Below are 115,343 nucleotides of genomic sequence, written 5' to 3'. Positions count from 1 at the left end.
CGGCGGCGCGGCTCCCCGGCCCGGGGGCGCGGATCCGCGGGCGCACGGCAACGGCTGCGGGCTCGCGGTGCGCGGCGATGGGTCGGCGACCTCGGCGATGGCTTGGCTCGCCGCTGCCGCGCTCCTCGTGAGGTGGCGGCGACGGCGCGCGTGACGCCGCGCGCCTGCGCGGCCGCCCGAGTGGCGCGCGGTCCCGGCGTGCGCGGCGCGAGGCCGGGTCCTGGCTCGCGCCGCGGCGAGCGCTCTCCCGCGGCGCCGACGCCGCTTGGGCGCTATCCCCGCGGCGCCGGGCGCCATGCCCGCGGCGAGGGCCCCTCGGTCAGGGTTCCTTGGACCCCGACGCGAGCCACGGCCCGCACGTCGGCAGCCCCGCGGCCTTCTGGGCGCAGTCCGTCGCGGGCGCCGTCAGCACGGCCGCGATCTTCTTTTGCGCCATCTGCTCGCACACCTTCGGCGGCAGCTGGATCCGCCCGTCGGCCTCCACCTGGAAGCCGTTGTCGCTGTCGGCGTTGAGCGCCACCAGGCAGCGGCTGTCCTCGTCGTCCTCGTCGCCGTCGCAGATGCCGTCGCGACCGGCTGTCTCCAGCGCCACGTTCCGCGGGCCCACGCCGTCGCCCGCGATCGTGCAACCCGCCGTGTCGACCTCCGCTGGTGTCGCCTCCGCGAAGCAGACCGTCACGTCGAAGCACTCCCCGTCCCCGCCGCCGTAGACGTCCCTGGACGAGTAGTCGGGCAGCGTGCTCGAGTCGATCTCGCTCGGCACGCACGCCCCCGCGACGCAGGTCATGCCATCGCCACACGTGCTCTCGACGTCGATCCCCGCGCCCCTCCCCGAGCCGTCGCAGAGAAAATCGAGCGGTACGGTGAGCAACGCGACGCGATCCTTCGGGATCCTCGTGACCACCTCGCGCACGATGCGCACCGGGCCGGTATCGCCTTGGACCTCGCCGTTGGTGCGGGCGGCGACCTTGATCGTGATGGCTTCACCCCCGGCGTCCGAGGAGAAGAACCCGATCGTCGCCGGGAATCTCGCCTCGGCGTCGGACGCGCCGAGCCGCCGGTAAGCGTAGTTGAACTTGCCGTCGACCTGGACCTGAAGGACATCGAAGTCCTTCGGCACGGCGAGATCCGTCGAGATGGCGACGACGATCTCGTCCACCTCCCCGCAGCCTCCGCACGCGAGCGCCGCGAGCACCGCGAGCGCGAGCCGACGGCCGCGGCTCATCGGCCGCCCCCGAAGGGAATCGCGAACGAGGCGCCGCCCCGCGCGGACAGGGCGACCGAGCCGGGCGACAGGTTGCCGTCGACCGGCGGCTCCGACGCGAAGACGCCCAGGCCGACCAGGAGCGCGCCCGTCAGCACCGCCACACCGCCGCCGATCCAGAGCCATTGCTCGACGTTGCTCTTCTTGGGCGCCGGCTCCAGCGCGACCTGCACGCGGCGCGTCTGGTTGTCGTAGATCATGACCTCGGACTGGTGCGACACCATGTCGGACGCCGTGACGCGGAGCGTGTGGCCGCCGCTCGGCACTGGGCCGTCGTAGCTGCCGCGGCCGACCACGCGGCCGTCGATGGAGATGACGGCGTTCGGCGGCGCCGCGACGATGAGCCGCCCTTGATGCACCTCTTTCTCGAGCGTGGCCGCGACCGTGACCACGCCGCCGCCCGGCACCTGCTGCGAGACCTCGAAGGCCTCGAAGCCCTTCTTGGTCACCCGGATCTTCCGGGTGCCGACGTCGAGCAGGACGGGCTCGCGCAGCGGGGTCTGACCGACCTCCTCGCCGTCGACGAAGACGGTGGCGCCCGCCTCGCTGGCCTGGAGATCGAGGCGGCTCACGTACGCCTTCGTCGCCTCGATGAGCGCCGCGGCGTCCTTGCGATCCTGCTCCGAGAGCTGCGGGCCCGCGTCCTGGAGGAGCTTCTCGACCGTTCCGAGCAGGCGCGCGTAGCGCTGCAGGTTCTTCTGGCAGAGGGCGATGTTCCAGAGCAGCCGCGGGTCGCGGGACAGCGCGTACGCGCGCTCGAACTTGATGATGGCGTTGCGGAAATCGCCGTCGTTGAAGAGGATGCGCGCGGCCTCGTACTCGGCCTTGGCCTCCCCCGCGAGGGTCTCGGACAGCGGCCCCTGGGGGGCAGGAGCGGTCGCCGCAGGCGCGCCGGCGGGCGGGGCCGCGGCGCCGGCGGGCGGTGCGGGCTGGGCCGCCGCCGGTGCAGGCTTCGCCGCGGGCGGCGCGGGCTGGGCTGTCGTCGGCGCAGGCTTCGCCGCGTGCGGCGCGGGCTGGGCCGCCGCCGGCGCGAGCCCCGTCAGCGCGGCGCCGCCGAGCGCGAGCGCGGCGCAGACGCGCAAGCTGGCGCGGCTCCGCAGCGAGAGCCGTTCGCTTCCAGGCCAAATCATCTGGGCTTCCCTTTGTCGTTCAGCACATCGAAGACGCTGCGGTTGCCGTCCCCCTGCGACGTGGCGGCCGCGGGCGGCGCGGCCGAGGGCGCCGCCGTCGCGACGGCCGGGGTCGAAGCCGCCGGGGGGACCCTCGGCCGGGGCGCCGGGGCGGTGGACGACGGGGGCGCCTTCGCGGTCGCCGTCGTAACGGTCGGCGTCGCGGAGCTCGACGAGGACGCCGAGGCCGTCGGCAACGCCGCGGTGGTCGGCGGCGGCGCGCTGGTGACCGCGGTCACGGCGGTGACTTCCGGCGGAGACGGCACGGCCGTCGTCGCGACCGCCGGCGGCTCGGCCGAGGTGGTCGCGGCCCGCGGCTCGACCGGCGGATCCGCCGCGTTGCCGCGGAACGTGAAGAAGCGCAGGACCCCGCCGAGCGCCACCGCGACGCCCACCCCGGCGATCGCGAGCACCACGCCGGTCCGCCTGCGGCCGGAAGGCGCGGGCCCCGCGGCCGTCCAGCCCGGAGCCGTGCCCGCCGTGGGGCCGACCGCGGCGCCCGCGGTCGCGCCGGCGGGCGGCGCGCTGGACCGCCCCTGCGCGGTCGCCGCCGGCACGCCGCTCATCCGGTCCTGCGCGGTCCCTGCCGGCACGCCGCTCATCCGGTCCTGCGCGGTCCCTGCCGGCACGCCGCTCATCCGGTCCTGCGCCGTCGGCCACGGGGGAATGCTCCTCCGATCGCGCGCCGCGCTCGCCCGGTCGCGCCAGGCGACCGCGGGCACGAGCCCCAGCGTCCGCTCGACCCGCTCCAGCGACGCCAGCGCGAGCGGGGGGCCGAAATCGACGATGGCGCCCGCGAGCTCGGCGACGGACTTGAAGCGCTTCGCGACGTCCCGCTCGAGGCAACGCAGGATCGCCGCCTCCAGGCCCGGCGGCAGATCGGGCCGGTAGGCGCTCGGCGGCGGCGGCGGCTCGGTGTTGATCATGATGATGAGCTCGGACAGCGACGTCGCGTCGAAGGGCACCCGCGCCGTGAGCAGCTGGTAGAGGATGGCGCCCATCGACCAGATGTCCGCGCGCGTGTCCACCGTGCGCGCCGAGCGCATCTGCTCCGGCGCCATGTAGAGCGGCGAGCCGAGGACCATCGACGTCTTCGTCAGCCCGAGCTCCGGCGCGGTCCCGGCCGCGGACGGCTCGGCGAGCGCCTTGGAGATGCCGAAGTCGAGCACCTTCACCATGCCGCTGCCGTCCGCCCCGCGCGTGAGGAAGAGGTTCGCCGGCTTGAGATCGCGGTGAATGATGCCGGCCGCGTGCGCCTCGGCGATGGCCTCGCAGGCCTCGAGCACGTAGCCCACGGCCTCCTCCAGCTCGAGCGGGCCGCGCTGCCGCAGCGTCTCCTGCAGGTCGCTCCCCTCCAGGTACTCCATCACCATGAACGGCGCGCCGGTCTCGAGCGTCCCGACGTCGAGCACGCGCGCGACGTGCTCGCTCTTCAGGCGCACGGCCGCGCGCGCCTCGCGCACGAAGCGCTCCACCATCTCGGCGTTCGCGCCGGGGTGGAGCATCTTGATGGCGACCCGCTGGTGGAGCTGCTCGTGCAAGGCGGCGACGACGACGCCCATGCCGCCTTGCCCGAGGATGCGCTCAACCCGGTATTTCCCCGACAGAATTTGACCTTCGGCAACCGGTGCGCTCACGGACGCTCCTGCCTTGGGGCTGCCTTCAGGGCGCCACCATCGACACGTTATCCAGGGGGCCACCTTATTCCATCCGGCGCTCGCATCCAAGACCTCGCCTCGGCCGGTCACGCCCGGTCGAGGCGCCTTGGTCGCCGTGCTTGGGACGCCGCGCGCGGGCGACCCTGTGCCCGGCCAGGAGGGGCGAGCCGGGCGGCCGGCTCATCCGTGGCGCTCCCCATCCCCGGCCGGGGCGACTACCCTACGCGCCATGCCCCGCATCGCCAAAGTCGAGCGCAAGACGCGCGAGACGGACATCCGCATCGAGATCGATCTCGACGGCCAGGGCCGCTCGTCGATCAGGACGCCCCTCCCCTTCCTCACGCACATGCTCGATCAGATCGCCCGCCACGGCCTGTTCGACCTCACCATCCACGCCGAGGGCGACGTCGAGATCGACGGCCACCACACCACCGAGGACTGCGGCATCACCCTGGGCGCGGCCGTGCAGCAGGCGCTCGGCGACAAGGCGGGCATCGCGCGCTACGGCGAGGCGACGCTCCCCATGGACGAGGCGCTCGCGCAGTGCGCGCTGGACCTCTCCGGCAGGCCGTACTTCGTCTGGCGCGTGCCGCTGCCCAAGGCGAAGCTCGGCACGTGGGACGTCGAGCTCGCGCCCGTGTTCTTCGAGGGCTTCGCGCGCGGCGTGGGCGCGAACCTCCACGTCCGCCTCCTCGAGGGGGACAACCTGCACCACATCGTCGAGATCTGCTTCAAATCCTTCGCCAAGGCGCTGATGAAGGCGACCCGCATCGAGCCGCGCGTCGCCGGCATCCCGTCCACCAAGGGGAGCCTCTGACCCATGCAATCGATCGCTCTCGTGGATTTCGGGATGGGCAACCTGCGCTCGGTGGAGCGCGCGCTGCTCCAGGCCGCCGGGGACGCCGGCGCGCCGTGCGCGGTGACGCGCACGGGCGATCCGGAGGTCATCGCGCGGGCCGACAAGGTGGTGGTGCCCGGCCAGGGCGCCTTCCGCGACTGCGCGGCGGCGCTGCAGAACGGCATCGGCGAGGTGCTGCGCGAGCAGATCCGCAAGGGGACGCCGTACCTCGGCATCTGCCTCGGCATGCAGGCGCTCTTCGACTCGAGCGAGGAGGCGGAGGGCGCGCGGGGGCTCGGCGTGTTCCCCGGCACGGTCAAGCGCCTCATCCCGGAGCCGAGCGCCGCCGAGGCGACGGCCGGCGAGCCGTGGGTCGGGATCAAGATCCCCCACATGGGGTGGAACCGCATCGCGATCACGCGCGACGTGGCGGGCCCGCTCGGCGTGTTCGCGGGCGAGAGCCCGTTCGTCTACTTCGTCCACAGCTACCACGCCGTCCCGCGCGACCCGGCGCTCATCGCGGCGACGACGGAGCACGGCCCGCACCGGATCACCGCGGCGATCGAGCGGGACAACGTCACCGCGACGCAGTTCCACCCGGAGAAGAGCCAGGAGACGGGGCTGCGCCTGCTCGTCCGCTTCCTCGACGGGTGAGCCGACCGTGGCCGGCCTAGTGCGGCCGCTGCGCCCGGTGGTGCGCGTGTTTGACGTGCGCCAGCTTGAGGTGCGCGCTCAGGGGCAGCTCGGGCGACCGGCGGGCGAGGCCGCGCCGCGGCGGGCGCGCGCGGCCCGCGCGCGCCGCGCGCTCGCGCCCCAGCGGCCGCGGCGCGAGGGGGAGATCGACGATGAACGCCGCGCCGCGACCCAGCTCGCTCTCCACGCGGATCGCGCCGCCGTGCGCGCGCGCCGCGGCGTGCGCGATGTAGAGGCCGAGCCCCAGGCCGCCGAAGCGCTCCGCCGGGACCGCCCGCTCGAAGCGCGCGAAGATCCGCTCCTGGTCCTCCCGCGCGATCCCCATGCCGTGATCGCGCACGATGAGCCGCGCCCGCGCGCGCGTCGCGCGCACCTCGATCGCGATCGGCTTGCCCTCGCCGAAGGTGAGCGCGTTCTTGATCAGGTGGAACGCCATACGCTCGATCTGGGATCGCTCCCAGCGGCCGACGACGGCGCCCTCGGCCGCGACCGCGATGGCGCCGCGCGCGGCCGGCCGATGCGCGACCGCCGCCGCCACCACCTCGCGGACGAGGGCGACGAGATCGACCGGCGAGCGGGCCGACGCGCGCTGGGCCGGCTCGACGCGCCGGACCTGGAACATGTCGTCGCACAGCCGGGCGAGCCGGCCGAGCTGACGGTCGAAGACGGCCAGCATCGCCGCCGCCCAGGCCGGGGTATTCTCCGGCTCCCGCTCGCTCATCCGCTTCGTCAGCTGGAGCTGCAGGAGGAGCGAGGTGACAGGCGTCCTGATCTCGTGCGCGGCGAGCACGAGGAAGTCCTCAGGGAGCCGGGCGATGTCTTCCCGGATCGGGACGGCGGGGACGCGGTCGTCGAGTTCGTCGCAAAACGCGGTCATGGCGGAGCCTGCTGGCGGGGTGGAGTCGTGACCCGGCAAAGCATGGCTCGTGCCGCTCATGGCTGTCCTCGGATCGGCACCTCCCGCGGCAGGACAGGGCCACGTCTGCCGAGCGGACGCGCGTCAAGGCGTCGCATTGCGCAACCGACTGCGCAAAACCTCGCGGAGGGAGCCGCCTGGACCGTCGTGTCGCGCGCTGCGCCTCGGGCCGCGCCGGAGCGCCGACGGGCCGCGGCGCAGGCGGGTCCGGGCGCGCCCTTGCTTGGCGGGGAAGCGCGCGCGGAGCAGCTTTTCCGCATGCAACACCAGAGCGGAGAGCAACACCAGGGCGGAGGGCCAGGAGCCACGGCTCAGGCCCGCGGATCCATGGGTGAGCTGCACGCGATGCTCAGGGAGTTCGACACGGCCATGCTCGTCACCATGACCCCGGAGGGGCTGATGCGGGGTCGGCCGATGGAGATCCAGGAGCCGGCCGAACAGCTGGACTGCGATCTCTGGTTCGTGACGCACGACGAGACGCCGAAGACCGGCGAGATCGTCCGCGAGCACCAGGTGGCGGTCTGCTGCTACCGGCCGCGGGATCGGGCGTACATCTCGATCTCGGCGCGCGCGACGATCGACAGGAACGAGGAGAAGATCCGGAGCCTCTGGAAGCCCTCGTGGAAGGCGTGGCTGCCGGACGGCCCCGATCACCCGCACGCCGCCATCCTGAAGCTGTACGTGGAGCGCGCCGAGTACTGGGAGCCCGAGGGCGGGCGGCTCCGGATCCTCTACGAGAAGGCCAAGGCGCTCGTCCAGGGGAAGTCGGCGAGCGACAAGCTGAACCCGCCGAAGCACATCTGACCGCCGCGCGGCGCGGCGGCCCGGCGCCCCGTGCCGAGCGGCGGCGAGCGATCGAGATCAGTAGACGTTGTCGGCCTGGTCGGGGATGACCGCGCCGGCCTCATCGAGGCACGGGACCGCGGCGCCGTCCTCGTCCACGCAGGCGGTGGTCGAGCACGGGTAACCCGAGGCGAGGTGTCCCTTGGGCGCGATGAACATCGGGTTGATCAGCCAGGTGCCCGCGTAGTTCCTGTACGCGTTGCACATCAGCTCTTTCTTGTTGCGGTTGAGCGCGAGCCTGAGGCCGGTGGCGTCCTGGAGGAAGCTCAGATCGGTGTCCGAGTCGCCCGCCCCGAAGACCTGGCGCTGCGATGCGTCCGGGTTCTTCTCGAGCGCGGCGGGGCCCGACGCGCCGAAGATCACCTGGTTGATCCAGCACCGCTTTCCCTCGATGTAGGTGATCAGGCTGTTCCCCGAGAACTCGCCGGCGCCGTCGTTGGTGCCGTCGGGGATCGGACCGCACCCCTGCAAGTTGTACGTCAGCGCGCCGTCCTCGGTCGTCACCTGCCGGACGCCGATGATCCGGTCCGCGGCGATGTTCACCCTCGCCGCGAACGGCTCGACCACGAACTGCGGTGAGGCGGACACCACCCAGACGTCGAAGCCGTTCTTTCGCAGCACGTCGATCAGGTCCCGGATCGGCTCGTAGATCCGGAGCCAGGCGGTCAGCCCCGCGCGCGTCCCGATCGTCTGGACGGCCCCCTCCTCCGCCGTCAGGTTCTCCTCGATCGCCGAGGCGGCGAACGCCGCGATCTCGTCGGGCGCGTGGCCCGCGCCGAGCTGGGCGAACCAGGCGTACGCAGGCTCCAGGGTGCGGCGGTTGTGACCGTCGAAGGCGGCGTCGCCGCCGGTGGTCTCCCCGTCGACATAGATGCTGAGGATCTCGTCGGCGCAGGCGGCCATGGTGCTCGTCGGCAGCGGCTCGCCCGGATCGGCGGCCGCGCCGCACGCCTCGCCGAGCGAGGAGACCGCGGCGGCCGTGAGGTAAGGGCTCGTCCACGCCCAGTTCCCGTCCGGCGGCTGGAGGATCTTGTCGTGCCGGAGCATCCAGAACATCGTCGCGTCGCCGACATCGTTCTTGATGACGGTGTTGTCCCAGTCGAACACGGCGACCGGCTTCCGGTCGGGGTCGTAGCCGGGGCTCACGGCGCCGTGCTCGTCGATCATGGCGTCGATCCGCTGCCGGTTGTCGCCGTACCACTCGAGCGTCGGATCGAGGTCGGGGAGCGCGCCGCTGCCTCCGTCGCCCCCGCCCCCGTCGCCCCCGTCGCCCCCGTCGCCCCCGTCGCCCCCGTCGCCCCCGTCGCCCCCGCCGCCGGCCGCTCCGCCGCCGCCGCCCGTCGCGGCAGAGGATGTCGTCGCGGAGCCGGTGGTGTTCTTCACCGGCTCCGTGGACTCGTCGCCTCCGCAGTGGAGCAGCAACACGGAGAGCGGCGCCACGACCCACGCGGTGATGTGCGCCGTCAGCGCTCGTCGAGACATAGAAACGCACCTCCCAGAGGGTGTAGAATTTTCCATACCAGAAGGAACGCACGCGCGCCGCGCGAGCTAGCGCGCCGGAGCCGCCCCGAAGATGCGGCCGATCGCGTCGGTGAGGGAGCCGTCGTCGTTGCTGCCGACGATCAGCGCCGCCGCCTGCTTGAGCGGTTCCGGGCCGTGGCCCATCGCGATCGGAAGACCGCAGGCCTTCAGCATGGGAATGTCGTTCTCGCCGTCGCCGGCTGCGACCATCTCGCGCGCGGACAGCCCTCGGCTGGCGGCGATGAGCGCGAGCGCGCGCCCCTTGTCGATCTCGCGGCGCGTGATCTCGATGTAGTTGTCCTTCGAGCGCGCGACCGTGATGCCGTCGTCGAGCGCCGCGAGCTCCTCGGCCAGCCGAGCGTTCTCGCGGCTCCCTTCGTCGGTGATCATCAGGAGCTTCTCGGTCGCGGGGCGGCTCGCGAAGCCGACGTCGATGATGGGCGCGAAGCCCACGATGTCGGCCTCGGCCCTGACGCGCCGGTCCGCGGCCTGAACGATCCAGTCGAAGCCGGTGTAGAGGTTCAGGCTGATCCGCTCGTCGCGTCCATAGCGCGCCAGGATGTGCTCGACGGTGGCTTCCGGCAGGGGTGAGCGGCCGAGGCTCTCCCCGCCGGAGCCGACGACGAAGGCGCCGTTCAGCGCCGCCCACGGGCCCGAGAGCCCCAGGCTGGCGGCGATCTGCTCCACGGAGCGAGGGGGGCGCGAGCTGATCAGCGTCACCAGGAGCCCCCGCCCGGTGAGCGCCGAGCACAGCGACCGCATCTCCGGCGAGATCGAATGATCGGACCGCAGCAGGGTCCCGTCCAGATCGAAGGCCACGCCGCGGAAGCTCCCTGGGACCATGCGCGCTCTCCTGCCTGCCGCGCGCCGTACCACGGCCGAGCGCGCGCGCGCGAGCTCTCGGGCGGCCGCCGCGCGCGGCGGCGACGGAGGCTCGGCGCGGAGAGGCGCCTGACGTCACCTCGCGGCGCGCGGGCGCACCGGGGCTCGGGCGGGGCTCGGGCGCTGGGAGCTCGCGGAGCCGACGTGGCTCGGCGTCAGGCCTTCTTTCTCGGGTCGAACTCGGTGACCGTGTGGAGCGTCTGGGTCGGCTTCTCGCCTCTCCTCGGCGGCGTGAGCCCTCCTCCGTGCAGCTCGGCGACGATGGCGGTGATGTTGTCCTCGCCGCCGCGATCGTTCGCGAGGGCGACGAGCCGCTCGCACGCGGCCTCGATCGAGGGACCCCGCTCGATCACGGCGAGCATGTCCTCCGCCGAGAGCTTGTTCGAGAGCCCGTCGGAGCAGAGCAGGAGGCGATCGTCGCGCCGCAGATCGAGCCGCGCGACGCTGGCCTTCACGTCGGGATCGAGGCCCATCGCCTGGAGCAGCATGCTCCGCATCGGGTGCTGCTCGGCCTCCTCGGGTTGGATCATGCCGGCGTCGATGAGCGCCTGCACGAAGCTCTGGTCGTGCGTGATCTGGAGGATCTGCCCGTTGCGGATCAGGTAGGCGCGCGAGTCCCCCACCTCGGCGACGTGCGCTTCGGTCCCGTGCACGCAGATCGCGGTGAGCGTCGCGCCCATGCCATGGCGGCCCGGCTGCTGCGCGGCTTGCCACACCTCGCGGTTGGCGCGCTGTACGGCCTGGAGGGTCGCGTCGTCCCAGTTGCCGCGCGCCGAGGCCATCGCCCGTCGGAGCGCCTCCACGACCAGGGCGCTCGCGACCTCGCCGGCCGCCGCGCCGCCCATGCCGTCGGAGACGGCGAGCAGGACCGGATAGGAGGCTTCGAAGGTGACCTCATGGGCAGGCGGCGCGGTCTTGGCGGCGGAGGTGAGGTGGGCGATGAGGAGCGTGTCCTCGTTGTTCTTACGGACCCGCCCGAGGTCGGTGATACCGCAGGCCTTCACGTTGATGTCCCCGGCTCCCAGTGTCGCTTCTGTCATGTGATGTCTCCTGTTTCCTCGTTTCCATCCATGAACCGACCGTTCCCGCCGAGCAGCAGGCATGGGAGCGGCGAGCTGCGCGCGCTGCGCGCGCCGCCGAACGCCGGCCGACGCGCACGCCGACCGCCGGCTCCACCGTTGCACCGTGTCGTCGCGCAAGCGAGGTCGGAGGGGCGCGCTGCGCCGGCGAGGCGGGGAATGTAGGGCGGAGGGGCGCCACCGCAGCGCGCTCGACCTGTCCAGCGGGCGCGCCGCGCGGCGAGGCGGAGCGGGAACGGCATGGCGCATCCGGCTCGCGCCAGGAGAGGGAGCTCACGACGAACCTCGGTGCGCGCAGCCGACGGGTGGAGGACGGCGTGGCGGGCCTCCTGGATTCCCTGATGGCGATAAGGCGGGAACGTAGAAAGTGTTATGCGGATCACGCCCAATACCCGCGTGGGTCGTTGGAGTGCCGTGGGTCGGTCGCTGATCGCCGCCATCGCTACGTCGTCTGGTACGGCGGCGGGCCACGTCAAGCAGGGCCTGGCGCCCTGACCGGCGGGGGCCTCACCCGGGTTCGGTGGCCGGTAGGGCGACCGAGGTCCGTCGGTCGTGGGTCACCGACCCAGGTTGGGGCCACCGACCCGGGTTGAGGTCACCGACCCAGGTTGAGGTCACCGACCGGAGGTCACCGACCCGGGTCGGGGTCACCGACCCGGGTTGGGCGGCAGGTCGGCCGGCGGCAGGTAGGGCGTCGCTATCAGGATGGGCCAATCACCGTCGGGTCGCCCGCCAGCGGCGGTCCACTCAAGGGATCGCTGCGGACGTGAACGGCATCGGGAAGATCTGACCCGACCTCCACGCCTCGGCATGATCCGCGTAATGGCACGTCCGCGGATCCCCGCTGATACCGGTGCTCATCACCCCGAGCGAGCCGTCGAGCGGGGCGAGGTTCCAGACCAGCCGCGTCGCGCTGAGCGAGTCCTGGTCGAGCGCGCCCCGCACCCCGCCTGCGGCCTCGAACTCGCCGGGCGGAAGCGCCAGGATACCGACCTTCGCGAACCAGCCGCCGATGTTCACCGTCTCCACATCGCCGGTCGCCGGGAAGGTGCCGATATCGAAGCGCGCGTCCTCGCCCGCAAGCGGGTGGTTGTAGGTCAGCTCGTGGATCCCGCCCCAGGTCCACGCGCTCACGTCCGGCCCCAGCGCCCCGCGGAGCATCGCGTCCGCCTCGCCCAGCGCCCGGCGCACGGCCTCGTCCCGCGCGACCCCGGGATCCACGCCCTCGCTGATGCCGAAATACGGCGCGCGCGGGTTCTCGAGCACGTCCATCAAGCCGTTGAGCTGGTTCGTGAGGAACACGTTGGGCGCGAAGAGCGCATATTCGTCGGGGCCGATCACGTCCGTCACGGTGTTGCGCAGCAGGATCAAGGTCAGCATCTCGTAGACGGCCGCGCCGCGGCTGCTCGCCGCCGCGTTCCCGTCCCACTGCTGCAGGGCCTCCACCGCCGCGACGGCGCTCGGATCGTCTGCGGGCAGCCCGACGCGCCCGAGCGCAGCCAGGTAGCTGTCGCGCAGCGGCAACCCGATCGTGGTCTGCGTGTCCAGCTGGATCGACGCCATGTCCTGCGGCGTGAGCGGCTGCGTCGCCGTCGTCAGACGGGTCATGATCCGCTGCGCGCGCCACGGCATGTCCCAGTAGTTCGCGAGGTGCACCGGCCGCCCCTGCGGCGCGTAGTCCCGCGGCACCATCCGGTTGTTCGCCGTCACGAGGATATGCGACGGCGGATCGTAGACCGAGGGCAGCTCGGCGTTCGTGGCGTACCCGGTCCACTCGTGCCCGCCCGTCCCCGGCACCGGATAGAGCGCGTTCAGCGGGCTTTGGCGCTGCGGCGCGAGCCCCGAGTTCTGGTAGCCGATGTGGCCGTGCGTGCCCGCGTAGTCGGCGAAGATGAAGTTCCAGCCGATGCTCTGCTTCAGCGCCGCCGCCTTGAACTGCGGGAAGGTCTGCGCCGCCGGCATCTCGAAGTAGCCGTCGACCTTCCACTCGGGCTGGCCCGCGGTCGACTTGAGCGCGAGGGTCCCGAACGCCTCCAGCCCGTCCAGACCATCGTTGAGGATCGGCCCGTGCGGCGTCGAGCGGAACGTCCGCTGCACATCCGGCTGCCCCTTCACACGGATGGTCTCCACGCGCTTGGTGACCGGCTTCCACTGGCCGTTGATGAGCACCTCCTGCTTTCCTCCGCTCGCCGGGCGGAGCGTCTCCACGTACAGATCGACGCTGTCGAAGAGCGAGAACGTCGGCACCCAGGCGATGCTCTCGGTGTGACCGCTGATGAACCCGGGGAACCCGGGCACCATCCAGCCTGCCACGTTGTACTGCCCGTTCACCTTGAGCTGGGCCAGGTAGACGGCGGACGGGGTCGCGTGGGGGAAGTGCGGATCGGTCGCGAGGAGGGGCTTCCCGGTCGAGGTGAGGTGCCCGTCCACCGCCCACGCATTGCTCGCGCGCCCGCTCACAGGCGTCATCTGCCGGAGCTGCTCCGTGAGCCGACGCGCCCCCTCCAGGCACGTCGGCGGGGGCGGGTTCACGATGGTCGCAGACGGCGTGGTCGGGCCAGGCGGCACGAGGAAATTCGAGATCGGGTTCAGGTTGCCCTGCGCGTCGAACATCGACACCTCGTTCGGAGCCTCCTTGATCAGCGTCGTCGCGACCTCCGTCCCCGCGATCGAGGCGACGGCCGCGCGCTCGAGCTTGGTGAACCACGTCAGGGTGTCGAAGGTGACACCCACGTAAATGTAGGCGAGGACGCTGTCCTCGGGCGTCCAGGGATCCGGCTGGTAACCGAGGGTCTGGAACTCGAGCGGCAGGCCGCCGCTCGACGCCTTGGCTTCGGAGATGTACTTGTTCACGCCAGCGGCGCAGCCCTGCAGCGCGCGCTTCGTCCGCGAGGCCGCCGCTGCGTAGCGCGCCGCCGCGAACGCGCGAAGGTTCTGCGCGCGGGCGAGGAGATCCTGGCCGAGGATGGCGTCGTCGTCGCCGGGTCCGTAGATCTCCGCGAGGCGCCCCTCTGCGCTCCGGCGCAGCACGTCCATCTGGAAGAGCCGGTCGCGCGCCATTGCATAGCAAAGGCCGCCGTAACCCGCCTTCTCGTCCCATGCGGTGACGTGGGACATCCCGCGATCGTCCACGCGGATGTACGCCACATCGAGGCCGCTGATCTCGACCGCGGTCTCCTTCGCCGCGGTCTGCTCTGCCAACCCCTGATCATCCTGGGCCACGCTGCACGCGGCAGCAGAGAGCAGGAATGCCACGCCGGTCATTCGCCTGATCATGCCGATCTCCTTCTGCTGGCCCCCTCGCAAGGACCGCTGTTTGCAGGTCACGTGCGCCACGCTCACCCTGGGCCGCATGCCGCCTCGCATGGCGATGCGCGGCGAGCGGCTGTCAGCACAAAATGCTGCCCCGAACGATCAGGCGATCAGACGGGTTGCAGAGCAATCACTGACAAGCAGCGGACAAGACGAACGAGCGCCTCCTACGTTGCTTTCACATGCACGAGATAAGCGGATAGGAACTAACTAATGGGATTCGAAAGTCAAGCTATTCGTCAATCACACCCTTTATACAAACACACTGTACACTGTCGCTGATGGACGCTGTCTCAAACGATCTGGGTCGCCAAAGCGCGCACGGTTTGCGCGATTTGCACGTGTTTGCGCGAGGATTGCGCGCGGGTTGCGAACGGACAGCCCGTAAAATCTGCAACCTAGCACCCAGTCGGCATACGCGCCATGCGGCACGGGCCCTGAGCTCAATTCAGACGCCCTGGCCGTTCACCGCCGCTGCTCCCGCGTTGTCCCGCCTCGTCCCGCAGTGTTCCCGCGGTGTTCCCGGCTCGTGTCGCGATGCGTGGCTCACGGGCCGCCGCCGATCAATCGATCGTCCGCGGCGCTGCTCGAGCAAGAAACCGTCGCCGGACGGTGACGTCACCCCGGGAGGTCGCTTTGCCGCAACGCCGTCTGGCACGCCTGACCGGCGCGGCGCGGCGGTGCCCCCCTCTCCTCCGTATCAGGACCTTCGAGCCCCGGCGAGGGCGTCGCCCGAGGGCCGAGGAGAGCTCGCGTCAGCCGCGTCCGGGAGCTCGCTCTCCGGCTCGGGCGGCGCCCGCGGGGCGCTCGTCGCCGAGGTCGAGCGCCGCGCAGACCTCGGTGAAGCTGTCGAACGGCGTGCACGGCACCCCGTCGCGCGCGCAGAGCACGTCGAGGGCGCTGCCCCGCACCGCGAACACACGGTCGCAGCACCGCGCCGCGGGATAGTCCAGCCGACCGTCGCCGATGTAGACGGTGGCCGCCTCGCCGGTCGCGGCCTTCAGCTGATCGAGGACGCGGATCTTGAAATCGTCGCCGGGGCCGAGCCGCACCGCCTCTGGCACGGTCACGCGCCAGCGGCCGTCGAAGACGGCATCGAAGCAAGAAAACGCGGTGCCCGGCGGCAGGAACTCGCGGATGTAGAACGGCAGCCCGTGGCTGACCACGTGAAACACCCACCCCCGGCGGGCGCACAGCGCGAGCAGCTCCTCGAAGCCCGGACGAAGCCCGGCGTGGGGGCGGAGCAAGGCCAGGAGCTCGTCCGCCGGGCGATCCACATCGGCATAGCCGCGCCGGAGGAGCTCGAGCGGCGTGATCTGGCCGCTGGCCGACAGCGTGAGCAGCTCCTTCCGCCAGTCATAACGGAGGTGGGCGTCCCAGACTTCGTTCGTCAGGTCGGCGCAGGTGATGGTTCCGTCGAAGTCGCTGAGGATGAGCACGGCCGCGGATTGTGCACGCCTTCGCGCCGGCCGCCAGCGCAGACGGTCAGACCGCGACGGGGAACGGGTTTCGCTCGGCGAACCCGGTCTGGTGGAAGTAGGGGTACGCGAGCGGCGTCTTGCTCGCGGCGTCCAGCCTCGCGATCTGCGCCGGCGTCAGGGTCCACCCGACGGCCCCAAGGTTCTGCCGAAGCTGCTCCTCGTTGCGCGCGCCGATGATCACGTTGGCGACGCTCGGCCGCTGGAGCAGCCAGTTGATCGCGACCTGCGGGACGGTCTTGCCCGTCTCCTTCGCCACCTCGTCGAGCGCGTCGACCACCCGATAGAGGTACTCCTCATCGACCTGCGGCCCGCCCTCGGCAGCCAGCTTGTTCCGGAGCCGGCTGACCTCCGGCAACGGCTGTCCGCGCCGGATCTTGCCGGTGAGGCGCCCCCAGCCGAGCGGGCTCCAGACCACCGCGCCGACCTTCTGGTCGAGCGCGAGCGGCATCAGCTCCCACTCGTAGTCACGCCCGACGAGCGAATAGTACGCCTGATGCGCCACGTACCGAGAGAGGCCGTATTTCTCCGACACCGCGAGCGACTTCATCAGGTGCCAGCCGGAGAAGTTCGAGCAGCCCAGGTACCGGATCTTCCCCGCCCGCACGAGGTCGTCGAGCGTACCCAGCGTCTCCTCGACCGGCGTGAGCGCGTCGAAGCCGTGCAGCTGAAAGAGGTCGATGTAATCCGTCTGCAGCCGGCGCAAGCTGCCCTCGACCGACCGGAGCAGGTGGTGCCGCGAGGAGCCGACGTCGTTGGGACCCGGGCCGAAGCGAAAGGTCGCCTTCGTGGAGATGATGACCCGATCGCGCCGGCCCTTGATCGCCTGGCCGAGGATCTCCTCCGCCAGCCCGTTGGAGTAGATATCGGCCGAATCGAACATGTTCATCCCGGCCTCGAGCGAGACGTCGACCAGCCGGGTCGCCTCGGCCACGTCGGTCGCGCCCCAGCTCCGGAAGAACTCGTTGCCTCCGCCGAACGTGCCCGTCCCTAGACTCAGCACGGGCACCTTGAACCCTGACCCGCCCAGCAGCCTGAATTCCATGGATCTTCTCCGCGTAATGAGGACAACCTCCGACGCAGGGAGCGGACGCCGGACTCCAGGCGCTTGCCCCTTTGCCGCGGTCGTGGACGGTTAGGAACTCCAGGGCGATCCGAAAGTCAAGCGCCATCGGGCGGCGCGCGTCGCCCCGGGCGCGCGGGCCGCGCCGCGCGGCGCCGATCACAGGCCGATGTCGCTCCGGAACGCCCGCAGGGCCTCGGTGCGCGCCGAGCAGCGGAGGCGCTCGTCGCGGTGCATCTGCCCGAGCGTCCGCGCGTGCCCGGCCGGGATGAACATCGGCTCCCAGTGGATCCCCCCGTCGCCCCGCCGCTCACAGGCGATCTCCCCGAGGACGCTGCCCGTGTAGATGCGGAGCGTCCGGCCGTCGCAGTAACACACCTTCTGGACGACCCGCGCGGCGCGCGACATGCCCGGGGGGATGATGGAGCATATCCGGTCTTGCAGCCGCTCCCAGAACGGCTTCACGAGCGGCCCCGGAAAGCCGTTCAGGTGCTCGATGAACAGCCCGCCGTGCTCCACGAAGAGCGGCACGAGCGCCAGCCGGAAGGCGGCGAGCGCCTTCTCCCGCACGACGACGTCGAGATCCGAGGAGAGCACCTCGGGCACGTCGAGCCTGAGGACCCGGAGCGGCGTCGGGCCGTCCTTCCATGCGTGGATCATGTCCTCGAGCGTGTCCTCGTTCGAGGAGACGAAATAGACCATGATCGTCGGCCCTCATCCATCCAGCGCGTCGAGCAGGTCCACCACGCTCTTCGTCTTGTCGTTCGGGTCGAGCTCGATCACGTCGATGTGCCAGTCCTCGAGCAGCGCCGGCTGGACGAGCCCGGCGCCGAAGGTCGCCCAGTAGCCGCGGCGGTTCAACGCGCGCTTCGCCCCGGGCGAGCTGCCCTCGAGGCGCATCTGCTCCATGCGATACCAGATGTAACGGATGTCCACGTCGCTGAAGCTGTAGCCGAGGAAGAGAAAGGTGTTGCTGAGCAGATCGGCCCGCAGGCGCTGATCGGGCGCGGCCTCGAGCCGGAGGCGGCCGAAATACTGGGCCTCGGTCAGCACCACGGTCTCGGGCCAGTTGAGGTCGCCATGAAACTTGATGACATGGCACGCCCCCTGGGCCGGGCAACGCGCGAAGTCGTCGAACGTGGAGAGCGCCACGGCCTCCTTGCCCGCGTCGCGGAGCGCCTCCTCGATGTGATGCTCGAAGTTGGTCGTGTAGATGGTCCGGAAATGACGGCGCGCCAGCGCCTTGTGCTGGCACGAGCTCCTGCGGCGCTCGTTGACCTCGCGCGCGTGGAAGCGCGCGCGCATCTCGGCGATGAAGCTGTCGAGCCCGCCGTCGCACTCCCGGGCGAAGAAGCCGGCGAGCTGAGGGGGCAGGCCGTGCAGCTCGAAGAGCGCAGGCTCGAAGCCGAGCGCCTGGCCCATCCACCCCATCAGCTCCCTCCACATCGGCAGCTGGAGCGGGGCGGAGAAGCCTGCGCCGAGAAAAGGGATGAGGCGCCCTTCCCGGTACGCCTGCCGGAGCGGGACCGCCGCTTGCTCGAGCGTCAGAACAGCCATCGTCGGCGAGCGATGGTATCCGCCCACCGACCTCGCGCAACCAGCCCTGGCTCGGCCAGGGCGCTTCGCGATCCCGTCCGGGCCGCTCGCTCACGGCGCATCTCGGCCACGGCGGACAGAGCAGGAGCGCCGCCGGCGCTCGGCGGCACGAACGAGGCGCTCGCTCGGTCGCCGCGCGGCGCGCGGACGGACCGGATGAATGCGGCGCGTCACGAGCGCAAGAGGCCCGCCGCCGCCCGACGACGCCTCCCGAGCTCCGCTCAGGCCCTCCGCCGGCGCGTCACGGACATCAGCGCGGCCCGCATGGTGCCGAACGTCCGCGCCTTCTCGATCCCGGTCCCGAGCTGCGTCATCGTCTGCGCCACCGCGGGCCGGATCCCCGAGATCAGGCACGTCGTGCCCAGCAGCTCGACCGCGCGCACGATGCGCAGGAAGTGATCGGCGATCGCCGAGTCCACGACGTCGACGCCCGTCAGATCGAGGATCGCCACGCGCGCCTGCGTGCTCACGATCTCCCGCAGCAGGCTCTCGGTGATCGACGCCGCTCGGCGGCTGTCGATCACGCCGACGAGCGGCAGCGCCAGCACCCCGTCCCACACCTGGATGATCGGCGTGGACAGGACCTGGATCATCTCCTGCTGCCGCTCGATCACGTTGAGCCGCTCCGTGAGCGCCTGCTCGGCGCGCACGCGGTCGGTCACGTCGCGCTCGACCACGGTCACCCCGCCGCGGCCCGAGACAGGATCCCGCAGGATCGAGAGCTTGGCGCTGAAGAACCGCTCCTCTCCCCCGTGCTCCCGGGCGTAGCTCACCGCGCGCGGCGCCCCATCCAGAGCGAGATCCGCGATCGCGCCGAGGAGCACGGCGGCGATCCGCTGCGGCATCGCGTCGCGCACGTGCCGGCCGATCGCGCGCTCGGGCGCCTCGTGGAAGGCGCTCATCTCCTTCGGCACATGATAGCTCGTGAGCCGGCCCCCCTCGTCGAGCGTGAAGACGACCTCGCTGAGCGAGGCGAGGATCGCCCGCTGCTGCGCCTCGCTCTGCCGGAGCTCCAGCGTCCGCTCCTCGAGCTTCCGCTTCGCCTCCTCGTGGTGCGCGAGGCGCAGCCGCGTCATCTCCGCGTCGAGCGTCCTGTCCGAAGGATAGACGCGGAACTCGACGGAGGCCTCGGCCTCGTCCGGCGCGCTCAGGAGCTCATCCGCCCAGCAGTTGACCCCGAGGGCGAGAGAGAGGATTCCGATGATCTTCCCCTGGAGGAACGGGCAACCCCAGCGCACCGTCGAGCCGCGCTGCATCTCGAGCTCCCAGGGATTCCGCACGACCACCACGGCGCGCCGAGACTCCTTGTCGAACACAGGGAGCTCGAACCGGCCCCACCCGCCCATGCCCACCGCGCTCCCCCAGGCGAGGAACCCCTCCTCGAAGGTCTTGCCCAGCGCGGTGACCATCGTGTCGTAGTCCTCGGCCGTGCCCAGGCTCGAGTGCTGAGCCACCATGAGGCGGAAGAGCGGGACGCCGACCTCGTGGACGAGCGGCTCCAGCATGCGATAGAGCGACGGGTTGAGCCAGAAGAGCACCGACGGCAGACCGTGGGTGAACAGCATCCCCCGGTCGCACTCCCACCGGAAACGCCCCAGGTTGAGCTCGAGGGTATGGGTGGTCCCGACGCTCTTGACAGTGACGGGCTTCTCCTCGGTCTCCCGGCTCAGGTCGTCTTGCATCGATCAATCGCCCTTCCGCTCGCCCCGAAGCCGAGAGCAGCTCAGGAGTCTCCGCCCGCAAAGCCCCGAGGAGACGCCCGGTCGCAGCGAGCGCGGAGCGGCTTTCGCGGACTCGTGTAAGGGGCCTCATCTTGCACGAAAGCGCCAGGAAGGGCTAGAGACGCCGATCTCGGAGGCCACGACACCCCGCGATCTGCGCCAGGCTCGCCCATTGGGGCCCATCGGAGGACACGCGCTCACCTCGCGAGCCCATGCGCTGATCCGGTCGGCGACGCCTCGGCGCCGAGGCCACGCGCTACGTGCGGGAGAGATCGGGCCCGCCGGGGTGGGCCAGGCGGGCGATCACCTCGACGAGCGCGGCGGGATCGACCGGCTTGGGGATGTGCATCTGGTATCCCGCGGAGAGCGTCCGATCGCGCGCGCTCTGGCCGGCATACGCGGTGAGCGCGATCGCGGGCGTCGCGCCGCCGCGCTCGGCCGGCAGCGCCCGGACGCGGCGGATCAGCGCGTGGCCGTCCTCGCCGGGCAGGCCGATGTCGCTCACGATGACGTCCGGCCGCCACGGCTCGACGAGCTCGAAGCCCTCCAGCGCCAACCCGGCGACGCGGACCTCGGCGCCCGCCCCCGAGAGGAGGTGCGCCATCAGCTCCCGCATGTCCGGCGCGTCGTCGATCACGAGGACGCGCAGCCCGGCGAGGACCGGCGGGGGGCCCGCGCCGCGGCCCCGGGGCGCGAGCGCGGCGCGCGGGGCAGCGGGCGCCTCGACCGACGGCAGGAGCGGCAGCTCGACGGTGAACGTCGCGCCCTGGCCCGGACCGCCGCTCTCGGCGCGGACCGCGCCGCCGTGCAGCTCGACGAGGTGCCGCACGATGGAGAGGCCGAGGCCGAGCCCGCCGCGCCGGCGCTGGATCGAGCTGTCGGCCTGGCGAAAACGCTCGAAGACGAGGGGCAAAAACTCCGCGCTGATCCCCTCGCCCGTGTCGCTGACGTGGATCTGGGCCGTGGCGCCGACCTTGTCCAGCGACACGGCGACGTGTCCGCCAGGCGGCGTGAACTTGACGGCGTTGCCGAGCAGGTTCCAGACGACCTGCTGCAGGCGACCGCCGTCTCCCCAGACCTCGCCGACCTCCGGATTCAGCGACAGGGAGACGCTGACGCCCTTGGCGTCGGCGGCCAGCGTCAGCGCGTCGAGCGCGGCGCGGAGGACCGAGGCCAGGCAGACCGGCTGCGCCTTCAGGGTCATCTTGCCGCTCACGATGGCGGAGACGTCGAGCAGATCCTCGACGATCTGCAGCTCGGCCAGGCTGTTGCGCTCGATGGACTCGAAGGCGCGCCGCATCGTGCCCGCGTCCAGCGTGCCCGTGCAGAGCAGCTGCGCCCAGCCGACGATGGAGGTGAGCGGCGTGCGCAGCTCGTGGCTGAGCGTGGCGAGGAACTCGTCCTTCAGGCGGTCGGCGGCCTCGGCCTTCTCGCGCGCGGCCTGCTCGCGGGCGAGGAGCGCCTCTCGCTCCTCCTCCGCCCGCTTGCGCTCGGTGATGTCGGTCGAGATGCCGCAGACGGCCCACGGCTCGTCGGCCGCGTCGCGCAGCGGGCACTTGATGGAGATGTAGGTGTGCAGGCCGTCGTCCTGCATCACGAGCTCCTCGGCCTGGAGCGGCGTCCGGGCGTCGAGCACCCGCCGGTCGTGGGCGCGGAACGCGCTGGCCTGCGCGGGCGGGAACAGCTCGTCATCGGTCCTGCCGAGGACCGACGCCTCGGTCACATGAAAGAGCCTCTCGAAGTGGCGATTGATGAGCACGTATCGCCCCGCCGCGTCCTTCACGTAGATGACGGCCGTCGAGTTGTCGATGACGGCCCGGAGGAGGTGCTGACTCTCGCCCAGGGCCGCGAGGGCCCGCTTGCGCTCGGCGCTCTCCTCGCGGAGCGTGGCGTTCGCCGCAGCGAGCTCGACCGTGCGCTCGGCGACGCGCTGCTCCAGGGCGCCGTGGGCGAGCCGCAGGGCGGACTCGAACTGCTCGCGCATCGCGATCTCCCGCTGCAATTGCGCGTTCTGCGCCGCGATCTTCCGGCGCATCGCGTGCATGGCCAGGTGCGTCCTGACGCGCGCGACGACCTCGTCGAGCTGGAACGGCTTGGTGACGTAATCGACCCCGCCGGCCTCGAACCCCGCGACCTTGTCGGCGGTGTCCGCCAGGGCGGTCATGAAGATCACCGGGATCTCCCGGGTGCTCGCGGACGCCTTCAGGCGCCGGCACGTCTCGAAGCCGTCGATCCCGGGCACCAGCACGACGTCGAGCAGGATCAGATCGGGCCGCAAGAGCTCCGCCCGCTCCAGGGCCTCCTCGCCATCCTGGGCGATCGCGATCTCGAAGCCCTGGTCCTCCAGGTGGGCGAGGATGACAGCCAGGTTGGCGGGCGCGTCGTCGACGATCAGGAGGGTCTCCGGTCGAGCGCCCTCCGGTCCGTTCACGTCCATGGGCTCGGCCCGCCGTTCGGCGAGGGCTTCGTGTCCGCGCGCAGTCGACTGTGTGATGTGCATCCCCGCCTTGCCCGCAATCCGCAGTCACAGGGGCAAGACGAGCGCGTCGCGCGTGCGCTCCTCCGCTCCCCCATGCTCCTCCTGCCTCACGCCCGCTCGCCGCTCCGGACCACGTGGAGATCGAGCCTGCGCCGGAGCTTACCAGCAGCCCTCGGACCTCCGCCACGCCGTTCGGGTCCAGCGCGCCTCGCCTCGCCGCGCGCGGAGGTGCGGTAAGGTCCAACACCCGGCCGCCGGGGTCAGCCGCTCACGCCACGCGGGCCCAGCGGTGCCGACGGCGCGATTGCCGCAGGGAGAGAGAAGATGGAGATGAGCAGGTCGGCGGTGGCGATGTGGACGGCGTCATGCCTCGCGATGGAAGGCTGCACGGCGATCGTGGGCGTGGACGAGCCGTACCACCTCGCGGACGGAGGAGGAGGCGGCGGGGCCTCGGGCGGCGGCGGCAGCGTCCCGAGGAGCTGCGCCGACATGGACGCGATCTGCGGGCCGCGCGGGGACGAGAGCTGCTGCGCGAGCCTGGTGGTGCCCGGAGGCACGTTCGATCGCGGCGACGCCGAGCCGCGCCTGGCGACGGTGAGCGACTTCCGGCTGGATCGATTCGAGGTCACGGTGGGGAGGTTCCGGGCGTTCGTCTCGGAGTACCCGGCGGCGTGGCCGGTCGTGGGCGCGGGAGCGCACCCGAAGATCCCGGACAGCGGGTGGCGCGCCGAATGGGACGACAAGATGCCAGTCGATCGAGACGCGTTGATGGCGTGGACGCACTGCGAAGATCCTTATTACTCGTGGACCGACGAGGTCGGCGACCGCGAGCTCCTGCCGGTGACGTGCGTGAGCTGGTTCGTGGCGTTCGCGTTCTGCGCCTGGGACGGCGGCCGACTGCCCACGGCGGCGGAGCGGCGCTACGCGGCGGCCGGCGGGGACGAGCAGCGGCAGTACCCCTGGTCGACCGCGGACAGCGCCGCGGAGCCCGACGAGAGCTACGCGGTGTACGGCTGCGGCCTCGACGGGTCGTGCGAGATCGCCGACCTCCAGCCGGGCGGGTCGAGGTCGCCGCGCGGGGACGGGCGGTGGGGGCATGCGGACCTGGGCGGAAACGTGTGGGAGTGGGTGCTGGATTCGTTCGCGGAGGAGATCCCGCTCGAGTGCGAGGACTGCACCGTCCTCACCCCCGACGCGAACCACATGATCTGGGGCGGGGGCTGGCGCAGCGAGGAGGAGACGTTGCTCACCTCGGCCTTCGAGGAGCGCAGCCCCGGCGGGGAGTTCGCGGGCACCGGGTTTCGGTGCGCGCGCGCGCCGTGATGGGCCCGCTCCGCCATCGCGAGCGCCGGGCTGCGCGGCGCGCGCGCTGCGCCCTGCGCCGCTCCCTGAATCCTTGACGCGACCGCCGCCGCGCGCGACCCTCCCGCCGTGTCGGCCACGCTCGCGGACGGAACGGTCTTTGCGCACCGCTATCGCGTGGTGCGCCTCCTCGCCGTCGGCGCGATGGGGTCCGTCTACGAGGCGGTGCACCTCGAGACCAACCGCCGCCGGGCGCTGAAGGTGATGCACGCGTACCTCTTCCAGAGCGAGGAGATGCGCAGCCGCTTCAAGCGCGAGGCGCAGATCACCGCGGACATCGAGAGCGAGTACATCGTCGACGTCTTCGACGCGGGCATCGACGACGCGACGGGGATGCCGTTCCTGGTGATGGAGCTGCTCCGCGGCGAGGAGCTCGGCCAGCGCCTCAAGCGCCTCGGTCGGCTGCCGCCCGGCGAGGTCGCGACGTACCTCCAGCAGACGGCGTCGGCCCTCGACCGGACCCACGCCGCGGCCATCATCCACCGGGATCTGAAGCCCGAGAACCTGTTCGTGACCCACCGGGACGACGGGACGCCCCGCATGAAGATCCTCGATTTCGGCGTGGCGAAGCTGCTCGCCGAGGGCGGCACCGCGGCCGGCCTCACGCGGAGCCTCGGGACGCCCATCTACATGGCGCCCGAGCAGTTCCGCGTCGACACGAAGCTCACGAGCGCCGTCGACATCTACGCGCTCGGGTTGATCGCGTACACGCTGCTCGTGGGGACGCCGTACTGGAGCCCGGAGGCGCTCAGCGCCGGCGACGTGATCGCGTTCGCGCTGGTGGTCGTCCACGGGCCGAAGGAGCCGCCGGTGCAGCGCGCGATGGCGCATCGGGTGGTGCTGCCGCCGGGCTTCGACGCGTGGTTCGCCAAGGTCGCGGCCGTCGACCCGGCGGCGCGGTTCCGCACCGCGAGCGAGGCGGCGCAGGCGCTCTCCGAGGTGCTCGGCTTGGCCGCGGCCAGCAGCGGACCCGTGCCCCACCCGAGCGCTCCGTCCTGGTCCCTGGCGAGCGCCCCCACGCCGGCGCTCGGCACGCCGTCGCCCGGGACGACCGCGCCCGGGATGCCGGCGCTCGCCACGCCGGCGCCCGGGATGACGGCGCCGGGGACGACCGCGCCCGGGATGCCGGCGCCCGGGATGACCGCGCCCGTGCTGATGACGCCCGCGATGACGAGCGTCGCCCCGCTCGGTCCGGAGCACCCGGCCCGCGCGCCGGGCGTGCCGCTCGCGGCGACCATGATGGAGACCTCGATGACCTCCGTCCCCGCAGGGCCGATCGCGCCTGCGAAGCCCGGCCGGGCGCCGTTCGTCGCAGCGGCGGCCGTCCTCGGGCTCGGCGTGCTGGTCGTCGCGGGGAGCTGGCTCCTGATGCGCACCGGGGCCGAGCCGGACGTGGCCGCGTCGCCGGAGGCCGCCGCGCAGGACGCCGGCGCGTCGGGCGCCGCCGTCACCCCCGCGCCGAGCGCGGCGTCGACCGCCGGGCCCTCGGCGTCGACGGAGCCCTCGGCCGCGGCGGCCGACCCCTCGGCGTCGGCCGAGCCCTCGGCCGCGGCGGCCGACCCCTCGGCGGCGCAGCCCGACGCCGCGGCGTCCGCGCCGAGCGCCAGCGCGGGCCCGGCCGCGCGCAGGCCGGCGAGCGCTCCCCCGAAGGCGCCGCCGAGGCCGGCCCCGAGCGAGCGAAAGGGCACCTCGACGCGCCCCAAGGTCCCCTTGCTCGGACGGGATTGAGATCCATGTCCACCGCGATGCCGGCTCCCTCATCGCCCACGCCGTCCGACCTCTCGCCCTGTGGATGCGCCAGACCATGACACGTTGCCTGCGCCGGATTGCCCCTGTCGCCCTCGTCCTCTGCTCGCTCGCCGCCGCGGCGCCCGCCGCGGCGCAGGACAGCGCGGCCGCGGAGGCCCTCTTCAACCGAGGCCTCGCCGACATGGAGGCGGGCCGGTACGAGGCGGGCTGCAAGGCGATCGCCGAGAGCCATCGGCTCGAGCCCAAGCTGGGGGCGCTCTTCACGCTCGCGACCTGCGAGTCGCGGTGGGGCCGCATCGCCGCCGCGTCCGCGCACTTCGGCGAGTACCTGGCGCAGTACGAGCAGCTGCCGCCGGAGCAGAAGAGCCGGCAAGGGGACCGGCCGAAGGTGGCCAGGCAGGAGCGCGACAAGCTGGCCCCGCTCGTGCCGGAGCTCTCGCTCGCCCTCCCGCCCGGCGCCCCGACGGGGACGGTGGTGAAGCGCGACGGCGACGTCGTGGACAGCGCCGCGCTCGGCGCGAGCGTCCCGGTGGAGCCGGGGGAGCACGTCGTGTCGACCCAGGCGCCGGGAGGGTCGGTCTGGGAGACGCGGATCCAGCTCGCCCAGGGCGAGAAGAAGCGGGTCGAGCTGCAGGTGAACGGCGCCGCGACGGCCCCCGCGGGCGGCGCGTCGGGCCGGCGGACGGCCGTGTACGTGGCCGGCGGCGTCGGCGTGGCGGGGCTCGTGCTCGGCGGGATCACGGGCGCGCTCACCCTGGGCCGGAAGAGCATCGTCGAGAAGCACTGCGGCAGCGGGATCGGCTCGAGCGACGAGACGGCCTGCGACCAGACCGGGCTCGACGCCGCCGAGAGCGCGAGCGCCACGGGGCTCGTGAGCACGATCGGCTTCGGCGTGGGGCTGGTCGGGCTCGGGGCGGCGGCGGTGCTCTACCTGACCGAGCCGACGCAGGGCGAGGCGACCGCCGGCGCGACGTCAAGGCGGATCCGCGCCGGGGTGCTCGCGGCGGGGCCCGAGGGCGTGGTGCTGGGGGCGAGCGGGGCGTGGTGACGCGGCAGGCTGCGCGGCGCCCGCGCGGACGAGCGCGCGCGCCCTCGCCGCCCCTACCCGCCGGCGCGGAGGCGCGCTAGACCCGCCGCGTGCAGCTCATCCCCGCCATCGATCTCCTCGGAGGCCAGGCCGTGCGCCTCCATCAAGGGCGCTACGATCAGGTCACCGTCTACGACCAGGACCCGGCGGCGCTCGCCGCCCGCCTCCGCCGCTCCTGCGATCGGCTGCACGTGGTCGATCTGGAGGGGGCCCGGGCCGGCCGGCCCGTGCAGGCCGACGCGGTCCGCGCCGTCGTCGCGGCGTTCGGCGTGGACGGCGGCAGCGTGCAGGTGGGCGGCGGCATCCGCTCCGCCGCCGCGGCCGAGAGCTACCTCGCGCTCGGCGCCGATCGCATCGTGCTCGGGACCGCCGCGGTGAACGACCCCGCGCTCGTGCGCGACCTCGCCGTCCGCTTCCCGGGGCGCGTCGTGGTCGCCGTCGACGCGAAGGACGGGCGCGTGGCCGTGCAGGGCTGGGAGCAGGTCTCCTCGGTCACGGCGCTCGACGTCGCCCGCGCGCTCGCCGGCGCCCCCATCGCCGCGCTCCTCTACACCGACGTCTCCCGCGACGGGACGCAGGTCGGCCCCAACCTGGAGGCCACCCGTGAGCTCGCCGGCTCGTGCGGCTTCCCCGTGCTCGCCTCCGGCGGAGTCGGCTCGCTCTCTCACCTGCGCGCGCTCGCGCAGATCCCCGGCGTGAGCGGCGTCATCGTCGGCCGCGCGCTCTACGAGGGGGCCTTCACGCTCGCCGAGGCGATCGAGGCGGCGAGCGCCTGACGGCGCGTGTGCGTTTTCGTGTACGCTCCAGCCGACGATGCCCGAGCGCGACGACCCCCGGCCTTCCACCCGCGAAGTCGCAGCGGAGGAGTTCCTGTTCCACCTGCACCGGGGCAGCGAGCTCCTGCAGGACAACCGGGTCCACGCCGCGAAGGCGGAGCTGGAGCGCGCCCTCTCGCTCCAGCCGAGCGATCCCAAGGGGCAGGACCTCCTCGGGATCGTCTACTTCAGGCTGGGGCTCTATCCGCGCGCGATCGCGATCTACGAGCGGCTAATCCAGGCCCACCCGGAGGCGGTCGAGCCGCGCATCAACCTCGCGCTCTCGTACCTCAAGACCGGGCAGCCCGCGCAGGCGCGGTCCGAGCTCGAGAAGGCGCTCGAGCAGAACCCGAAGCACCAGCGCGCCTGGGGCTACCTCGGGCTCGCGTTCCAGCGCATGGGCGACTACGAGCGCGCGAGCCACGCGTTCGCGGCGGGCGGCCATGACGCGATGGCGCGCCGCCTGCTCGACATGACGGGCGGCTCCACGGGCAGGTACCCGGCCGAGCCGCCCGACACCGAGGACCAGCCGCCGCTCGAGGCCAAGGCGGAGGCGAGGGCCGAGGTGCAGCGCGCCGCGGGCGAGGCGGTGCAGGCGCTCGACCGCGCCGGCGCGGGCTTCCGGCACGACTCGGATCTGCCGCGCATCCCGTCCGGGACCTGGTCGGCGATCGAGCCTGGCCGCGAGACGATGCCGACGATCCCGGCGCCGCCGTCGCTCCGGAGCCTCGGGGCGGACGGCCGCGCGGGCGGCGCGGCCGGGCCGAGCCGATCGCCCGCGCCGAGGGGCGGCGCGGCGCCGACGGTCCCGTCGATGGCGGCGGTCCAGGCGCCGCCCGGCGGGGGCGCGGCGCCGGCGGTGCGGCGCGGCTCGATGACGCCGGAGGAGCCGTCGATGACGGGCCGCTTCACGGTCCCGGTCTCCGCCGCCGGCGACGCGGCGCTCGCGGGCAGGAAGGCGGCCGCGCGGGCGTCGTCGTCGTCGCTGCCGCCCCCCACGGCGGCGCCGGGCACGCCGCCGCCGTCCACGACGCCGCTCGCGGTGCAGCCGCCGGAGGCGCTGCTCTCGGTGGCGCGCGAGCGGCTGCTCGTCTTCCCGCGCGACGTCGCGGTGGCGCGGCACGCGAGCGGCGTCGTCCTCGTGCAGGCCGCGAAGGGCTTCGTGGCGCGGCTCGACGCGCTCCGCACGATGAGCACGCTCCCCGGGACGGCCACGCACGTGCTGAAGCGGCAGGCGCGCGGCCGCGTCTTCGACGAGCCGCTCGGCGGGCCGAGCACGCCGTTCGTCGAGATCGGCGCGCGCTGCGAGCTCGTGCTCGGCGCGCTGGAGGGGCGGCGGCTGCACGCCGTGACGCTCGGGGAGGAGCCGATCTTCCTGCGCGAGGACGTGCTCGTCGGCTTCGAGCTGCCGATCGGCTACGAGAACGGCCGCCTTCCGGCCGGCGACGGCGAGGCGGTCGCGATGGTGCAGCTGCGCGGCCGCGGCCACATGGTGCTCTCGGTGCCCGAGCGCGCCGCGGCGCTGGAGATCGCCCCGTCGCGGCCGACGTCGATGCGCGCGACCGCGGTGCTCGGGTGGATGGGCCGGCTCCTGCCGCGCACGCTGCCCGCGACCGAGGCGCCCGGAGGGCTGCAGGGCTTCGTGACGTTCGGTGGAGAGGGGATGGTTCTCGTCGATGGTCGCTAGCGCGGAAACGTCCCTGCGGGGCATCAAGGCGCAGCGGCGGAGGACGCTCTGGGAGGACGCGAAGAACCTCCCGAACCTGCTCACGTTCGCGCGGATCCTCATGATCCCCGCCGTCCTCCTGCTGCTCTCGAGGGGCGCGCCGCGGGACTGCTTCTGGGCCGCGTGCGTCTACTCGCTCGCGGCGATCACGGACATGCTCGACGGCTACCTGGCGCGCCGGCAGGGCCTCGTGAGCGTGCTCGGCAAGTTCCTCGATCCGCTGGCCGACAAGCTCATCGTCGCCGGCACGCTGGTGTGGCTCGTCCCGATGGGCCGGATCCCGGCGTGGGCGGTGGTGCTGCTCATCTCGCGCGAGATCACGATCACGGCGCTCCGCTCGATCGCGTCGACCGAGGGGCTCGTCATCGCGGCGGGCGACGGTGGGAAGATCAAGACGGCGCTGCAGATGATCGGCATCGTCTGCCTGATCCTCGGCTACCCGTACCACATCCACCTCGGCGTCGACTTCGGCGAGGTCGACGTGGTGCACGTGGGCCGGCTGCTCATCTATCTATCGCTCGTCTTCTCGATCACGAGCGCCGCGCAGTACATGGGCCTGTTCATCGACGCGATCGACGCGAAGAACCGGGCCGCTCCTCCGCCGTAGATGGGCAATAGGCAAGCCCGCCGGGTTCTGCTAGACCAGCGCGCGTGAAAGCCCTGAAGACGTCGCGCAACGCCTTGCGCCCCGCGCTCCTCCTGGCCGCGCTCGCCGCGGCGTTCGTCGCCTCCGCCGCGAGCTGCAGCCAGCAGCAAGAGGGCGAGCCCTGCGAGATCGCGAACGGCAACGAGGACTGCGCGAGTGGCCTCGAGTGCAGGGGCATCGGCCAGCAGCAGCAACAACACCGCTGCTGCAGGCCCGGCGTGGTGACGCAGGTCTGCGATCCGACGCAGAATCCGGTGACGAGCACCGCGACCACCACGACCACCACGACCACCACGAGCGGCACGGGGGGTGCTGGTACGGGCGGCAACGGCGGTGACGGCGCCGCTGCCGGCGATGGCGGCGGCGGCAACGGCGGGGCGGGCACGGGCGGCAGCGGCGGTGCCGGCGGGGCGGGCACGGGCGGCAGCGGCGGCGCCGGCGGCGCCGGCGGCGCCGGCGGGCGTTAGCGCAGCGGACGCGGACGCCGCGTCACGGCGACCGCAGCGAGGCGCACGAGCGTCGGCGCCTCGCCGGACATCCTGGCCCGCGCGGCTTCAGCGCGGCTCCCTCCGCGTCAGCTGATTCCGGCGCGCGCCGCGCCTGAGCGCCGCCGCTCCGGCGAGCGCGATCCCGGCGAGCGCCGTCCACGGCGCGACCGGCGCGCTCGGCGCGGCGGCGCGGCACGCGCACCCCGCTGCGGGCGGCTCCGCGGGCGTCTCCTCGGCCGGATCGGTCGGCTCCGGCGTCGCGCCGCCCGTCGAGCCGGGCTCCGGCTCGACCGGGTCCACGGGATCGACCGGCGGCGGCTCGACCCCGAGATCGGCGCTGTCCACCGACACGGCCGTGGACGGGCAGTTCGCGTGACCGATCACCATGTAGTACGTCTGCGTGGGATCGAACGGCGGATCGGACGTCTCGTCGATGACGATCTCCCCGTACGTGTCCGTGATCCCCTCGACGCTGTAGTCGTAGTTCCTGGCCTCCGGCATCACGTCGCCCATCGCGAAGCCGACGTGCCGACCGCTCCTCACGTAGATGCTCCAGTCGAGATCGGTGCCGCCGCGGGGCTCGAGCTCCACGGTGAAGCGGATGCCCTTCGCGGTCCGGTCCGGCGTGCTCTTGAAATGGAAGAGGCTCTGGAGGCTGAGCTGCCTGCGCCACTCCACGCACGACGCGCCGGTCCCGTAGACCAGCGAGTCGATGCCGAACATGTGCGTCCTGCGCGACTTGCCCCCGCTCAGGTCGAGCACCTCCTCGCAGTCGTCCAGGCCGCGGCTCTTGAGCAGCGCCGCGACGGTGTCCGCGTCCGCCGCCGTGAGCTCGCCGGAGCCCACCAGCTTGTCGGTCGCCCTCGTCAGCGCCTTGGCGAAGTCGCCGAGCGAGGCGTTGCGGGTCAGCAGCGTCAGCGCGCTCCAGACCAGCTTGTCGCCCAGCTCGGCCCCGAATTTCTCGTGCAACGACCACGCGAGGCTCCCGATCAGCTCGCCGTCGTCGTGCACCTCGCCGACCAGATCGTCGGGGCACACCTTGACGTCCTCCGAGAGCTCGCGCTGCGCGCCGAAGGGCTCGAGCGACGCCTCGCCGAGCGTCGAGTCGCCGTTCACGGTGCACGCGAAGTAGTCCGCGAGGCCCTCGTCGATGCTGCCGGCCCACGGGGAGAGCCCGTACTCGCTCACCGCGAACTGGCCCTCGCTGTAGCCGACCGCGTTGGCGGTGACGTAATGGGTGAACTCGTGGAGGAACACGTCGGAGTCGTCCGAGAAGTCGAAGAACGAGCCCTGGCCGATGGCGATGAGGTTCGGCGCGCTGAAGGGCGCCTCCGAGCCCATCGGCGAGAAGAACGCGTTGTCCATCGGCCGGCCCGACTCCAGCATGTTGGCGATCGCGACGAGCTTCCAGCTCGGCGACGCCATGTCGAGCTGATGGGCCGTCGTGAAGTAATCCCGCATCCGGGTGAGGTGGTAGTAGACGCCGACCTGCGCGAACTCGTCGCGCGCGTCGTCCGCGCTCCTCGGCGGGTCGTAGAGGAAGTCCTCGCCCGCGTTCGGGCCGACGCGCTGCTCGAGGGTGAGCGGGACGCCGCTCATGAGGTCGCCACCCACGTAGTTCACCACCCTGAGGTTGCCGCCCCAGCCGCTCAAGGTCTGCGGGTCCCCCGCGTCGAGGTCGACGAGCTCGCGATCCTCGAGCCGCGGCGTGACCGCGGAGCTGATCGGGTAGACGCGCCCGCGCGCGTGGACGGCGAGCGATCGCCGGTGGACGATCTTGCCGGCGTGCGCGTCCACGAGGAAGCGCTCGCCGCCGAGCTCCGACCGGACGTCGACGACCCAGACGAGCTTGCCGCCCGTCTCCGCCTCGGGGAACACCGCGAGCGCCGCGCTCGGCCGCTCTGGCAGGCTCATCCCGTAGGTCGCCTCGATCGCGCTCCGCGCCGCCTCCTCTCGGTATTTCGGCGCCGCCGGGACGGACAGGTCGCGCGCCACGTCGAGCACCACGAGCTCCACGCGGCCCCCCGGGGCCACGTGGACCGCCGCGGCGCCGCCGAGCACGGGGAGCCCTGCGTGGAACTGCGCGAACCGGACGGTGCGGTGATCGCCGTCCTGGAGCTCGCGCTCATAACGCAGCGAGACCCCCTGGAGCCGGAGCTCGGAAACGGCGCGCTTCAGGTACGCCTCCGCCGCGCTGCGCGCGCCGCCGGCGACGCGCAGGGACGGGTCGGTCGACACCGAGCTCGGCGGTACAGTGTGCCACTCGGACGCGGCAGCGGCCCCCGCGAAGGTCAACGTTGCGAGCGCGGTCAATGGAAGCAAGAGCAGCTGTCGTCCCATGATTCTCCTCTCCGGCTGGGTTTCTGCGAGCGGCGCTCGCGCGAGGCGCGGCATGGCCGGACCGACGAGCGCGACCAACGTATCGAGTTACGTTGGCTCATCAAGGAGGAGAGGCGCGATGCTCTCCCGGAAAAATAACGAGTTGTAGCGTCCGTTGGCTTCTTGCCTGACGTCTTTGGTCGACTTGCGTGATATGTCTCCGGCACACCCGGCGCAGGATCCTGTGACTCTCCTCCACACCGACGTCTCGACTGGGGCCCCGGCGACGCTCGCGCCGAGCGACATCGCCTCCGCCGGTGCGACGCTGCCCGGAAGGGTGCGCGTCGGCGGTCGCGTGCTCGACGTCGCGGAGGGCGCGGTCGTCCTCGGCGACGCCTTCGGCGCGCTGCGCGTCGCGCTGGAGGGCGCGCCCGCGCCGCCGGTCGAGATCGGCGATCTCGCGGTGGTCGAGGGGGCGCCGGCCGGCGGCGCGCTCGCCTCGGCGCGGCTCGTCGAGCGGATCGCGCCGCGGAGGCCGCCGCGGGGGCGCTCGGGGGCCGCGGCGCCGCCGTCGAGCGAGACCGAGCGGGCGATCCACCGCGGGCTCGGCCTCGCGCTCGCGCGGCGCGCGGCGGCGCTCGCGGCGGTGCGAGCGCTGTTCGCCGAGCGCGGGTTCCTCGAGGTGGAGACGCCGAGCATGGTCCCCTCCCCCGGGCTCGACCTGCACCTCGACGCGTTCGCGGTGGAGGCGGCGCGGCCGACGTTCCTGATCACGAGCCCGGAGTACCAGATGAAGCGGCTGCTCTCGGGCGGCGTCCCGCGCTGCTTCCAGCTCGCGCGCTGCTTCCGGCGCGGGGAGCTCGGGGACAGGCACAACCCGGAGTTCACGATGCTCGAATGGTACCGCGCCTTCTCCGGTGTGGACGAGGTGATGTCCGACACGGAGGCGATCGTGCAGCGCGTCGCGGGCGCGCTCGGCGCGGACGGCGCGATCTCGGTGTCCGGCAGGGCGGTGCGGCTCACGCCGCCGTTCCCGCGCATCTCGGTCGGCGACGCGTTCGCGCGCTGGGCCGGCGTGCCCGCGGACGACGCGATCGCGCTCGCGTCGAGCGACGAGGAGCGGTTCTTTCGCCTGCTGGTGGACGCGGTGGAGCCGGCGATCGCGGCGCTGCCCCACCCGGTGTTCCTGGTCGATTTCCCCGCGCCGTTCGCGTCGCTCGCGCGGCTCAAGCCGGGCGATCCCCGGGTGTGCGAGCGGTTCGAGCTCTACGTCGCGGGGGTCGAGCTCTGCAACGGCTTCGGCGAGCTGACCGACCCGGTCGAGCAGCGCGCGCGGCTCCTCGCCGATCAGGCGGCGCGGGCGGCCCGGGGCAAGCCGATCTACCCGATCGACGAGCGCTTCCTCGGCGCGCTCGAGGAGGGGATGCCGCCGGCGGCGGGCAACGCGCTCGGGGTCGATCGCCTCGTCGCGCTGTGCCTCGGCGCCGCGTCGATCGGCGACGTCCTCGCGTTCCCCCACGGCTGGCTGTGACCTCCGGGGCGGTCCCCGAGGACGGCGCGCGCCTCTCGCCGGACATCCTGGCGCAGCTCGCCCGCAAGTACCGCACGCTCGCGGAGCTGCGGCGCGCGCGGGCGGCCGGCGAGCCGATCCCGAGCAAGGAGGTGTTCCGCGCGCTCGCGGGGGAGTTCCCCGGCGCGCTGAACGAGCTCGACAACCTCCCGCTCGACGAGATCGATCGGCGCCACGACGCGCTCTCGCGGGCCCTCGCCGGTGGCGCGGAGGAGCGCTGGATGGCGTGGATGCACGGCTACCACGCGCTGATGCGGGCGGCGCTCTACGTGAAGATCCGCGTGGCGCGGCGGCAGGAGCTCTCCGAGGGCGAGGCGGCGGCGCTCGCGGAGCGGGCGGCGAGGCACGCCGGCGCGCCGGTCGACGCCGCGTTCGTGATCGCGGTCAAGGCGCCGCCGGACGGCCGGCTGAACCGCGTCGTCCTCGGCCGCCTCGCGGCGATGTCCGGCGCGTCGATGGCCGAGATCCGGGGGACGATCTTCCCGCGGCGGCCGGCGCTGGGCGGTTGACGCGCCTGGCGCGACGCGCGCATCGCCGGCGCGCGGCGTCGGCGTGCTGGCCGGGCGCACGGCGTCGGCCAGCCGGATCGTCAGGAGTCGGCCGGCGCGGCGAGCCAGATCGACAGGTCGTCCACGGAGAGGTCCAGCACCACATCGCCGACCTTCTCCGGGCCGTCGGCGTGCAGCCGCCCGTAGAGGCGGCCTCGCTCTTCCGCCGTGAGCGGGCGTCCCAGCCGCCGCTCGACCTGGTGTGCGAGCAGCGCCACGCCCTTCTCCAGCCCTTCCTTGAGCCCGGCCGCCTTGCCTTCCCTGTAAATCGAGTTCTGCATGACGATCTCCCGCGGCAGCAACGACTTTACCACATCCGCAAGACCCCGTTCACGCCTGTCCGCCTCGGCGAGCGCCATCATCGCTGCGCCGAGCTCCGCGAAGTCACGCTCGCCGGATCGGGCTCGGATCGCCTCGATTACGCGCGTCAGCTTCCGGCCGTCCGCGTCCGCCGCCAGCGGCGCGAAGATCAGCCAGAACGGGCTCTCCCGCGCCGTCAGCTCCGCCACGGTCCGCTGATAGACCGGCTCGATGCGGAACTGCACCCCGGAGAACGGCTCGCCTGGCGCCGAGGTCCTGTAAGCGCCGTGGGATGGCCAGGGCTCTTCCCGGCCGGAGAGCACCACCACCACGCTGTCGATGGGCGAAAGCCACGGAGTCGGCGCCCCCTTGCTCGCCCGCGCCTCGTCCGCCATCGCCAGCGCCGTCAAGCAGTTGTACTCGAACACGCGGAAAGGCATCTCGTCGGTCATCGCCAGCGTCCACTCGGTGTGGAGCAGCCGCTGCTGGCCGCCGACCCTGACGGAGAGCGCCCGATCGAGCCGCCGCTGGCGACCGGTGACCTGCGTGTCCACCCAGCCGAGCGGCTCGATGGGCTCGGCCGTGCCGAGCAGGGCGCGCGCCACGTCGCGCGGGAACTGCCGCGATACGTGGCGGAGGATCAGATCGACGTCGTCCTGCTCGTCGCGCGGCGTCCTGGTCCCCGATCGCTGCCTTCGGTGTCGCTTGCCCATGCCGACGCGCCGTCCTCCTGCACCTCGACCATCGACGCGAGCGCGCCGCAGTTGCGTCGAACCCGCGCGCGCCTCGTGACGCGCTCCAGCCATGGGCTAAGCTCCGCGCCCGATGGAACGGCTCTTCTTCCTGCTCTCCGGTGTCTACGGCTTCCTCGGGGTGGCGCTCGGCGCCTTCGGCGCCCACGGCCTCAAGGCGACGTTCGACAGGCTGCCGGACGGCCCGTTGCGCGCCTCGTGGTGGCAGACGGGCTCGCTCTACCACCTCGTCCACGCGCTCGCGCTGGCGCTCGCCGCCCACCTCGCCGCGCGCACCGGCGGGACAGCGGCGACGGTCGCCGGCTTCTGCTTCGCGGCCGGCGTGCTCCTCTTCTCCGGCAGCCTCTACGTGATGACCCTGACCGGCGTCCGCGTCCTCGGCGCGGTCACGCCGCTCGGCGGGCTGTTCTTCCTCGCCGGCTGGGGCGCGGTGATCGTGGCCGCGCTCGGGCTCGCGAAGGGCTGAGGCGCCCCCGGGCCGACCGCCCCGCCCGGCCTACGTCGACCTGCGCGCGCGCGCGAAGAGCCGCCCGAGCCGCGCGGACGTCCGCTCGCCGAAGGCGCCGACGCGCGCCCGGACGCGCCCCCAGCGCTCGCTGTGCGCGAGATCGTCGAGGAGCGAGTACGAGACCGGCGTGACGATCAGCGTGAGGAGCAGGCTCAACGACTGGCCGCCGATGACCACCACCGCGATCGTGTGGCGCTCCTCGGCCCCGGGCCCCGTACCCAGCCAGAGCGGGAGCATGCCCGCGACCAGGGCCAGCGTGGTCATCAGGATCGGCCGCAGCCGATCGCGGTTCGCGTGGAGGATCGCCTCCGCCCGCGGCATGCCCTCGGCGCGGAGCTTGTTCATGTGATCGACCTGGAGGATCGAGTTCTTCTTCACGACGCCGAACAGCACGAGGAAGCCGAGCGCCGAGTAGAGGTTCAGCGTGTTCCCGGTCGCCCACAGGCTCAAGAGCGCGAACGGCACCGACAGCGGCAGCGAGAGCAGGATCGTGACCGGGTGCACGAGGCTCTCGAACTGCGACGCCAGGATCATGTACATGAGCACGATCGACAGGAGGAACGCCCAGATGAACTCGCCGAACGTGCGCTCCAGCTCCGCGCCGCGGCCGCGCACGCTGGTCGTGTACGCCGACGGCATGTCCATCTCCCGCGCCGCGCCGCGCAGCGCCTCGAGCCGGTCGGCCAGCGCGTAGCCGGGCGCCACGCCGGCCCGCAAGCTCGAGACCCGCTGGCGATCGAGCCGATCGATGCGCGACGGGCTCTTCGCCTCCTCGATGCGCACCAGGTTGTCGAGGCGCACCAGGTCGCCCCGGAGCAGCGGCGCGCCCGCCGCGGGCGCCGTCGCGGCGCCAGCGCCGCCCGCCTGCGGCCGCGCCGTCCGCGGTACGTAGAGCCGGCGGACGGCCGCCAGCTGATCGCGATCCTCCTCGACGAGCCGGAGCTGCACGTCGTAGTTCTCGTTGGCCTCCTCGTCGCGGAAGCGCGAGACCTCCTGATCGCCTCCCACCATCAGGCGCAGCGCGCTCGCGATGTCCTGCGTCCGGACGCCGAGCGCCGCGGCGCGCTCGCGATCGATGATCACCCGCAGCTCGGGCCGGTCGATCTTCAGCGTCACGTCCGCGTCGACGATGCCGCCGAGCTGCGCGGACCGCTCCCGGAGCTCGTTCGCGTAGCGCTCGAGCGCCTCGATGTCCGGCCCCTGGATCGCGAAGTCGATCTCGAAGTTCCCGCCGCCGATGTTGAACGACGGCACGTTGCGGACCGAGATCCGGAGATCGGTGTACTTGCGCAGCTTGCGCCGCACCTCCTGCATCACCTCGCTCTGCGCGTAGTTGTCCTTGAACGCGCGGAGCGGGTTGCCGGAGAACGTCTCCCGGAACAGCCGCGTCAGGGAGAAGGTGCGCTCGTCGTGCGGGGCGATCCGGACGAACGCCTCGCCCGAGCTGACGCCGCCCACGAAGCCGCCGCCCGCCGTGGCGAGCACGCTGCGCACCCCGCGCACCGAGCGCACGTCGTCGCTGATCCGCCGCATCACGTCGTCCATCGCGCCGATGCTGGCGCTGAGCGGGCCCGTGACGCGGATCTCGAACTCCGCGTCGTCCGCGCCGGAGGGGATGTACTCCTGCTTCACGAGCCCGTAGAGCGGCACCGCGGAGGCCGTCACGAGGACGGCGAAGGTGGCGACGAGCGCGCGGTGCCGCATCGCGAACGCGAGGGCGCCCATGTACTTGGCTTCGAGCCGCCCGTAGAAGCCCGTGCGCGTCGCTGCCTCGCCCCCGCCGCCCGCCTCGCCCGACCCGTGAGCGCGGCTCGCCTCCTTGCGGAGCAGGCGCGCGCTCATCATCGGGGTCAGCGAGAAGCTGACGAGCAGGCTCACGAGGATCGCGACGGTGGCCGTGATCCCGAACTGGAACAGAAACCGCCCCGAGATCGACGACATGAACGACACGGGGACGAAGATGACGACGAGCGACAGCGTCGTCGCGAGCACGGCCAGCCCGATCTCCTGCGTGGCGGCCCTGGCCGCCTCGAAGGAGTCCATCTTCTTCTCCTCGACGAAGCGGAAGATGTTCTCGAGGACGACGATGGCGTCGTCGATGACGATGCCCACCATCAGGACGAGCGCCAGCATCGTCACGCTGTTCAGCGTGAAGTCGAGCGCCCACATCATCCCGAACGTCGCGACGACCGACGTCGGGATGGCGACCCCCGCGATGATCGTGGATCGCCACGACCTCATGAACAGGAGCACGACCGCGCACGCCAGGAAGCTGCCGAGGACGAGGTGCACGTTGATCTCGTGCAGCGCGGTGTAGATGTAGCCCGACTGGTCGCGGATCACCTCGAGCTTCACGTCCGAGGGGAGCTGGTCGGAGAGCTTCGCCACGTTCGCCTTCACGGCCTCGATCACCGCGACCGTGTTCGCGCCCGACTGCCGCACGACGTCGAGGACGACGGTGGGCCTCCCGTCGAGGCGCGCGAGCGACCGCTGCTCGTAGGTGCCGTCCTCGGCGCGCCCGATGTCGCGCACCCGGATGGGCCTCCCGTCGACGTGCCCGACGACGAGGTTGTCGAAGTCGCCCGCGTGCTCGAGGCGACCCATCGTGCGCAGCGTCCGCTCCTCTTCCTTGCCGGTGACGTTGCCGGCGGGGATGTTCGCGTTCTGCTGGACGATGGCCTCGCGGACGGCGGTGATCGGGAGGCCGTAGGCGGCGAGCCGATCGGCGGAGAGCCAGATCTTGATCGCGCGCTCCTGCCCGCCGACGACGCGCACCTCGCCGACGCCCGAGGAGCGCTCGAGCTGCACGCGCACGAGCTTGTCGGCGATCTCGGTGAGCTCCCGGATCGAGCGATCGGCGGAGAGCGCGATCGTCATCACGGGGGTCGAGTCGTTGTCCTGCTTCGCGATGACGGGCGGATCGGTGCCCACCGGCAGGCGGCGCAGCGCCGCCTGCACGCGATCGCGCACGTCCTGCGCCGCCGAGTCGACGTCCCGGTCCAGGTTGAAGGTGGCGATGACGACGGAGCTGCCGCTCGTCGAGATCGAGCGGAGCTCGGCGATCCCCTCGACCGTGTTGACCGCCTCCTCGATCTCCTCGGTGATCTCCGCCTCGACGTCCTCGGGCGCGCCGCCCGGGAGCGTGGTGCGGACCGAGACCGTCGGCAGGTCCACGGCGGGGAAGCGATCCACGCCCAGCCGGAAGTACGCCACGGCGCCGACGACGATGAGGGCGAGCCCCAGCATCGCGGCGAACACGGGCCGCTGGATGCAGATCCTGGCGAGCGCTTGCATCTAGCTCCCCTCCACCACGTGCACCGGCTGCCCCTGCTGGAGCGAGCCGGGGCGGGCGACGACCGACTCGCCCACCGCGATGCCGGAGACGATCTCGACGCGATCCCCCGCGGTCTTCCCGGTGACGACCTGCTTCTCCTTCGCCTTGCCGTCCTCGACCGTGATCACCTTCGCGAGGCCGGCGAACCGGACGATGGCGGTCGCGGGCACCGACGGCGCCGGCTTCGAGGTCACGACGATCTGCGCGGTGACGAGGCTGCCCGGCCGCAGGTGGCCGGGGTTCTTGATGTCGCTCTCCACGAGCAGCGTCCGGCTCTGCGGGTCGATCGCGGGCGCGAGGCGCGCGACCGTCCCCGCGTAGACGGCGCTGTCCCCCGGGACGATGACGCGCACCTGCTGCCCGGCGCGCACGCCGGCCGCCTCGGTCTCCGGGATGGCCACGCGCAGCCGCAGCGGGTCGACGCGGACGATGTCCGCGATCGGCGCCCCCGCGACGAGGAACTGGCCCACGCTCGCCCGCCGCGCCTGGACGACGCCATCGATCGGCGACCGCACCGCCGCGTCCGCGAGCTGCTGCCGCGCCATGCGCAGCTCCGAGCGCCGCTGGCGCACCGCCGCCTTCCGGATCCGCACCTCCTCGCGCGCCGACTGCACGGCCGTCTCCGCGCGGACCGCCGCCGCCTCGGCCGCGTCGAGGTCCATGCCCGACATCAACCCTTCCTTGGCGAGGCTGCGCGCGCGCACCTGGTTGGCCTGCGCCTCCTTGAACGTCGCGAGGGCCTCCCTCACGATCGCGACGCCCTCGATGTCGAGCTCGTCATCGGGCCCGTCCTGAGGCAAGCCGAGCTGAGCGCGGCTCTGCGCCAGCGCGGCCGCGGCCTGCTCGATGCGCAGCTCGTAATCCCTCGTCTCCAGCTGGGCGATGACCTGATCCTTCGTGACCGGGCTCGCCAGATCGACCGCGATCGACGCGAGGCGGCCTGGCATCTTGGCCCCGACCGTCACCTGCTCATCGGCGTCCAGCGTCCCGGAGATGTCGATGGTTTGTTCAACGACCAGCTCTGTCACCGGGGCGAGCGTCACCTCCTTGGCGCTCGGCGCGGTCTTCGCCCCCTTCGCGCCTTCAGGCTGGGGCGCTGCCTTCTTGTCGCACGCAGCGCACTGCAGAAGCACCACCAGGAGCGCGGCCCAGGACGTCCAGAACACCCTGAGCTGACTGCGGGAACAGCTGACCGAGTTGGAGGGTTGGTTGGAGGGTTGGCAGAGCGCTGGATGGGCAATCCACATGTCGGCGGCCTCAGATGACCAGGAACGCCCCCCCGAGCGCGTGCAGCGAACGGATATTGACGCATCAGCGTTGGGGCGCAACGTGCGCTCAGGCACGCCGGGGCCGCGATCACCGCAGCGCGGGCGGCCCGCGCCTCGACGCTCGGAGCCGGGCGCGGGCTCCGGCCGAGCGGCGGCCCGGCGGCCCCCGCGCCGGGCGTCGCTCAGGGGTCGAGCTTCATCAGGTAGCCGTCGGTCTCGCCGCGCGTGGTCACGGGGCCGCCGCCGAAATCCACGGTGCCGCGGAACGCTCCGACGGCGAACACCTCGCCCTTGGGGCCGAGGGCCACGCCCCCCGCCATCTGCATGTCGGGATCGCCGATCTGACGGCTGAAGAGGTGCTCGCCGTCGAGCCCGAGCTTCGCGATGAAGATGTCTCCCCCGCCGAGATACCCATTGCGGTCCTCTTTCGTGCCCTGGCTCTCGAGCACGGTGCCGTCGAAATCGATGCTCCCGAGGAAGGTCCCCGTGACGACCGCGCTGCCGTCCGGAGCCACCGCGATCGACGCGACCTCCTGCAGCTCGGAGTCGCCGAAACCCCGGCTGTACAGGTGATTTCCCGCCGGATCGAACTTGGCGACGAAGAAGTTCGGCTTCGTGCCGAGCGCGACGAGCGGCCCGCCGCCGAAATCGACGCTCCCCTGGAACATCCCGGCCAGGAACACGTTCCCTGCGGCGTCGAAGGCCACTTGAGAGGCCGCGTCGTAAAGGCTGTTGCCGAACGCCTTCTGCCAGAGCAGCCCGCCCTTCGGGCCGACCTTGGCGAAGAAGATATCGCGTCCCCCCTTGGAGACGAGGGGCGGCGCGCTCATCGGGTCGAGGTTGAAGCTCTGATCGAACGTGCCGGCGATCGCGACGTTGCCCTCCCCGTCCACGGCCAGCCCGCCCGCCGCGAGCGACGCCCTGCCATCATCGATGTAGAGCGTGAAGGCGTGATTGCCGTCCGCGTCCAGCTTCGCGACATAGACCGCATTGCCGCTGATGGCGTCGCCGATCGGTCCGCCGCCGAAATCGGCCGTGCCGCCCAGGGTTCCGGAGATGAGGACCGCCCCCTGCCCGTCCACGGCGACGTACTCGAGCTCTTTCACGTACTGATCACCGAACCCCTTGCTCCAGACGTGGTCGCCGGTGCCGCCGTCGAACCTCGCGAGCCCGAGCCCGCCGTTGTTCTGGGGCAGCGGGCCGCCGCCGAAATCGAGGTTCTGGAAATAGCTCCCGCCCACGAAGAGCCCGCCGCCGGGGCCGTGCGCGACGTGCTGGCCGCCGGGGAGGCTCAAGCCGAACGACCTGCTCCAGAGGTGCTTGCCGTCGCCATCGAACTTCGCGAGGTACGCCGAGGAGCCGTCCTGCGCGACGATCGGGCCGCCGCCGAGATCGATCGCGCCGGAGAACCGCCCGATGACGATCGGGTTCCCCTCGGGGTCCACGGCGACGCTCGCGGCCGAGTCGAAGCCGTTCTCGCCGATCTGGATCGCCCATCGAAGCCGCCCCGGCGCCGCCGCGGCGCCCCCCTCCCCGCCGCTGCCGCCGTCTCCGCTGCTGCCGCCGCCTCCGCCGCCGCCCGCGGCCGGCTCACCTCCGCCAGCGCTGCCGCCGCCGTCGCCGACACCGCCGCTCCCATCGCCGTAATTCCTCACCTTGGGCGAGCAGGCCGCGGCGCCGAGGGCGGCGATCGAGAGCAGCACGAGGGCGCGAACATGAGTGCCATGGTCGAGTGAACGCATCCCTCGAGTATATAAACGGCGCGGGCGCGAGGTTCCTTTGAATCCGCGGGCCGCCGCTCAACGCTGTAGCGGAGGAGGCGAGGAGCGCGGCGGAACGCTCACACCGCTGCTCGCGAGAACGCGGCCTGCGCCCGGGGCCGCTCGCCCGCCGCGGGGGCGATGGGCGCGAGCGGGACTCCATCGCGGTAGATCACCACGTGACCGAGCGCGGCCGGGATGCGCGGCCCCGGCGTGACGATGCCCACGAGGTTCAGCGGATCGCACGCGCACAGCTGGACGATCTCGCCGGACGGGGGCTCGCGCCGGACGGCGCGGAGCCCGTCGAGCGCCTCGGGCAGCGCGAAGTGCTCGCCCACGAAGCCGGCGATGAGGTGGCCGCCCCGGATCTGCCCGGCCATCTCGAGCCGCCGGTAGACCCGCAGGAGGTCGCGCCACGCCGGCGGCCGCGGCTCGCGCGCGAGCAGCTCGCGGCAGACCACGCCGTAGCGGCGGAGGTACTGGTGCGCGAGCGCCTCGACGACGTCGAGTCCGTCGGCCCCGTCCCCGCCGGCGCCGGGCGCGTCCGGGCGCGCCCGCAGCAGCGACCACCGGCCCGACGCGACGGGCCCCGCCCGGCGCGACCCGCCCCGCAAGCGGCCGGCGCCCAGCGCGACGGGCGCGGCGGCGCCGCCGCCGAGCAGCGAGCGCAGCGCCGCGAAGCCGTCGCCGGTCACGAGCCCGGCGGCGACGAGCTCCCAGAGCGCCTCCTCGACCTCGGCCCGGGACCGGCCCGCGCCCGCGGCGATGTCGTCGAAGAACGACGCGCCCGCCCGCGCGAGGAACGACAGCACGCCCTGCGCCGGCTCCGAGAGCGACGCCGGCGGCGGCTCGCCCTCGGCCTCCCGCGGCGCGAGCAGCCACGGGAGATCGCGCCGCAGGGCCAGCGTGATCGGCGCCGCGCGCGTGGGCGCCGACGCGTCGCGCGGGACCACGCGGCCCCAGGCCACCTCGCCGGACAGGCAGAGCGCGTCGAGCAGCCCCTCGTCGTAACCGGCCACGCGCGCGGGCAGCACCTCGCTCTCCCACGCCCCGGCGGCGAGCTCGAAGCCCTGCAGCTGCTCGATCACCCGCCCGAGCCCCCCGGGCCCGCGCGCCTGGGTGCCCGGCGCCACGCCCTGCCACGCAAGGAGGAACCGGATGAGCTCCGCCGCGGTCGCCGGCTCGATCGCCTTGCGCAGGCCCGTGACGGTGCGGCGGTGGATGCGCGCGAGGAGGCGGCGGTCGCACCACTCGATCGACAGATCGCATGGATCGCCCGGCGCGCCCCTCAGGAAGCGCCCGCGCAGCGCGCCGCCCGCGAGCTCGATCCGCGCGAGCGCGGACAGCGCCTCGTCGGCGGGCACGTCGAGCCGCCGCGCGAGCTCCTCGGTCGAGACCGGCCCCGCGGCGCTCAGGAAGCCGCGCACGAGCGCCGTGATCGCGGCGCCGCGGTCTTCGCCCCCGCCCTCGGGGCGCAGCGCGGGCGGCACGGCGACGTCGGGCGCGAACGCGGCCCCCGGCCAGATCGCCTCGACGAGCGGCCGCCGCTCCGTCGCGACCCAGCGCGGCGCGGCCGGCGACCCCGCGCCGGCGTCGCGCGCGGCGCGCACCTCCGCCGCCCGCCCCGCGGCGCAGAGCGCCTCGAAGAGCCGCGCGAAGCCGCTCCGGATCCCCTCCTCGGCGGGCAGCGCGACCCGGTCGAGCAGGAGCTCGTGCAGCTCGTCCGCGTCGCGCACCTCCGGCCGCGCCTCGGCGACGACCTCGGCGATGACCGCGGGATCGAGCCCGCCCAGCCGCTCCGACACCTCCGCCGGGAGCCCGCGCCGCACCCGGACCGCGCGGGCCCGCCGCTCCTCCAGCGGGGCGTCGTCGAGGAACGCGTAGGGGTTCGCGTTCAGGATCTCGTGCGAGAAGACGCTCGGCTCCGGCGTGTCGAGCGCGACGACCCGGATCGCCCCGCTGCGCAGGCCGACGAGCAGGCTCCGCAGCCCCTCGACGTCCATGAGCTCGGTCAGGCAGTCGCGCAGCGCCTCGCGGACGAGCGGGTGGTCCGGCGGGTCGACGTGCGCGAAGAGCCCGTGGTTGTCCTGGCACCCCTGCTGCTCGGGGAAGATCGAGAGCAGGAGGTCGTCGGCGCGCATGCGCTGGAGCGCCGGCGGCACCCGCCGGCCCCCGCGGAAGCGGAGCAGCGCGAGCGCGCGGGACGCGGCCCAGCGGAACCGCGTGCGGAACATCGGGCCCTGGAGCGCCGCCTGCACCAGCACCTCCTCGAGGCCCTCGGGGCGGACGAGATCGAGCACGTCCTCGATCGGCAGCCCGTGCTCCGCCGAGAGCGACAGCAGCACGCCGTCGTCGGTCGCCGCCGCCTGGAGCTCGAAGTCGAACGAGCGGCAGAAGCGCTTGCGGAGCGCGAGCCCGAGCGCCCGGTTCACCTTGCCGCCGAGCGGCGTGTGCACGACGATCTGCTGCCCCCCGGCCTCGTCGAAGAAGCGCTCGACCACCACGGTCGCGCCGCCCGGGACCGCGCCGAGCGCCGCGCGCCCGGCCTCGATGTAGTCGCGCACGAGCAGCGCGCCGCGCGCGTCGAGCGCGCACTCCTGCATGAGCCACCGCGCGGCCAGCGACCTCGCCGCGCGCGCGTCCTCGCCGCCGCCCTCGCCGCGCCGCGCCCCCGGACGGCCGGCCTCGGCCCGCTCCTCCTCGAGCCGCGCGGCGACCTCGGCGCGGAGCGCCGCGACCTCGGCCGAGAGCTCCGGCGTGCGCGCGGGCGCCTCGCCGAGCCAGAACGGCACCGTCGGCGCGGCGCCGTGGGCGTCCTCGACCCACATCTGCCCGCCCTCCAGCCGGAGCACGCGCCACGAGGTGTTGCCCAGCAGGAACACGTCGCCCGCGGACGACTCGATCGCGAAGTCCTCGTCGAGGGTGCCGACCTTCGTGCCGTCGGGCTGGAGCACCACGTCGACGGCCGCGAGGTCCGGGATCGCCCCGCCCGACGTGAGCGCCGCGAGCCGCGCGCCGCGCCGCCCGCGCAGCCGGCCCCCGATGGCGTCGCGGTAGACGAGCGACCCGGCCCGCTGCCGCGCGCCCCGGGCCGCCGAGGCGCCCTCGCCGCCCGCGCCCGCGGCGCCGCCCGACACCATGGCCACGATCGCGTCGAACTCGCGGCGCGACAGGCCCTCGTACGGCGCGGCCCGCCGGACGAGCGCGTAGAGCCCCTCCTCGTCCCGCTCCTCGCACGCGCACGCGGCGATGATCTGCTGCGCCAGCACGTCGAGCGGCCCCTCGCGCGACGTCATCCGGTCGAGCTCCCCGCGCCGCGCCGCGCGCACGATCGCCGCGCACTCGACGAGCTGGTCGCGCGTCAGCGGGAAGAGCCGCCCGCGCGGCGTCGCCGCGAGCGCGTGGCCCGAGCGGCCGATGCGCTGGAGGGCGACGTTGATCGACCGCGGCGAGCCCACGAGGCAGGCGAGGTCGACCGCGCCCACGTCGATGCCGAGCTCGAGCGACGCGGTCGCGACCACGACGCGGAGCTCCCCCGCCTTGAGCCGCCGCTCGGCCGAGAGGCGCCGAGCCCGCGAGAGGCTGCCGTGGTGGGCCGCGACGACGTCCTCGCCGATCCGCTCGGCGAGCGCGTGCGCGACCCGCTCGACCAGGCGGCGCGTGTTGACGAAGACCAGGGTCGAGCGCGCCTCCCCCGCGAGCGCCGCGATACGGTCGTAGATCTCGGCCCACTGCTCGTTCGTGCAGACCGCGCCGAGCTCGTCGCGGGGCACCTCGACGGCGAGGTCGAGGTCCCGCCGGTGCCCGACGTCGACGATCTCGGGCAGCTCGCGCGCGCCGGCGACGAGCCGGGCGGCGATCTCGATCGGGCGCACCGTGGCGCTGAGGCCCACGCGCTGCGGCCGGGCGCCGCCGCGGGAGATCACGAGGTCCTCGAGCCGCTCGAGCGTGAGCGCGAGGTGGGCGCCGCGCTTGTCCCCGGCGACGGCGTGGACCTCGTCGACGATGACGGTGCGCACCCCGGCGAGCGCGCGCCGCCCCGACTCGCTCGTCAGCAGGATGAACGCCGACTCCGGCGTGGTGACGAGCACGTGTGGCGGCCGGGCGGCCATGGCGCGCCGCTCCTGCGCCGGGCTGTCCCCGGTGCGCACGACGGCGCGGATGCCCGGCGCGGGCAGGCCCGCTTCCCGCATGGCCGCGGAGATCTCGGCGATGGGCTGCTCGAGGTTGCGGTGGACGTCGTGGGAGAGCGCCTTGAGCGGCGAGATGTAGAGGACGTCGGTGCGGTCCTCGAGGGCGCCCCGCGCCGCGTCGCGGACGAGCCGGTCGAGGCAGAAGAGGAAGGCGGCGAGCGTCTTGCCGGCGCCGGTCGGCGCGCAGATCAGCGTGTCGCGGCCGGCCGCGATGACCGGCCAGGCGCGCTCCTGCGCGGGGGCGGGGGCGCCGAAGCGCCCCTGGAACCACCGGTCGACGACGGGGTGAAACATCCGGCCGAGGGTAGCCGGGGCGGCCGCGGGGCGGAAGCGGGAGGGCGGGAAGCGCCGGGCCGCCGCCGGGGCCCGGGCGATGCCCCGAGGAGACCGGCGAAGTCGTGCTACGCTGGACCCGTCGTCATGGTGCAGGGCGCAGTCGTCATCCGGCAGAGCGCGGTCAGCGAGGCGCCAGCCAGGCGGAGGCTGACCCTCGCCGACTGGACCAGCCTGCCGGAAGACGAGCCTGGCGAGCTCGTGGACGGCGTGCTCGCGGAGGAAGAGGTGCCGGACGCAGTTCACGAGGTCATCGTGGCCTGGGTCATCGGGGTGCTCCGGAGCTGGCTGGTCGCGCGGGGCGGGCTGGTGCTGGGCTCCGAGGCGAAGTTCGCCGTGACCTCCTCGTCCGGCCGCAAGCCCGACGCCTCCGCGTACCTGCCCGGGAGCCGCAAGCCGCCGCGCCGCGGCGCGATCCGCGTCCCGCCCGACATCATGGTCGAGGTGCTCTCTCCGTCGCCGCGCGACGCGCGCCGGGACCGCGTGGAGAAGCTGCACGAATACGCGCTCTTCGGGGTGCGCTGGTACTGGCTCATCGACCCGCAGGCAGCGACGCTCGATCTCCTGGAGCTCGGCGCGGACGGCCGCTACGTGCACGCGCACGCCGCGGCGGACGGCGTGGTCTCCGGCGTGCCGGGCCTCGAGGGGCTCACGCTCGACCTCGACGCCCTCTGGGACGAGGTCGAGCGGCTCGGCCCTGAATCCGGCGAGGCGCCGCTCGGCGAGCAGCGCTCCGAGTAGCGGCGCCGCCGCGCGGTAGCCACGGCCGTGTCGCCGCGCGAGGCAGTACCTGCGGCGGCGGCGCGTCATCGGGTGCTCGGGCGGAGCGCCTCGATCCGCTGCTCGATCTGAGCGCGCTCGGCATCCATGTTCCCGGGGGCGCGCTGCTCGCCCTGGGGAAGGGCGACGTTCCGAGCCCTCCCTCCGCGGCAAGAGCTCGTCGATCGGCAGCCAGGTGAGGCAGCAAATCCAGACGACGCCGACATAGGTCCACGGGATCCGGGCGGCGTCCGCGCGACGAAGAGCGCCGGGGGCCTGCCCGCGACCACGAGCACGAGAAAGATCAGCGACCGCTACTCCTCGATCCCGAGGTGGAGCCAGCTCGTGGAGAGGTTATAGAGGTATAGAGGAGCCCGAAGGGTCTCGACGATCTGCCTCGCTCGCCGGCCGAGTCCGGCGCCGCTCGACGGTGCCGGCAAGACGCCTATGGCTCCTCGCGTGAAGCCGCACGGAGCGACGCTCGACGGATCAGCCTTGATTCCGTCTTGCTCGCGCTCTGAAGATGACGGCGCCGATTGCCGCAAGATAGAGCCCGAAGCGCCAAGGCGGCGTTCCGGGGTTGGACCCGGGGACCGAGCAGCTGCAGCCAGAGTCGTCCGTCGAGGGCGTACCTTCGTCGGTGCCGCTGCTCCCACTGCTCGCGACCTGCCCACCAGTCGCTGGAGAACCGCCTGTCGTGACGGCATCACCGCCGGTCGCGCCCCCGCCGTTTCCGCCTCCGTCCCCTGCACTACCGCCGTCGCCCGAGGCCCCGCCCGCCCCGCCGCCGCCCGCCTCGCCGCCGGCCGCCCCGCCGCCGCCCGCCCCGCCGCCGCCGGCCCCGCCGCCGCCCGTCGCGCCATCGTCGAGGAAAATGCGTTGGGCGAAGTTGTAAAAGCTGCGGTTCCAGACGGTCTTGGTATGGCCTTCATTCGGCTCGATCTGGTAAATATGGTCGATGTTGTTCGCGTCCAGGAAGTCGTGATAATTTTTGCTGTTGCCGATCAGCCCGTCCGTACTCCCGCAAGAGATGAAGATGAGCTTCACGTTCTCCTTGACCGCAGCCACATCCCTGATGGTCTGACTTGGCTGCTGGGTGTTGGGCGCAGCCGAATACGGCCCGATGTAGTGGAAAACATCGGTATTAGGGAACCCGAAGTTGAAGGTCTGCCCCCCGCCCATTGACAGGCCGGAGATGGCCCGCAGATCGGCATCCGTCGCGGCGGAATACGTCCTCTCGACCCAGGGGATCAGGTCGTTGAGCAGGACGTCCCCGAAATTCGCGAAGCGCGCGAAATCGTCCGCACCGTCCATCTTGCCGCTGGGCATCACAACGATCATGGGTTTGGCCAAGTTCTTCGAGTACAGATAGTCCATGATGTTGTCGGCATTGCCTTCGTTGCTCCCCTGGCCGATCCAGGAAACCTCATTGCCGCCGATTCCATGATGCAGGTAAACGACAGGATATTTCCGGTCCGTCGAATACCCCGGCGGCATGTAAACCGTCACTTTCCGCATTCCGTAGTTCCGGGTCGGATAGCTGACGGAGACGTCCAGCTTCCCATGGGGGATGCCGGGGTTCTTGGCATCGAAACCCGCGGGCGGAACGGGAAGGTTAGCGGGGTCGCTGGCATACACCGCGGCGGGGAGGACAGAGATGACCGAGAGCGAAAGGACAGCAGGCCAGTTCTTTAGGTGCATGAGGACCTCCAACGCGCATCAGTGCCAAAATCGAATTCCGTAGCCCGCGCTATCAATGCATTGGCGCATTCTGCATTCTCACCGCGGTGTCCTAAGCGCGCAGCGCGCTGCAGGTAGCGTGCAAAACTACGCCTCAGGCGTTCCGAAGAACAACTGGACTAGGAAATCAAAAAGCGATTCAAATGTCAAGCTCCTCGATGGTCGAGCCTCGTCGTCAACCGGCCGCTGCGGCACATCGAATGCGATCCACCACCACCGGAAAAAGCGACGCCATCTCAACCATTGATTCACGCATCGAAGGCGCCGCCTTCACTCCACAGCCACGACCTGCGAAATGCGAATTGCAGGGCGAACGCGGAAGAGGGCGTTCGCCACCGGCACGCTCGGCGCATCCGGCTGATTCCGCCGGCGCCCTACCAGTCTGCCAGCCGGGGGACGAGCACCTGGATGCTGACGCCGGCGATGATGAGGCAGCCGGCCAGGAACAGCATGGGGGCGAGCTGGCTGCCGGTCGCGTCGTAGATGCGCGGCACCACGTTCTGGGCCACGAAGCCGCCGAGGTTGCCCACCGAGTTGATGGCGGCGATGCCGGCGGCGGCGTGCGGGCCCGCGAGGATCTTCTGGGGCACGCTCCAGAACACCGGCTGGCCGGCGAAGATGGCGGCGGCGGCGACGCATAGCAGGGCGAACTTGAGCGCTGCGCCCGGCATGACCACGCTCAGCACCAGGGTGAGGGCGCCCAGCAGCATGGGGCCGGAGATGTGCCAGGCGCTGACGCCGTTGCGGGCGGCATGGCGCGGCACCCACCAGAGCGCCAAGGCGACGAAGACCCAGGGGATGACGTTGATGAAGCCGTTCTGGATGTTGGAAGCGCCGAAGCCCTTCACGAGGGTGGGCAGCCAGTAGCTGAGGCCGTAAGCGCCGAGCGGCAAACCGACATACAATCCGGCGAGCGCCATCACTCGTATGTCCAGCAAGGCCCGCCAGGGGGAGCCTTCCGCCTGTTGGCGGGGCTCCGCGGCGAGGGTACTGGCGAGCCAGGCCTTCTGGTCGGGGGTGAGGAAGCGGGCCTGCTCGGGGTGGCTCGGCAGGCGCCAGAGGACGTAGGGCGCGAGCAGGACGGCGGGAGCGCCGGTGGCCACGAACACCCACTGCCAGCCAGCCAGCCCCAGGAGGCCGTCGAGGTCGAGCAGCGCGCCGCCGATGACGGAACCCACCGCGTTGGCCACGGCGCTGGCGATCATGAAGGCGCCGATCATGCGGGCGCGGTGCGCCTGCGGGTACCAGAGGGTCAGGACATAGAGCACGCCCGGGAAGAACCCGGCCTCCGCCACGCCCAGCAGGAAGCGCAGGACGAAGAACATGGCCGGGCTCTGGGTGAACCCCAGCGCGATGGTAACGAGGCCCCAGGTGCCCATGATCCGGCTGAACCAGACCCGGGCGCCGACGCGGACGAGGATCAGGTTGGCCGGCGCCTCGAACAGGAAGTAGCCGAGGAAGAACAGCGAGGCGCCGAGGCCGTAGGCGGCTTCGGTGAGGCCCAGGGCGCCCACCATCTCCAGCTTGGCGTAGGAGACGTTCTGCCGGTCGATGTACGCGATCAGGTACATCAGGCAGAAGAGCGGCATCAGGTGACGGGTGATCCGCTTCAGGGTCGCGGGCCCGATGTCCGGGTTCAGGGTCGCGGGGCCGATGTCCGGGGCCGCGCCCCCTGCGTGCCGCATGCCATCCTCCAATCCTCTCGATAGGCTAGGAAATCCAAACTCGATCCTGAAGTCAAGCTCTCATAGCGGCCGTCGCAGCATACAGCCACACTGCGCGCGCTGCATACTGATTAAAACGCATTTGACTGTGGGTTGCCGTTACGCCCCACATTGCGCTGTTCCTCGCGACGTCACGGCCCGGATCAGACGAAGTTGCGGTGCCGTCGATCGCTCTTCGTCATGATCTCGTCGGCGCGCAGGCGCGGCCTTCCCCCCGTCTGCAAACCATGCTCTAGAGGCGGCATGGCGTCGCGCGCGCTGCCCGCGGTGATCCGGGCCGAAGATCTGCTCTCCTCCGTAGCGCTCTCGTTGATCGGGCGGCTGAACGCGGAGCTCACCGAGCGGTACCCCGAGGAGGGAGCGACCCATTTCCGGCTGGATGCAGCGGAGGTCACCCCGGGGCGCGGCGCCTTCCTCGTGGCGTACGCGCGGGAGGTGCCCGTGGGCTGCGGCGCCGTGCGCGCCCTCGACACAACGGCCGCCGAGATCAAGCGCATGTACGTGGTCCCGGAAGCGCGCGGACGCGGCATCGCGGGCGCCATCCTCCGCGCGCTCGAGGAGCAGGCGCTGGCCCTCGGCCGGACGCGCCTCGTGCTCGAGACCGGGGTGAGGCAGCCCGAGGCGCTCGCGCTCTACCGCCGCGCGGGCTTCGTGGAGATCCCGCCGTTCGGCGAGTACCTGGGCTCGCCGCTCAGCGTGTGCATGGGCAAAGATCTCCCCGGGCCGCGCTGACCGCCGCCGGACGAGCCCCGGCGGAGCACAGGAAGCGCAGGCCCGTGCAGAGGCAGAGCCGCAAGGGCTCCGCTCCTTGGCGCGGCGCGGCGGGGCGCGCCGCGCGCGCGCGCCCGCCACTCGCTCGGGCTCTGCCCCGTCGCCTTGCGGAACATCGCGCTGAAGTGCTGCGCCGACGCGCAGCCCACGTCGAGCGCGATCGCCGTCAGGCTGTCGTCGCCCGTGAGCATCCTCCCCTGGGCGACGCGCACCCGCGCGGCGTTCACCTCGGCCTGGAACGTCGTGCCGGCTCGCCGCAGGTGCCGCTGCAACGAGCGCTCGGAGAGGTGGAGCGCCCGCGCCGCCTCCGCCAGGGCGGGCCGGCAGGGCGACGCGCAGAGCAAGCGCCGAAGCGAGCCGAGCACGCCGGCGGCCTCGCCGGCCTGCTCTCGCAGCCCGATCACGCGCCCGACCAGCGCCTCGCGATCGCCAAAGCCGAGCCAGGCGAGCGCCTCGCCGATGCCGTCGAACACGGCGACCGGGAACGAAGGCTTCAGGACCTCGTAAAAGCCGGAGACCACGGCGCCGGCGAACCCCGGCGGCCGCACCAGCGCCTGCCGTAGGACCAGCTCGCGAAACGGCTGCCAGCGCGCCGAGAGGTAAGCCGCCATCGACGCGAACGCCGCCGGGTCGGCGCCCTCGAGGCCCTGGAGGTCGACGAACGACACGTGACGGCCGCCGTGCGGCGTCAGCACCGCGTCGTTCAGCCGATTGAGGCGCTCGATGTCGCCGGCGCTCGGCTGCCCCCACAGCGAGAACCCCTTGAAGGCGCGCTCGGGGTACCAGAAGACGAACGTCGGGTCGACGAAGTACTTGCCGATCGGATCGGCCAGGAGCTCATCGATGCTGGAAGCGCTCTTCAACTCGTCGAGAGAGACCATTGGCGGACATCGGACGTGCGCCGTCGATCGAGCGCTGTACGCCGCGGCGCGCGGAGCGCGCTGCGGCCGTTCAGCGCCGACGCGGAGGGCTCGGGTTGTCGGTTGGTTAGTTCGTTAGCCTGACTAACGCACTCGACATGCCACGCGCCCGGCCGCGCCCCTCGCCTCGGCGCCAGCCGCCTCCATGCCCTCGCGGGGCCCGCCTCTCCGCGCGCTTCCGGAGCGCGCGCGCCCCGGCCCCCCCCGCGCCGTCCGCACCGGTGCGCGTAGGCCACCGCCGCCCCGGGTGCCGGCGTTAGGACCGCGCCAACCTGGGCCATGGGGGCTGGCGCAGGTCGGCGCACCACCGGGGCTCCAGCGCCGAGCCTGCTCAGCCCGCGCCGAACCTGCTCAGTCCGCGCCGAGCCTGCTCAGGCCGAGCCTGCTCAGAAGGCCGGGCACGAGGAGCCGACGCACGCCACGGACGGCGGGCCGCCGGGGACCGCGTTGTCGTAGCAGATGTAACAGTTCGTCGAGGGAAGCCCGGGCATGGTGCTGCCGGGGCAGTTGTAGCGACGCTGCTTGTAGTACCTCGACGCTTCTCCGAAGAACTCATTATAATCGGGGTCGCAGTCGCGGGTCTCGACGCCAATCGGTGTCTTGAACGAGCTGTCGCTGTAATAGGTCCGGGTGAAGCCGGTCGACATCAGCGCCTGCTCGGCGGAGTCCACGGCCTCCTCGCCGGCGACCGCCTCGGCCTCAGGTGCCGATTCGCTCGGCTCGGCCATGCAGGCGGCAACAGAGGTGGCGAGTCCGAGAGCCATCAAGATGTTCTTCAGCATGGTCTGCTTACTCCCTCGTTGTGATGGCGCGAACGCGCACCCCGGCGCCCGCCCGCGGCAGCGGGTCGGCGCGCAGCCGGGGTGAGCGAAGGGCGCGCCCGTCGCGCGATCGTCGTGAGGATGTGTACGCGCGGGGCGGTGGGCGCGCGTTCACGAACGCGCCATTCGGTTGTGCGTTCGCGCCACCCGCCGCCGTCAGCGCCCGCCGCGGCCTCGCCGGGCCGCGCGATCCGCCTCCTCCTCGCCGAGCGCCTCGGACTCGGCGTCGTCCATCCCGGCCTCCTCCGCGCCGAGCGGCGCGATCCGCCGCCCGCGCCGCGCGTCCTCGGGCGACGGCGGCGGCGGCGCGCTGCCGCGGATCTCCTGCGCGATCCGCGACAGCACCGTCGCGACGCCCTCCTCGACGGCGTGCCCGAGCTCCTCCGCGCTCCGCTCGAGGCGCTGCTTGCGCTCGAGCTGCTCCGCCCTGCGCCGCTCCTTCAGCCGCCGGTGCTCCTCCCGCTGCGCCAGCGCGGCGTTGCGCTCGATCGCCCGCCGGAGCTGCCGCGGGGACACGTCGCTGGAGAGCGCGGCGCGCGCATGGAAGGCGAGCCCCAGGCCCCAGCCGAGCAGCGGCCAGAAGAACCACCACGGCCCGGGCGTGAGCGCGTTGACCGCGAAGAGGAACGCGTTCACGACGAGGAACGAGAACAGGTGCGAGCGGAACCCCTTGCGCCGGCGCGCGAGGATCGCCGCGCGCGCCTCCGCCTCGCCCCGGACATGCTCGATGTCGCGCGACGCGGCCTCGATCGCGCCCCGCGAGATGCCGATCTCCTCCGCGGCCGCGACCAGCTCGTCATGGCCGACGTCGCGCGCCTGCGCGTCCCGGAGGGCGCGCTCCAGGATCGCCCGCACCTCGGCCTCGGTGTACCGCCGCCCGCTCTGCTTGTCCGGTTTCGCCATCGCTCTGCCTTCCCCCGCGCGCGGAGAGCATACGCTTGACCGCGTGCGCCCGCCCCGCTTCCATGGGCCCAGCAAGGACCCCATGAGCAGCGACACGGCCTTACAACGCGTGGGGACCACGATCCGCAACAAGTGGACGCTGGAGCGGCTGCTCGGCGCCGGCGGCATGGCCGCCGTGTACGTCGGCGTCCACCGCATCGGGCGCCGCGACGCGCTCAAGATCCTCCACCCGCAGGCCGCGCAGTCGAAGGAGATCTGCGACCGGTTCGAGCGCGAGGCGCAGGCCGCGAACCGCTTCCGCCACCCGGGCGCCGTCGAGATCCGCGACATCGACGTCGCCGAGGACGGCGCGCCGTTCCTCGTCATGGAGCTGCTCGAGGGCGAGTCGCTCGCCGAGCGCGAGCGCCGCCTGGGCGGCCTGCCGCTCGCCGAGGTGCTCGGCTTCGCCGCGCAGGTGCTCGACACGCTCGGCGCGGCGCACGCGCAGGGGATCATCCACCGCGACATCAAGCCGCCCAACCTGTACGTCGTCCGCGACGCCCCCGCGTCCACGCCCGCGCCCGCCGGCGGCCCGCGCATCAAGGTCCTCGATTTCGGCCTCGCGCGGATCCGGCAGGACTCTGGCCTCCTGGGGGAGCTCACGCGGATGGGCCTCGTGCTCGGCACGACGCCGTACATGCCGCCGGAGCAGGCCAAGGGCCGCGACATCGACGCCCGTGCCGATCTGTTCGCGGTCGGCGCCACCATGTTCCGGCTGATCGCCGGCCGCCACGTGCACGAGGCGAGCACCGACTTCGACCTCCTGCTGAAGATGGGCCGGGAGCCGGCGCCGCCGCTCTCGCAGCGCGCGCCGTACGCGCCGCGCGACGTGTGCCTCGTCGTCGACCGCGCGCTCGCCTTCGACCGCGACCAGCGCTACCCCGACGCGCGCCTCATGCTCGAGGACGTCCTCGCCCTGCTGCGCCGCGAGCCGCCCCCGTACGCGTCGCGGTTCGCGCACGCGCTCGATCCCGACGCGGTCACGCTGCACGGGCAGCGCGCGCCCGCCGCCCCGGAAGACGACAACGGGCCGATCACGGTCCCGGTGGGCCCCGCGAGCAGCCCGACCGCCGTCGACAGCATCGCGGTCGAGTGGAGCGACGAGCCGCCCGTGAGCGGCGGATCGATCACCACCGAGTGGGAGCGCCCCGCGGGCGCGAACGAGGAATCGATCGCGGTCGAGTGGAGCGACGAGCCGCCGGACGCGCCGGCATCGCACCGCGCGCGGCGCTGACGGGCTCGGCGGCCCGTCAGCCCGCGTCCGCTGGATCGCGCCTCGCCGGGCCGCGCCCGGTCAGGCCGCGCCCCGGCGCCGCCGCAGCCCGAGCAGCGCCATCGCCAGCAGCGTGGCCAGCGGCCCCGTGGCCCTGGTCGCGCCGCCGCCGGGCACCTGGCAGCCGCAGCCGTCGCCCTCGGCGACCACCGGGGAGCCATCGGTCGGCGCGTCGGCCCCGCCGCCGCCCGCGCCGCCCTCGCCGCTCGGGGCGCCTCCCGCGCCGCCCGCCCCGCCCTCACCTCCGCCGCCGCCCTCGCCGCCCGCCCCGCCCTCGCCGCCGGCGCCGCCCTCGCCGACCGGATCGCCGCACCCGGGCGCGTCCGGGACGAGCGCGCCGAACGGCGTGTTCTCGATGCCGCGGACCTCGATGTCGTCGATCTCCCAGCCGAAATCGCCCGAGTAGGCGTCGGTGCCGATGCGGAAGCGGACCTTCACCGTCTTCCCCGCGAACGCGTCGCCGAGATCGAGCGTCACCTGCTCCGGATCGGGCCAGGCCTCGTTCGCGCCGACGAAGCCCTGGCGGCCGGCGAGCGGGTTCACCGACGGCTCGTCCACCGTGTTGCCGATCGGGCCGCCGTACCCGGGATCCGCGTACGCCGCGACGTCCTGCCACGTCGCGCCGTCGTCGCCGCTGATCTCGATGAGCCCGCCGTCCCAGTGGACCGCCGCCTCGTCCTCCGTCGCCGGCGAGATCTCGAACGAGTACCGGTGCTTGAACGAGATCACGAGCGGCTCGCCCTCGCCGACCGAGAGCGGCGGCGAGACGAGCTGCGTGTCGGAGAGGCTCGGGTGGTCGACGCCGCGCCACGCGTGGTTCGTCAGGTCCGTCTTCTCGCGCGACCAGATGGCGTCCGCCTCGTCGCCGTCCTTCGACCAGGCGGGCGCCTCGCTCTCGACCGAATCGACGGCCGACGCCGCCGGCACGTCGTCGACGTTGACGCGCGCCCCGACGACGCCGGCGACCATCACCTCGCACGCCCGGGGGGCGGTGACGTCCACGCGGAGCTCCAGCGCCTCGATCCCGACCGCGGCCTCGTCCACCTCGACCTCGACCTCGACCGTCCCGGCCCCGAACGCCGGGATATCGGGCAGCAGGATCGCGGTCCCGTCCGGGAACGACACGTGCTCGTTCGTCGAGGAGACGGTCGCCGCGGCGCCGAGGAGCGGCAACGGCCCCGCGTTCCGCACCTCGATCGCCACCTTGCCGCGCTCGCCCGCGTCGAGGAAGCCGTCGTCGTCGCACGAGCGCACGCCGTCGTCGGGCTCCCCCGGCGAGACGGCGGCGAGCGGCGCCATCGCGAAGCTCTCGACCACGCCGGCGAAGTCCTCCGAGTCGCGCGGCGCGGACACCGCGCACGTCCCCGCGCCGCGCCGCGCGAAGCCGTGGGCGAGCGCGAGCATGTCGGCCTCGCTCCGCGCGAACGCGGCCGCGAGCAGCGCGTCCCGCTGCTCGGTGTAGGTCGCGTCCACCGGCGCGAGCTTCATCCCCGCCACGACGATGTCCGACATGAGCCGCCGCGCCTCGTCGTGCGTGTAGATGCGGCCGCCCTCGTCCTCGCGCGCGAGCAGCTCGACGTAGCCCTCGAACAGCATGAGCGCCCAGATCTCGCCCGCGTTGTGGACCTCGGAGTTCCTCGGGTCGCTCCCCTCGAGGATCGGGTGATCCGGGAGCGCGACGCCGTCCGAGATGTGCTTGAACGTGAGCCCGTTCTTCGAGAAGTTGATCGTGTAGGGCGCCCGGCGGCCGCCGTAGTAGGCGCTCTCGCCGCTCTCCTCCGACGCGTAGATGCCGGTCGCGAAGGTGCCGCCGAGGTCGTCGCCGTCGCGCATCGCCATGTGCAGCGCGATGAAGTCGCCCCAGCCCTCGCTCTGCGCGTCGCACTGCGCGGTGAAGCACTGGGTCAGGCGCCGGTGGATGTAGTGCCCCCACTCGTGCGCGGTGACGGTGTTGTCGATCGTGCCGTCGCGCACGACGCCGAGCACGCGCTCCATCGCCGCCCTGACCGTCCCCTCCAGGAGCGCGGCCTTGAGGCTGCTCCCTTCCTCGTAGGAGGTGGAGAGCACCGGGATGGTCACCGCGGCGTCCTCCGGCGCGCCGTTGCCCATGCCCGGCGCGGGGTCGCCGGGCGCGTTGTTGGCGATGATCAGCGCGGCCGCGCCGGCGGCCTGGGCGTTCACCCCCTTCTGCTTGAAGGTGCAGCCGCCCCGATCGACGAGCAGGATCTTGCCCGCGACGTCGGCGACCGGCGCCTCGCACCCGTCGCGGGTTCCATCGACCGCGTCGTCGGGCGTGGCGTCGACGCCGTCGTCGACCAGCGCGATCTCGGCGGAGAGGTTGAAGTTCCCGGCCCCGAACGCGGCCGTGCCGGTGCTCAGGCTCGCGCCGCCCGGGTCGAGCGTCAGCGTGCGCCGGACGTCCTTGCTGTTCCAGAGGTACATCTGCATCCGCGGCGAGGCGCCGTCGGACATCGCGTTCATGTTCGCGTTGTTGCGCTGGGCGTTCGGCACCAGGGCGCCGTCCTGCGCCTCGGCGTGCAGCGGATCGCCGCCGAGGCCGCCGCGGCCCATGTTGTCCAGCTGGGCGTTGCCCGCGGCCTCGTCGAAGCCCGAGTCGTAGTACCAGTCGTGCAGCCAGTTGTTCACGTAGAACAGCTGGGTCACGGCGGCCATGGTCTGCGCCTCGCTCGACACCGGATCGAGCAGCGGGTCGTAGACGTGGTCGAACGTCCGCGCCGCGGTGAGGGTCGCCCGGACGTCGCCGTTCGAGAAGCCGTCGGGGGCCCGGTGGTCCGCGTAGGCGTCCACGTTGTTGCCGAAGGTCTGGACCGCGTCGTTCGGCAGCCAGGGGTCGGCGGCGCCGCCCGGGCCCTTGTTGAACCCCTCCATCGAGACGAGCGGCGCCGGGATGAAGTCCGGCTGCGACCCGTCCGGCACGCCGGTCGGGTGCGGCAGGAAGTCGGCCTGGGGCCCGTCGAGGGGCCGCCGGTCGCCGGTGGTCTCGGCCCAGACGCGGTAGTTGAACGCGTCGTACTCGATCAGGTCGCGGCGGTAGAGGACGCGGCCGTCGTCGGCCGCGATCACGTAGTCGTAGGCGTCCGAGGAGACGGACTCGACCTCTCCCGAGATGAACTCGACGAAGTACGCCGGGATCAACCCCTCCGGCATCGGGAAATAGACCCTCTTCACGCGGGCCGGCTCGACCAGGTGGAGGCCCGCGGCGCGGAGCGCGCTGCCCGGCGCGAGGTCGAACGCCTGGTAGTCGCCGGCGGGGCGCTGGAGATCGACGACCCCGCGCTGCCCCGGGTGGATCCCGTGAAGGTCCTCGAGCGCCCGGCCGAGCGCCTGCCTCGGCGAGAGGCGGAACGCATGGCGGCGCGCGCGCGCCATGGCGGGCACGGCGGCCGGGTGCAGGTTGCCGGAGATGGCGACGAGCGCGAGGTCCTGGCGCATGAGCACCTTCACGTCGGTCTGGAAGACGTCGGCGCCGTCGACGCGCTGTCGCAGGACGACGATGACGGGGCCCTGGCCGAGGTCGTGGACGTGGACCACCTGCGCCGCCTCCAGCGCGGCCCGGGACAGGCCGTAGGCCGCGGCGAAGCGGGCGAGGTGGCGCCGGGCCGCGGCCTCCGGCGTGGCGCCCGGGGCGACGGCCGACGGGGCCTCGGCCGGCGCGGCCCCGCCCGGCGCGGCCCCGCTCGCGGCCCAGAGGAAGGTCGGCGCGCCGCGCTGCTCGTCGATGGACGTGACGACCCCGCCCGCGCGCGCGGCGCGGGCGGCGGCCGAGGCGCGCGCGTCGCCGAGGGCGCGCGCGTCGCCGAGGGCGCGCGCGGCGCTTGGCGCGCGCAGGTAGGCGTTGAGGTCGGGCCGCTTGCCGGGGGCCGCGTGCGCGAGCGAGCCGGCGAGGAGCGCGAGCGAGAGCGTGAGACCGCGAATGGAACGCTTCATCCGATCTACTCCGTGCGTGGCTGGACAGCGGTCGTGTCGCCGGATCGCTTCGTTCCCGAGCGGGAAACCGGCCTGATGAATGAAGACCTTTGATAGACGTTCCCGCCGCACGAGGGAAGCCGCTCGGCGGCTCGGGGCGGGCGTTACCCCGGCGAGAGCGGCCGCGACGGCGGCGGGCAGCGGCGGGCGGACTCTTCGTTACCGGGACGAAGCCCGGAGGAAACGAGCCCGGAGGACGGGGGAGCCGGGAGGAGCCGGGGCGTGCGCCGCGCGCGGGGCGGTTTGTGCGTCGGGCGGGGCGGCGCGGAGCGGGTTTGTGCCCTTCCCGTCGGACCGCCGCTCTAGGATGCGCCCGCCATGCTCGGCGAAGCGAAGCGCATCTACCTGGCCACGCGGAAGAAGCACGATCAGCTCTTCAACACCTACGTCATGCGCCCGCTCGCCGGCGGCGTCGTCGCGCTGCTCGCGCGGACCTCGATCACGCCGAACCAGGTCACGCTGCTCAACCTCGCGGTGTTCGTGGTCGCGGCGGCGTTGCTCGTCGCGCTGCCCACGGCGGCGGGGGGCCTCGTCGCCATCGGCGTGCTCGAGCTGAGCTACCTCCTCGACTGCGCCGACGGGATGCTCGCGCGCCACAAGCAGATCGCGTCGAAGGAGGGTCACCTCTTCGATTTCTTCACGGACGAGCTCAAGGCGGTGCTCCTCTCGGGCGCCCTCTCGGTGCGCTTCTTCCTCGCCGGCGGCCTCGGCCTCGACGGCGCGCTCTGGCCCGCGGGCGACCCGCGCTTCCTGCTCGCTGGCGTGGTCGGGGTCGCGGTGATCGCCTCGGCGATCTCGCTGACGAACTTCGTCCGCCGCCCGGAGATCAGCGGCAAGGAGACGTCGGTCTCGGCGCACTATGAGAATGTCACGGAGGAGCGCCCGCGGTCGCCCGTCGCCCGGGCGGCGGCGCTCGTGACGACGTTCCTGCGCTTCCTGAACCACTACCCGAGCCACATCTGGGCGTTCGCGCTCGCGGATCGGCTCGACGTGTTCTTCTGGATCTATGTGCTGATCAACGGCCTTTACCTGGCGCGGGGCTGGCTCGGGCTGCTGCTCAGGTTCGGGCGGGGCTAGCCCTCCTGGGGAGGTCGCAACCTGCCCGCGACCCCTCCCGGGGGGGTCGGGTCGATCCGAAACCGAACCGGACGGCCTCCGAAGCCCGCTCCGCCACGTCCCGACCTGCCCGCGACCCCTCCGAGGGGGGTCGGGTCGATCCGAAACCGAACCGGACGGCCTCCGAAGCCCGTTTCGCCACATCGCGACCGACCTGCACCCCCTCGCGAGGGGGTCTGGGTCGATCCAGACCTCGCTGGAGACGCCTCGAAGCCCGCTCCCCCACGTCGCGACCTGGCCACGCCCCTCGCGAGGGGGCGCGCCCCGTTCGAGACGCTGCCGGACGGCCTCCGAAGCCTGCCCGCGGAAGAGCGCCTCGGGTTGGCCGTCATCCCCGAGCTTCATCAGCCCAGCCTCGGTCGGAGCGAAGCCGCGCCCCGGTAGAAGCCGGCGAGGTGCAGTTCGAAACCCACGTGCAGCCAGCGCATGCCGCGCTCGCGCGCCACGGCGGCCGCGCGCGACACGAGCGCTGAGCTCCAATCCACTCCTTGCGGGCTCCCCGGAGGCTCGGTTAGAGGGCGAGCATGATGAAGCCCCTGGCGTGGCTGGCCTGCTCTCCCCTCGTCCTCGCCGCCGCCGGCTGCGGCGAAGAGGCCGACGATACGACCCGAGCCCCATTTCCCGAGTACACGCATCCCTTGTCCGCAGGGGAGAGCGCCTGTGGGCGAGCCGACTTCGAGGAGCTGTTTCCTTTCTCGATCCGCTCCGCGACGCTCCCCGTGCTCGTCCACTACTCTCGGAAAGAGGAGCGCGACACCGCCCGTCAGGTCCTCGCCTTCGTGGAGAAGGGGTGGGACTACCACGTGAATCGGATCGGCATGCGCCCGCCGCTGACGGATGCAGGAGGGTGCGGGCCCGACGACGCATTCGACGTGCTCGTGTGGAGAGGCCACCGCAGCTGCCTGGTCGACGTCCTCGGCGATGAGCCGTCGACCTCCTGGAACGACTGGCACCCTTTCATGATCGTCGATCCGTGGGGGCCTTACGGCGGCGCCGATCTGGAGGAGACGGTCGTGCACGAGATGGCGCACGCGTCGCAGGCCTCCGACGACTGGAACGAGAGCCCCGTCCTCTTCGAGATGTCGGCCAGCTTCCTCGACCAGATCTACATGGATCGCTATGCGGACGAGGGCCTCGCCGATTTTCAGAGGCACCCGGACCGGGCGATCGACCACGACGACGGTTACGAGACGTGGGCCATGTATGGCTCGTCCATGGTCCTCCTGTACCTCAAGGACCGGTTCTTCGACGGCGATCCGACGTTCGTCTCCCGCATGTGGCTCGACGCGCGCAACCCTCGAGGCGCCGAGGGCGCGCTGGATCGCAACGAGCCCGACTTCGTCGATGCGCTCGACGCGATGCTGCGCGAGGTGGCGGACACCAGCTATGTCGACATCGTCCCCGAGCTCGCGCGCTGGCGCTGGTATACTGGCGATCACGTCGACGACCGGCACTTCCGTCACTTCGCGGGGGGCCTCGAGAACCTCGAGGAGGCCAGGCTGACGCTGGCGGCCCAGATCGAGGCTTCGCCGGGCAGGATCGAGATCCGCGAGGACGCGCCGATGATGCTCGGCACCAGCTACATCGAGCTGTCGGTGGGCGCGGACGCCGCGCGGCCGATCTGCGTATCCCTCGAAGCGCCCGACGACGAGGGGCGCCGCTTCGTCGTCCAGGCCGTGCCCGGGCTCACGCCCGATTCCGACGGCGAGCTCCTCGACCTCTCGTCCGGCCCCGCACCCCTGGAGCTCGCGGCGGACGGGAAGCGGACGCTCGTCGTGACCGTCTTGCCCACGGGCCCTTACGACCCCGACACCCGAGGAGAGGAGCGGTATCCCTTCACGGTGGTCCTCCACCCACGGAGCGGCGGCTGCTCCGGATGAGCGAGTGCATCGCTCTCTGTCGGATCGCGCGCCGAAAACTGGCCCGCCTCCCCCTCCTGTGCATTACGGTCGCCCCGCCATGGACACGCCGCCCCGAACGCGCCCCGCAGCACCGCGCGCGGCGCGCCGCCCTGCGCTCGCGTCTCTCGCCCTCGCCGCGCTCCTCTCGGGCTGCGGCCAGTCCCAGTCCGGGACCACCCCCGACTCGCCGGCCGAGGCCCAGGGCGGCGCCGCCGCCAAGGAGGCCGCCGCGCAGGGCCCCGCCCCCGGCGCTTCCGGCGCCCCCTCCGCCTCCCCTGCCCCGGCCGAGGATGAGCCCCCGCCCGGCCAGCCCCAGGGCCCGCCCATCGTCTCGCTGAGCGGCGTCGCCACCCCGCCCCCGCCGCCCGCCGAGGGCAGCCCGCGGCTCGCGAGCATCGCGATGCTCACCCGCGTCTACGCCCGGCCCAGCACCGGCGCCAAGCGCGTCGGCTTCCTCCGCGCCGGCGCGATCGTCGAGATGGATCCCGAGCCCGCAGGCACCGACGGCTGCCCCGGCGGCTTCCGCAAGATCAAGCCGTTCGGCTACGTGTGCCTCGGCCCCGACGCGACGCTCGACCTGAACCATGAGATCGTCCGCGCCGCCGCCCGCCGCCCCGACGTCACCCACAAGCTCCCGTACATGTACGGCACCGTCACCCGCGGCGGCCCCGCGTACGCGCGCATCCCGACGCAGGACGACCTCGAGCGCCACGAGCCGAGCCTCAAGAAGCACCTCGATCGCTGGGCGAAAGACGAGGAGAGCGGCGCCACCTACGGCCTCGACGTGTGGCTCAAATGGAGCAACGAGCCGGCCCCGCCCGCGCTCGACGCCCTCGCGCAGCGCATCACCGATCGCGAGATCCCGTGGTTCTTGCGCGACGGCCGGAAGGCCCCCAACCTCTCCGGCCTCATCAAGTCCGACGACGCCGTGAAGATCGACGAGGTCTCGCGGCGCAACGGCATGGCCTTCATCGAGTCGTTCCTCCACGAGGGCCGGCGCTACAACGTCACCACCGACCTGCGCGTCGTCCCCGCCGATCGGTTCCGCCCCATCCGCGGGTCCGACTTCCACGGCGTCGAGATCGGCAAGGACATCGACTTCCCGTTCGCGCTCGTGCGCCGCGCCGGCGGCAAGCGGTGGCGCGTGGAGGGCAAGAAGCTCGTCGACGCCGGTGAGCTCGAGTGGCGCGCCGCGGTGCCCCTCACCGGCAAACAGCAGTTCTTCGGCGGCAAGCTGCACTACGAGACGAAGGACGGCGACTGGGTCGACGATCGCCACGCCGGCCGCATCGACCCCGCCAAGAAGATGCCCGCCTGGGGCAAGAACGGCGAGAAGTGGCTCGACGTCAACATCACGAAGCAGGTGCTCGTCGCCTACGAGGGCACGAAGCCGGTCTACGCGACCCTGATCTCGAGCGGCGAGGCGGGGCTCGAGGACCACGAGTCCAGCACCGCGACGAAGCGCGGGATCTTCCGCATCCACACGAAGTACATCTCCATCACGATGGACTCGGACGCCGTCGGCGAGGAGTTCGAGCTGCGCGACGTCCCCTACGTGCAGTACTTCGAGGAGGGGTATGCGCTCCACGGCGCCTACTGGCACGACAAGTTCGGCCGGCCCAAGAGCCACGGCTGCATCAACCTGTCGCCGGAGGACGCCCGCCGCCTCTTCTTCTGGACCGAGCCGGCCGTCCCGCCGGGATGGCACGGCGCGGCGCGCTCGCTGACCGGAACGGTGGTGTTCGTGCACCCCTGAGCCACGCGCCCCTCGGGCGTCGAGCGCCCGGCCCCGCGCGCGCCCGAGGGCAGGCCCGCCCCGACGGCGGCGCGCGAGGAGCGCGGCCGGCGAGGCCCGCGCCCGGCGCGGGCGCGGGCGCGGGCGCGCGCGCTTGACGTAGCGGGACAGATCGATCGGGGATCACACTTCGCGCTCCTCCCGGCTCGAACAGCCCGAGAGTCGTGGTAGCGTCCCGCGCATGCAGCTTGCGGTCGTGGGAACAGGGTACGTCGGCCTCGTGGCCGGCGCGGGTTTCGCGGACTTCGGGAACGACGTCGCGTGCGTCGACGTGTCCGCCGCCAAGATCGAGATGCTGAAGCGCGGAGAGATGCCGATCTTCGAGCCCGGCCTCGACGTGCTCATCGCCAAGAACACGCGGGACGGCAGGCTCCGGTTCTCCACCGACGTCGCCGGCGCCATCCGCGACGCGGAGATCGTCTTCATCGCCGTCGGCACGCCGCAGGCCGACGACGGCTCCGCCGACCTCTCCGCCGTCGAGGCCGTCGGCGAGACGATCGGCAAGAACCTGAACAACTTCAAGGTGATCGCCACGAAGAGCACGGTCCCGGTCGGGACCGCGGATCGGCTCAAGCAGATCATCGGCGGGCTCACCACCCAGCCGTTCGCCGTCGCATCGAACCCGGAGTTCCTCAAGGAGGGCGACGCGGTGAACGACTTCATGAAGCCCGACCGCGTGATCATCGGCTCGGACGACCCGAAGGCGCGTGAGATCCTGCGCCACCTCTACAACCCGTTCGTGCGGGCGAGCGACCGCATCCAGCTCATGGACGCCCGCTCGGCCGAGCTCACCAAGTACGCCGCCAACGCCCTGCTCGCGTCGCGCATCTCGTTCATGAACGACCTGGCGGTGCTCGCGGAGAAGCTCGGCGCGGACATCGAGCTCGTGCGCAAGGGCGTCGGGGCCGACCCGCGCATCGGCACGAAGTTCCTCTTCGCGGGCCCGGGGTTCGGCGGGTCGTGCTTCCCCAAGGATCTCTCGGCCATCCTCTACACCGCGAGCACGGTGGGGCACGACCTGGAGATCGTGCGGGCGACGGAGCGGATCAACGCCCGGCAGAAGCGGCTGCTCGGGAGCAAGGTGAGCGCCCACTTCGACGGCGCGCTCAAGGGCAAGACGATCGCGGTCTGGGGGCTCGCATTCAAGCCGCAGACCGACGACATCCGCGAGGCGCCCGCGCTCACGCTGATCGACCAGCTGCTCGAGGCGGGCGCGACGGTCCAGGCGCACGATCCGCAGGCGATGCCGAACGTGCGCGCCATCTACGGGAACCGCATCCTCCTCAGCGACGGCATGTACGGCGCGGCCGAGGGCGCGGACGCGCTGGTCGTCGTCACCGAGTGGCACGAGTACCGGCGCCCCGACTTCCACCGGCTGAAGCGCATCCTGAGCTCCCCGACGCTCTTCGACGGGCGCAACGTCTGGGAGCCCGACGAGCTCCGCGGCATGGGCTTCGTCTACACCGGCATCGGCAGGAAGTAGCGCGCCGCCCGAGCGCGGCTCGGCCGTCGGCCGCGCCGCCCGGGCGCGGCTCAGCCGTCGACCGCGCCGCCCCGGCGCGGCTCAGCCGTCGCCGGGGTCCGACGGCAGCGAGAGCCGCCGGCTGCTCGGCGGCTCCTCGCCGAGGTACCGCGGCGCGTTCGCGGGCGAGAGCCGCCGGCTGCTCGGCGGCTCCTCGCCGAGGTACCGCGGCGCGTTCACGGGCGTGACCCGCCGGCTGCTCGGCGGCTCCTCGCCGGTGTGCCGGTCCCACCGCCGCTCGAGCATCTTCCGATCGACGCCGATGAGCCGCGCCGCGGCCGCCTTGTTGCCGCCGCAGCTCTCGATCGCGTGGTGCAGCACCGCGCGCTCGATCACGCGGAGCTTCGATCCGAGCCGCTCGGGCAGGGCGAGCAGCGCGCGCGCCAGCCGGTCGATCTCCGCCGTGGCGTCCACGATCGGCCGCTCGCGCGCGAGCTCCTCGAGCGTCGGGACGTCGATGAGATCGTCGTCCGCGAGCAGCCCGAGCCGCTCGACGACGTTCCGGAGCTCCCGCACGTTGCCGGGCCACGGCCGCCGGACGAGCCACGCGATCGCCTCGTCGGTGTAGCGGAGCTTGCGCGGGAGCTCCGCGCTGAAGGCGAGCAAGAGCTCGATGAGATCCGCGTCGCGCTCGGCGAGCGACGGGACGTGCACCGTGACCACGTTGAGCCGGTAGAAGAGATCCTCGCGGAAGCGCCCCTCGCTGATGCGCTTCTCCAGGTCGACGTGGGTCGCCGCGAGGACGCGGGCGCGCAGCGGGATCTCCGACTCGGCGCCGAGCGGGCGGAAGCGGCGGTCCTCGAGCACGCGCAGGAGCTTCGCCTGGAGCTCGCCGGGCATCTCGGCGATCTCGTCGAGCAGGATCGTGCCCGCGCCCGCGAGCTCGAGCTGGCCGCGGATGCGCTTCTCGGCGCCGGTGAAGGCGCCGCGCTCGTGCCCGAAGATGAGCGACTCGATGAGCGTCCCCGGCAGCGCCGAGCAGTTGACGGCCACGAACGGCTCGCCGCGGCGCGAGCTCATCTCGTGCAGCGCGCGGGCGACCATCTCCTTGCCGCTGCCGGTCTCGCCGCGGATGAGCACGGTCTTGCTCGACTCGGCGACCCGCTCGACGATCCGCCGCACGCGCTCCATCGCCGCGGACGAGCCGAGCAGCGCCTTCGTCCCGAACGTGCGGTCGACCCGCTCGCGCAGCCGCACCACCTCGCCCTTGAGGAGCAGCCGCTCGCGCTGCCCCTCGATGATCGGCAGGAGCATCTCCGGGCAGAGCTCGTCCTTCAGCACGTAGTCCTGCGCGCCGAGCCGCATGGCCTCCCGGATCTCGGACAGCTCGCTGACCGAGGTGACCATCACCGCCGGCGTGCTCCGCCCCGAGGCGCGGACCCGCCGCAGGATCTCCAGGCCGCCGCGGTCGCGCGGATCGTCCGAGAGGCGCACGTCGAGGAGCAGGAGATCCGGCGCGCTCCGCTCCACCGCCGCCATCGCGTCGTCGAGGCCGACCGCCTCCAGCACCTCGACCTCGTCGAGCGCGGCCAGGATCTGCCGGAGCGTGCGGCGGCCGCTCCGCTGATCGTCGACGACCAGGATCTTCACGCGACCTCGTCCTCTGCCGTCATGGTGACGTCGGCGGCCGGGATCGCGATCACGAACCGCGTCCTGCCGTCGCGCCGCTCCGGGTCGATGGACCACCCGTGGGCGCGGACGATGCGGTGCGTGATGGCGAGCCCGAGCCCGGTCCCGCGCGGCTTCGTCGTGTACCAGGGCGCGAAGATGCGCGAGGCGTCCCCGCCGAAGCCCGGCCCCGTGTCCCACACGACGAGCTCTGCGCCGCCCTCGGACGGCTCCCAGGTGACCCCGACGGTCCCCCTGTCGCCGGCGGCGTCGAGGCCGTTCGAGAGGAGGTTGACGAGCACCTGCGTGGCCTGGTCCGGGTCGCAGCTGAGCCGCGGCGTCGCGCTCACGCGCGCCTCGATCCGCCGCTTGCCGAGCTGATCGCGCAGGAGCATCTCCGCCCGGCTCACGAGCTCCTCGACCGCGAGGCGGCGGCGCTCGAGCTTCCTGTGCGTCACCCGGCGCAGGCCCATCACGAGCCGCTCGAGGCGCTCGACCTCCTCGCAGCCGATCTCGACCTCCTCGGCGTCCAGGCTCTGGTCGCTCGAGCCGCGCTTGAACACCGAGCGGAAGAAGTTGATCGGGTAGCGCACCTCGTGGGTGATCTCGGCCGCGAGCGTCTCGATGAGCGCCGCGCGCTCGTCCCGCCAGGCGGCGGCCTGCTCGCGCCGCCGCCGCTCCAGCTCGGCGTAGCTGTGCGCGTGCGCGAGGGCGAGCGCGGCCTGGTTGCCGATGGTGCGGAGCAGGTCGAGGTCCTCGCTCGTGAACAGGGCGCCGCCGCGCTTCTTGCCGACCTCGAGGACGCCGAGCAGACGGCCGCGGAACATGAGCGTGAGCGAGAGCTCGCTCGCGCTCGCCGGCGGCGGATCGATCCCGATGAGCCGCTCGCCGCTCGCCTCGGCGGCGCGCGGCTCCTGCTCGCCGGGGGCGTCGGCGGCGTCGACCTCGATGCGGCGGAAGGTGACGCGCTCGCAGGACAGCCAGCGCGCCACCGTGCGCTCGACCGCGTCCGCGACCTCGTCGGGATCGGCGACGAGGGTCAGCTCCTCGCTGAGCTGCTCGACGGTGGGCTTGTACTCGGCGCGCGCCGGGAAGAGCTTCCGGTCGCCGGCGCCGAGCGCGAACACGACCAGCGCGGCGCTGACGATCGCGGCGGGCGCGGCGACCTTGATCGCGCCGAGCAGCGGGAGGCCGGCGTACCCCGCGCAGGCGGAGCAGACGATCACCGTGAGCGCGACCATCATGCCGGCGATGATGATCCGCGTGAGCGGGCGCGACAGGAGCGCGCGGCTGCCCCAGAGGTCGTAGCGGATGAACGCGACGACGCTGGAGACGGGCGTGAGGGCGAGCGCCGGGATCGAGAACCACGCGAGCGCCGACTCCGCGACGCCGAGCATGGCCAGGAGGAACCCGACCGCGATCACGACGTGCGGCGGCGCCATGGCGAGGAGCAGCGCGCGCAGCGTGCGGCGGCGGTCCCCCTCCGCGGCGGCGAAGCGGAGGATCAGCGTGATCGCGAAGAAGAGGAACGAGGCGACGACCAGGGTCGCGCAGACGCCCCGGATCCCGACGGTGGTCCAGCCCATGGCGTGCGAGGCGAGCATGCCGGCGGCGAGCAGGCCGCCGAGCCCATGCGCGATCCGCGCGAAGGCGGGGTAGCGCGCGATGAGCGCGACGTCGTCCGGCAGCCGCAGCGCCAGGGTGAAGAAGCTCATCGGGACGAGCGCGTACGCGACGTGGAAGAACGGGACGAGGTCGCGCGAGCTGTGGTAGTCGAAGATCGAGAACTGGAAGAGCGCGGTGAACAGCGCGGCCGTCGCGAACGCGCGCGCGAGCTTGCCGCGCGGGCTCGCGCTGAGGGCGATGAGCGCGGCGCCCACGTAGAGCGAGGCGACGACCATCAGCCCGCCGGCGTAGAACCACCACGCGAGCGGATCGAACGGGACGAGGGAGAGCTCGACGTCGCGCACCCCCTCGGCCGTCTCGACGCGGGCGCGCACCGAGCGCTGCCCCTCGCGCGCCGCCTGCTCGATCGCGGCGTCCCAGGTGCTGGCGCGGTAGCGCCCCTCCGTGCTCTCGAGGCGCCAGCCGTTGACCTCGACGACGCGATCGGGGAACCGGAGGCCCTTCTGGAAGCCCTCCCAGGACGGCAGGCCGAGGCTCGAGACCACGCCGTCCGGGTCGACGAGGACGCCCGGGAACGGGCGCTCGTACCAGCTCACGGCGCTCCTGATCCCGGAGCCGCCCAGTACGAGCGTCGCGAAGACGACCGCCGCAAGGAGCCAACGCCGATTCTCGATAGCTGGCATCGGGAGACTCGACGGCGCGTAAATTGCGCCACGAGCCACCCACGATACGCTGGAACCCCGGGTGAACCAACGGGGCTCACGCGCCGGACGGCACGCCGCGCCGCGATCGCCCGCGCCCGGCGGGCCCGGCGGCGCTGTTACGCGATTTTCATTACGTTTTCATGCGTGGATGAGAGGGGGATCACGCCGCGCCGCCGGTGAGGGAGCGCGCTCAGGCCGCGCCCTGGCGCGCGCCGCGCTCGGCGGCGTCCGCGAACACGGCGTCGGCCAGCTCGCCGAAGCGCGACTCGACGGCCTGGACCGCGGCGGCGTCGGTCGCCGAGCGCTCGAGGTCGTCGAGCAGGGCCGCGACCTCGCCGCGCACGCGCGGCGGCGCCGGCGGCGCCTGGCGGCTCGCGGCGAGGCCGCGGACGAGGACCGAGAGCTGCCGCAGCACGATGCCCGCGCCGTGGGCGCGCCGGCGCGCGTCGTCGCCCGCGGTGAGGCGGGCGTGGCGCGCGAGCGCGCAGACGCCGTGGCAGAGGCTCGGGTCGGCGAGCAGCGCCCGGACGGCCCAGCGCGCGAGGCGGCGCGAGTACAGGCCGCGGGCGAGCGAGCCCGCGGCGCGGGCGTCGTGCCAGGCGCGCGCGGCGCGGTCCTCGCCGATGAGCACCAGCGCGAGCGCGACGGGGTCGCCGGCGGCGAGGCAGGCCCGGCCGGCGTCGATGCGGCCGTAGCCGTGCTTGGCGTTGTGGCCGTCGCGATCGCGGCCGTCGGGGAAGATGTCCCAGGGGTCGGCGATCGGCTCGGCCGACGCGGGCGCCGCGGGGGGCACCGGCGCGAGCGTGCGCAGGACCAGGGCGTCGAGCTCGGGCAGGCGCAGCGCGGGGTTGCGCGACAGGACGAGGAGCAGGACGCCCGCGGCCAGGGCCGAGGCCCCGCTCGACTCGGCGTGGCAGAGCCGCTCGGCCAGCGGCGCGGCGCCGGAGGTGGGCGCCGCGCCGGATTCGGGCGCCGCGCCGGATGCGCCGGAGGCGGGCGCCGCGCCGGATTCGGGCGCCGCGCCGGATGCGCCGGAGGCGGGCGCCGCGCCGGAGGCGGGCGCCGCGCCGGATTCGGGCGCCGCGCCGGACGCCGGCGGCAGCGGGCAGGTGAGATCGTCGCCGGGCGCGAGCCATCGCACCGCCGGGCCGCGGTTGGCGAAGGGGCGGCTGCGCCCCCGGCGGTCCCGCCAGAGGAACCACCCCTCGCCGCGGGCGCCCGGGCCGACGCAGAACACCCGCGGGTCGCTCGCGGGCTCGCCGAACCCGAGCGAGAAGCTCGCGTGCAGCGACGCGGGGGGGCTCGAGGCCTCGCGGCCCGTCGGGAACACGACCGGGCAGCCCCGGCCGCGGCGCCCGAGGCGGGCGGCGAACTCCAGCGCGTCGTCCAGCATGGGCGTCGTCGAGCCCTCGACGTACGCGGCGCAGACCACGACGTCGGCGCCGTCGCTGACGGCCTGGATGATCGCGACCGGGAGGGCCAGGACGCACGAGCCGGGCTTCGGGATCAGGTAGAGCCGCGGCGACGCGTCCGGCGCGACGCCGCGGAAGCCGCCGGGGCGGCGGGAGCCGACGGCCCAGGCGACCATGAACGAGCCGTGCGCCTGGCTGCGCGGCGGGTGCTCGAGCATGACGAGCACCTCGCGGTCGAGGCCGAGCTCGTCGGCCGCCCAGGCGTCGTCGTCGATGACCCCGAGGCGCATCCCCGCGCCGCTCCCGCAGCGGCGGCGGTCGACCCCGATCCCGCCCTCCTCGTCGCGCAGGAACCAGCGGCCGGGCGTGACGGGATCCTCCTCGAACGACGCGCCGCGGACGGTCCACCCGTCGGGGCGCGCCGCGGCGCCCGCGGCCGCGTCGAAGCGCGGCGCCACGGCGGCGCTCGGGCGCCGGGCCGACGCGACGTAGCGCACCGGGAGCGCCGCGGCCGAGAGCGCGGCGGCGACCTCGGCGCGCCGCCCGCCGTCGGGCGACCGGACGCGGAGCCAGAAGATGGGCGGCCGCTCGATGACCCGCTCGACCTCGACCGCGGACCAGCGCGCCGAGAGCGCCGCGACGACGTCGCCGGGGGCCGCGGCGCAGCGCAGGGCCACGACGATGTCGAGGGGGCAGCCGTCGTCGTCGCCCGCGGCGGTGGGCACCGGGGCGTAGCCGAAGTCCCACGGCGGGCGCGCCGGGCGCGCCCTGGGGGAGGCGGTCGACGCGGGGGGCGGCGCGCTCGGCCGGCCGCGCGCCGGGCGAGCGCGCGCGGGCCCCTCCTCCGGAGCGCCCGCTCCCCCCCGCGAGGCCGCGTCGCGGCCCCGGCTCATGCCAGCACGGCCTTGGCCCAGGCGTTGAGCGCGTGGGCGCGGTTGGCGAAGCCCGGGCTCTCGGCCTCGCACCGCGCGAGCTCCTGCGCGTGCGCCTCCCTCGCCGCCGCCCAGGCGGCGACGCGGCGGGCGCCGAGGGCGGCCGCGCGCCGGCGCGCGGCGCCGAAGCACCGGCGCTCGCCGTCGAGCATCGCCGCGAGCACGCCCGACTCGAGGACCATGCGGCGCACGGGGACGAGCGACGAGGCCGCGCTGGAGGCCGGCGGCTCGCTCTTCGCCCTCGGCGTCGCGGCGATGCCCCAGGGCGGCGTGCCGAGCGGCCCGTACGCGATCGCGCCGCGGTGGTACGACCCGGACGCGCGGTCATCATCCCGCGCGCGCGCGGACGTGGTGTCGGGCTCCCCTTCCGCCCGCGATCGGAGCTCCGAGGCCAGGACGACGGCCCAGGCGCCGCCTCGCTGGTAGTCGTCCTGCCAGTCCATGACGTCGTCGTGGAGCTGCAGGCCGAGCCACACCGACGAGAGCAGCCGCGCGAGCACCTCGCGCTGCGCGGCGGTCCAGCCCGCGGCGTGCGCCAGGGCGATCGACGCCGGGAAGCCGACGCTCTGCTTGCCGAGGGAGAGCGCGTAGTAGCGGCTGAAGCCGGCGGGCTCGCCGCTCGCGAGGACGCTGCGCTCGGCCTCGATGGCGAGCAGCGTCGCCTCGTCCGCGCGGGCGAAATCGATGGCCGGGTCGTCGACGTCGGGCGCGACGCGGCGCAGCGCCTCGTCGCGCGCCCGCCGCGCGTGGGCCAGGATGGCCTCGAGCTGCCAGGTCGGCCGGACCTGCGCGTCCTGGATGCGGTCCGTGCCGAACGCCTCGATGACGGCGAGGAGGTGCGCGAGCAGGGCGTCCTGCACGGTGGCCCCGCGGACCCCTGGCATGGCCTCGGCGAGCAGCGCGGGCGCGGCCAGGGTGATCTCGTTGCGGAACACGGCGCTCCAGGGCACGTCGCGCGACGGGGCCAGGCCGAGCGTGTAGGCCAGCCCCTGCGCCTCGGCGTGGAGCATCCCCGGGAGGGTCCGCCAGAACGCCGTGTAGAGCTCGTCCACCCAGAGCGCGTCATCCATGGGCGGACACCTCCGCGGCCGGGCGCGACGCGCGCGGCCCGGCGCTCGCGGCCGAGGCGCGGCGCGGGCGCCGGGCGCCGGGAGATGGGACCGGGGCGGAGCCGCGCCGGTGGGACGTACGCCGATGGCGGTGCAACCCCGCCTGTCGCCTGCGCCGCAGCATCAATAAATGTTCGACTCCTTCCAGGGCGACAGGCACACGTTGATGCGCTCCTCGACCACGATCGCGCGCCACTGGAGCACCTGGGCGGCGCTCAGCCCATCGAAGAAGCCGCCGATCCAGGAGCGGATGCGGCTGTTGAGCAGCGCGCGGACCCTGGCGGCGTCCACCGGCTCCTCGTCGGCCTCGGGCGAGACGATGTAGAGGGAGAGCAGCTGCTTGAACTCGTCGAAGTGCTCCTGGTTCCGGAGCAGGGAGATGTAGAGCGCACGCAGCTGTGCGTGCGGGTCGACCGAATTCACGGTTTGCATGGGCCTCCGTCACCGGTCCGCGCCGGCTTCGGGCGGCACATTGCACGTCATGGGCCGCCGCAGGCCAGCGTGTAAACCATTGAAATCATTCGATCGAGGGGAGCGGCCGGAGGCGACCGATACCCGAAACCGACCATCACCTGCCCGGATTCGACCGTTCCCTTCGACGTGAGGCCGCTCTCTCCGCGACGGTGGACATAGAGATGTCCAGGCCCGCGCGCGCCCGATTCGGCACCACCCGGGACCATGGCATTCCCGGCCCCGCGACGGCCTCTAATTCAGATTCAGCCGAATCTGGCAGTAAAGCTGGATCACTTCCCGCCCCCGAAGCTCGGGCTACCCCCCCCGGTCGGAACGAAGATGACGCCGCCGCCGCCCCCACCACAGTCGCTGAGCGCGATGAGGATGAGGAGGACGATGACCAGGACGACGACGAGGACGATCACCGTGCCGGCGCTCATGCCGGTCCCGCTGCCGAGCCCGGGTTTTGGCGGGGGCGGCAGGTGGAAGGCGGCGGCGAGCTCCGGGCCGGGCAAGGGTGCGCAGAACGACACGCTGACCTCGGTCGGGGCCTGCTCGATGCTGATCTTGCCGCCTTCGCCCTGGTACTCGGTGGCTTGTACCCCCTCGCCGATCTCCACCTTCCAGTAGAACTCGCCGATGACGTATTCCACCTCGGCGTGGACGCTCTGTTTGAGCGCGTACGTCCTCCCCTGGTAGCTCGCGGTCGACCCCATCGGCTGGACCTCGCCGGGCGACAGCGGCGTCACGAGCTGCCAGGCGCCGTCCTCTTCCATCAGCCACAGGTAGCCGACGCTCGGTCCGCCGTAGAGCAGGTACTCCCGCCAGCGGTAGCGCTCGCCCTCCACCGTGCAGCCGCGGATGACGAAGCCGATGCAGAGCACGCGCATGCCGCGGAGCTGGCCCTCGGCGCCGAGCGGGACGTACGGCTCCATGGGCGGCCGGGGCACCTGGCCGAGGGCGACGAGGGCGCCGTTCGTGAGGTCGCTCGCCGTGCCGCAGTAGCGGCAGACGATGCGCTCCGCGGTCCCCGGGGCGGCGAGCGGGAGGTTGCCGCCGCAGTTCGGGCAGGCGAGGGCCGTCACCTGCGCGGCGGGCCGCTCCACGGGCACGCCGGCGTCGAGCTGCATCACGGCGGGGTCGATCTGCCGGCCGAGGTAGAGCTTCGGCGGGATAATCCGACCGTCGCCGTAGTCGAGGGTCCCGAACTCGCCCCGCGGCCCCGCGATGTCGACGAAGCCGGTCACCACCCCCGGCGCGGCGACGTGCGGCATCTCGCCCTCGGCCGAGATCACGCGCCGGCGGCCGACCTCGACGACGGTGAACACGCCGTGCCCCTCGAGGTGGACGCGGCCGCCGGGCTGGAGGGAGGCCCACGGGGGCAGCCCGTTCAGCGGGAGCGGCGCCTCGGTCGTCGCGTACCAGCGCCCCTGGGCGTAGGCGACCCACGTCCAGCGGCCGCTGGCCGGGAAGGCGATGAAGATCTCCTGCCAGGGCGCGCCCGGCGCGCCGGCGCGATCGAGCTGCACGCGGCCGTCGACGACGAAGGGCTCGTTGCCCCAGCGCCCCGTGACGCCGAGCTGGAGGGGCGTGGGGATCTCGACAAGGTCCGCGACACGCCCGACGGCCCGGAGGTCCCGGTCGGTGCGGGCGACCACGAACTTGCAGTGCTTGCACACCTGCGCCATCGCGCCCGCGAAGCGAAACGTGATCGGCGCGCCGCACGAGGGGCACGCGGCTGCTCGGTCGAAGGGCGTGCTCACGCGAGCACCATACTAGAAGCGCCGGCCAGGGAAGAGGAAGCGTTTCAAGGCCGCTTCCGCGCCGCGGGCTCGCACAGGCGCGCGTGAACCCGCGCGCGAACCGGCTGTGATCCCGCACGAGCGGTGGTAGGACCGCGCCGATGCCGGCCACCGAGGAGAGCTCGACGGGCGCTCGGGGCGCCCCGCGCGGGGACGCCGGGGCGAGCGCGCCTGCGGCGCAGCCGCTGCCCCGGCTCGTGCACCCCGCGCTCCTCGCGAGCGTGTTCGTCATCGCCACGTCGGGGCTCATCTACGAGCTCATCACCGGCACCCTCGCGAGCTACGTCCTCGGCGACTCGGTGACGCAGTTCAGCTTCGTCATCGGCCTCTACCTGTTCGCGATGGGGATCGGCTCGTACCTCTCGCAGTACATCGAGGGCCGCCTCCTCGAGCGCTTCGTCGAGATCGAGCTCGGCCTCGCGCTCGTCGGCGGGCTCTCCGCGCCGATGCTCTTCCGCGTGTACACCGCGCTCGGGGCGTTCCGCGCGCTGCTCTACGCGCTCGTGCTGCTCATCGGCGTGCTCGTCGGCCTCGAGATCCCGCTGCTCATCCGGCTGCTCAACTTCTCCCTGGATCTCAAGCGGCTCGTCGCGCGCGTGCTCACGCTCGATTACATCGGCGCCCTCGCCGCGAGCCTGCTCTTCCCGTCGCTCCTGCTGCCGCGCCTCGGGATCCACCAGACGAGCCTGTTCTTCGGCCTGCTCAACGCGGCGGTCGCGCTCACGAGCACGTTCCTCTTCCCGCTGGAGCGCTCGGTCGTCGTCCGGCTGCGGGCGCTCTGCGTGGTCGTGATGGCGGGGCTCGGCGTCGCCTTCGCGCTCGTCTCGCGGTTCGTCGAGCGCTCGGAGGCGCTCTACTTCGGCGCGCCCATCGTCTACGCGGCGCAGTCGCCGTACCAGCGCCTCATCATCACGCGGAGCCCGCGCACGACGCGCCTCTTCCTGAACGGCAACCTCCAGTTCTCGTCCGACGACGAGCACCGGTACCACGAGGTGCTCGTGCACCCGGCCGTCGCCGCCCTGGGCCGCGATCCGCGGCGCGCGCTGATCCTCGGCGGCGGCGACGGCCTCGCCGCGCGCGAGCTGCTGCGCTACCCGTCGATCGAGCAGATCCTGCTCGTCGACCTCGACGCCGCCGTCACCGGCGCCTTCCGCGACCTGCCGCTCGCCGCGGCGCTGAACGGGGGCGCGCTCCGCGATCCGCGCGTCGTCGTCCGCAACGAGGACGCGTTCAAGTACCTCGAGGAGTCGACCGAGTCGTTCGATCTCGCGGTCGTCGACTTCCCCGATCCGGGCAACTACGCCGTCGGCAAGCTGTACACCGACGCCTTCTACCACCTGCTCCGGCAGCGGATCTCCGTGCGCGGGCTCGCCGTGATCCAGGCGACGTCGCCGCACTACGCGCGCGAGTCGTTCTGGTCCGTCGTCACGACGCTCGAGGCGGCCGGCTTCAAGGCCGCGCCGCTGCACGTCTACGTGCCGAGCTTCGGCGAGTGGGGGTTCATCCTGGCGGGCGGCGAGGGGCTCGCCGCGCCCGGCGCCCTGCGGATCGACGCGTCGAAGCTCCGTTACCTCGACTCGAGCGGCCTGCCGGAGCTCTTCCGGTTCCCGCGCGATCTCGGCCGCGTCGATGCCCCGGTCAACCGGCTGAACGACCAGAAGCTCGTCTCCGTGTACACGCGCGAGTGGGCGGAGTGGACGCGGTGACCCGGTGAACCGCCGCGGCTTCCTCAGCTCCGTGGCCGCCGGCTGGCTCGTGCACACGGCCGCGCCGGGGCGGGCGCCGCTCGCCGGCGAGATCGTGGGCGCGGCCCACGGCGCGGGCCACCTGCTCCGCGGCGGCGCGCCGCGCGCCTCAGCGTCCGGCCCGGCCGAGCGCGCGGACGTCGTCATCGTCGGCGGCGGGGTGAGCGGCCTGTCGGCCGCGTGGCGGCTCGCCGGCGCCGGGCTCGATCTGCGGGTCCTCGAGCTCGAGCCGCGGCCCGGCGGCACGAGCGCGTGGGGCGAGGACGGCGTCGTGCCCTACCCGTGGGGCGCGCACTACCTGGCCGCGCCGAACGTCGAGGCCCGCGCGACGCTGCGGCTGCTCGAGCAGATGGGCGTCGTCACCGGGTGGGACGCGGCCGGCCGCCCCACGTTCGATCCGCGGCGGCTGTGCCACGCGCCGGGCGAGCGGCTGTTCTACGAGGGCGCCTGGCACGCCGGCCTCGCGCCGGTCGACGCGCTGCCGGCCGACGCGCTCGAGGAGCTCGAGCGGTTCCACGCGCTCGAGGAGGAGCTCACCGAGCTCCGAGGCAGCGACGGGCGCGCGGCGTTCCAGATCCCGCTCGACCGCTCGTCGCGCGATCCCGAGCTGCTCGCGCTCGACCGGATGAGCATGGCGGCCTGGCTCGATCGCGAGGGGTACCGCACGCCGTTTTTGCGCTGGTACGTGCGCTACGCGATGCTCGACGACTTCGGCGGCGAGCTCGAGGAGATCTCGGCCTGGGCGGGGCTGCACTACTTCGCGGGGCGCAAGGCGCGCACCCCGGAGCTCGCGGGCAGCCGCTACCTGATCTGGCCCGAGGGCAACGGGCGCCTCGTGAAGGCGCTGCTCGAGCGCGCGGCGCCGCGCGTGTCGCTGGGCGCGCTCGTCACGTCGGTGCGCCCGCAGCCGGGCGGCCGCGTGGAGGTCGACTACGTCGACGTGCAGCGCGGCGAGGCCCGCCGCGTCGAGGCGCGCGCCGCGATCCTCGCGGCGCCCGCGTTCGTCGCGCGCCGCATCTTCGCGGGCGGCGCGGCGGGCGAGCTGCCGGCGCGCGTCGCGTCGGCGTGGCTCGTCGCGAACCTGCACGTCGAGCGGCCCCTCGATCCAAACCACGCGTGGGATTCCGTCCTCTACGGCGCGGACGGGCTCGGCTATGTGGACGCGCGCCACCAGCTCACCGACCTTGCCGCGGGCGCGACGCAGCGCTCGCGCCTGGAGGCGCCGATGCAGCGCACCGTGCTGACGTACTACCGCGCGTACGGCGGGCCCGACGTCGCCGGCGCGCGCGCGGCGCTGCTCGGCGCGCCGTGGGCGTCGCTCGCCGAGGGCGTGCTGCGCGATCTCGCGCCGGCGCACCCGCACCTGCGCGACGACGTGGGCCGGATGGACGTCATGATCTGGGGCCACGCGATGCCGCGCCCGCGCCCCGGCTTCCTCGGCCCGCGGCCGTTCGAGCCGGTCTGCGCGCTCGACGAGCGCGTCGCCTGGGCGCACGTCGATCAGCCCGGGATGGCGCTCTTCGAGGAGGCGCATGCGTCGGGCGTGCGCGCCGCCGAGACGATCGCGGCCGCGCTCGGGCTCGCGATCGGCGAGAGCTGGCTCTGAGCTCGCGCGCCCGGGCGAAAGCGCGCGGCGCGGGCGCGCTTTCGCGGCGCGCGGCGCCGCTCGGCGGGAACCCCACGTCCCCTCTCATCTTTCAAGAGCAAAGTGCGTCCGGCGGGCGGGCGCCTCCGGGAAGGTCCGTCGCCCCCGCCGCCGGCCGCTTCTGCCCCGCGTGGAGCCGCCGCGGTGGGAGATCCGGCCCAGGATTTCAGCTTTGCCCTCGCCTTGAACTTGCGCTGCCCCCCGGCTCCGCGTCTACTCTCTGCCCATGTTGCGGACCCGGTTTGCCGGGATGACGGATACCGGGCTCCTCCGGGACCACAATGAGGACAACCTCCTCGTCAGCGAGGAGTACCGTGTGGTGGCCGTGGCGGATGGAATGGGCGGACACCGCTCGGGCGACGTGGCGAGCCAGCTTGCTGTGAGCACCCTCTCGGACTTCCTGTCCGTGACGGTGGGGAGGGACGCCACCTGGCCGTTCCCCGCCGATCCGAACCTCACGGAGGAGGAGAACTACGTCGTCACCGGCCTCAGGCTGGCGAACCGGCGCATCTTCGATCGCTCGCTGAAGACGCTCGCCGACTTCGGCATGGGCACGACGATCGTGGCGGCGATGTTCTCCAAGGACGCCGAGCACGTGACCGTGGGCCACGTGGGCGACAGCCGCTGCTATCGCCTGCGCGACAGCCAGATCACGCAGCTCACCCGCGACCACTCGCTCGTCAGCGACGCGGCGCACATGGCGCCGTGGATGACCGAGGAGGAGGTCCGGCAGCTGCCCGCGAACGTCATCACGCGCGCGCTCGGCATCCGCGAGGACGTCCTCGTCGATCTCGTGACGGACGAGACACGCCACGGTGACGTCTACCTCCTCTGCTCCGACGGCCTGTCCGGCCTCGTGAGCGACGATCAGATCCTCGAGCTCGTGATGTCGAGCGGCTCGCTGGACGCGGCGTGCAAGGCGCTCATCGATCGGGCGAACTACTTCGGCGGCACCGACAACATCACGGTCGTCCTCGCCCGCGTCGAGGAGGTCCCCGACGGCAAGCGCGCGTTCGTCGACGAGCCCACGCAGGAGAGCCGCTAGCCCCTGCCGCTCGCCCGCCACCGCCGCCTCCGGGGGCGGCGAGCGCGCGGCACCGGCCAGGCCGGGCGCACCAGGGCGCTGGGCGGCAGGCGCGCAGGCTCCGGGCGGAGGCTGCGCGCCGGCTCTAGCCGACGGCAAGCGCGCAGGCTCCGGGTGGAGGCTGCGCGCCGGCTCTGGCCGACGGCAGGCGCGCAGGCGCTGAGCCCGCGGCAGGCGCGCAGGCGCTGGCCGACGGCTGGCGCTCCGCTACAGGACGAAGTGATCCATGAGCTGAAGGACCTCCAGGTTCAGCCCCTTCAGCGCGGCGCACTCCCGCTCCACCTCGGCCTGGAAGACGGGCTTGATGTGGTAGAGCATCGTCGGCAGATCCTTCGGCGCGCGGAACTTCTGGAGCTCGACGGCGAGCGTCTGCGGCGTGTGGTGGCCGCTCACGGTCGCGAGCCGCTGCTCCCGATCGGGGAAGCTGACCTCCATCAGCAGCGCGCGGAGGTCCTGCTGCTGGTTCAGCACCTCCCAGAGCCGCTCGGTCGGCCCGGTGTCGCCGCTGTACGCGATCGCGCCGCCGCTCCCCTCGATCACGAAGGCCGACGCGTCGATCGTGTGCGTCACGTGGACCGCGCGCACGAGCCGCCCGGCGACCATCGTGGGGCGCTCCGGCTTGAGCTCGAGGTACTCGATGGTCGGCTGCGCGGGGCTCGGGATCACCGCGAAATCGGGCCACAGCACGTTGTTGAAGAAATGCTTCTTCAGCGTGCGCAGCGTCTCGCGCGTGCCCGCGATCACGAGCGGCGGGCACCCGAGCTGGCAGCGGTTGTCCGCGATCGTGGCCAGATCGCGGATGTGGTCGAGGTGCGCGTGGCTCACGAGGCACGCCTCGATCTTCGCCTGCTCCTTCACCTCGAGCCCGCTGGTCAGCGAGCCCGCGTCGATCGCGAGGACGTCGTCCACGACGAACGCGCACGTGCGATGCCGGGGGGTCTCCCCGCCGTGGCAGCCGATGACGCGCAGCTCCACGGGCTCAGCTCGCTCCGCCGAACTTCTGCGGCGTCTCCAGGAATTCGATGAAATCCTGAAACCTCCGCATGTCGGTCACCATGATCGCCCCCTGCCCAGGGGGCCCTTCCGCGAGGAGCTTCAGCCGGCGGAGCCGCGCCATCACCTCGTCCACCATTCCTTGCTCGACGTCGACCTCGCGCGCGATGTCCGCGGGGGAGGCGCGGAGGCGTATTCCTTGCGGCGTCTCTTCCCCGAACGCCTCGGCGTGGCGGGCGAGCGCGAGCATCACCCGCGCCTTGGGGTCCCGGTGCATGAGGATCTCGACGAGCGCGTCCGCCGCGTCGAGCCGCTTCGCGAGCTTCTTGATCAGCCGGAACGCGATCTCGGTGTCCCGCTGCAGCATGGCCTTGAGCTTTCGCGCCTCGACCACGAGGCACCGGGACGGCTCGCTGACGGTGGCCGTCGCGTTGCGCGGCTTGCCGTTCAGGATCGCCATCTCGCCGACGAACTCGCCGGGCCCGAGCACGGCGAGCACCTTGTCCTCGCCCTCGACCGATTTGGTGATCCGCACAGCGCCGGACTGGATGACGAACATGACGTCGCCGGGGTCGCCCTCGCGAAAGAGCACGTCGCCCGGCACGTACTCGCGGCCATAGCGGGCGAACGACGACTCCGACATTGCCCGAGAGTCTAGCGCCGCGCGTGACCGCGGGTCAAAAACCCAGGCAAAGGCTCTCGGCCTCACAAAGCGCGAGGGGCCCTCCAAGCCAGCATGCTTTGGAGGACCCCTCGGCCCGCTTCGTCGGGAGCGGCGCGCGCCGCGTCGACCACCCGGCGCCGCCGGAGCGCGGCGACGACCGGCGCGCGGCCGGACAGGCGCTCAGCCCATGTCGAAGTCGCCCATGCCGCCCATGCCGCCCATGCCGCCCATGCCGCCCATACCCCCCATGCCGCCCATGCCGCCGGGGGCGCCGCCGGCCGCCGGCTTCTCCTTCTTGGGCTTCTCGGCGACGAGGGCCTCGGTCGTGAGCATCAGGCTCGCGACGCTGGCCGCGTTCGAGAGCGCGTGCCGCACGACCTTGGCCGGGTCGATGACGCCGCCGGCGAGCAGGTCCTCGTACGCGTCGGTCGCGGCGTTGTAGCCGAACGTGGCCGCGCCCGACCGGACCTTCTCCACGACCACCGTCCCGTCGACGCCCGCGTTCTGGGCGATCTGGCGGAGCGGCGCCTCGACGGCGCGGCGCACGAGCCGCACGCCGACGTCGCGCTCGTCGTTGAACTTGAGCTGCTCCAGGGCCGAGGCCGCCCGGAGGAGGGCCACGCCGCCGCCGACCACGATGCCTTCCTCGACGGCCGCGCGGGTCGCGTGCAGCGCGTCCTCGACGCGCGCCTTCTTCTCCTTCATCTCCGTCTCGGTCGCCGCGCCGACCTTCACCACCGCGACGCCGCCGGCGAGCTTCGCGAGCCGCTCCTGGAGCTTCTCGCGATCGTAGTCGCTCGCCGTGTCCGCGATCTGCTTGCGGATCGCCTCGATGCGGCCCTTGATCGCGGTCTTGTCGCCCTGGCCGTCGACGATGACCGTGTTGTCCTTGTCGATCTCGACGCGCTTGGCCGTCCCGAGGTCGCGCACCGTGGCGCTCTCGAGCTTCTGGCCGAGGTCCTCCATGAACGCGGTCGCGCCCGTGAGGATCGCGATGTCCTTCAGCATCTCCTTGCGGCGATCGCCGAAGCCGGGCGCCTTCACGGCGGCGACCTTGATGGTGCCGCGCAGCTTGTTCACGACGAGCGTGGCGAGCGCCTCGCCCTCGATGTCCTCGGAGAGGATGAGCAGCTCGCGGCCCTGCTTCACCACCTGCTCGAGCAGCGGCAAGAGGTCGGCCATGGCCGAGATCTTCTTCTCGTGGACGAGGATGAGCGGGTTCGTGAGGACCGCGGTCATCTTCTCGGGATCGGTCACGAAGTAGGGCGAGAGGTAGCCGCGGTCGAACTGCATGCCGTCGACGGTCTCGAGCTCCGTCGTCATGCGCTTGTTCTCCTCGACCGTGATCACGCCCTCCTTGCCGACCTTCTCCATGGCGTCGGCGAGGATCTGGCCGATCTCCTTGTCGCCGTTCGCGCTGACGGTGGCGACCTGGGCGATCTGGTCCTTGTCCTTGGTCGGCTTGGCGGCCTGCTGCACGGACTCGATGACCTTCGCGACGGCCGCGTCGATGCCGCGCTTCAGGTTCATCGGGTTGTGCCCGGCCTCGACGAGCTTGAGGCCCTCGCCGAAGATCGCCTGGGCCAGCACCGTCGCCGTCGTCGTGCCGTCGCCGGCCTTGTCGCTGGTCTTCGAGGCGACCTCGCGGACCATCTGGGCGCCCATGTTCTCGAGCTTGCCGGCGAGCTCGACCTCCTTGGCCACCGTGACGCCGTCCTTCGTGACGACCGGCGCGCCCCAGCTCTTCTCGATGACGACGTTCCGCCCCTTGGGCCCGAGGGTCACCTTGACCGCATCGGCGAGCGTGTTCACGCCCTTCAGGATCGCGGCGCGGGCGCCGCGGCTATAAACGATCTGCTTCGCAGCCATCTCTCAATCCCCTCGCGGCCGCGCGGCCGCGTCTGCTATCGCTTGGGTTCGGTTTCCCTCGATCCGGATCAGGAGGCGGACTCGGTCACGGCGAGCACGTCGTCCTCGCGGATGAGCACGTGCTCCTCGCCGTCGAGCTTCACCTCGGTGCCGCTGTACTTGCCGAACAGCACCTTGTCGCCGACCTTCACCTCGAGCGGGCGAACCTTGCCGTCCTTCAGGACCTTGCCGTTGCCCACCGCAACGACGCGCCCCTCGATCGGCTTCTCCTTCGCGGCGTCGGGGATGATGATGCCCCCCTTGGTCTTCGTCTCGCTCTCGACGCGCTTGACGACAATCCGATCCTGCAGCGGCCTGATTTTCATGGTGGCTCCCTCGTCCTCGGCTGGTTGACTGACCATCGGCTCGCCGGAGGTCCCGTTCGCCCCCCCGCAGGGGCCTTCCGCCCCCACGACGAGAGCTAAGTGCCCGGGATCACAGTCGCTTGGCACTCTCCTAGGCCGGTGGCTAAACCGCGGCCGAAAGTAAATCAGTCGCCCGGCACGTCAAGGGCACGCAGCAGACAGTCGCGACTTTTCCGGGGCCGTCGCCCCCGTGGAACGAAGAAGGAGCTCCTGGAGAGAGCGTCCGGGCAGCCGTCGCAATGCCGTGGGGGCCCCCCCGAGAGATCGGGCGGGCGAGGGCGAGCGATGACGCTGCGGACGGACGGGACGGCGGCGCCGGACGGCTGCGAGAGAGCGGCAGCGAGAGCGCGGCGGGCTCGATGCGGGCGGAGGGGACGGAGCGAGCCGCGCAAAATGCGCGAAACGCCGAGGATTTTCCGCCCCGTGAGGTTTTCTTGGTCGGGTCCGATTTTGATCGCTTGACAACCCCACCGGTCCGAGTAGATTCCGCGGCCCGTGGCGCTGATGAACACAGCGCTGACCCCTTGGGGGATCGTCTAACGGCAGGACGCAAGATTCTGGCTCTTGCTATCAAGGTTCGAATCCTTGTCCCCCAGCCAGGTCGATCAGCTCTGCTATCGGCCTTCTCGACAGTACAAGGTCCCATCGTCTAGCGGTTAGGACATCGGCCTCTCACGCCGGTAACGCGGGTTCGATTCCCGCTGGGATCGCCAGCATCACCTCAGCTCTCCTCGCTACCGAGAGCTCCTCCACGTCGCCCTGCGACCGCGGCTGCGGCTCGCGACCCCGCGAGGGTGCGCCGCCGGCGTCTGCAGGTCGCGCGGGGCACAGTGCGCGCCGGAGCAGCCCGTCGAGCATCGCCGGGCGCTCCAACCTCGTCGCCCGGCGCGTGAGCTTCTCGATGAAGCACAGGTTCGTCGAGGAGCACGCAGGGTAGCAACGGCGCCCTCCGTTCGAAGTGCGCTACCCTCGGGCCCATGGCGGCGCAGGACGGGGACGAGCTGTTCGACATCTTTGATCGCAGCGGCAAGCCGCTCGGCGTGCGCAAGGCGCGCAAGCTCGTCCACCGCGACGGCGACTGGCACCGGAGCCTCCACGTGTGGGTGGTCCTCGAGCGCGAGCCCGACGGCCGCCGGAGCAGCGCGGAGCCCTGGGTGCTCTTCCAGCAGCGCAGCCCGGACAAGGACACCTGGCCCGGCGCGTTCGAGGTCGCCGTGTCGGGGCACTACCGCGCCGGCGAGGATCTCGCGGAGGCGCTGCGCGAGGCCGAGGAGGAGATCGGCCTGCCGCTCGCGCCGGGCGACGTGATCCGGCTCGGCACGTGCCGCCACAGGGACGACCACGCGCCCGGCATCATCGACTGCGAGCTGGTGGACGTGCTGCTCGCGACCACCCGCCGCGCGCTCGCGGCGTTCCGCCCCGACCCGGCCGAGGTCACCGCGCTGCTGTCGCTCCCGCTCCACGCGGCGCAGCGCCTCGTCCAGGGCGAGGTGCCCAGCGTGACCGGCCTGATGCGGCAAGCGCCGGACGAGAGCGGCGCCGTGAAGATCGCGCCGCGCGACGTGCGGCTCGACGAGTTCGTGGCCGCGCGCCACGGCTACTACGAGCACGCGCTCGAGAGCATCCGCCGCCACGCCGCGGGCGAGACGCCGGCTCCGTGGACGCTCGGCTAGCGCTCCCGCCGAGCTCGTCCTGGCTCCGGCGCGCGGGCGCCGATTTCTTGGGCATCCGCGCCGGGCGGGGCAGAGTCGCGGCCGGAGGCTGCCCGATGAACCGACAGAAGACTCCGAGCGCTGTCCCTCGAGATGCCGTGGGGCGGTACCTGGCGAAGGCCACGCAGGGGAGCGGCGTGCGCGCCGTCGCCCTCGCCGGCGAGGAGGGCGCGCTCCTCGGCGGCGCGCGCTCCGCGGGCGCCGCGGCGAGCGACGACGATCTCGCGCTGCTCGCCGCGCTGGGCGCCGGCTGCGCCGACAGGATCGCCGGCTACGACGAGCTCGACGAGCTCGTCGATGCGGTCGCCGGCGACGACGACTTCTACGCGACGCGGCTCACGGTGTGCGAGCGGACGCTCTACCTCGCCTCGATCGGCGCGCGCGTCCCGCAGCAGAACAAGGTCGCCGCGGAGCTCGGCCAGATCCTCGCGCCCGTGCTGTCGGCCTGAGGCGGGCGGCCCCCGCCAGCTCCCCGCGCCCGCGCTGTCAGCCTGAGGCGCGGCGCGGCTCCGCGGGCCGCCGGGCCCTCTCGGCGGGGCCCGCCGTCGCGACGAGGAACCCTTCGGCCCGGTGCGGGGCGAGGCCGCAGCGCGCGTTCATGCGCTTCGCGATCTCGTCGCCGGCCCGGACGAGCGCGTAGAACCACCGGATCCCGAAGCGATCGTGCCCCTCCCGGAGCGCCGCGGCCTGCAGCGGGGCGCCGAGCCCGCGGCCGCGGTACTCCTCGCGCAGGGAGGTGCAGATCGGCATGCCCGTCCACGAGGGCGCCTCGCCGACGTCGGAGATCCAGAGCGGCGGGGCGCCCAGGAGCCCGAGCTGGGAGAGCGCCCTGGGCCCGCCGTCCTCGGCGGCGTCGGGCCGCGTCAGGACGCACAGGGTCGTGCAGCCGATCAGCGCGCCCCGGCCGTCGTGCAGCGCGAGGGTCACGGAGCGCCCCTCGCCGCCGCGCAGGGTCCAGCCAGGGAGCGGCGCGTGGCCGCTCTCGACCTGGAGCTCCTGGAGCGACCGGATCGTGGCGTCGTCGTCGTCCGGGGACACCCGGAAGAGGCGGAGGCCCGCCGGAAAGGAGCGAAACCGGCCGAGCCCCTGCACGGCGGCGCGCACCTCGCCGGCCGGGGCGCCCATCACCGAGAGCCCCTCGTCCACGGAGAGCCCGGCCTGGCGCAGCGACGCGGCGAGCGCAGGGAGCTCCGGCCGGGGGGCGTGCAGGAGCACCCGCTCGAAGCAGCGCACGAGCGCCTCGCGCCGCTCCGGCGGCGTCCGCTGGGCGTGCAGCAGGATGAGCGAGCGCCCGTCCGTGGTGATGCCGTCCTGCTCCGCGATCCAGCCGCGCGCGGCGTACAGGATCCGCTGAGCCCGGTAATCCACGGCCTCACCGAAGCAGCCCGGCCCGTCCGCCGGAGCGGGGCCGCGCTGCTGCGGGGCGTCGTCGCGATCGAGGTCGAAGGCAAGCATCATGGCGGCATTCCTCCTGTCGAGAGCGAACGGCGGCTCCCACGAGAGCCGAAAGCCGGCGCGGGGCGCCCGCGCCCTGCACCCGGGCGAGCCCCTGCCGCGCCGCCGAGGTCCACCGGCGTGATGGCCTGAAGCGGCGGTGCGTGAATTCGGGAGAACCCCGCTTTCCCGGCGGCTGTTCAGCCCGCGTGTCGAGACTTCAACTTATCCCTGCTCGGCGATCACGCAAGCCGCGACATGCCATGATCCGGGCAGCGCTCGAGCCGGGACACGCGCGCTCACGCCTGCTTATAAACAATTGAATTTGCTAATAAAATTGGCCAACATCCCCGTTTGCCCACAAGGCATCTCGCCGTCCGGCGCCGCCGGGGCGTGGACATAGAAAGACCTAGCCTGGAGCGACGCGTGGCGCGGGACGTCGCGCGGGGGAACGCGCGCCGCGGGCGGACCGGCGGGGGCCCTGGACGAGAGAGATCGCCGGCATGACCTCGGCGGTTGAGGACGATCGCGCGCCCTGGTAGGTTGGCGTCCAGTATTGCGCGATGACCACCGCCCTTGTCACCGAACCCGACAGCGCCGCGCCCCTGCTGCCACGTCCGTTCCTCAAATGGGCGGGCGGCAAGGGCCAGCTGCTCCGGCAGTTCCAGCCGCTCCTGCCCGCGTCGTACGGGCGCTACTTCGAGCCCTTCGTCGGGGGGGCCGCGCTGTTCTTCTGCCTGCAGCCGAAACGCGCGGCGCTGACGGACGTCAACGCCGAGCTCATCGACTGCTACCGGGCGGTGCGCGACCGGGTCGAGGAGGTCATCGCCGCGCTGGGCAGCCACGCCTACGAGGAGGCGCATTACTACCGGGTTCGCGACCTCGACCCCGCCTCGCTCACGCTGCCCGAGCGCGCCGCGCGGACCATCTTCCTGAACAAGACGGGGTTCAACGGGCTCTACCGGGTCAACAGCGCCGGCCGCTTCAACGTGCCTTTCGGCCGCTACGTCAACCCGTCGATCTGCAACGCGCCCCAGCTGCGGGCCTGCTCGGCGGCGCTGCAGGGCGTCGAGCTCGAGGTCCGCGACTTCGAGCGCGTGCTCGACCACGCCAGCGAGGGCGACTTCGTCTACCTGGACCCGCCGTACTCGCCCGTCTCGCCGACCGCGAACTTCACCTCGTACAGCGCGGGCGGCTTCAGCTTCCGCGACCAGGAGCGCCTCGCGGCGCTGTTCGCGGCGCTCGACGAGCGGGGGGTCCAGGTGATGCTCTCGAACTCCGATGTTCCCGAGATCCCGCCGCTCTACAAGCGGTTCAAGATCGACCGCGTCGCGGCGCTCCGGAGCATCAACGCGAAGAGCGACGCCCGGGGACGCGTGGGAGAGATCGTGATCCGGAATTACGCGACCCGGCGGAGCCGCAAGGCGGCGGCGGACAAGGCGGGCTGAGCCCCGCGCCGCCGCGGGGCGCGCGCCTCAGTCGACGGTCTTCGACCCGTGCTTCTTCGGATCGGGGGCGGCGCGCTCCTCGGCGTACGCCATCGCCACCTCGATCTCCTCGTGGATCTCGCTCGAGGTGACCTTGTTCCCCGACGGATCGACGGCCTCCCACACGAAGCCACGGAGCTCGCCCGGGCGCTCCGGTCTCCAGCGGACCCGCAGGGTCCAGCCGTTGATCTCGGCGGTATACCCACCTTCCTCGTGATCTCGCTGCCATGCCGAGACCGTCGGGTGCTTCAGCATCGCGAGGTCTCCGGAGCAGCGAGGCGAGAGGACAAAAGAACTGTTCCCGAATGGCCGCGCTCCCCCCCCGAGCAACGCCGCCGTCCGGGAACACGGGGAAGATAGCAGGCGCCCCGGGCCGGGCGATCAGGCAGGCGTGTGTTCCTCATGGGGGTGCACCTTACTCCAGTCCCAGCACGCGCCGAAAGGTGTCGCAGGCGCGGGTGGGCCGTCGGCAGGGGCAGCGTGAACAGCGCAGGCGTCATCGCGCGGACGGGCGGCGCCAGCGACAGGCGCCCCATGCTACGAAGCCCTCATGGGGGCAGGAATCGTCGTCTTTTTCGGGCTCGCGCTCGTCGGCTATCTCCTGGTTGCCCCGCTGGTGGCCTTCGTGTTCGCCGTCCGGGCCAACCGGCGCAACGAGGATTTGCTGCTGCGGATCCACGCGCTCGAGCACCGGCTGGCCGAGCTCTCCGGGCAACGCGGGCGCCCCGAGCCGACCGCCGCGGTGGAGAGCCCGCGCAACGCGCAGCCCGTGGAGCCGGCGCGAGCTGCCCAGGACGCCCTCACGCCGCCGTCGGTCGCGCCCCCAGCGGCCACCGGGGCCGCAGGCGCGCTGCCCGCGATCGACGAGGGGTCCGCCGGAGCACCGCCTGCGTTCGGCGCAGGTGCGGCGCCCGCGTTCGGCGCAGGTGCGGCGCCCGCGTTCGGCGCAGGTGCGGCGCCTGCGTTCGGCGCAGGTGCGGCGCCTGCATTCGCCGGCACACATCCTGGGCTCGACCCTGCCGGCACGCCGCCGGCGATCGCGTTCCCGGACATTACCACCGACGCCGCCGGCGTGCCGCCGGCGATCGCGCTCCCGGAGACCGCCGCCCCCCTCCCGCCTCGCCTCGCGGCGCCGCTCGACGAGAGCGCCGCCAGCGCCGCCTCGGCCGCGCGCCACGCAGGCCCGGAGACACCCACCATCGAGGAGAGGCTCGGCCTCACCTGGCTCACCCGCGCAGGCGCGGCGACCTTCCTCCTCGGCGCGCTCTTCTTCTTCAAATATGCCTCGGACAACGCCTGGATCGGGCCCCTCGGGCGCGTGGCGATCGGCGCCGTGATCGGCGCCGCGCTCCTCGGGGCGGCCGAGGTGCTCCGCGGGCGAACGCAGCGCCGCTTCGTCCACGCGCTCATCGGCCTCGGGCTCGCGGTCCTGATCGTGTCGGTGTGGGCGAGCGCGGCGCTGTACGAGCTCATCCCGATCCCCGCCGCCTTCGCGGCCGACACGGTGCTCCTCCTGCTCGGCGCCGCGCTCGCGCTCCGCCACCGCGGCGAGGCGATCCTGATCCTCTCCCTCGTCGCCGGGTTCCTCAACCCGGTCGTGCTGTCGACCGGGCAGGACCGGCCGCTCGTCCTGTTCAGCTACCTCCTGCTCATGACGAGCGTCGTCCACGCGGTGGCCGCGAAGCTCGGGTTCCGCGTCGCGCCCTGGCTCGCGCTCGCGGGCCACGCGGCGCTGTTCTGGGGCTGGTACGATCGGCACTTCGACGCGAGCGCTCCCCCGGACGGCGGAGACCCGAGCGCGCTGCCCTGGCTCGACGCGCCGGGCCAGGCGCTCCCAGGGCCCTACCTCCCGCTCGCCGCCCGCGCCGTGCCGCTCGCGTTCGTCGGACTCGCGGCCTTGCAGGGCCTCCTGCGCGCGCTGTGGGCGCGCCGCGCGACCGCCGCTCCCGGCGCCGCGCCTGCCCCGACCGCCGCCAGCGGCGCGGCGTCCGCCCCGGGCGCCGCTGCCGACGCCGCGCCTGCCCCGACCGCCGCCAGCGGCGCGGCCGCGACCGTCCCCGCGCCGGCCGGCGGCGTCCCCGGCGCGGCGCCCGCGGACGTCACCGCGCTCGCCGCCGCCTCGCTCGCGCTCGCGCACGCAGGCGCGGGCGCGCTGCTCTTCGACGCCCCGCGCGCGCTCGCCGCCGCCGCCATCGCGCTCGCGATCGCGGCGACCGTCGCGCTGCGCGCGCTCGGCGAGAGCAGCTGGCTGCTGGCGCCGATGGGCTCCGCCTTCCTCGCCTTCGCCGCGACGTTCGCGGACGCGCCGGCGCCGCACCGGACGGCGCTCGCCGCGCTGGTCGCGCTCTGGACGCTCGTCTACCTCGCCGGCTGGCTCCGCGGCGCCGGGGCCTTCGGCCGCCTCGATCGGAGGACCGCCGTCGCGTGCTCGGCCGGCGCGGCGCTCTTCGCCTGCGCCGCGGGCATGCTGTTGCTCGAGGCCGAGCCGGCGCTCTTCGCGGTCGCGATCGCGGGCGCCGCCGCCGTCGCGGCGTGGATGGCCGCGCGCGCCGAGCTCCCTGCCCTGCTCCTCGTCGCGGCGGCCGCCTCGGCAGGCGCGCTCGCGGCGGCGGCGCCGCGCGCGCTCGCGCCGGACGACGCGGCCGCGCCGGCGGCCGTCGACGCGGGCTTCCTGGGCGCGTCGGCGCTCGTCATGCTCGTGTTCCTCGGCGCCGTGGGCGCCTCCGCGCGGCGCCCGCGCGAGCCCGGCGCGACGGCGCTCGCCTGGTCCGGCGCGCTCGCCGCCAGCGTGGCGACGCTCGGGTTCGTCGCGGCCGCGCTGGGCGCGACGCCCGAGGAGACGCCGACGCTCCGCGCGCTGCTCACCGCCGGCGCCGGCGCCCTGGACCTCGCGCTCGGCGCGGCGCTCCTGCGCGCCGGCGCGGCGCGCGCCGCCGATCGCGTCGCCCTGCTCCTCGGGCAGGCCCTCGCGCTGTTCGCCGCGGCCGTCGCCTTCGGGCTCGGCGGGGCCACGGTCACCGTGGTCTGGGGCATCCTCGCGGCGGTCGCGGCGGCCATCGCCGCGCGCACCGGCGAGCGCGCCTGGCTCGTCGTCACCTCGCTGCTCTTCCTCGCCGCCCTCGCGCGGGCGCTCGGCGTCGATCGGGTCGAGACCGAGGCGCTCGTGACGACCTGGTTCGACACGCGCGGCCGCGACGGGGTCATGGCCGTCCCCGTCCTGCTCAACGCGAGGGCGTACGCGTTCGCGGGCGTGAGCGCGGCCCTACTGGCCGCAGGCCGCCTGCTGTCCCGCGCCGGCGTCGCGCGCGCCGAGGCCGTCGGGCGCGCCGTCCACCCCGCGCGCGCCGACCTCCGCGCCGCGGGGCTCACGGCGCTCGGCGCAGGGTACGCCTTGCTCCTCGCGACCGTCGTCATCGAGGTGCGGAGCGCGATCACCGCGCTGCCCCCCGCGCCCCCCGCCCCGCTCGACGCGGCCGAGTTCGCAGAGCTCGCCGTGCAGCACCGCGCCGCCCTCGAGGGCCAGCAGGGCAGCCTCGCCATGGCGACGACGCTCGTGCTCGCGCTCGCCGCCATCGCGCTGCTCACGGCGGGGTTCGCGGCGCGCGACGCCTTCCACCGGTACGCCGGGCTCTCGCTGTTCGCCGTCACGATCGCGAAGCTCGTGGCGTGGGACGTCTGGCACGTGGAGCGCATCTATCAGATCGCGCTCTTCACCGGCGTCGGCGCGCTGCTCGTCGGCGGCGGGTTCCTCTACGCGCGGTTCGGCCGGCGCCTCGTGACGCTCCTGCGCGCCGGGCCGAGGGGCGCGGCCGGGCTCTTCGCGCTGCTCGCGGCGACCGGCCTCGCGCGGCCCTCCGAGGCGCAGACCGTCGCGCCGCTGCCGACCGAGAGGCACGCGCGCGTCCGGCCCATCGACGGCGTGGACGCGGCCGGCGACCACCGCATCGACGTCGATCTCGACCTCTACCGCGAGAGCCGCGCCGAGGACCTGCTCGCCGACGTCCGCATCGCCGGGCCCGACGGCGCCGAGGTGCCGTACGTGCTGCGCGAGACGGGCGCCTCCCCCTCCTCCGGGCGGATCGCCGCCACGATGCTCGATCCGGGCGTCGACGCCGCCGGCGTGGCGCACGCAACCTGGGCCCTCGACGCGCCCGGTACGCGCCACTGCCGGGTCGAGCTCAGCGTCCTCGGCGGCAGCTTCCTCCGCGAGGCGCGCGTCGACACCGGCGCGGACCCGAGATCGCTCAGCGAGGTGGCGCGCGGCGCCTACGTGTACCGGATCCCGCAGGGCGCCGAGGCCGTCGAGCACCTCTCGGTGGCTTATCCCCTCTCGCGCGCCGCCCTCGTCCGGATCCGCCTCGTCCCCGAGCGCGCCCCGGCGCCCGGGGCGGCCGCGGACGTCCGGATCACGGGCGGCACCGTCGCGTGCGAGCCGCCGGCCGCCGCCGAGAAGGCCGCGCTGCTGCCGCTCGCGATCGTCGAGACGCGGCGGGACGCCGACGCGCAGGCGACCCTGGTCACGCTCGACGCCGGCGCCGACGGCGCGCCGCTGCACGCCGTCCTCCTCGACGTCGCCACGCCGGAGTTCAGCCGCCGGGTCGACGTCGCCTCGACCACCTACCGCGCGGTCTGGCCTGCCGTGGGGAGCGGCCAGATCCATCGCATCCGCCCCCGCGGCGAGGCCGGTCCGGCGCTCGCGTCGACGCGGATCCCGCTGAGCCCGACGCGGAAGCGCTTCCTCCGCCTCACGATCCACGACGGCGACTCGGCGCCGCTCTCCCTCTCGGGCGCGCAAGGCGAGGTGCGGGCCCGCGAGATCGTGTTCCGCGCCGCCCAGCCCGGCCCGCACCGGCTCTACGTGGGCGACGCCCTCGGCAAGCGCCCTCGCTACGACCTCGGCGACGTGCTCGACCGCGTCGAGCGCGAGCGTCCGCCCGTCGCCGCGAGGCTCGGCGCCGCGCAGGCCAACCCGGGCTTCGGGGCCGCCCCGGTCGCGCGCGACCTCCCGTTCACCGAGCGACACCGCGCGCCGATCGGGGCCGCGCTGGCCCTCGGGCTGCTGGCGCTCGCTGCGTGGGCCGCGCGCCTCCTGCGGCGAGGGGCCGAGCCGCCCGACGACGGGTCCGTGCCCGCGCGGCAGGGAGCAGCAGACAGGGAGCCGCGGCCGTGATGGGATTGGATGTGCGACGGGCAGCCGGAAACACGAGGGCCCTCCGGCGGTCCGAGCGACCATCGAGGGATGCACCATGAGAGGCCGGCGCTTCATTTACTTGGGTCTCTGTGCGAGCGTCGGGGCGGCGCTCTGGTCGTCGAGCGGGTGCTCCGCCGCGTCGCGCGACCAGCAGGCGCCCGGCTCGGTCGGCCGGGGCGTGGGCGGGGGCGCGACGAGCGCCACGACGGCGGAGGCCGGCGCCGGCGGGGGCCCCGCGGGGGCGAGCTCGGGGATCGATTTCGGCCACGGCGGCGCGCCGAGCAGCGAGCCCGAGCAGCGCGACAACGACGGTGACGGGTTCACCGTGGAGGACGGCGACTGCAACGACGACGACGCGAACGTCAACCCGGGCGCCCTCGAGGTCGCGATCACCGAGCCTGACGACACCGGCGTCGTGCCCGAGCCGGCCGACGAGGACTGCGACGGCGAGATCGACAACGTGCCGCCGCCGTGCGACCGGAACATCGCGCCCGCCGATTTCGACGCCATGCACGGGGCTCACGCCGTCGACCTCTGCGCCAAGGCGTCGCCTGGCGACAGGAGGTGGGGCGTGCTGAGCGCGGAGTACGTGCGCGGCGACGGCTCGCGCGCGGAGCCCACGCCGGCGGTCGGCGTGCTCGACTCGTTCGGCCCCAACGTGCGCGTGCAGGGCGGGGACCGCATGCTCGTCCTGTCCACGGGCCGCGCCCGGATCGCCCACTGGCCGGGCGCGTGCAACATGTCGGACTGCACGAACTACGGCCCGGGGGAGGCGCCGCCCGGCTTCCCGCAGGACAACCCGGATTGCCCTCCCTCGTCGAACATCAACGACGACATCGGCCTCGAGCTCGTCATCCGCACGCCGACGAACGCGACCGGCTACGAGTTCGCGTTCAAGTTCTACACCTTCGAATACCCCGAGTTCATCTGCGACCACTTCAACGATCAGTTCCTCGCGCTGGCGACGCCGGCCCCGCCCGGATCGCTCAACGGCAACCTCTCGTTCGATAGCCTGGGCAACCCGGTCAGCGTCAACATCGGCTTCTTCGATGTCTGCGAAGGGTGCGACCTCGGGGCCGACGAGCTCGAGGGCACCGGCTTCGGGCTGTGGGACGACGCCGGCGCGACCGGCTGGCTCCGCACGCAGGCCCCGGTGAAAGGCGGCGAGGAGCTCAAGCTGCGGTTCATGATCTTCGACACCGGCGACTCGGCGCTCGACTCGACCGCGCTCGTCGACGGCTTCGAGTGGGTCGCGAACGGCGGCACGGTCGCGGTCGGGACCGCGCCCGTCGAGGATCCCCAGTAACGCCGGCGGCCGCCTCCCGGCCGCACCCCGGCAGCGCCCCGCGCGACCGCGGCCGCCTCCGGGGCGCCCCCGCAGCGCCTCGCGCGACCGCGTGACCGCGCGTCGGCGTCCCACGACCGCGCCGGCGACTCTCGCGCCTGCGGATCGCGGATCGAGATTTCACCGCCTGGATTGTTGCGCTGAGCGATACAATGCGGCCATGCGGCTCCCGTCCTTGGAGAACCTCGCCTGCTTCGAGGCCGCGGCGAGGACGCTGAACTTCCGGACCGCGGCGCGCGCCGTCGCACTCAGCCCCGCGGCGTTCGGCCAGCGCATCCGGCAGATCGAGGAGCAGGTGGGCGCCCCGCTGTTCGAGCGGACCACCCGGCGGGTGCACCTCACGCCGCAGGGGCTCGCCTTGCTGCCGCGCGCCCGCCAGTGCCTGGCCCTCGCCGAGGACTGCCTCCGCGGCGCGATGAGCCCCGCGCCCGCCCCGGTCGAGCTGACGCTCGGCACGCGCTTCGAGCTCGGGATGTCGTGGATCGTCCCCCAGCTCGGCGCGCTGACGCGACGGCGCCCCGAGCTCATCCTCCACCTCTACTTCGGCGCCTCCGACGATCTGCTGCGGCGCCTCTCCGATCGCAGCGTCGATTGCGTGGTCACGAGCGCCCGCTGGAGCGCCGCGAGCCTCGCGGCGGAGACGCTGCACGAGGAGCGCTACGCCTTCGTGGCCTCGCCCAGGCTGCTGCGACGCGCGCCGTTCTCCCGCGCCGAGCACGCCTCGCGGCACTGCCTGCTCGACGTCGACGCGACCATGCCGCTGTTCCGGTACCTCGCGGACCAGGCGGGCGGCTTGGGCCGCTTCGCGTTCGCGCGCCACCGCTGGGTGGGGCTCGGCGCCGCGATGAAGACGCTGGTGCTCGCCGGCGAGGGCGTGGCCGTGCTGCCGCTCCACATGGTCGCCGCCGAGCTCCGCGGCGGCAAGCTGAAGCGGCTCCTCCCGTCGGCGTCGCTCGCGCGCGATCATTTCCGGCTCGTCTACCGGCGCGACGACCCGCGGAGCTCGCTCTACGCGAAGCTCGCCGAGTCGCTGCGCGCCGTGCCGATCCAGTGAGCGCGCCGGCCCCGGCGCGCCGCGGCCTCGGGTAGACTCCCGGCCGAGGATCATGAGCGAGCCCCCCCACGGCGGCGCGTGCTGCCGCAGGACGCCGATCACGGCGCAGGACATCAACGGCGGACCGGACCCGACCCGCCGTGTCCCCTTCGTCATCACGGCGCCCGGCCAGTACGCGCTGGTCGAGGACGTCGACTGGGTGGCGGCGGACGAGAACGCGCGGGCGATCACGATCGCCAGCGACGATGTCACGCTGGACCTGTGCGGGAGGACGCTGCGGCAGATCGACCCTCCGGCGCCCGCCCGCTCTCCGGATCCGAGCGCGCGGCCGTGCCGGGGCGAGGTCGTCTCCGGGAACGTGGGCGTCTACGCCGAGGGGCGTCGCCGGCTCGTCATCAAGAACGGCGGCGTGCTCGGGGTCCAGGGGGTGGGGATCGTCGCCAAGGCGTGCTGCCAGGTGGATCTGATCGGCCTGTCGGTCACGCGGTGCGGCGGCGACGGGGTGGTCGACACGACGTTCCTGCGCCGCAACGGCGGGATCTTCGTGATGGGCGCGCAGGACGCCGAGGGCAACATCGCCTTTGCGTCCGACATCCGGATGCTCGACTGCGTGTGCTCGGAGAACACGAGCCGGCTCGATTTCGTGGTGACGCTGGGCGCGCTCGTCCTGTTCTGCGACGACGTGGAGGTCAAGCGGTGCGTGTTCAACCGCACGGCGAACACCAGCGCTGAGCCGAGCGGGGTGCAGTTCAACGTCGTCGGCGCCGACTTCGTCATCTGCCGGAACGTGCTCGTGGAGGACTGCGAGGCGCACGACAACACGTCGGGCGGCGAGCCGGCCGGCTTCTTCGCCTGGGGCGAGAATTACAAGTTCCTGCGCTGCCGGGCGAACCGGAACTTCACGCTCACCGGCAACCGAGCGTGCGGATTCAACATCTCGACCACGAACAACCTCGAGATGGTCGATTGCGAGGCGGACGGGAACTACAACGCGAACCCGGCCGCGTCCGCTGACGCGGTCCGCGATTTCTCCGCGCTCGGCTTCCGCATCGGCCGGGCGGTGTTCCGCGCGTCGATCGAGGGCTGCCGCGCGCTGGGCAACCACAGCGTGGGCGCGAACGCGCCCGCCGCCGGCTTCGCGCTCCACGCGACCGGCCAGGTGGTGCTGCGGCGCTGCGTGGCCCTGGGCAACAGGAACGCGAGCGGGACGGCCGAGAACGACGGCCTCGCGGCCGGGTTCATCGCGTCGGCGCCGCTCGCGGACCCGGGGGGCGGCCTGGTGGGCGGCGAGGGCAACGCGTTCATCGACTGCATCGCCGACAGCAACACGGTGCACCGCGCCCCCCTGTTCGTGCAGCCGCCGGCCCCGCCGGTCGACGCCGGTCCGTCGCGCGGCGACCCGCGGAAGGGGGCGGGGTTCCTGCTCGACCGGCAGAAGGACGCGCGGATCGTCGGGTGCAATGCCGCCAACAACGACGGAAAAGGGATCTGGCTGCGGGGCTGCGCGCGCGCGCTGGTCGAGGGAAACACGCTGTCGGGGAACACGCTGTACGGCATCCAGAACGAGGATCCCGCCGGGCTGAGCGCCTTCCTGGGCAACCGGGCGCACCTGAACGGGTCTCGCCACCGCCACAGCTACGTCGGCCTGCCCCCCGGGACGCCGATCCGCAAGTGGACGCTCGGCGCCCCTCCTCCGGACGGCCCGTGGGGGCCGGTGGACAACCTCAGCGTCCGGATGCCCTGAGGCGAGACGCGGACGTCGCGCCTCCGGAGAGAGCCGCGCCGCTCGGCGTTCGCCTCGCCGGCCTCGATCCGGCGCGCGTCAGCGGTTCCCGTCCTGCGCCTGCTCGGCGCGCGCCCGGACGGCCGCGACGGCGCGCGCCGAGCCGTCCAGGTTCTCTGCGTTGAGGAGGCTCTTCGGCAGCGGCAGCTTCGGCCGGAGGAAGACCTCGAGGGACACGCGCGTCGTCCGGGCGTCGATCTTCTCCAGCTGCCAGGTGGCCTGGAGGTCTTTCACGTTGCCGGCGACGAAGCGTGACGAGTAGGTCTCGACCCCGTCCACGAGGGCGGCCTTCTGGAACTCGATGCGCGCCCACATCGTGACGGCGCCCTGCAGCGCCGAGACCTCCATGTAGATATCCCATCCGCCTGCGGGCGTGCGCCCGAGCACGCGGCACTTCTTGTAGTGCGGCATGAACTCCGGATAGCGCTCGAACGAGAGCACGGTGGCGCGCACGCGCTCCAGCGGGGCCTTGACGACGGCCGTCGACCTTCCGCGCGAGAACCCGGTGCTGCCGATCGGGACCGCCACGCTCGCGATCCCTGCGGCGTCCGGCGCCGGCTGCGCGCGCTCGCCTCCGTCGTCGCTGGCGGCGGCCGGCAGGACATCGCCGCTGTCGCGCTGTGTCAGCGGCAGGCTCGGTGCATCCAGGGTGCTCCCTTGTTCACCGGCGCCGCACGCGGCGAGCGCGAGCGCGAGTCCTCCGGAGAGCGCGGGCTGGATCAGGGCGCGATGGGCGATGGTGGTCGAGCGAGTTCTCCCCATGACCGCCGAGCTTGCCAGCGACGTGCCCGCCGCCGCCCCCCGGCGCTGATACCGCTCCGCACATCAACGCTCAGGCCCCACCCCACCCCGCCGCCAAGAACGGATCCCCTCCCCACCGCACGCGCATAGACCCCGGAGAACAGCGAGACCTCCCCGCCCTCCTCGAGCGGTTTTCCGCTGGAGCGGATGCGCCGTCGTCCGACTCGTGTCTCTGTCTCTAGTTCCCGTCTTCCGTGCTCGTGCGCGTTGACTCCGGGGAATCGCGCACGCGCACGCGCACGAAGGACGAGCACGGAAGACGGGAGACGAGAGACGAAGGACGGAAGACGTCGGCATGAACCCGAGAGAGAACCGCTCTAAAGCATGCGACGCGCACAAACCCGTCCCCTCCGAATCAGCGAACTCCCTCCACCAATTCCGTCCACCCCTCTCTCCCCCTTCTCCCCCCGACCGTCGCCGGGGCACACCCGCACAGGAGACGGGCCCAGATCGGCGTTTTCGGCGCGCAGGCGTACTTCCTGTACGCCGAGCACCGAAAACGTCGAGATGGGCCCGTATCCGAAGCGGGTGTGCCCCTAAGACTCACCAGAGAGGTAGGCGGTTAGGCTGGGGATGGGGACGCCGGTGGGGCGGCCGAACTGCCAGTCTGCGGACTCGACGCTGACGCCGCCGATGTCGAGGTGGATGAACGGGAGCGTCCCCCCCTTGAGCCCCGAGGCGATGTCGAGGAACGCGAAGGGGAACTGGTGGCCGCGCGGCGTGTTCACCGAGGCGAGGCGGTTCGACGACACCACGTCCTCGGCGCTCGACCGCGGCGCGACGAACGCGTAGTCCTCGCGCCGCGGCCGCACGCGCTCCATCGGCTCGCCCCAGCGCTCCGCGAGGACGTCGAGCCGGTCGAGCTCGGGCCGGGCGGCGGCGTTGCCGATCGCGCCGGTGTACGGCCCGTGGGCGCGGTAGACGTGCCCCGTCAGCGTCGCGACCGAGAACAGGATCGGGTCGGCGGCGCCGCTCATGGCGAGCTCCCGCGCGAGCGCGAGCAGGTCGGCCAGGATGAGGCGCCCCTCGGCGTCGGTGTTGCCGATCCGCACGCGCACGCCGGCGCGGCTGCGGATGATCTCGTCGCTGACGTACGACTCCTCGCCGATGCTGTTGCGCACGAGCCCGAGCAGCCCGACGATACGCACGCCCTCCAGGCCGAGCGCCGCGGCCGCGCGCACGAGCCCGGCGACCGCGCCGGCGCCGCCCTTGTCGCGGGACATCCCGGCCATGTGCCCGTCGGTCTTCAGGTCGACGCCGCCGGTGTCGTAGGTGACGCCCTTGCCCGCGAGCATCACGGTGCGCCGGATCTCCCCGCGAGGCCGGTAGTCGAGCCGCACGACGCACGGCCGGTGCCGCTCGACCACCCGCGACGCCCGCGAGACCGCGCTGATGAGCGGGTAGTCGTCGACGTTGCGCTCGATCTTGACGAGCACGCCCGTCCTGGCGAACGCCGCCTCGCACATCTCGGCGACGCGGCGGGGCGCCATCCGCTCCGGCTCGGTGCCGGTGATGTCGCGGCAGAGCGCGCGGCCGACCTCGATGGCCGCGATCTCGCGGGCGCGCGGCTCGGGCAGCCCGAGCACCGCGAGCGACTCGGCCGAGCGCGGGGCCATCTCCGCCTCCCGCGCCTCCAGCGGGGTCCACTGGCTCCCGAGCGCCGCCAGGGCGCCCACCTCGATCGCCCGCGCGAACCGCGGCGCGGACGGCGCGCGCACGACGAGCAGCGGCCGGCTCGCCCCCGCCTCCACCGCCCGCGCGAAGCCGGCCGCCGCCGCCTCCGCGATGGAGCGGACGTCGTCGATGTCCTCCGAGAGCGCCCCCGCCGGCGCGAGCACCAGACGCCCGCCGGGCACGCCGGGCGCCGGCAGGACGAGCGGCGCACACTTGCCCTCCAGCGCGCAGTCGACGCGCGCGGCCGCCTCGACCACCGCGCCGATCGCGGGCCCGAGCCCCCCTGCGTGCTTCGCGATCGGCGACGGCGCGACGAGGACGACAGCATCGCAGCCCGCGGTCGCCGAGGTCGACTCGGCGAGGGCGTTCGCGGGCAACCCCGCCAGCGAAGTGACATGCACCATGGCCGCGGATGATGTCACAGGGATCGGCATTTTTGCAGCATCCGTCGCCGCCCGGCAGGGTACCGACACCTGCCCCGATGGCCGCTGGCCGGACGTGGCCGGCCGCCGCGTGCCCGCGCCGCGGCCAGGGCGAGCTCGCCCGCAGGCGCGATGACGCGCGCGTCCGCCCCGACGGTCACGGTCGCGGCCGAGCGCCGCCGCCGGCCGCGCTCCCTCCTCGCGCGGCGCGGGAGAGCGCTCGTGGTCGGGAATGGAGGGGAATGGAGGGGAATCGGAGGGGAATCGGAGGGGAATCGGAGCGAGAGGAGCGAGAGGAGCGACGGAGAGGCGCGCTTCAGGAGAAGAGCACGACGCTGCGGATCGACTCGCCGCTGTGCATGAGGTCGAGCGAGCGGTTGATGTCGTCGAGCGGCATCGTGTGCGTGATGAGCTCGTCGATCTTGATCTTGCCCTCCATGTACCAGTCGACGATCTTGGGGACGTCGGTGCGCCCCCGGGCGCCGCCGAACGCGGTGCCCTTCCAGACGCGCCCGGTGACGAGCTGGAACGGGCGCGTGGAGATCTCCTCGCCGGCGCCGGCGACGCCGATGATGATGCTCGTCCCCCAGCCCTTGTGGCAGCACTCGAGCGCCTGGCGCATCACCTTGACGTTGCCGATGCACTCGAAGCTGAAATCGGCGCCGCCCCGGGTCAGGTCGACGAGGTAGGGCACGAGATCTCCCTGCACCTCGTTCGGGTTGACGAAGTGGGTCATGCCGAACTTCTCGGCCAGCTCACGGCGCTTCGGGTTGATGTCGACGCCGACGATGAGGTCGGCGCCGGCCATCCGGGCGCCCTGGATCACGTTGAGCCCGATGCCGCCGAGGCCGAAGACCACCACGTTGTCGCCGGGCCGCACCTGCGCGGTGTTGACGACGGCGCCGATACCCGTCGTCACGCCGCAGCCGATGTAGCAGACCTTGTCGAACGGCGCGTCCTCGCGGATCTTGGCGACGGCGATCTCGGGCAGGACGGTGAAGCTCGAGAACGTCGACGTGCCCATGTAATGGTGAATCCGCTCGTTGCCGATCGAGAAGCGGCTCGTTCCGTCCGGCATGAGCCCTCGGCCCTGCGTGGCGCGGATGGCCTGGCAGAGGTTGGTTTTTCCGCTGGTGCAGTAAGAGCACTGCCGGCATTCGGGCGTGTAGAGGGGGATGACGTGATCGCCCTTCTTGACGCTCTTCACCGACGGGCCGACGTCGACGACGACGCCCGCGCCCTCGTGGCCGAGGATCGCGGGGAAGAGGCCTTCCGGATCCTTGCCCGAGAGGGTGTAAGCGTCGGTGTGGCAGACGCCGGTGGCCTTGATCTCGATGAGGACCTCGCCTTCGCGAGGGCCCTCCACCTGGACGTCCTCGACCGTGAGCTTCTCGCCGGCCTTGTGGGCCACGGCTGCGCGCGCTTTCATGATCGGTGGTTCTCCTCCCGCAAGCGGGGCGTTCGGGGCCCGAGCGGCGCCCGAGCCCCTCCAATAGCCGGCCGGGGAAGCAGGTTTCAAGGGGGACCCGGCCGGCCCCGCCCCGCGCCACCGCCCCGCCCGCTCGCGTCGCGGCGCGCGCCGGCGCGGCCCGCTCGCCCCCATTTCGGCGGCCCCGCCCGCGCGCCCGGCCTGGCGCGCTCCCACTCCGCCCCACAGCGACGCGCGCCGCTCGTGGGGCAGACGACCTCTGTCGTGCAGAGGCATTGCGCGCCGTTCACGCGACCTCGCGAGAGGCTGCTCTCGGCCGGCGAGGCAGGGATTCGGATGGCGCTCGTGAACGGGCGAGCGTACCATCGCTCCGTTATCCTTATGCGCACCGCTCGTCGCATACCCGGTCACCGCGCCCTCACCGCAGCAGCCGCGCTGTCCCTCGCCGCCTGCTCGGGGGGCAGATCGCCTGGAGACGCGGCCGCGGGCGAGGACGGCGGCGGGGGGAGCGCCCCCTTCGAGGGCGGCCAGGGGGGCCTGGGCGGCGGGCAAGGCGGGCTGGGCGGCGTCATGGAGTGTGTCGACGAGTGCCCTGCGGAGAAGGGTGGAATCAAGATCGGGTGCGAGACGCGCTTCATGTTCGGAATGAACTACGCGTGGCACAACTTCGCCGGCGATTTCGGCGGCATCGCCGCGTGGGACAAGCGCGGCGTCGCGGCCGAGGCGGAGACGCATGCGAAGAACCTCGCCGGCATCCGCGCGCACGGGGCGAGCGTCGTGCGGTGGTGGATGCTGCCGGAGCTGCGGGGTGAGGGCGTCGTCTTCGACGCGAACGACAGCCCGACCGGCCTCGGCGGGACGACGCGGGGCGACGTCGAGAAGGCGCTCGAGCTCGCCGAGCAGGCGGACGTCCACCTCATGTTCTGTCTCTTCTCCTTCGACAACTTCCATGCGACCCGGGTCGACGCCGACGTGAGGACGGTCGGCATTGCCCCGCTCGTGACGGACGCCGCGCGGCGCGCGGCGCTCCTGGAGAACGTCGTCAGGCCGCTCGCCCAGGCGGTCGAGCAGAGCCCGTACCGGCACCGGATGGTCGCCTGGGACGTCATCAACGAGCCCGAGCTGGCCATGACCGGCCCGAGCCCGTACGGCGACCCCGACTACGACCCGGATCCCCAGGTGGAGCCGATCGCGCACGAGCAGATGGAGGCCTTCCTCCGCGACACGATCGGGGTATTGCGCGCGGAGAGCCGGGCGCTCATCACGATCGGCTCGGCCTCGATGAAGTGGGCGCGCGCGTGGACGACCACCGACGTCGATTTCTACACATTTCACATGAACGACCGGGTCAACCGCTACTGGCCTTACAACCAGTCGCCCGCGGACTACGGCATCACGGACAAACCGGTCGTCATGGCCGATTTCCCCGTCGCCGGCCTGGCCACGGCCACCCTGTCGATGCTCCTGGAGAGCTGGTACAGCCAGGGCTATGCCGGCGCGATCAGCTGGGCCTACGGCGACGCGACCCCGACCGAGCTCGAGACCATGAAAGCCTTCGCCGATTCGAAAGGCTGCGACGTGCAGTACTGAGCCGGCCCGACGAGAGGCAGCTCTTCGCGCGGCGCGGGGAGCGCCGGCGTCTCGGCGCTGGGATCAGGAAGAGGGCAGCCAGTAATCGACGAGCGAGGCCCCCGTCACGTCGTGGGCGACCCCGGCCGCGATCGCCCACTGGGCCAGCGCCCGCCCCAGCGACGCCATCGCGGGGAACCGCCCGTCGGGGGACTTGGCCAGCCCCCGCTCGATGATCTCCCAGAGCCGCGGGTGCGCCTCGAACGCCTCCGGACGCGGCGGATCGACCCGCAGCACGTCGTGCACGATGGAGATGCTCCCCGGCCCGCCGAACGGCCGCCGGCCGCTCACGAGCTCGTAGAGCACCACGCACACGCTCCACACGTCGGAGCGCGCGTCCGACTCCTGCCCGCCGCGGACCTGCTCGGGCGCCATGTAGGCCGGGCTCCCGACCAGCGCGTCCTTCTGCCCGCCGTCCACCGCGCGCGTGTCCGTGAAGGCGATCCCGAAATCGATCAGCTTGGGGACCGTCCGGCGGCCGTCGCGCACGAGCACGATGTTCGCGGGCTTCACGTCCCGGTGCACGACCCCCGCGCCATGCGCGGCGCTGAGCGCCCCGATCACGGGCAGGAGCAGCTGGACCGCGGAGATGGGCGACATCGCGCCCGACTCGGCCACCACCTGGGCCAGCGACCGGCCCTGGAGGAGCTCCATCACCACGAACGGCTCCCCTTCCTCGGTGAAGCTGAGATCGAACACCCGCACCGCCGCCCGGTGGGACACGCGCGCCGTCGCCTGCGCCTCCTTGAGCAGCCGCGAAGCAGCCTCCGGAACCGCGCAGTCACGACGGATGAGCTTCAGCGCGACATCGAGGTTCAGGGCGAGATTCCGCGCCTTCCAGACAGCGCCCATGCTGCCCTCCCCGATCAGCTCCGTGAGGCGATACCGCCCCGCCAGGACGTCGCCTGGGGCGTAGCGCCGCAGCGCGGCGGCCGGCGCGTCGGTCGCCGGAGCCGGCAGGGCGACGGCAGGCGACACGCCCGCGAGCCCCGCCCGCAGCGTGGCAGGCGGCACGCTGGCCGGGGCGGGCGTGTCGCTCGCCGGCTCCAGCGGCACGACCTCGCCGCCAGGACGCCTTACCGAGGCGGACGGCCGCGACAGCCGGCCTGACGTCCGGAAATCGACGGGATCGAACGGGGGGCGGTGCGCCGAAGACCAGCGCGGAGATCGCGGCGAGCGGTACGCGCGCGGAGAAGAAGCTCTGCCCCCGCTCGGGGGACGGGAGCGATTCGAGGCGGGATCCATCGATGCGCCATGTGGCGTCGTGGAGCTGTCGGTTCGTCGGGTGTCCATGACCTTGCTTTGGCCCTCTGGCCCTCCGGCCCGCGATATTGCAAGGATCAGGCCGACAAAAACCGCCGCAAATGCGCCTCTTTCGCGCCCGCCGCGGCGCCGAGGTGCGGGGTCGAGACCTCAGATCCGGTGCCCCTCGCCATCAGCGCGCCTCACGCCCTCCGGGCGCCGCCTGGAGCGGCCCCGGACAGCGCGCGACGGCCAGCGGCGCAAGGGTTGTAGCAGAGCGCATTCCCTGCGCCCGGTCCCTGGGGAGGACGAGCACATCGGCGTCGGGTGTCAGCCCCCCTGCCCCTCGGCAGCGTGGGGCGCGTGGCCGGGGCCGACCAGCGCGCCGGGCTCGGTCGCGGACGAGGCGGGGAAGTCGCTCACCAGCTCGCCATCCACAGTGAACCCCACCCCCGGCTCGCGGCGCGGCCGCCGCTCGCGCGCGTCGCGCGGTTCGGCGCGGTTCAGCGCGCCGAACCGGAGGCGACGCGCCCCTTGAACGCGATCGGCACCTCCAGCGCCCTCGCCGCCTCGACGAGCAGCGCGTGCTCGCTCTCGTGGATCACGCCGTCGGCGGCGACCAGGCGGACCGCCAGCTCGATCGCGGCCTCGCGCATCCGCACGTCGGGCAGGCGCGCGCGGAGCGCCGCGAAGCGGCCATTCCTGCCCTCCTCGCGCACCGAGCGCTCGATGATCGAGATGAGCGACTCGACGACCTCCGCCCCGAGGCGGCCCGCGCTCATCGCCGCCGCGTGCGCCGTGAGCTCGGCGCGCTCGGCCTCGTTGATGGATCCGTCAGCGTACGCGGCGAGGAACATGATCTCGACCATCGCCTCGAGCTTGCTGAGCTCGAGGTGAGGAAAGGAAAGCTGCGTTTCTTCCATCATGCGATCCGAGGCTAGCGTATCACGACCCCACGGGACACAGCGCCACCGCGCCCGCCCGCTCGCCGCCGGGGCGCTCGGCCCGGCGGCGAGCGGGCGGCGCGCTGCCTGGATCTGCCCGTCGAGCTCCGCGCCGCGGCCGCCGCCGGGATCCAGGGAGTCCGGGCGCGCGGCGAAACTTCTCATCGAGCGCGGCGCCGGTTGGTGCTCAACTCCACGGTCAGATAGATCAGCCCCGCGACCGCGGTCCTCACCCCCACGCAACCCCTCCCCCACCTCGACGCCCCCACCATGACCTCCACCACCCCGACCGACCTCTTCCTCTCGCTGACCCCGCACAAGGTGATCGAGGCCGTCGAGGCCGCAGGCGTCCTCTGCAACCGCGTCTGCTATCCGCTGAACTCGTTCGAGAACCGCGTCTACGAGGTCGAGCTCGAGGACCGCACCCGCATCGTCGCGAAGTTCTACCGGCCAGGGCGCTGGACCCGCGAGCAGATCCTCGAAGAGCACCGGTTCCTCGCCGAGCTCGCGGACGCCGAGATCCCCGTCTGCCCGACGCGCCCGTTCCCCGACGGCGAGACGCTCAAGCAGATCGACCACATCCAGTACTGCCTCTTCGAGCGCATGGGCGGCCGCGCCCCCGACGAGCTCGGGGACGAGCTGTTCGTGCGCCTCGGCAGGCTCGCCGCCCGCATCCACAACGTGGGCGCGCAGCGGACCGCCGAGCACCGCGTCCGGCTCTCCGCCGACTCGTACGCGCGCGAGGACCTCGGCTGGCTCGCCGAGCGCAAGGTCATCCCCGCCGCCGTCGCGCCGCGGTACCTCGCGGCCGCGCGCGCCGTCGCCGACGCGGCCGAGGAGCGCCTGCGCGGCGTCGACGTGCACCGCATCCACGGCGACCTGCACCCGGGCAACCTGCTCCTCCGCGACGGCGCCCTCCGCGTGCTCGACTTCGACGACATGGTCGTCGGCCCCGCCGTGCAAGACCTCTGGCTCCTCCTCCCCGGCCGCGACGCGACCGCCCGGCGGCAGCGCGAGCTCTTCATCGAGGGCTACGAGGAGCTCCGCCGCTTCGACCGCTCGACCCTTGCCCTGATCGAGCCGCTGCGAGGGCTCCGCCTGATCCACTACGCCGCCTGGATCGCGCGGCGGTGGCACGATCCCATTTTTCCGAGGACTTTCCCGCACTTCGGTACAGAAGCGTACTGGCGCGACGAGGCGAGCTCGCTCGAGGAAGTGATGCAGATCGCGCGCTCCGGGGACGGCGGCGGGCCCGACGGGGGCGAGGACGAGCCGCCGCCGAGCGGGGGCAAGTACTTCTGGGACCTGAACTGAGCGGCGCGCCGGCGGGCGGGCGGAACTAGGGGCGATCAGACGCGCTTCAGCACGAGGATCAGCCGCCACGCGGCGGCGTGCTCGAACGGCACGTCGACGTTGAAGTCGCCGAGCGTCGCGACCAGCGAGAGCTCCGGCACCCGCTCCGCGACGCGCCGCCAGCCGGCCAGGTCCGGGATGTACCAGGTCGCCTCCTGCCGGAACGACGAGAGCTCCCGCGGCGCGCCGCCGTTGCGCCGGGCCGAGCACACCACCTCGAGGCTCACCGGCACCACGCGATCGGGCGTGGCCCGCTCGGTGTGGATGCGGAACCGCGCGTCGATCGACTGCTCGCCGCGCAGCTCGGTCCACTCGGTCCGGTTCACGCCGGACGGCGTGAGATCGGCCGGGTGCGTCGCCTCGATGACGTGGACGCCGCCCGGCAAGAGGAGCGAGGCCGCGAGCCGGAGGTGGCGCTCGAGCGCCGCCGGCGTGGCCAGCTGGTGGATCGCCGAGAGCGGCACGAACGAGAGATCGACCGGCGCGACGTCGGGGCGCTCGTCGAGCTCCGCGCAATGGAAGCGGACGCCAGCGCCGGCGCCGCGGGCGCACGCGGCGCGCTCGGCGTAGGCGATCATCGCCGCGGAGCCGTCCGCGCCGGCGCAGCCGACGCCGAGCTCGGCGAACGCCTCCAGGTGCCGCGCAGGCCCGCACGCCCACGAGAGCACGCGCTGCACCGGGCGGGCGCCGAAGCGGCGCGCGCACGCGAGCAGGAAGTCGCGCTCCGCGGCGTAGTCGCGGTAGCCGAAGGCCGCGTCGTAGAGCGCCGGCTCGCCCGGCGCGGGCGGCGCGGCCGGCGAGGCGGCGCCCGCCCCCCTGCCGGCCGGCGGCGCGGCCGAGGCGCGCGCAGGAGCGACCCGCTTCGTGTAGATGATGAGATCGTCGCCCGGCGCGTAGAAGTCGTCGATGACCGCCGCCCGCGCGAACTGCACCGCGTCGTAGAAGCGCACCGCCGCGCCGTGCCCCTCCCGGCTGCCCGTCTCCACGCGCACGAGGCCGCCGCCCTCGCGCGCGATCTCGCTCTCCATGGTGGCGACGAGCCCGCGCGCCACCCCCGAGCGCGCGAAGTCCGGCGAGGTCGCGATCCAGTACAGGTCGTACGTGGACTGCGTCATCGGCGTGCGGCCGTAGCAGAGGTACCCCGCCAGCCGGGGCGCTCCGCCGCCGCCCGGCGCGCCCTGGAAGCTCAGCACGAACCGGTAGCCGTCCGACGAGGGCTGGGCCAGCGTCGCGTCGACGAGCTCCAGCGCCACCGCGCGCTCGTCGGCCGTGAACGCCGGGAGCGACTCGAGCAGCTCCGCGATGAGCGGCCGGTCTTCGGGGCAAAGGCCGCGCTGCGTGATCACGGCGCCTCGGGCGCGGCGGCGAGGGCGCGGCTCGCGGCGGTGCGCGCGCGGCCCCGCGCCGGGGCGCGGCCGCGCGCGCGGAGCAGATCGCCCTGGCGCGGGCCGCGGGCGAGCGCGGCGCGGAGGATCTCCCCGATCACGTCGGCGTAGGAGAGGCCGGCGCGCGCCGCCGCGCGCGCGAAGCCGGCGTCCGGCGAGAGGTCGCAGTTCGGGTTGACGTCGATGACGTACGGCGTCCCGCGCTCGTCGAGCCGCACGTCGACGCGGCCGTAGTCGCGCAGCCCGAGCACCTCGAAGGCGCGGCGGCCGACCGCGACGACCCGGCGCAGCTCGAGCGGCCGCAGCACCGCCGCGGTCGACGGCGTGCCGATCGACGCGGCCGTCTCGGGGCGCCACTTCGACTCGTACGTGACGACGTGCGGGTGCCCCTCGGGCAGGCCCTGGAAGGTGATCTCGCCGGGCGGCAGCACGCGCGGCGTGGGCCAGCCGAGCAGCGAGACCGAGAGCTCCCGCCCGTGCACGTAGCGCTGCACCACGACCGGCTGGCGGCACCGCGCGACGACCGCGGCCACCTGGTCGCGGAGCGCGGCGCGATCGCGGACGACCGAGCCCCGATCGATCCCGGTCGAGCCGTCCTCGCGCTCCGGCTTGACGATGGCCGGGAAGGCGACGTCGGGGATGCGATCCGGACCGTCGACCCGCACCGTCTCGGGCACGCGCACGCCGGCGCGCGCGAGGATGCGGTTCGCCTCGGCCTTGTGCAGGCAGCTCCGGAGCGCGACGTGATCGCTGCCCGTGAAGGGGAGGTCGAGCCCCGCGAGCAGCCACGCGCACATGACCTCGTGGCGGCTGTCGCCGTCGAGCGCCTCGCACAGGTTGAAGATCACGTCGGGGCGATGATCGCCGATCGCCGCGAGCACCTCGCTCGGCCGGAGCACGGGCCGGTGCGCCACGCGCGCGCCCGGGGCCGCGGCGAGCGTCGCGAGGACGCTCTCGGCGACGGCCGCGCTGCCGTCCTCGCGGCCGAGCCGGAGCCGGCCGCTCCCCACCCGTTGCGCCAGTGGCGGCTCGTCGACCGCCTCCTCCGGGTCTCTGTTGGACAGGAGCAGTATCCGGGGCTCAGGCACCGCGCGCCTCCGGGCCACGGCGCCGCGCGCCCGCGCAGGGCACATGAGCGCGCGACAGCGGCGCCGCGCTCGGAGAGCGACGCGGGGCCCGGCCGTTGGAGCCGAAACGTGGAGAGAGCGCCTCGTCGAAGGAGATGCGAAGGCGACGGAATCCGTGCATGCAAGTGGCGCCACTTCACCAGCTTGCCCGGCAATCGCAAGGGGAGATTTGCGCTCTCCGGACGGAATGGGCAATGCAGCGCGCCATCGCTCCGAGACGCCCCGCCGCATCCCGTCCTGCGCGACACGCCCGCGGGCGAGCTCTTCCAGGCGATGGGGCCCGGACACCTCAGATCCGGTGAGCCAGCCGCCACTCCGGGAGCCTGCGCGACGCCTCGGGGAGCGCCCGTGGCGAGCGAGGGATGGAGTGCAGGAGAGAGGGGAGCGCGGGCGAGCGACCGTGAGGAGGCGGATCGCGGAGAGGACCCGGGGGCGCCAGAAAGAGCTTTCCTTCCCGGCGCCCTCGAGCCTGCGCGGCTCAGGCGTCCGCGCGGGCGGCGGCGCGCGGACGTCGATCGGCCGGGAAGCAGGCCTGGATCTCGTCCATGCCGAGCGTCTCCTTCGCGAGGAGCGCCGTGACGAGCGCGTCGATCTCGCTCCGCCGGGACTTCACGATCTCGACGGCGCGCGCGAGCTGGGCGTCGGTGAGCGCCCGCGCCGTCTCGTCGACGCGGTCGAGCAGGGCCGGGCTCCGCGCGGGGTGCCCATCGCCGACGCAGATGGGGCCGAGGTGGCTCATGCCGAGCTCCGCGACCATCTTCCACGCGATCGTCGAGGCGCGCTGGATGTCGTCCGAGGCGCCGGCCGTCATCGTCCCGAGGATGACCATCTCGGCGGCGCGACCGCCCATCAGCATGCAGATCTGATCCTCGAGGTACTCTTTCCGGTACATCAGCCGATCCTTCTCGGGCAGCGCCTGGGTGACGCCGAGCGCGCGGCCCCGCGGCAGGATCGACACCTTGTGCACCGGGTCGCAGCTCGGCGCGAGCAGCCCGACCGCGACGTGCCCGGCCTCGTGCACGGCGGTCGCGTAGCGCTCGTCCTCGTCGACGAGCACCCCCTTGCGCTCGAGCCCCATGAGCACCCGGTCGCGCGCGCGGTCGATGTGCGTCGGATCCACTGCGTCGGCGCCCTCGCGGGCCGCGAGGATGGCCGCCTCGTTCAGGAGGTTGGCCAGGTCGGCGCCCGAGAAGCCCGGCGTGCCGCGGGCGATGTACCCGAGATCGACCTCGCCCTGGAGCGGGATCGGCCCGGCGTGGACGTTCAGGATCTCCTCGCGGCCGCGCACGTCGGGCAGCGGCACGGTGACCTTGCGATCGAAGCGCCCCGGCCGGAGCAGCGCGGGATCGAGCATGTCGACGCGGTTGGTCGACGCGATCACCACGATGCCGGTCGCGTGGTCGAACCCGTCCATCTCGACGAGCAGCTGGTTCAGCGTCTGATCGTGCTCGGCGGACGCGGAGTCGCCCTGCCCCTTCGCGCGCGCCCGCCCGACGGCGTCGATCTCGTCGATGAAGACGATGCACGGGGCGGCCTTGCGCGCCTCGGCGAAGAGCGCGCGGACGCGGGAGGCGCCGACGCCGACGAACATCTCCTGGAAGCTCGACCCCGACGCCGAGAGGAACCGCACGCCCGCCTCGCACGCGACCGCGCGCGCCAGCAGCGTCTTGCCGGTCCCCGGCTCGCCCGTGAGCAGCACGCCGCGCGGCGGGCGGCCGCCGAGGCGCGCGAAGCGCTCGGGGCTCTTCAGGAACTCGACCGTCTCGGCGAGCTCCTGCTTGACCTCGTGCATCCCGGCCACGTCGGCGAAGCGCACGGGCGCGCGCGCGACCCCGGCCTTGGCGTCGGAGAAGACCTTCGGGCTGCGGCGCCGGCTCACCGTGAAGAGCGCGAACCCGACCGCGGCGAGGACGACCACCGGCAGCGCGGTGGACGCGGCGCGCGACGGCTCCTCCCGGGAGGCGAAGTCGACCGAGGCGCCGGCGCCCGCGAACCGGGAGACCAGCTCCTGCCGGAGCGTCGGCTCGTCGACGACGGCGGTCACCGCCACGCCGCCCGCCTGGCGCACGAAGAAGCGATCGCCGCTCACCTCGACCGCGGTCGCCTGCCCCGCCTGCGCGATCTGGAGCAGCTCGGTGTACGTCGCCGCGCGCTCCGTGGGCGACTCGCGGGCCGCGCGGAGAGCGAGCCCGAGCGTCACCGCCAGCACCACCCCCAGGATCCCGAGCACCCAAAGCCGACGCCCCGCGGGCCCCAGCCGCTTACCCACCTGCAAGAACCAGGAATTCACTGCTGCGCCACCTCACTACCCCGACGTCGGGCCGGAGCGGATCTCAGGTGTAGCAAGGATACGAACCTCAGGAAGTTCCTTCTGCGATCATTCTGAGCGGCCTGAGCACAGAATACTGCGAAAGGATGGTGGCGCCGTAAAACGGAATGCGGAGAACGAAGTTCGGTGTAATAAAACTCGCCAACTCGACTGCCCAGCTCGTCAGTTGGAACTGCCGAGCTCGCTGGCCTCGAATCGTGGAGCTCGCCGCGGGTCCTCGCGCGAGGTGGAGCTCGGCGGCGGGGCAGGAGAAGCGCTGCTGCGCGCTACGCGCCGGCGGCGGGCGCGGGATCCGCGAGCGGCAGCGAGAAGCGGAATGTCGTCGCGCCGCCGGGGGTGCTCTCGACAGCGATGGTGCCGCCGTGCGCCTCCACGAGCCCCTTCGTGATGTAGAGGCCGAGGCCCACGCCGCGGACGCGGCGTGGATCGCCCTCGGCCGCGCGCGAGAAGCGCTTGAACAGGTGCGGCAGAGACGCCTCGGCGATGCCGCGGCCCCAGTTGGTCACGGCGATCTGCGCGAAGGAACGGTCGGCGCTGACGGCCACCGCGATGTCGCCGTTCGTCTGGCCGTACTTGGCCGCGTTGGAGAGCAGGTTGGTGACGATCTGCTCGAGCCGGCCGGGGTCCGCCAGGACGTCGGGCACGTCGCCGCGCACCTCCAGCCGCACGGCGTGGCCCGCGGTCGCCGCGGTCGATTTCTCGACGATCTCTCCGAGCTGCGCGCGGAGGTCGACCGGAGAGCGATCCAGCGTGAGCTCGTGCGCCTCGATGCGCGAGGCGTCGAGGAGGTCGTCGATCATGCGGCGCAGCCGCTCGACGGACGAGGCGATCCTCCCGAGCTGCTTCTCGCCGTTCGCGACGAGCGGCCCGCCGGACCGAGCGTACAGGAGCTGGCTCGCGGTCGCGATGACCTGGATGGGCTGGCGGAGGTCGTGCGCGATGATGCCGATCCACGCCTGGCGCTGCCGCTCCATCTCCTTGAGCGCCGAGATGTCCTGGAAGACGGCGACGGCGCCCTGGATCTCGCCGTCGTCGGAGCGCACCGGGGCGGCGTTGATCAGCACCGGGACGAGGTCGCCGCCTTCGCGACGGAGCAGCGCTTCGGCCCCCGTCACGACCTCCCCGCGACGCAGGGCCCGGGTCAGCGGGCGATCGGCCCAGCCGACCGGCTCTCCTCGGGGCGTCCTGGGGTCGAAGAGCACCGTGTTGCCCCACGGATCCAGCTCGCCCGCCGCGCGAGAGGCATACTGGAGCGCCAGCCTGTTGCACGTGATGAGCCGCCCCTCGGCGTCGACCAGGATCGCCGCCTCGGGCATCTGCTCGACGACGGCCTCGATCCGCCTTCGTTCGTTCGCCTCGACCCGGCAGAGGCGCGCGGTCTCGATCGAGCTGCACGTGCGGTCGGCGAGCAGCGTCGCGGCGCGCTCGTCGTCCTCGGTGAACGGCGGGCGGCCGGGGCGCTTGCCGAGGTACAGGCGGCCCACGCTCCGGCCGCGGAAGCGGAGCGGCACGCCCAGGAACGCCTCGATCGGGGGGTGGTGCGGCGGCAACCCGATGAAGTCGGGGTGAGCGCGGACGTCGTCGAGCCGGATCGGCCGGCCGTCGCGGCCCACCGCGCCGAGGACGCCGACGGGGCGCGGGATCGCGCCGATCCGCGCGATCTGCTCCGCGGGGACGCCGCTCGGGACCCAGGCGTCGAACGGCCGCCGGCCGTCCTCTCCGACGCCGAGCGACGCGTAGTCGGCGCCCGAGATCTCCTTCGCGTGCCGCGCGATGACCTCCAGCACGGCGCGCATCCCCGACTCGGAGCGCGGCTGGTTCGCCAGCGTCTCCGAGACCGCCGCGCACGCGGCGCCGACGGCCTCGAGCTGCGCGCGGAGGCGCCACTCCGCCGCGTGGGCGCTCGCGACCGCCGCCTCCATCGCCTTGCGGCGCCCGATGTCGCGGCAGATCGTCGAGACGCCGGTGATGCGGCCCGAGGCGTCCACGATCGACGAGGCCGTGACCTCGATGTCGATATCCCTGCCGTCCTTGGTCCGGCTCACGGCCTCGAAGCGCTCGACGCGCTCGCCGCGGCGCAGGCGCGCGATGATCGCCTCCGCCTCGCCGGCGCGCTCGGGCGGGCACAGGATGGGCAGCTTCTTCCCGATCACCTCGCCGGCGCCGTAGCCGTAGAGGCGCTCCGCGGCCGGGTTCCAGCTCTGGATGGTCCCGTCGAGGGCGCTCCCGATGACGGCGTCGTCGGAGGACTGCGCGACGGTCGCCAGATAGGCGCGCGCCTCCTCGGCCTGGCGCCGGGCCTCGTCGAGCAGGTTCAGGCGCGCCGCGCTGACCCAGAGCGCGGCCCCGAGCAGGAGCGTCGAGATGGCCGAGGCGAGCGAGAACGACGCCGCGAGGGGGTAGGCCCCGAG

Annotated in this window: 80 protein-coding genes and 2 tRNA genes (2 of these 82 cut by a window edge); 35 read left to right on the top strand and 47 right to left on the bottom strand. The window is 73.1% G+C overall.

Going from position 1 to position 115,343, the window contains the following annotated elements:
• A protein-coding gene (locus WMF26_RS17225) for a thrombospondin type 3 repeat-containing protein (RefSeq protein WP_438001214.1) crosses the window boundary here: on the top strand, positions 1-154 show its 3' end. 2,162 nt of this gene lie to the left of the window's left edge; only the last 154 of its 2,316 coding nucleotides appear in the window; the start codon falls outside the window, past its left edge; its stop codon occupies positions 152-154.
• 165 nt (positions 155-319) lie between these two features.
• Here WMF26_RS17225 and WMF26_RS17220 read toward each other — a convergent pair whose 3' ends face one another.
• From WMF26_RS17220 to WMF26_RS17210, 3 genes are read right to left on the bottom strand one after another with little or no spacing between them, the layout of a single operon-like run.
• The gene (locus WMF26_RS17220; protein WP_438001213.1) at positions 320-1,225 is read right to left on the bottom strand and encodes a hypothetical protein; all 906 of its coding nucleotides are present in this window, start codon (positions 1,223-1,225) and stop codon (positions 320-322) included.
• Positions 1,222-2,394 (bottom strand): PEGA domain-containing protein, encoded by a 1,173-nt coding sequence (locus WMF26_RS17215; RefSeq protein WP_438001212.1) that lies wholly within the window; start codon positions 2,392-2,394, stop codon positions 1,222-1,224. The genes WMF26_RS17220 and WMF26_RS17215 overlap by 4 nt, the downstream gene beginning before the upstream one ends.
• Positions 2,391-4,070, bottom strand: a complete 1,680-nt coding sequence (locus WMF26_RS17210) for a serine/threonine-protein kinase (protein WP_438001211.1) — start codon at positions 4,068-4,070, stop codon at positions 2,391-2,393. The genes WMF26_RS17215 and WMF26_RS17210 overlap by 4 nt, the downstream gene beginning before the upstream one ends.
• 250 nt (positions 4,071-4,320) lie before the next feature.
• On the opposite strand from WMF26_RS17210, the gene hisB reads away from it, so the two are divergent.
• Positions 4,321-4,908, top strand: a complete 588-nt coding sequence (gene hisB, locus WMF26_RS17205; RefSeq protein ID WP_020735415.1) for an imidazoleglycerol-phosphate dehydratase HisB — start codon at positions 4,321-4,323, stop codon at positions 4,906-4,908.
• A gap of 3 nt (positions 4,909-4,911) precedes the next feature.
• The gene (gene hisH, locus WMF26_RS17200; RefSeq protein WP_438001210.1) at positions 4,912-5,583 is read left to right on the top strand and encodes an imidazole glycerol phosphate synthase subunit HisH; all 672 of its coding nucleotides are present in this window, start codon (positions 4,912-4,914) and stop codon (positions 5,581-5,583) included.
• Between the two features lie 16 nt (positions 5,584-5,599).
• On the opposite strand, the gene WMF26_RS17195 is transcribed toward hisH, so the two are convergent.
• Positions 5,600-6,499 carry a sensor histidine kinase gene (locus tag WMF26_RS17195; protein ID WP_437338100.1) on the bottom strand — a complete coding sequence of 300 codons (900 nt, stop codon included), beginning with the start codon at positions 6,497-6,499 and terminating at the stop codon, positions 5,600-5,602.
• A gap of 366 nt (positions 6,500-6,865) precedes the next feature.
• On the opposite strand from WMF26_RS17195, the gene WMF26_RS17190 reads away from it, so the two are divergent.
• Complete coding sequence (locus tag WMF26_RS17190) at positions 6,866-7,342, top strand: pyridoxamine 5'-phosphate oxidase family protein (RefSeq protein ID WP_061625613.1); 477 nt, start codon at positions 6,866-6,868, stop codon at positions 7,340-7,342.
• 57 nt (positions 7,343-7,399) lie between these two features.
• Here WMF26_RS17190 and WMF26_RS17185 read toward each other — a convergent pair whose 3' ends face one another.
• The 10 genes from WMF26_RS17185 to WMF26_RS17140 form a co-directional block, all read right to left on the bottom strand.
• The gene (locus WMF26_RS17185; protein ID WP_438001209.1) at positions 7,400-8,863 is read right to left on the bottom strand and encodes an HAD family hydrolase; all 1,464 of its coding nucleotides are present in this window, start codon (positions 8,861-8,863) and stop codon (positions 7,400-7,402) included.
• Positions 8,864-8,929: 66 nt separating this feature from the next.
• A complete protein-coding gene (locus WMF26_RS17180; RefSeq protein WP_438001208.1) occupies positions 8,930-9,745 on the bottom strand; it encodes a Cof-type HAD-IIB family hydrolase in 816 nt (271 codons plus the stop codon).
• Between the two features lie 194 nt (positions 9,746-9,939).
• The gene (locus tag WMF26_RS17175; RefSeq protein ID WP_438001207.1) at positions 9,940-10,824 is read right to left on the bottom strand and encodes a PP2C family protein-serine/threonine phosphatase; all 885 of its coding nucleotides are present in this window, start codon (positions 10,822-10,824) and stop codon (positions 9,940-9,942) included.
• 786 nt (positions 10,825-11,610) lie between these two features.
• Entirely contained in the window at positions 11,611-14,139 is a 2,529-nt protein-coding gene (locus WMF26_RS17170) for a penicillin acylase family protein (protein ID WP_438001206.1), read from the bottom strand.
• A 791-nt stretch (positions 14,140-14,930) separates the two neighbouring features.
• Positions 14,931-15,614: an HAD-IB family phosphatase gene (locus WMF26_RS17165; protein WP_437338095.1), complete on the bottom strand. Its 684-nt coding sequence runs from the start codon at positions 15,612-15,614 to the stop codon at positions 14,931-14,933.
• Positions 15,615-15,660: 46 nt separating this feature from the next.
• Complete coding sequence (locus WMF26_RS17160) at positions 15,661-16,698, bottom strand: aldo/keto reductase (RefSeq protein ID WP_438001205.1); 1,038 nt, start codon at positions 16,696-16,698, stop codon at positions 15,661-15,663.
• 177 nt (positions 16,699-16,875) lie between these two features.
• A complete protein-coding gene (locus tag WMF26_RS17155) occupies positions 16,876-17,418 on the bottom strand; it encodes a non-canonical purine NTP pyrophosphatase (protein WP_438001204.1) in 543 nt (180 codons plus the stop codon).
• Positions 17,419-17,430: 12 nt separating this feature from the next.
• Positions 17,431-18,273 (bottom strand): SIR2 family NAD-dependent protein deacylase, encoded by an 843-nt coding sequence (locus WMF26_RS17150; protein ID WP_061625621.1) that lies wholly within the window; start codon positions 18,271-18,273, stop codon positions 17,431-17,433.
• 260 nt (positions 18,274-18,533) lie between these two features.
• A complete protein-coding gene (locus WMF26_RS17145) occupies positions 18,534-19,994 on the bottom strand; it encodes an STAS domain-containing protein (protein ID WP_438001203.1) in 1,461 nt (486 codons plus the stop codon).
• 295 nt (positions 19,995-20,289) lie between these two features.
• Complete coding sequence (locus WMF26_RS17140; protein WP_438001202.1) at positions 20,290-22,470, bottom strand: response regulator; 2,181 nt, start codon at positions 22,468-22,470, stop codon at positions 20,290-20,292.
• A gap of 372 nt (positions 22,471-22,842) precedes the next feature.
• Here WMF26_RS17140 and WMF26_RS17135 point away from each other — a divergent pair, with 372 nt between their 5' ends.
• The 7 genes from WMF26_RS17135 to WMF26_RS17105 all read left to right on the top strand — a co-directional run bounded on the left by WMF26_RS17135 (position 22,843) and on the right by WMF26_RS17105 (position 30,364).
• Positions 22,843-23,835 carry a formylglycine-generating enzyme family protein gene (locus WMF26_RS17135; RefSeq protein ID WP_438001201.1) on the top strand — a complete coding sequence of 331 codons (993 nt, stop codon included), beginning with the start codon at positions 22,843-22,845 and terminating at the stop codon, positions 23,833-23,835.
• Between the two features lie 108 nt (positions 23,836-23,943).
• Positions 23,944-25,602: a protein kinase domain-containing protein gene (locus WMF26_RS17130; protein WP_438001200.1), complete on the top strand. Its 1,659-nt coding sequence runs from the start codon at positions 23,944-23,946 to the stop codon at positions 25,600-25,602.
• Between the two features lie 76 nt (positions 25,603-25,678).
• Positions 25,679-26,671 (top strand): hypothetical protein, encoded by a 993-nt coding sequence (locus WMF26_RS17125; RefSeq protein WP_438001199.1) that lies wholly within the window; start codon positions 25,679-25,681, stop codon positions 26,669-26,671.
• 89 nt (positions 26,672-26,760) lie between these two features.
• Positions 26,761-27,486 (top strand): 1-(5-phosphoribosyl)-5-[(5-phosphoribosylamino)methylideneamino]imidazole-4-carboxamide isomerase, encoded by a 726-nt coding sequence (hisA, locus tag WMF26_RS17120; protein ID WP_061621521.1) that lies wholly within the window; start codon positions 26,761-26,763, stop codon positions 27,484-27,486.
• A gap of 37 nt (positions 27,487-27,523) precedes the next feature.
• Entirely contained in the window at positions 27,524-29,212 is a 1,689-nt protein-coding gene (locus tag WMF26_RS17115) for a tetratricopeptide repeat protein (RefSeq protein ID WP_438001198.1), read from the top strand.
• A complete protein-coding gene (gene pgsA, locus WMF26_RS17110) occupies positions 29,202-29,858 on the top strand; it encodes a CDP-diacylglycerol--glycerol-3-phosphate 3-phosphatidyltransferase (RefSeq protein ID WP_061621324.1) in 657 nt (218 codons plus the stop codon). Before WMF26_RS17115 ends, pgsA begins: the two co-directional genes overlap by 11 nt.
• 44 nt (positions 29,859-29,902) lie before the next feature.
• Positions 29,903-30,364, top strand: a complete 462-nt coding sequence (locus WMF26_RS17105; RefSeq protein WP_438001197.1) for a hypothetical protein — start codon at positions 29,903-29,905, stop codon at positions 30,362-30,364.
• An 87-nt stretch (positions 30,365-30,451) separates the two neighbouring features.
• Here the strand turns inward: WMF26_RS17105 and WMF26_RS17100 are convergent, their stop codons facing one another.
• Positions 30,452-32,725 carry a hypothetical protein gene (locus WMF26_RS17100; protein WP_438001196.1) on the bottom strand — a complete coding sequence of 758 codons (2,274 nt, stop codon included), beginning with the start codon at positions 32,723-32,725 and terminating at the stop codon, positions 30,452-30,454.
• A gap of 223 nt (positions 32,726-32,948) precedes the next feature.
• Here WMF26_RS17100 and epmA point away from each other — a divergent pair, with 223 nt between their 5' ends.
• Both epmA and WMF26_RS17090 read left to right on the top strand, forming a co-directional pair.
• Positions 32,949-34,235, top strand: coding sequence for an EF-P lysine aminoacylase EpmA (gene epmA / locus WMF26_RS17095; protein ID WP_438001195.1), 1,287 nt, complete (start codon positions 32,949-32,951; stop codon positions 34,233-34,235).
• The gene (locus WMF26_RS17090; RefSeq protein WP_438001194.1) at positions 34,232-34,783 is read left to right on the top strand and encodes a hypothetical protein; all 552 of its coding nucleotides are present in this window, start codon (positions 34,232-34,234) and stop codon (positions 34,781-34,783) included. Before epmA ends, WMF26_RS17090 begins: the two co-directional genes overlap by 4 nt.
• Before the next feature lie 80 nt (positions 34,784-34,863).
• On the opposite strand, the gene WMF26_RS17085 is transcribed toward WMF26_RS17090, so the two are convergent.
• Positions 34,864-35,835 carry a hypothetical protein gene (locus WMF26_RS17085; RefSeq protein WP_438001193.1) on the bottom strand — a complete coding sequence of 324 codons (972 nt, stop codon included), beginning with the start codon at positions 35,833-35,835 and terminating at the stop codon, positions 34,864-34,866.
• Between the two features lie 112 nt (positions 35,836-35,947).
• Between WMF26_RS17085 and WMF26_RS17080 the strand changes: the two genes are divergently transcribed.
• Positions 35,948-36,340 carry a DUF423 domain-containing protein gene (locus WMF26_RS17080; RefSeq protein WP_129575293.1) on the top strand — a complete coding sequence of 131 codons (393 nt, stop codon included), beginning with the start codon at positions 35,948-35,950 and terminating at the stop codon, positions 36,338-36,340.
• A gap of 30 nt (positions 36,341-36,370) precedes the next feature.
• Here the strand turns inward: WMF26_RS17080 and WMF26_RS17075 are convergent, their stop codons facing one another.
• From WMF26_RS17075 to WMF26_RS17060, 4 genes are all read right to left on the bottom strand, one after another.
• Positions 36,371-39,676 carry an efflux RND transporter permease subunit gene (locus WMF26_RS17075; protein WP_438001192.1) on the bottom strand — a complete coding sequence of 1,102 codons (3,306 nt, stop codon included), beginning with the start codon at positions 39,674-39,676 and terminating at the stop codon, positions 36,371-36,373.
• The gene (locus WMF26_RS17070; RefSeq protein WP_438001191.1) at positions 39,677-40,882 is read right to left on the bottom strand and encodes an efflux RND transporter periplasmic adaptor subunit; all 1,206 of its coding nucleotides are present in this window, start codon (positions 40,880-40,882) and stop codon (positions 39,677-39,679) included.
• 284 nt (positions 40,883-41,166) lie between these two features.
• Positions 41,167-42,726: a hypothetical protein gene (locus WMF26_RS17065; RefSeq protein ID WP_438001190.1), complete on the bottom strand. Its 1,560-nt coding sequence runs from the start codon at positions 42,724-42,726 to the stop codon at positions 41,167-41,169.
• Positions 42,727-42,824: 98 nt separating this feature from the next.
• Positions 42,825-47,231 carry a DEAD/DEAH box helicase gene (locus tag WMF26_RS17060; RefSeq protein WP_438001189.1) on the bottom strand — a complete coding sequence of 1,469 codons (4,407 nt, stop codon included), beginning with the start codon at positions 47,229-47,231 and terminating at the stop codon, positions 42,825-42,827.
• A 126-nt stretch (positions 47,232-47,357) separates the two neighbouring features.
• Between WMF26_RS17060 and WMF26_RS17055 the strand changes: the two genes are divergently transcribed.
• Positions 47,358-48,011: a Uma2 family endonuclease gene (locus WMF26_RS17055; protein ID WP_438001188.1), complete on the top strand. Its 654-nt coding sequence runs from the start codon at positions 47,358-47,360 to the stop codon at positions 48,009-48,011.
• A gap of 507 nt (positions 48,012-48,518) precedes the next feature.
• Here WMF26_RS17055 and WMF26_RS17050 read toward each other — a convergent pair.
• Positions 48,519-49,730, bottom strand: coding sequence for an alpha/beta hydrolase (locus WMF26_RS17050; protein WP_438001187.1), 1,212 nt, complete (start codon positions 49,728-49,730; stop codon positions 48,519-48,521).
• 413 nt (positions 49,731-50,143) lie between these two features.
• Positions 50,144-51,454, bottom strand: coding sequence for an MFS transporter (locus tag WMF26_RS17045; RefSeq protein WP_438001186.1), 1,311 nt, complete (start codon positions 51,452-51,454; stop codon positions 50,144-50,146).
• A 282-nt stretch (positions 51,455-51,736) separates the two neighbouring features.
• Between WMF26_RS17045 and WMF26_RS17040 the strand changes: the two genes are divergently transcribed.
• Positions 51,737-52,225, top strand: coding sequence for a GNAT family N-acetyltransferase (locus WMF26_RS17040; protein ID WP_438001185.1), 489 nt, complete (start codon positions 51,737-51,739; stop codon positions 52,223-52,225).
• On the opposite strand, the gene WMF26_RS17035 is transcribed toward WMF26_RS17040, so the two are convergent.
• From WMF26_RS17035 to WMF26_RS17025, 3 genes are all read right to left on the bottom strand, one after another.
• Positions 52,126-53,145: a helix-turn-helix transcriptional regulator gene (locus WMF26_RS17035; RefSeq protein ID WP_438001184.1), complete on the bottom strand. Its 1,020-nt coding sequence runs from the start codon at positions 53,143-53,145 to the stop codon at positions 52,126-52,128. The genes WMF26_RS17040 and WMF26_RS17035 overlap by 100 nt on opposite strands.
• Before the next feature lie 425 nt (positions 53,146-53,570).
• On the bottom strand, positions 53,571-53,948 hold the full coding sequence (locus tag WMF26_RS17030) for a DUF6289 family protein (protein ID WP_437338071.1): 378 nt from the start codon (positions 53,946-53,948) through the stop codon (positions 53,571-53,573).
• Positions 53,949-54,161: 213 nt separating this feature from the next.
• Positions 54,162-54,908, bottom strand: coding sequence for a 2TM domain-containing protein (locus WMF26_RS17025; RefSeq protein ID WP_438001183.1), 747 nt, complete (start codon positions 54,906-54,908; stop codon positions 54,162-54,164).
• 82 nt (positions 54,909-54,990) lie between these two features.
• Here WMF26_RS17025 and WMF26_RS17020 point away from each other — a divergent pair, with 82 nt between their 5' ends.
• Complete coding sequence (locus tag WMF26_RS17020) at positions 54,991-56,181, top strand: serine/threonine-protein kinase (protein ID WP_438001182.1); 1,191 nt, start codon at positions 54,991-54,993, stop codon at positions 56,179-56,181.
• Positions 56,182-56,241: 60 nt separating this feature from the next.
• On the opposite strand, the gene WMF26_RS17015 is transcribed toward WMF26_RS17020, so the two are convergent.
• Positions 56,242-60,168 (bottom strand): M36 family metallopeptidase, encoded by a 3,927-nt coding sequence (locus WMF26_RS17015; RefSeq protein WP_438001181.1) that lies wholly within the window; start codon positions 60,166-60,168, stop codon positions 56,242-56,244.
• Between the two features lie 357 nt (positions 60,169-60,525).
• Here WMF26_RS17015 and WMF26_RS17010 point away from each other — a divergent pair, with 357 nt between their 5' ends.
• The 4 genes from WMF26_RS17010 to WMF26_RS16995 all read left to right on the top strand — a co-directional run bounded on the left by WMF26_RS17010 (position 60,526) and on the right by WMF26_RS16995 (position 66,502).
• Entirely contained in the window at positions 60,526-61,284 is a 759-nt protein-coding gene (locus tag WMF26_RS17010; RefSeq protein ID WP_437338067.1) for a CDP-alcohol phosphatidyltransferase family protein, read from the top strand.
• Positions 61,285-61,847: 563 nt separating this feature from the next.
• Positions 61,848-63,203 (top strand): hypothetical protein, encoded by a 1,356-nt coding sequence (locus WMF26_RS17005; RefSeq protein ID WP_438001180.1) that lies wholly within the window; start codon positions 61,848-61,850, stop codon positions 63,201-63,203.
• Between the two features lie 79 nt (positions 63,204-63,282).
• On the top strand, positions 63,283-64,980 hold the full coding sequence (locus WMF26_RS17000) for a L,D-transpeptidase (RefSeq protein WP_438001179.1): 1,698 nt from the start codon (positions 63,283-63,285) through the stop codon (positions 64,978-64,980).
• Positions 64,981-65,200: 220 nt separating this feature from the next.
• Entirely contained in the window at positions 65,201-66,502 is a 1,302-nt protein-coding gene (locus tag WMF26_RS16995) for a UDP-glucose dehydrogenase family protein (protein ID WP_437338064.1), read from the top strand.
• An 81-nt stretch (positions 66,503-66,583) separates the two neighbouring features.
• Here the strand turns inward: WMF26_RS16995 and WMF26_RS16990 are convergent, their stop codons facing one another.
• From WMF26_RS16990 to WMF26_RS16965, 6 genes are all read right to left on the bottom strand, one after another.
• Positions 66,584-68,131: a sigma-54-dependent transcriptional regulator gene (locus WMF26_RS16990; RefSeq protein WP_437338063.1), complete on the bottom strand. Its 1,548-nt coding sequence runs from the start codon at positions 68,129-68,131 to the stop codon at positions 66,584-66,586.
• Positions 68,128-70,371 carry an ATP-binding protein gene (locus WMF26_RS16985; RefSeq protein WP_438001178.1) on the bottom strand — a complete coding sequence of 748 codons (2,244 nt, stop codon included), beginning with the start codon at positions 70,369-70,371 and terminating at the stop codon, positions 68,128-68,130. The genes WMF26_RS16990 and WMF26_RS16985 overlap by 4 nt, the downstream gene beginning before the upstream one ends.
• A gap of 298 nt (positions 70,372-70,669) precedes the next feature.
• A complete protein-coding gene (locus WMF26_RS16980) occupies positions 70,670-72,784 on the bottom strand; it encodes a S8/S53 family peptidase (protein ID WP_438001177.1) in 2,115 nt (704 codons plus the stop codon).
• The gene (locus WMF26_RS16975; protein ID WP_438001176.1) at positions 72,781-73,893 is read right to left on the bottom strand and encodes a hypothetical protein; all 1,113 of its coding nucleotides are present in this window, start codon (positions 73,891-73,893) and stop codon (positions 72,781-72,783) included. The genes WMF26_RS16980 and WMF26_RS16975 overlap by 4 nt, the downstream gene beginning before the upstream one ends.
• Before the next feature lie 162 nt (positions 73,894-74,055).
• Positions 74,056-74,364 carry a hypothetical protein gene (locus tag WMF26_RS16970; RefSeq protein WP_061621885.1) on the bottom strand — a complete coding sequence of 103 codons (309 nt, stop codon included), beginning with the start codon at positions 74,362-74,364 and terminating at the stop codon, positions 74,056-74,058.
• Positions 74,365-74,675: 311 nt separating this feature from the next.
• Positions 74,676-76,148, bottom strand: coding sequence for a DUF4178 domain-containing protein (locus tag WMF26_RS16965; RefSeq protein ID WP_061621886.1), 1,473 nt, complete (start codon positions 76,146-76,148; stop codon positions 74,676-74,678).
• Between the two features lie 140 nt (positions 76,149-76,288).
• Here WMF26_RS16965 and WMF26_RS16960 point away from each other — a divergent pair, with 140 nt between their 5' ends.
• From WMF26_RS16960 to WMF26_RS16950, 3 genes are all read left to right on the top strand, one after another.
• Positions 76,289-77,893: a polyamine aminopropyltransferase gene (locus WMF26_RS16960; RefSeq protein ID WP_438001175.1), complete on the top strand. Its 1,605-nt coding sequence runs from the start codon at positions 76,289-76,291 to the stop codon at positions 77,891-77,893.
• 4 nt (positions 77,894-77,897) lie between these two features.
• The gene (locus WMF26_RS16955) at positions 77,898-79,538 is read left to right on the top strand and encodes an FAD-dependent oxidoreductase (protein WP_438001174.1); all 1,641 of its coding nucleotides are present in this window, start codon (positions 77,898-77,900) and stop codon (positions 79,536-79,538) included.
• Between the two features lie 265 nt (positions 79,539-79,803).
• On the top strand, positions 79,804-80,622 hold the full coding sequence (locus tag WMF26_RS16950) for a PP2C family protein-serine/threonine phosphatase (protein ID WP_020735368.1): 819 nt from the start codon (positions 79,804-79,806) through the stop codon (positions 80,620-80,622).
• Positions 80,623-80,868: 246 nt separating this feature from the next.
• Here the strand turns inward: WMF26_RS16950 and WMF26_RS16945 are convergent, their stop codons facing one another.
• From WMF26_RS16945 to groES, 4 genes are all read right to left on the bottom strand, one after another.
• Positions 80,869-81,636 carry an MBL fold metallo-hydrolase gene (locus WMF26_RS16945; protein ID WP_061629442.1) on the bottom strand — a complete coding sequence of 256 codons (768 nt, stop codon included), beginning with the start codon at positions 81,634-81,636 and terminating at the stop codon, positions 80,869-80,871.
• 4 nt (positions 81,637-81,640) lie between these two features.
• Positions 81,641-82,297, bottom strand: coding sequence for a Crp/Fnr family transcriptional regulator (locus WMF26_RS16940; RefSeq protein WP_020735366.1), 657 nt, complete (start codon positions 82,295-82,297; stop codon positions 81,641-81,643).
• 201 nt (positions 82,298-82,498) lie between these two features.
• Positions 82,499-84,187, bottom strand: a complete 1,689-nt coding sequence (gene groL, locus WMF26_RS16935; protein ID WP_438001173.1) for a chaperonin GroEL — start codon at positions 84,185-84,187, stop codon at positions 82,499-82,501.
• Positions 84,188-84,255: 68 nt separating this feature from the next.
• A complete protein-coding gene (groES, locus tag WMF26_RS16930; RefSeq protein ID WP_020735364.1) occupies positions 84,256-84,552 on the bottom strand; it encodes a co-chaperone GroES in 297 nt (98 codons plus the stop codon).
• Positions 84,553-85,116: 564 nt separating this feature from the next.
• On the opposite strand from groES, the gene WMF26_RS16925 reads away from it, so the two are divergent.
• The 4 genes from WMF26_RS16925 to WMF26_RS16910 all read left to right on the top strand — a co-directional run bounded on the left by WMF26_RS16925 (position 85,117) and on the right by WMF26_RS16910 (position 86,752).
• A tRNA-Gln gene (locus tag WMF26_RS16925) sits at positions 85,117-85,190 on the top strand.
• 39 nt (positions 85,191-85,229) lie between these two features.
• Positions 85,230-85,304 (top strand) — tRNA-Glu (locus WMF26_RS16920).
• Between the two features lie 264 nt (positions 85,305-85,568).
• On the top strand, positions 85,569-86,264 hold the full coding sequence (locus tag WMF26_RS16915) for an NUDIX hydrolase (RefSeq protein WP_438001172.1): 696 nt from the start codon (positions 85,569-85,571) through the stop codon (positions 86,262-86,264).
• 95 nt (positions 86,265-86,359) lie between these two features.
• Positions 86,360-86,752 carry a hypothetical protein gene (locus tag WMF26_RS16910; RefSeq protein WP_438001171.1) on the top strand — a complete coding sequence of 131 codons (393 nt, stop codon included), beginning with the start codon at positions 86,360-86,362 and terminating at the stop codon, positions 86,750-86,752.
• Positions 86,753-86,789: 37 nt separating this feature from the next.
• On the opposite strand, the gene WMF26_RS16905 is transcribed toward WMF26_RS16910, so the two are convergent.
• Positions 86,790-87,761 (bottom strand): hypothetical protein, encoded by a 972-nt coding sequence (locus WMF26_RS16905; RefSeq protein WP_438001170.1) that lies wholly within the window; start codon positions 87,759-87,761, stop codon positions 86,790-86,792.
• A 539-nt stretch (positions 87,762-88,300) separates the two neighbouring features.
• Here WMF26_RS16905 and WMF26_RS16900 point away from each other — a divergent pair.
• Positions 88,301-89,185, top strand: coding sequence for a DNA adenine methylase (locus WMF26_RS16900; protein WP_438001169.1), 885 nt, complete (start codon positions 88,301-88,303; stop codon positions 89,183-89,185).
• Positions 89,186-89,212: 27 nt separating this feature from the next.
• On the opposite strand, the gene WMF26_RS16895 is transcribed toward WMF26_RS16900, so the two are convergent.
• The gene (locus WMF26_RS16895) at positions 89,213-89,479 is read right to left on the bottom strand and encodes a hypothetical protein (RefSeq protein ID WP_061629436.1); all 267 of its coding nucleotides are present in this window, start codon (positions 89,477-89,479) and stop codon (positions 89,213-89,215) included.
• A gap of 295 nt (positions 89,480-89,774) precedes the next feature.
• On the opposite strand from WMF26_RS16895, the gene WMF26_RS16890 reads away from it, so the two are divergent.
• The 4 genes from WMF26_RS16890 to WMF26_RS16875 all read left to right on the top strand — a co-directional run bounded on the left by WMF26_RS16890 (position 89,775) and on the right by WMF26_RS16875 (position 98,558).
• Positions 89,775-94,394 (top strand): DUF2339 domain-containing protein, encoded by a 4,620-nt coding sequence (locus WMF26_RS16890; protein WP_438001168.1) that lies wholly within the window; start codon positions 89,775-89,777, stop codon positions 94,392-94,394.
• Between the two features lie 76 nt (positions 94,395-94,470).
• A complete protein-coding gene (locus tag WMF26_RS16885; protein ID WP_438001167.1) occupies positions 94,471-95,721 on the top strand; it encodes a choice-of-anchor L domain-containing protein in 1,251 nt (416 codons plus the stop codon).
• Positions 95,722-95,920: 199 nt separating this feature from the next.
• Positions 95,921-96,814 (top strand): LysR family transcriptional regulator, encoded by an 894-nt coding sequence (locus tag WMF26_RS16880; protein ID WP_437947181.1) that lies wholly within the window; start codon positions 95,921-95,923, stop codon positions 96,812-96,814.
• Between the two features lie 52 nt (positions 96,815-96,866).
• Positions 96,867-98,558, top strand: coding sequence for a right-handed parallel beta-helix repeat-containing protein (locus WMF26_RS16875; RefSeq protein ID WP_438001166.1), 1,692 nt, complete (start codon positions 96,867-96,869; stop codon positions 98,556-98,558).
• Between the two features lie 78 nt (positions 98,559-98,636).
• On the opposite strand, the gene WMF26_RS16870 is transcribed toward WMF26_RS16875, so the two are convergent.
• From WMF26_RS16870 to WMF26_RS16860, 3 genes are all read right to left on the bottom strand, one after another.
• Positions 98,637-99,359 carry a type II toxin-antitoxin system RatA family toxin gene (locus WMF26_RS16870; protein WP_438001165.1) on the bottom strand — a complete coding sequence of 241 codons (723 nt, stop codon included), beginning with the start codon at positions 99,357-99,359 and terminating at the stop codon, positions 98,637-98,639.
• 575 nt (positions 99,360-99,934) lie between these two features.
• Positions 99,935-101,476 (bottom strand): aminopeptidase, encoded by a 1,542-nt coding sequence (locus tag WMF26_RS16865; RefSeq protein ID WP_438001164.1) that lies wholly within the window; start codon positions 101,474-101,476, stop codon positions 99,935-99,937.
• A gap of 334 nt (positions 101,477-101,810) precedes the next feature.
• Positions 101,811-102,923 (bottom strand): S-(hydroxymethyl)glutathione dehydrogenase/class III alcohol dehydrogenase, encoded by a 1,113-nt coding sequence (locus WMF26_RS16860; RefSeq protein ID WP_437947177.1) that lies wholly within the window; start codon positions 102,921-102,923, stop codon positions 101,811-101,813.
• Between the two features lie 381 nt (positions 102,924-103,304).
• Between WMF26_RS16860 and WMF26_RS16855 the strand changes: the two genes are divergently transcribed.
• The gene (locus tag WMF26_RS16855) at positions 103,305-104,513 is read left to right on the top strand and encodes a hypothetical protein (protein WP_438001163.1); all 1,209 of its coding nucleotides are present in this window, start codon (positions 103,305-103,307) and stop codon (positions 104,511-104,513) included.
• Between the two features lie 63 nt (positions 104,514-104,576).
• On the opposite strand, the gene WMF26_RS16850 is transcribed toward WMF26_RS16855, so the two are convergent.
• Both WMF26_RS16850 and WMF26_RS16845 read right to left on the bottom strand, forming a co-directional pair.
• The gene (locus WMF26_RS16850; protein ID WP_437947175.1) at positions 104,577-105,608 is read right to left on the bottom strand and encodes a serine/threonine-protein kinase; all 1,032 of its coding nucleotides are present in this window, start codon (positions 105,606-105,608) and stop codon (positions 104,577-104,579) included.
• Between the two features lie 689 nt (positions 105,609-106,297).
• Positions 106,298-106,720, bottom strand: coding sequence for a TerB family tellurite resistance protein (locus WMF26_RS16845; protein WP_020735348.1), 423 nt, complete (start codon positions 106,718-106,720; stop codon positions 106,298-106,300).
• A 288-nt stretch (positions 106,721-107,008) separates the two neighbouring features.
• Between WMF26_RS16845 and WMF26_RS16840 the strand changes: the two genes are divergently transcribed.
• Positions 107,009-108,052: a serine/threonine protein kinase gene (locus tag WMF26_RS16840; RefSeq protein WP_061623916.1), complete on the top strand. Its 1,044-nt coding sequence runs from the start codon at positions 107,009-107,011 to the stop codon at positions 108,050-108,052.
• Between the two features lie 35 nt (positions 108,053-108,087).
• On the opposite strand, the gene WMF26_RS16835 is transcribed toward WMF26_RS16840, so the two are convergent.
• The 4 genes from WMF26_RS16835 to WMF26_RS16820 form a co-directional block, all read right to left on the bottom strand.
• The gene (locus tag WMF26_RS16835; RefSeq protein ID WP_438001162.1) at positions 108,088-109,437 is read right to left on the bottom strand and encodes a GNAT family N-acetyltransferase; all 1,350 of its coding nucleotides are present in this window, start codon (positions 109,435-109,437) and stop codon (positions 108,088-108,090) included.
• A complete protein-coding gene (locus WMF26_RS16830) occupies positions 109,434-110,564 on the bottom strand; it encodes a D-alanine--D-alanine ligase family protein (protein ID WP_438001161.1) in 1,131 nt (376 codons plus the stop codon). Before WMF26_RS16830 ends, WMF26_RS16835 begins: the two co-directional genes overlap by 4 nt.
• 517 nt (positions 110,565-111,081) lie before the next feature.
• Positions 111,082-112,893: an ATP-dependent zinc metalloprotease FtsH gene (ftsH, locus tag WMF26_RS16825; protein ID WP_437338039.1), complete on the bottom strand. Its 1,812-nt coding sequence runs from the start codon at positions 112,891-112,893 to the stop codon at positions 111,082-111,084.
• A 305-nt stretch (positions 112,894-113,198) separates the two neighbouring features.
• Positions 113,199-115,343, bottom strand: partial view of a PAS domain S-box protein gene (locus WMF26_RS16820; RefSeq protein WP_438001160.1) — the 3' portion only. The gene runs 768 nt beyond the window's last position; only the last 2,145 of its 2,913 coding nucleotides appear in the window; its start codon lies beyond the right edge, outside the window; its stop codon occupies positions 113,199-113,201.

It is taken from the genome of Sorangium sp. So ce185 (assembly GCF_051526825.1).
GTDB classification, from domain to species: Bacteria; Myxococcota_A; Polyangia; order Polyangiales; family Polyangiaceae; genus Sorangium; species Sorangium cellulosum_D.
Note: the sequence above shows the minus strand (reverse complement) of the source record. Positions and strands in the feature narration are given on the sequence as shown.

Bases quoted from the DNA above. Each gene is read 5' to 3' on its own strand.
- WMF26_RS17220 (WP_438001213.1), bottom strand. From the start codon at position 1,225: ATGAGCCGCGGCCGTCGGCTCGCGCTCGCGGTGCTCGCGGCGCTCGCG.
- WMF26_RS17215 (WP_438001212.1), bottom strand. From the start codon at position 2,394: ATGATTTGGCCTGGAAGCGAACGGCTCTCGCTGCGGAGCCGCGCCAGC.
- hisB (WP_020735415.1), top strand. From the start codon at position 4,321: ATGCCCCGCATCGCCAAAGTCGAGCGCAAGACGCGCGAGACGGACATC.
- hisH (WP_438001210.1), top strand. From the start codon at position 4,912: ATGCAATCGATCGCTCTCGTGGATTTCGGGATGGGCAACCTGCGCTCG.
- WMF26_RS17195 (WP_437338100.1), bottom strand. From the start codon at position 6,499: ATGACCGCGTTTTGCGACGAACTCGACGACCGCGTCCCCGCCGTCCCG.
- WMF26_RS17190 (WP_061625613.1), top strand. From the start codon at position 6,866: ATGGGTGAGCTGCACGCGATGCTCAGGGAGTTCGACACGGCCATGCTC.
- WMF26_RS17185 (WP_438001209.1), bottom strand. From the start codon at position 8,863: ATGTCTCGACGAGCGCTGACGGCGCACATCACCGCGTGGGTCGTGGCG.
- WMF26_RS17180 (WP_438001208.1), bottom strand. From the start codon at position 9,745: ATGGTCCCAGGGAGCTTCCGCGGCGTGGCCTTCGATCTGGACGGGACC.
- WMF26_RS17175 (WP_438001207.1), bottom strand. From the start codon at position 10,824: ATGACAGAAGCGACACTGGGAGCCGGGGACATCAACGTGAAGGCCTGC.
- WMF26_RS17170 (WP_438001206.1), bottom strand. From the start codon at position 14,139: ATGATCAGGCGAATGACCGGCGTGGCATTCCTGCTCTCTGCTGCCGCG.
- WMF26_RS17160 (WP_438001205.1), bottom strand. From the start codon at position 16,698: ATGGAATTCAGGCTGCTGGGCGGGTCAGGGTTCAAGGTGCCCGTGCTG.
- WMF26_RS17155 (WP_438001204.1), bottom strand. From the start codon at position 17,418: ATGGTCTATTTCGTCTCCTCGAACGAGGACACGCTCGAGGACATGATC.
- WMF26_RS17150 (WP_061625621.1), bottom strand. From the start codon at position 18,273: ATGGCTGTTCTGACGCTCGAGCAAGCGGCGGTCCCGCTCCGGCAGGCG.
- WMF26_RS17145 (WP_438001203.1), bottom strand. From the start codon at position 19,994: ATGCAAGACGACCTGAGCCGGGAGACCGAGGAGAAGCCCGTCACTGTC.
- WMF26_RS17140 (WP_438001202.1), bottom strand. From the start codon at position 22,470: ATGGACGTGAACGGACCGGAGGGCGCTCGACCGGAGACCCTCCTGATC.
- WMF26_RS17135 (WP_438001201.1), top strand. From the start codon at position 22,843: ATGAGCAGGTCGGCGGTGGCGATGTGGACGGCGTCATGCCTCGCGATG.
- WMF26_RS17125 (WP_438001199.1), top strand. From the start codon at position 25,679: ATGACACGTTGCCTGCGCCGGATTGCCCCTGTCGCCCTCGTCCTCTGC.
- WMF26_RS17115 (WP_438001198.1), top strand. From the start codon at position 27,524: ATGCCCGAGCGCGACGACCCCCGGCCTTCCACCCGCGAAGTCGCAGCG.
- pgsA (WP_061621324.1), top strand. From the start codon at position 29,202: ATGGTCGCTAGCGCGGAAACGTCCCTGCGGGGCATCAAGGCGCAGCGG.
- WMF26_RS17100 (WP_438001196.1), bottom strand. From the start codon at position 32,725: ATGGGACGACAGCTGCTCTTGCTTCCATTGACCGCGCTCGCAACGTTG.
- WMF26_RS17085 (WP_438001193.1), bottom strand. From the start codon at position 35,835: ATGGGCAAGCGACACCGAAGGCAGCGATCGGGGACCAGGACGCCGCGC.
- WMF26_RS17080 (WP_129575293.1), top strand. From the start codon at position 35,948: ATGGAACGGCTCTTCTTCCTGCTCTCCGGTGTCTACGGCTTCCTCGGG.
- WMF26_RS17075 (WP_438001192.1), bottom strand. From the start codon at position 39,676: ATGCAAGCGCTCGCCAGGATCTGCATCCAGCGGCCCGTGTTCGCCGCG.
- WMF26_RS17065 (WP_438001190.1), bottom strand. From the start codon at position 42,726: ATGCGTTCACTCGACCATGGCACTCATGTTCGCGCCCTCGTGCTGCTC.
- WMF26_RS17060 (WP_438001189.1), bottom strand. From the start codon at position 47,231: ATGTTTCACCCCGTCGTCGACCGGTGGTTCCAGGGGCGCTTCGGCGCC.
- WMF26_RS17055 (WP_438001188.1), top strand. From the start codon at position 47,358: ATGGTGCAGGGCGCAGTCGTCATCCGGCAGAGCGCGGTCAGCGAGGCG.
- WMF26_RS17050 (WP_438001187.1), bottom strand. From the start codon at position 49,730: ATGCACCTAAAGAACTGGCCTGCTGTCCTTTCGCTCTCGGTCATCTCT.
- WMF26_RS17045 (WP_438001186.1), bottom strand. From the start codon at position 51,454: ATGCGGCACGCAGGGGGCGCGGCCCCGGACATCGGCCCCGCGACCCTG.
- WMF26_RS17040 (WP_438001185.1), top strand. From the start codon at position 51,737: ATGGCGTCGCGCGCGCTGCCCGCGGTGATCCGGGCCGAAGATCTGCTC.
- WMF26_RS17035 (WP_438001184.1), bottom strand. From the start codon at position 53,145: ATGGTCTCTCTCGACGAGTTGAAGAGCGCTTCCAGCATCGATGAGCTC.
- WMF26_RS17030 (WP_437338071.1), bottom strand. From the start codon at position 53,948: ATGGCTCTCGGACTCGCCACCTCTGTTGCCGCCTGCATGGCCGAGCCG.
- WMF26_RS17025 (WP_438001183.1), bottom strand. From the start codon at position 54,908: ATGGCGAAACCGGACAAGCAGAGCGGGCGGCGGTACACCGAGGCCGAG.
- WMF26_RS17020 (WP_438001182.1), top strand. From the start codon at position 54,991: ATGAGCAGCGACACGGCCTTACAACGCGTGGGGACCACGATCCGCAAC.
- WMF26_RS17015 (WP_438001181.1), bottom strand. From the start codon at position 60,168: ATGAAGCGTTCCATTCGCGGTCTCACGCTCTCGCTCGCGCTCCTCGCC.
- WMF26_RS17010 (WP_437338067.1), top strand. From the start codon at position 60,526: ATGCTCGGCGAAGCGAAGCGCATCTACCTGGCCACGCGGAAGAAGCAC.
- WMF26_RS17005 (WP_438001180.1), top strand. From the start codon at position 61,848: ATGATGAAGCCCCTGGCGTGGCTGGCCTGCTCTCCCCTCGTCCTCGCC.
- WMF26_RS17000 (WP_438001179.1), top strand. From the start codon at position 63,283: ATGGACACGCCGCCCCGAACGCGCCCCGCAGCACCGCGCGCGGCGCGC.
- WMF26_RS16995 (WP_437338064.1), top strand. From the start codon at position 65,201: ATGCAGCTTGCGGTCGTGGGAACAGGGTACGTCGGCCTCGTGGCCGGC.
- WMF26_RS16980 (WP_438001177.1), bottom strand. From the start codon at position 72,784: ATGAGCCGGGGCCGCGACGCGGCCTCGCGGGGGGGAGCGGGCGCTCCG.
- WMF26_RS16975 (WP_438001176.1), bottom strand. From the start codon at position 73,893: ATGGATGACGCGCTCTGGGTGGACGAGCTCTACACGGCGTTCTGGCGG.
- WMF26_RS16970 (WP_061621885.1), bottom strand. From the start codon at position 74,364: ATGCAAACCGTGAATTCGGTCGACCCGCACGCACAGCTGCGTGCGCTC.
- WMF26_RS16960 (WP_438001175.1), top strand. From the start codon at position 76,289: ATGCCGGCCACCGAGGAGAGCTCGACGGGCGCTCGGGGCGCCCCGCGC.
- WMF26_RS16950 (WP_020735368.1), top strand. From the start codon at position 79,804: ATGTTGCGGACCCGGTTTGCCGGGATGACGGATACCGGGCTCCTCCGG.
- WMF26_RS16940 (WP_020735366.1), bottom strand. From the start codon at position 82,297: ATGTCGGAGTCGTCGTTCGCCCGCTATGGCCGCGAGTACGTGCCGGGC.
- groL (WP_438001173.1), bottom strand. From the start codon at position 84,187: ATGGCTGCGAAGCAGATCGTTTATAGCCGCGGCGCCCGCGCCGCGATC.
- groES (WP_020735364.1), bottom strand. From the start codon at position 84,552: ATGAAAATCAGGCCGCTGCAGGATCGGATTGTCGTCAAGCGCGTCGAG.
- WMF26_RS16915 (WP_438001172.1), top strand. From the start codon at position 85,569: ATGGCGGCGCAGGACGGGGACGAGCTGTTCGACATCTTTGATCGCAGC.
- WMF26_RS16910 (WP_438001171.1), top strand. From the start codon at position 86,360: ATGAACCGACAGAAGACTCCGAGCGCTGTCCCTCGAGATGCCGTGGGG.
- WMF26_RS16905 (WP_438001170.1), bottom strand. From the start codon at position 87,761: ATGATGCTTGCCTTCGACCTCGATCGCGACGACGCCCCGCAGCAGCGC.
- WMF26_RS16900 (WP_438001169.1), top strand. From the start codon at position 88,301: ATGACCACCGCCCTTGTCACCGAACCCGACAGCGCCGCGCCCCTGCTG.
- WMF26_RS16895 (WP_061629436.1), bottom strand. From the start codon at position 89,479: ATGCTGAAGCACCCGACGGTCTCGGCATGGCAGCGAGATCACGAGGAA.
- WMF26_RS16890 (WP_438001168.1), top strand. From the start codon at position 89,775: ATGGGGGCAGGAATCGTCGTCTTTTTCGGGCTCGCGCTCGTCGGCTAT.
- WMF26_RS16885 (WP_438001167.1), top strand. From the start codon at position 94,471: ATGAGAGGCCGGCGCTTCATTTACTTGGGTCTCTGTGCGAGCGTCGGG.
- WMF26_RS16880 (WP_437947181.1), top strand. From the start codon at position 95,921: ATGCGGCTCCCGTCCTTGGAGAACCTCGCCTGCTTCGAGGCCGCGGCG.
- WMF26_RS16875 (WP_438001166.1), top strand. From the start codon at position 96,867: ATGAGCGAGCCCCCCCACGGCGGCGCGTGCTGCCGCAGGACGCCGATC.
- WMF26_RS16870 (WP_438001165.1), bottom strand. From the start codon at position 99,359: ATGGGGAGAACTCGCTCGACCACCATCGCCCATCGCGCCCTGATCCAG.
- WMF26_RS16865 (WP_438001164.1), bottom strand. From the start codon at position 101,476: ATGGTGCATGTCACTTCGCTGGCGGGGTTGCCCGCGAACGCCCTCGCC.
- WMF26_RS16860 (WP_437947177.1), bottom strand. From the start codon at position 102,923: ATGAAAGCGCGCGCAGCCGTGGCCCACAAGGCCGGCGAGAAGCTCACG.
- WMF26_RS16855 (WP_438001163.1), top strand. From the start codon at position 103,305: ATGCGCACCGCTCGTCGCATACCCGGTCACCGCGCCCTCACCGCAGCA.
- WMF26_RS16845 (WP_020735348.1), bottom strand. From the start codon at position 106,720: ATGATGGAAGAAACGCAGCTTTCCTTTCCTCACCTCGAGCTCAGCAAG.
- WMF26_RS16840 (WP_061623916.1), top strand. From the start codon at position 107,009: ATGACCTCCACCACCCCGACCGACCTCTTCCTCTCGCTGACCCCGCAC.